Source organism: Tatumella morbirosei (genome assembly GCF_000757425.2).
Classification (GTDB): domain Bacteria; phylum Pseudomonadota; class Gammaproteobacteria; order Enterobacterales; family Enterobacteriaceae; genus Tatumella; species Tatumella morbirosei.
The window spans coordinates 806,546-921,888 of the sequence record NZ_JPKR02000003.1 but is presented as its reverse complement, the minus strand read 5'-3'; the positions used below and the strand labels follow the sequence as shown (position 1 = coordinate 921,888).

Annotated in this window: 103 protein-coding genes, 1 tRNA gene, 3 pseudogenes and 1 other annotated feature (1 of these 108 cut by a window edge); of the genes and pseudogenes, 51 read left to right on the top strand and 56 right to left on the bottom strand. The window is 50.2% G+C overall.

Translation table 11 applies throughout. The features are described from left to right. The 13 genes from HA49_RS07135 to hisL form a co-directional block, all read right to left on the bottom strand. Nucleotides 1–211, bottom strand: the start of a protein-coding gene (locus HA49_RS07135) for an ABC transporter substrate-binding protein (RefSeq protein WP_038021518.1). 575 nt of this gene lie to the left of the window's left edge; the window shows 211 of its 786 coding nt (coding positions 1–211); its start codon is at nucleotides 209–211; the stop codon falls past the left edge of the window. A gap of 190 nt (nucleotides 212–401) precedes the next feature. Further along, nucleotides 402–1,847 (bottom strand): glycoside hydrolase family 1 protein, encoded by a 1,446-nt coding sequence (locus tag HA49_RS07130; RefSeq protein ID WP_038021516.1) that lies wholly within the window; start codon nucleotides 1,845–1,847, stop codon nucleotides 402–404. Further along, on the bottom strand, nucleotides 1,840–3,201 hold the full coding sequence (locus tag HA49_RS07125; RefSeq protein ID WP_046791709.1) for a PTS transporter subunit EIIC: 1,362 nt from the start codon (nucleotides 3,199–3,201) through the stop codon (nucleotides 1,840–1,842). Before HA49_RS07125 ends, HA49_RS07130 begins: the two co-directional genes overlap by 8 nt. 129 nt (nucleotides 3,202–3,330) lie before the next feature. Then, nucleotides 3,331–4,092, bottom strand: a complete 762-nt coding sequence (locus HA49_RS07120) for a MurR/RpiR family transcriptional regulator (protein WP_038021514.1) — start codon at nucleotides 4,090–4,092, stop codon at nucleotides 3,331–3,333. Nucleotides 4,093–4,305: 213 nt separating this feature from the next. Further along, a complete protein-coding gene (gene hisIE / locus HA49_RS07115; protein WP_038021512.1) occupies nucleotides 4,306–4,923 on the bottom strand; it encodes a bifunctional phosphoribosyl-AMP cyclohydrolase/phosphoribosyl-ATP diphosphatase HisIE in 618 nt (205 codons plus the stop codon). Continuing rightward, nucleotides 4,917–5,693, bottom strand: coding sequence for an imidazole glycerol phosphate synthase subunit HisF (gene hisF, locus HA49_RS07110; RefSeq protein ID WP_038021510.1), 777 nt, complete (start codon nucleotides 5,691–5,693; stop codon nucleotides 4,917–4,919). The genes hisIE and hisF overlap by 7 nt, the downstream gene beginning before the upstream one ends. Next, the gene (gene hisA / locus HA49_RS07105; RefSeq protein WP_038021508.1) at nucleotides 5,675–6,412 is read right to left on the bottom strand and encodes a 1-(5-phosphoribosyl)-5-[(5-phosphoribosylamino)methylideneamino]imidazole-4-carboxamide isomerase; all 738 of its coding nucleotides are present in this window, start codon (nucleotides 6,410–6,412) and stop codon (nucleotides 5,675–5,677) included. The genes hisF and hisA overlap by 19 nt, the downstream gene beginning before the upstream one ends. Continuing rightward, a complete protein-coding gene (hisH, locus tag HA49_RS07100; RefSeq protein ID WP_038021507.1) occupies nucleotides 6,412–7,002 on the bottom strand; it encodes an imidazole glycerol phosphate synthase subunit HisH in 591 nt (196 codons plus the stop codon). Before hisH ends, hisA begins: the two co-directional genes overlap by 1 nt. Then, nucleotides 7,002–8,069 (bottom strand): bifunctional histidinol-phosphatase/imidazoleglycerol-phosphate dehydratase HisB, encoded by a 1,068-nt coding sequence (hisB, locus tag HA49_RS07095; RefSeq protein ID WP_038021505.1) that lies wholly within the window; start codon nucleotides 8,067–8,069, stop codon nucleotides 7,002–7,004. The genes hisH and hisB overlap by 1 nt, the downstream gene beginning before the upstream one ends. After that, complete coding sequence (gene hisC, locus HA49_RS07090) at nucleotides 8,066–9,145, bottom strand: histidinol-phosphate transaminase (RefSeq protein WP_038021503.1); 1,080 nt, start codon at nucleotides 9,143–9,145, stop codon at nucleotides 8,066–8,068. The genes hisB and hisC overlap by 4 nt, the downstream gene beginning before the upstream one ends. Continuing rightward, the gene (hisD, locus tag HA49_RS07085; RefSeq protein WP_038022640.1) at nucleotides 9,142–10,449 is read right to left on the bottom strand and encodes a histidinol dehydrogenase; all 1,308 of its coding nucleotides are present in this window, start codon (nucleotides 10,447–10,449) and stop codon (nucleotides 9,142–9,144) included. The genes hisC and hisD overlap by 4 nt, the downstream gene beginning before the upstream one ends. Before the next feature lie 3 nt (nucleotides 10,450–10,452). Beyond that, the gene (gene hisG, locus HA49_RS07080; RefSeq protein ID WP_038021501.1) at nucleotides 10,453–11,352 is read right to left on the bottom strand and encodes an ATP phosphoribosyltransferase; all 900 of its coding nucleotides are present in this window, start codon (nucleotides 11,350–11,352) and stop codon (nucleotides 10,453–10,455) included. Nucleotides 11,353–11,411: 59 nt separating this feature from the next. Then, nucleotides 11,412–11,532: a sequence feature (His leader region), on the bottom strand. After that, on the bottom strand, nucleotides 11,508–11,555 hold the full coding sequence (hisL, locus tag HA49_RS21430) for a his operon leader peptide (RefSeq protein ID WP_156994614.1): 48 nt from the start codon (nucleotides 11,553–11,555) through the stop codon (nucleotides 11,508–11,510). Its footprint overlaps the feature before it by 25 nt. Before the next feature lie 196 nt (nucleotides 11,556–11,751). Between hisL and HA49_RS07075 the strand changes: the two genes are divergently transcribed. Continuing rightward, nucleotides 11,752–12,579, top strand: coding sequence for an SDR family oxidoreductase (locus HA49_RS07075; protein ID WP_038021498.1), 828 nt, complete (start codon nucleotides 11,752–11,754; stop codon nucleotides 12,577–12,579). Nucleotides 12,580–12,966: 387 nt separating this feature from the next. Then, nucleotides 12,967–14,328 carry an APC family permease gene (locus HA49_RS07070; RefSeq protein ID WP_038021496.1) on the top strand — a complete coding sequence of 454 codons (1,362 nt, stop codon included), beginning with the start codon at nucleotides 12,967–12,969 and terminating at the stop codon, nucleotides 14,326–14,328. A gap of 67 nt (nucleotides 14,329–14,395) precedes the next feature. On the opposite strand, the gene sbcB is transcribed toward HA49_RS07070, so the two are convergent. Then, entirely contained in the window at nucleotides 14,396–15,826 is a 1,431-nt protein-coding gene (gene sbcB, locus HA49_RS07065; protein WP_038021494.1) for an exodeoxyribonuclease I, read from the bottom strand. Nucleotides 15,827–15,976: 150 nt separating this feature from the next. On the opposite strand from sbcB, the gene HA49_RS21660 reads away from it, so the two are divergent. The 5 genes from HA49_RS21660 (at nucleotide 15,977) to HA49_RS07050 (ending at nucleotide 19,650) form a co-directional block, all read left to right on the top strand. Then, the gene (locus HA49_RS21660) at nucleotides 15,977–16,132 is read left to right on the top strand and encodes a hypothetical protein (RefSeq protein WP_211259053.1); all 156 of its coding nucleotides are present in this window, start codon (nucleotides 15,977–15,979) and stop codon (nucleotides 16,130–16,132) included. 30 nt (nucleotides 16,133–16,162) lie between these two features. After that, nucleotides 16,163–16,294, top strand: a complete 132-nt coding sequence (locus HA49_RS21965) for a hypothetical protein (RefSeq protein ID WP_281177694.1) — start codon at nucleotides 16,163–16,165, stop codon at nucleotides 16,292–16,294. A gap of 347 nt (nucleotides 16,295–16,641) precedes the next feature. Then, nucleotides 16,642–17,808 (top strand): serine-type D-Ala-D-Ala carboxypeptidase DacD, encoded by a 1,167-nt coding sequence (gene dacD, locus HA49_RS07060; protein WP_038021492.1) that lies wholly within the window; start codon nucleotides 16,642–16,644, stop codon nucleotides 17,806–17,808. A gap of 290 nt (nucleotides 17,809–18,098) precedes the next feature. Next, on the top strand, nucleotides 18,099–19,157 hold the full coding sequence (locus HA49_RS07055) for an FUSC family protein (protein ID WP_038021490.1): 1,059 nt from the start codon (nucleotides 18,099–18,101) through the stop codon (nucleotides 19,155–19,157). A gap of 154 nt (nucleotides 19,158–19,311) precedes the next feature. Next, entirely contained in the window at nucleotides 19,312–19,650 is a 339-nt protein-coding gene (locus tag HA49_RS07050) for a DUF496 family protein (RefSeq protein WP_038021488.1), read from the top strand. Nucleotides 19,651–19,700: 50 nt separating this feature from the next. Here the strand turns inward: HA49_RS07050 and HA49_RS07045 are convergent, their stop codons facing one another. Then, entirely contained in the window at nucleotides 19,701–20,627 is a 927-nt protein-coding gene (locus HA49_RS07045; RefSeq protein WP_038021486.1) for a ketopantoate reductase family protein, read from the bottom strand. A gap of 240 nt (nucleotides 20,628–20,867) precedes the next feature. Here HA49_RS07045 and fetA point away from each other — a divergent pair, with 240 nt between their 5' ends. Next, complete coding sequence (fetA, locus tag HA49_RS07040) at nucleotides 20,868–21,539, top strand: iron efflux ABC transporter ATP-binding subunit FetA (protein WP_038021485.1); 672 nt, start codon at nucleotides 20,868–20,870, stop codon at nucleotides 21,537–21,539. Further along, nucleotides 21,526–22,299, top strand: a complete 774-nt coding sequence (fetB, locus tag HA49_RS07035) for an iron efflux ABC transporter permease subunit FetB (RefSeq protein ID WP_038021482.1) — start codon at nucleotides 21,526–21,528, stop codon at nucleotides 22,297–22,299. Before fetA ends, fetB begins: the two co-directional genes overlap by 14 nt. Before the next feature lie 54 nt (nucleotides 22,300–22,353). Here fetB and HA49_RS07030 read toward each other — a convergent pair whose 3' ends face one another. Further along, nucleotides 22,354–23,634, bottom strand: coding sequence for an OprD family outer membrane porin (locus tag HA49_RS07030; RefSeq protein ID WP_038021480.1), 1,281 nt, complete (start codon nucleotides 23,632–23,634; stop codon nucleotides 22,354–22,356). Between the two features lie 330 nt (nucleotides 23,635–23,964). Here HA49_RS07030 and HA49_RS07025 point away from each other — a divergent pair, with 330 nt between their 5' ends. Beyond that, the gene (locus tag HA49_RS07025) at nucleotides 23,965–25,275 is read left to right on the top strand and encodes a DNA cytosine methyltransferase (protein ID WP_038021478.1); all 1,311 of its coding nucleotides are present in this window, start codon (nucleotides 23,965–23,967) and stop codon (nucleotides 25,273–25,275) included. 31 nt (nucleotides 25,276–25,306) lie between these two features. Here HA49_RS07025 and HA49_RS07020 read toward each other — a convergent pair whose 3' ends face one another. From HA49_RS07020 to HA49_RS07005, 4 genes are all read right to left on the bottom strand, one after another. Then, nucleotides 25,307–26,647, bottom strand: a complete 1,341-nt coding sequence (locus HA49_RS07020; protein ID WP_038021477.1) for an MFS transporter — start codon at nucleotides 26,645–26,647, stop codon at nucleotides 25,307–25,309. Between the two features lie 462 nt (nucleotides 26,648–27,109). After that, nucleotides 27,110–28,057 carry a glycoside hydrolase family 43 protein gene (locus HA49_RS07015; RefSeq protein ID WP_038021475.1) on the bottom strand — a complete coding sequence of 316 codons (948 nt, stop codon included), beginning with the start codon at nucleotides 28,055–28,057 and terminating at the stop codon, nucleotides 27,110–27,112. Nucleotides 28,058–28,074: 17 nt separating this feature from the next. After that, on the bottom strand, nucleotides 28,075–29,514 hold the full coding sequence (locus HA49_RS07010; protein WP_038022637.1) for a glycoside-pentoside-hexuronide (GPH):cation symporter: 1,440 nt from the start codon (nucleotides 29,512–29,514) through the stop codon (nucleotides 28,075–28,077). A gap of 549 nt (nucleotides 29,515–30,063) precedes the next feature. Next, complete coding sequence (locus HA49_RS07005; RefSeq protein WP_038021473.1) at nucleotides 30,064–31,026, bottom strand: D-2-hydroxyacid dehydrogenase family protein; 963 nt, start codon at nucleotides 31,024–31,026, stop codon at nucleotides 30,064–30,066. Between the two features lie 448 nt (nucleotides 31,027–31,474). Between HA49_RS07005 and HA49_RS07000 the strand changes: the two are divergent. Continuing rightward, nucleotides 31,475–32,591 (top strand): annotated as a pseudogene (locus HA49_RS07000) (YbfB/YjiJ family MFS transporter). 28 nt (nucleotides 32,592–32,619) lie between these two features. Here the strand turns inward: HA49_RS07000 and HA49_RS06995 are convergent. Beyond that, nucleotides 32,620–33,489, bottom strand: coding sequence for a LysR family transcriptional regulator (locus HA49_RS06995; protein WP_038021471.1), 870 nt, complete (start codon nucleotides 33,487–33,489; stop codon nucleotides 32,620–32,622). A 90-nt stretch (nucleotides 33,490–33,579) separates the two neighbouring features. On the opposite strand from HA49_RS06995, the gene HA49_RS06990 reads away from it, so the two are divergent. Next, nucleotides 33,580–34,653 (top strand): NAD(P)H-dependent flavin oxidoreductase, encoded by a 1,074-nt coding sequence (locus HA49_RS06990; RefSeq protein ID WP_038021470.1) that lies wholly within the window; start codon nucleotides 33,580–33,582, stop codon nucleotides 34,651–34,653. 1 nt (nucleotide 34,654) lies between these two features. Here the strand turns inward: HA49_RS06990 and HA49_RS06985 are convergent, their stop codons facing one another. Further along, nucleotides 34,655–35,404 carry an IclR family transcriptional regulator gene (locus tag HA49_RS06985; protein ID WP_038021468.1) on the bottom strand — a complete coding sequence of 250 codons (750 nt, stop codon included), beginning with the start codon at nucleotides 35,402–35,404 and terminating at the stop codon, nucleotides 34,655–34,657. Between the two features lie 153 nt (nucleotides 35,405–35,557). Between HA49_RS06985 and HA49_RS06980 the strand changes: the two genes are divergently transcribed. Further along, the gene (locus tag HA49_RS06980; protein WP_038022634.1) at nucleotides 35,558–36,697 is read left to right on the top strand and encodes an MFS transporter; all 1,140 of its coding nucleotides are present in this window, start codon (nucleotides 35,558–35,560) and stop codon (nucleotides 36,695–36,697) included. 9 nt (nucleotides 36,698–36,706) lie between these two features. Here HA49_RS06980 and HA49_RS06975 read toward each other — a convergent pair whose 3' ends face one another. The 9 genes from HA49_RS06975 to HA49_RS06935 form a co-directional block, all read right to left on the bottom strand. Beyond that, nucleotides 36,707–37,615: a MurR/RpiR family transcriptional regulator gene (locus HA49_RS06975; RefSeq protein WP_038021466.1), complete on the bottom strand. Its 909-nt coding sequence runs from the start codon at nucleotides 37,613–37,615 to the stop codon at nucleotides 36,707–36,709. Further along, the gene (locus tag HA49_RS06970; RefSeq protein WP_038021465.1) at nucleotides 37,612–38,559 is read right to left on the bottom strand and encodes an ABC transporter substrate-binding protein; all 948 of its coding nucleotides are present in this window, start codon (nucleotides 38,557–38,559) and stop codon (nucleotides 37,612–37,614) included. Before HA49_RS06970 ends, HA49_RS06975 begins: the two co-directional genes overlap by 4 nt. 15 nt (nucleotides 38,560–38,574) lie before the next feature. After that, nucleotides 38,575–39,627 (bottom strand): FecCD family ABC transporter permease, encoded by a 1,053-nt coding sequence (locus HA49_RS06965; protein WP_038021463.1) that lies wholly within the window; start codon nucleotides 39,625–39,627, stop codon nucleotides 38,575–38,577. After that, a complete protein-coding gene (locus HA49_RS06960) occupies nucleotides 39,624–40,655 on the bottom strand; it encodes a FecCD family ABC transporter permease (protein ID WP_038021461.1) in 1,032 nt (343 codons plus the stop codon). Before HA49_RS06960 ends, HA49_RS06965 begins: the two co-directional genes overlap by 4 nt. Continuing rightward, nucleotides 40,646–41,473 carry an ABC transporter ATP-binding protein gene (locus tag HA49_RS06955; protein WP_038021459.1) on the bottom strand — a complete coding sequence of 276 codons (828 nt, stop codon included), beginning with the start codon at nucleotides 41,471–41,473 and terminating at the stop codon, nucleotides 40,646–40,648. Before HA49_RS06955 ends, HA49_RS06960 begins: the two co-directional genes overlap by 10 nt. A gap of 555 nt (nucleotides 41,474–42,028) precedes the next feature. After that, on the bottom strand, nucleotides 42,029–42,592 hold the full coding sequence (locus HA49_RS06950; RefSeq protein WP_038022631.1) for an LOG family protein: 564 nt from the start codon (nucleotides 42,590–42,592) through the stop codon (nucleotides 42,029–42,031). 116 nt (nucleotides 42,593–42,708) lie between these two features. Further along, nucleotides 42,709–43,134, bottom strand: coding sequence for a cupin domain-containing protein (locus HA49_RS06945; protein WP_038021456.1), 426 nt, complete (start codon nucleotides 43,132–43,134; stop codon nucleotides 42,709–42,711). Between the two features lie 147 nt (nucleotides 43,135–43,281). Then, nucleotides 43,282–44,481 (bottom strand): MFS transporter, encoded by a 1,200-nt coding sequence (locus tag HA49_RS06940; RefSeq protein ID WP_052752453.1) that lies wholly within the window; start codon nucleotides 44,479–44,481, stop codon nucleotides 43,282–43,284. A gap of 86 nt (nucleotides 44,482–44,567) precedes the next feature. Beyond that, nucleotides 44,568–46,094 carry an MFS transporter gene (locus tag HA49_RS06935; protein WP_038021454.1) on the bottom strand — a complete coding sequence of 509 codons (1,527 nt, stop codon included), beginning with the start codon at nucleotides 46,092–46,094 and terminating at the stop codon, nucleotides 44,568–44,570. Nucleotides 46,095–46,241: 147 nt separating this feature from the next. On the opposite strand from HA49_RS06935, the gene HA49_RS06930 reads away from it, so the two are divergent. Both HA49_RS06930 and HA49_RS06925 read left to right on the top strand, forming a co-directional pair. After that, the gene (locus HA49_RS06930; RefSeq protein WP_046791707.1) at nucleotides 46,242–47,174 is read left to right on the top strand and encodes a LysR family transcriptional regulator; all 933 of its coding nucleotides are present in this window, start codon (nucleotides 46,242–46,244) and stop codon (nucleotides 47,172–47,174) included. Between the two features lie 81 nt (nucleotides 47,175–47,255). Next, nucleotides 47,256–48,176, top strand: coding sequence for a bifunctional helix-turn-helix transcriptional regulator/GNAT family N-acetyltransferase (locus HA49_RS06925; RefSeq protein WP_038021452.1), 921 nt, complete (start codon nucleotides 47,256–47,258; stop codon nucleotides 48,174–48,176). 140 nt (nucleotides 48,177–48,316) lie between these two features. On the opposite strand, the gene HA49_RS06920 is transcribed toward HA49_RS06925, so the two are convergent. After that, a complete protein-coding gene (locus tag HA49_RS06920) occupies nucleotides 48,317–48,559 on the bottom strand; it encodes a DUF2543 family protein (protein ID WP_038021450.1) in 243 nt (80 codons plus the stop codon). A 223-nt stretch (nucleotides 48,560–48,782) separates the two neighbouring features. Between HA49_RS06920 and HA49_RS21960 the strand changes: the two genes are divergently transcribed. Next, nucleotides 48,783–48,908, top strand: coding sequence for a hypothetical protein (locus HA49_RS21960; protein ID WP_281177693.1), 126 nt, complete (start codon nucleotides 48,783–48,785; stop codon nucleotides 48,906–48,908). A 4-nt stretch (nucleotides 48,909–48,912) separates the two neighbouring features. Here the strand turns inward: HA49_RS21960 and HA49_RS06915 are convergent. The 3 genes and pseudogenes from HA49_RS06915 to HA49_RS06905 all read right to left on the bottom strand — a co-directional run bounded on the left by HA49_RS06915 (nucleotide 48,913) and on the right by HA49_RS06905 (nucleotide 51,830). Further along, a pseudogene (locus tag HA49_RS06915) lies at nucleotides 48,913–49,907 on the bottom strand (aldo/keto reductase). Between the two features lie 438 nt (nucleotides 49,908–50,345). Next, on the bottom strand, nucleotides 50,346–51,089 hold the full coding sequence (locus HA49_RS06910; RefSeq protein WP_038021447.1) for a glucose 1-dehydrogenase: 744 nt from the start codon (nucleotides 51,087–51,089) through the stop codon (nucleotides 50,346–50,348). 51 nt (nucleotides 51,090–51,140) lie between these two features. Beyond that, nucleotides 51,141–51,830 carry a DJ-1/PfpI family protein gene (locus tag HA49_RS06905; RefSeq protein WP_038021445.1) on the bottom strand — a complete coding sequence of 230 codons (690 nt, stop codon included), beginning with the start codon at nucleotides 51,828–51,830 and terminating at the stop codon, nucleotides 51,141–51,143. 101 nt (nucleotides 51,831–51,931) lie between these two features. Between HA49_RS06905 and HA49_RS06900 the strand changes: the two genes are divergently transcribed. After that, nucleotides 51,932–52,876 (top strand): GlxA family transcriptional regulator, encoded by a 945-nt coding sequence (locus HA49_RS06900; RefSeq protein WP_038021443.1) that lies wholly within the window; start codon nucleotides 51,932–51,934, stop codon nucleotides 52,874–52,876. Nucleotides 52,877–53,037: 161 nt separating this feature from the next. Here the strand turns inward: HA49_RS06900 and HA49_RS06895 are convergent, their stop codons facing one another. Then, nucleotides 53,038–53,844 carry an AraC family transcriptional regulator gene (locus tag HA49_RS06895; RefSeq protein WP_038021441.1) on the bottom strand — a complete coding sequence of 269 codons (807 nt, stop codon included), beginning with the start codon at nucleotides 53,842–53,844 and terminating at the stop codon, nucleotides 53,038–53,040. A 77-nt stretch (nucleotides 53,845–53,921) separates the two neighbouring features. Here HA49_RS06895 and HA49_RS06890 point away from each other — a divergent pair, with 77 nt between their 5' ends. From HA49_RS06890 to HA49_RS06880, 3 genes are read left to right on the top strand one after another with little or no spacing between them, the layout of a single operon-like run. Further along, on the top strand, nucleotides 53,922–55,958 hold the full coding sequence (locus HA49_RS06890; RefSeq protein ID WP_038021439.1) for an FUSC family protein: 2,037 nt from the start codon (nucleotides 53,922–53,924) through the stop codon (nucleotides 55,956–55,958). Beyond that, nucleotides 55,948–56,160, top strand: a complete 213-nt coding sequence (locus HA49_RS06885; RefSeq protein ID WP_038021438.1) for a DUF1656 domain-containing protein — start codon at nucleotides 55,948–55,950, stop codon at nucleotides 56,158–56,160. The genes HA49_RS06890 and HA49_RS06885 overlap by 11 nt, the downstream gene beginning before the upstream one ends. Then, nucleotides 56,161–57,093, top strand: a complete 933-nt coding sequence (locus tag HA49_RS06880) for an HlyD family secretion protein (RefSeq protein ID WP_084706386.1) — start codon at nucleotides 56,161–56,163, stop codon at nucleotides 57,091–57,093. Nucleotides 57,094–57,357: 264 nt separating this feature from the next. On the opposite strand, the gene HA49_RS21655 is transcribed toward HA49_RS06880, so the two are convergent. Beyond that, nucleotides 57,358–57,813, bottom strand: a complete 456-nt coding sequence (locus tag HA49_RS21655) for a transcriptional repressor (RefSeq protein ID WP_245610166.1) — start codon at nucleotides 57,811–57,813, stop codon at nucleotides 57,358–57,360. A gap of 150 nt (nucleotides 57,814–57,963) precedes the next feature. Here HA49_RS21655 and hisI point away from each other — a divergent pair, with 150 nt between their 5' ends. Both hisI and zigA read left to right on the top strand, forming a co-directional pair. Then, complete coding sequence (hisI, locus tag HA49_RS06870) at nucleotides 57,964–58,377, top strand: phosphoribosyl-AMP cyclohydrolase (RefSeq protein WP_038021436.1); 414 nt, start codon at nucleotides 57,964–57,966, stop codon at nucleotides 58,375–58,377. 28 nt (nucleotides 58,378–58,405) lie between these two features. Continuing rightward, nucleotides 58,406–59,629 (top strand): zinc metallochaperone GTPase ZigA, encoded by a 1,224-nt coding sequence (zigA, locus tag HA49_RS06865; RefSeq protein WP_038021434.1) that lies wholly within the window; start codon nucleotides 58,406–58,408, stop codon nucleotides 59,627–59,629. A gap of 55 nt (nucleotides 59,630–59,684) precedes the next feature. Here the strand turns inward: zigA and HA49_RS06860 are convergent, their stop codons facing one another. The 4 genes from HA49_RS06860 to HA49_RS20835 all read right to left on the bottom strand — a co-directional run bounded on the left by HA49_RS06860 (nucleotide 59,685) and on the right by HA49_RS20835 (nucleotide 63,555). Further along, the gene (locus tag HA49_RS06860) at nucleotides 59,685–59,891 is read right to left on the bottom strand and encodes a hypothetical protein (RefSeq protein ID WP_211259052.1); all 207 of its coding nucleotides are present in this window, start codon (nucleotides 59,889–59,891) and stop codon (nucleotides 59,685–59,687) included. Between the two features lies 1 nt (nucleotide 59,892). Continuing rightward, nucleotides 59,893–61,545: a nucleoside recognition domain-containing protein gene (locus HA49_RS06855; RefSeq protein ID WP_038021430.1), complete on the bottom strand. Its 1,653-nt coding sequence runs from the start codon at nucleotides 61,543–61,545 to the stop codon at nucleotides 59,893–59,895. Nucleotides 61,546–61,554: 9 nt separating this feature from the next. Then, nucleotides 61,555–62,685: an NAD(P)/FAD-dependent oxidoreductase gene (locus HA49_RS06850; RefSeq protein ID WP_038021428.1), complete on the bottom strand. Its 1,131-nt coding sequence runs from the start codon at nucleotides 62,683–62,685 to the stop codon at nucleotides 61,555–61,557. A 417-nt stretch (nucleotides 62,686–63,102) separates the two neighbouring features. Then, on the bottom strand, nucleotides 63,103–63,555 hold the full coding sequence (locus HA49_RS20835) for a Fur family transcriptional regulator (RefSeq protein ID WP_072055918.1): 453 nt from the start codon (nucleotides 63,553–63,555) through the stop codon (nucleotides 63,103–63,105). Between the two features lie 96 nt (nucleotides 63,556–63,651). On the opposite strand from HA49_RS20835, the gene HA49_RS06840 reads away from it, so the two are divergent. From HA49_RS06840 to HA49_RS06790, 10 genes and pseudogenes are all read left to right on the top strand, one after another. After that, nucleotides 63,652–64,851 carry a CobW family GTP-binding protein gene (locus HA49_RS06840; RefSeq protein WP_038021426.1) on the top strand — a complete coding sequence of 400 codons (1,200 nt, stop codon included), beginning with the start codon at nucleotides 63,652–63,654 and terminating at the stop codon, nucleotides 64,849–64,851. 70 nt (nucleotides 64,852–64,921) lie between these two features. Next, nucleotides 64,922–65,338 (top strand): annotated as a pseudogene (dksA, locus tag HA49_RS06835) (RNA polymerase-binding protein DksA); the annotation flags it as partial. Nucleotides 65,339–65,406: 68 nt separating this feature from the next. Next, entirely contained in the window at nucleotides 65,407–66,342 is a 936-nt protein-coding gene (gene folE2 / locus HA49_RS06830; protein WP_038021424.1) for a GTP cyclohydrolase FolE2, read from the top strand. Then, on the top strand, nucleotides 66,332–66,892 hold the full coding sequence (locus HA49_RS06825; RefSeq protein WP_038021422.1) for an LbetaH domain-containing protein: 561 nt from the start codon (nucleotides 66,332–66,334) through the stop codon (nucleotides 66,890–66,892). The genes folE2 and HA49_RS06825 overlap by 11 nt, the downstream gene beginning before the upstream one ends. Nucleotides 66,893–66,993: 101 nt before the next feature. Next, a complete protein-coding gene (locus HA49_RS06820) occupies nucleotides 66,994–67,860 on the top strand; it encodes a 6-carboxytetrahydropterin synthase (protein WP_038021420.1) in 867 nt (288 codons plus the stop codon). A gap of 341 nt (nucleotides 67,861–68,201) precedes the next feature. Beyond that, a complete protein-coding gene (thrS, locus tag HA49_RS06815; RefSeq protein ID WP_038021418.1) occupies nucleotides 68,202–70,154 on the top strand; it encodes a threonine--tRNA ligase in 1,953 nt (650 codons plus the stop codon). Beyond that, nucleotides 70,147–70,617 (top strand): hypothetical protein, encoded by a 471-nt coding sequence (locus HA49_RS06810; RefSeq protein ID WP_052752452.1) that lies wholly within the window; start codon nucleotides 70,147–70,149, stop codon nucleotides 70,615–70,617. Before thrS ends, HA49_RS06810 begins: the two co-directional genes overlap by 8 nt. 55 nt (nucleotides 70,618–70,672) lie before the next feature. Further along, the gene (locus HA49_RS06805) at nucleotides 70,673–72,019 is read left to right on the top strand and encodes a dihydroorotase (RefSeq protein ID WP_038021416.1); all 1,347 of its coding nucleotides are present in this window, start codon (nucleotides 70,673–70,675) and stop codon (nucleotides 72,017–72,019) included. A gap of 66 nt (nucleotides 72,020–72,085) precedes the next feature. Next, nucleotides 72,086–73,108, top strand: coding sequence for a porphobilinogen synthase (gene hemB / locus HA49_RS06800; RefSeq protein ID WP_038021414.1), 1,023 nt, complete (start codon nucleotides 72,086–72,088; stop codon nucleotides 73,106–73,108). Between the two features lie 446 nt (nucleotides 73,109–73,554). Next, entirely contained in the window at nucleotides 73,555–74,739 is a 1,185-nt protein-coding gene (locus tag HA49_RS06790; RefSeq protein WP_038021411.1) for an NAD(P)/FAD-dependent oxidoreductase, read from the top strand. A gap of 135 nt (nucleotides 74,740–74,874) precedes the next feature. Here the strand turns inward: HA49_RS06790 and HA49_RS06785 are convergent, their stop codons facing one another. Both HA49_RS06785 and HA49_RS06780 read right to left on the bottom strand, forming a co-directional pair. Then, nucleotides 74,875–75,732 carry a DMT family transporter gene (locus HA49_RS06785; protein ID WP_038021409.1) on the bottom strand — a complete coding sequence of 286 codons (858 nt, stop codon included), beginning with the start codon at nucleotides 75,730–75,732 and terminating at the stop codon, nucleotides 74,875–74,877. Beyond that, nucleotides 75,732–76,616, bottom strand: coding sequence for a MurR/RpiR family transcriptional regulator (locus HA49_RS06780; RefSeq protein WP_038021407.1), 885 nt, complete (start codon nucleotides 76,614–76,616; stop codon nucleotides 75,732–75,734). Before HA49_RS06780 ends, HA49_RS06785 begins: the two co-directional genes overlap by 1 nt. Before the next feature lie 76 nt (nucleotides 76,617–76,692). Here HA49_RS06780 and HA49_RS06775 point away from each other — a divergent pair, with 76 nt between their 5' ends. Next, nucleotides 76,693–77,589 carry an oxidoreductase gene (locus HA49_RS06775; protein WP_038021405.1) on the top strand — a complete coding sequence of 299 codons (897 nt, stop codon included), beginning with the start codon at nucleotides 76,693–76,695 and terminating at the stop codon, nucleotides 77,587–77,589. Further along, nucleotides 77,561–78,322, top strand: a complete 762-nt coding sequence (locus HA49_RS06770) for a sulfite exporter TauE/SafE family protein (protein ID WP_245610165.1) — start codon at nucleotides 77,561–77,563, stop codon at nucleotides 78,320–78,322. Before HA49_RS06775 ends, HA49_RS06770 begins: the two co-directional genes overlap by 29 nt. A 505-nt stretch (nucleotides 78,323–78,827) precedes the next feature. On the opposite strand, the gene HA49_RS06760 is transcribed toward HA49_RS06770, so the two are convergent. Further along, a complete protein-coding gene (locus HA49_RS06760) occupies nucleotides 78,828–79,613 on the bottom strand; it encodes a MipA/OmpV family protein (RefSeq protein WP_038021400.1) in 786 nt (261 codons plus the stop codon). Nucleotides 79,614–79,712: 99 nt separating this feature from the next. Between HA49_RS06760 and HA49_RS06755 the strand changes: the two genes are divergently transcribed. Both HA49_RS06755 and HA49_RS06750 read left to right on the top strand, forming a co-directional pair. Then, on the top strand, nucleotides 79,713–80,396 hold the full coding sequence (locus HA49_RS06755) for a response regulator (RefSeq protein WP_038021398.1): 684 nt from the start codon (nucleotides 79,713–79,715) through the stop codon (nucleotides 80,394–80,396). Continuing rightward, nucleotides 80,393–81,622, top strand: coding sequence for a sensor histidine kinase (locus HA49_RS06750; protein WP_038021396.1), 1,230 nt, complete (start codon nucleotides 80,393–80,395; stop codon nucleotides 81,620–81,622). The genes HA49_RS06755 and HA49_RS06750 overlap by 4 nt, the downstream gene beginning before the upstream one ends. Before the next feature lie 225 nt (nucleotides 81,623–81,847). Here the strand turns inward: HA49_RS06750 and HA49_RS06745 are convergent, their stop codons facing one another. Both HA49_RS06745 and HA49_RS06740 read right to left on the bottom strand, forming a co-directional pair. Beyond that, complete coding sequence (locus HA49_RS06745; RefSeq protein ID WP_038021394.1) at nucleotides 81,848–82,738, bottom strand: GNAT family protein; 891 nt, start codon at nucleotides 82,736–82,738, stop codon at nucleotides 81,848–81,850. 52 nt (nucleotides 82,739–82,790) lie between these two features. After that, nucleotides 82,791–84,203, bottom strand: a complete 1,413-nt coding sequence (locus tag HA49_RS06740) for an efflux transporter outer membrane subunit (RefSeq protein WP_038021391.1) — start codon at nucleotides 84,201–84,203, stop codon at nucleotides 82,791–82,793. 411 nt (nucleotides 84,204–84,614) lie between these two features. On the opposite strand from HA49_RS06740, the gene HA49_RS06735 reads away from it, so the two are divergent. The 3 genes from HA49_RS06735 to HA49_RS06725 are packed head-to-tail and all read left to right on the top strand — an operon-like array spanning nucleotide 84,615 to nucleotide 88,629. Beyond that, nucleotides 84,615–85,079: an efflux RND transporter periplasmic adaptor subunit gene (locus tag HA49_RS06735; protein ID WP_169748768.1), complete on the top strand. Its 465-nt coding sequence runs from the start codon at nucleotides 84,615–84,617 to the stop codon at nucleotides 85,077–85,079. Nucleotides 85,080–85,085: 6 nt separating this feature from the next. Further along, nucleotides 85,086–85,595 carry an efflux RND transporter periplasmic adaptor subunit gene (locus tag HA49_RS06730; protein WP_038021387.1) on the top strand — a complete coding sequence of 170 codons (510 nt, stop codon included), beginning with the start codon at nucleotides 85,086–85,088 and terminating at the stop codon, nucleotides 85,593–85,595. After that, nucleotides 85,576–88,629: an efflux RND transporter permease subunit gene (locus HA49_RS06725; protein WP_038021385.1), complete on the top strand. Its 3,054-nt coding sequence runs from the start codon at nucleotides 85,576–85,578 to the stop codon at nucleotides 88,627–88,629. Before HA49_RS06730 ends, HA49_RS06725 begins: the two co-directional genes overlap by 20 nt. 716 nt (nucleotides 88,630–89,345) lie before the next feature. Here HA49_RS06725 and HA49_RS06715 read toward each other — a convergent pair. The 7 genes from HA49_RS06715 to HA49_RS06685 all read right to left on the bottom strand — a co-directional run bounded on the left by HA49_RS06715 (nucleotide 89,346) and on the right by HA49_RS06685 (nucleotide 99,180). After that, complete coding sequence (locus HA49_RS06715; RefSeq protein WP_038021381.1) at nucleotides 89,346–90,305, bottom strand: VirK/YbjX family protein; 960 nt, start codon at nucleotides 90,303–90,305, stop codon at nucleotides 89,346–89,348. Nucleotides 90,306–90,986: 681 nt separating this feature from the next. Continuing rightward, nucleotides 90,987–91,062: transfer RNA gene (locus HA49_RS06710), tRNA-Asn, on the bottom strand. Nucleotides 91,063–91,259: 197 nt separating this feature from the next. After that, complete coding sequence (locus tag HA49_RS06705) at nucleotides 91,260–92,651, bottom strand: NAD-dependent succinate-semialdehyde dehydrogenase (protein ID WP_038021379.1); 1,392 nt, start codon at nucleotides 92,649–92,651, stop codon at nucleotides 91,260–91,262. Between the two features lie 522 nt (nucleotides 92,652–93,173). Continuing rightward, on the bottom strand, nucleotides 93,174–94,022 hold the full coding sequence (locus tag HA49_RS06700; protein WP_038021376.1) for a PRD domain-containing protein: 849 nt from the start codon (nucleotides 94,020–94,022) through the stop codon (nucleotides 93,174–93,176). Between the two features lie 57 nt (nucleotides 94,023–94,079). Further along, entirely contained in the window at nucleotides 94,080–95,501 is a 1,422-nt protein-coding gene (locus HA49_RS06695; protein WP_046791705.1) for a glycoside hydrolase family 1 protein, read from the bottom strand. Between the two features lie 11 nt (nucleotides 95,502–95,512). Beyond that, nucleotides 95,513–97,387, bottom strand: a complete 1,875-nt coding sequence (locus tag HA49_RS06690; RefSeq protein ID WP_038022621.1) for a beta-glucoside-specific PTS transporter subunit IIABC — start codon at nucleotides 97,385–97,387, stop codon at nucleotides 95,513–95,515. 695 nt (nucleotides 97,388–98,082) lie between these two features. After that, nucleotides 98,083–99,180 (bottom strand): YncE family protein, encoded by a 1,098-nt coding sequence (locus HA49_RS06685; protein ID WP_038021374.1) that lies wholly within the window; start codon nucleotides 99,178–99,180, stop codon nucleotides 98,083–98,085. Between the two features lie 380 nt (nucleotides 99,181–99,560). Here HA49_RS06685 and fhuE point away from each other — a divergent pair, with 380 nt between their 5' ends. Continuing rightward, nucleotides 99,561–101,864, top strand: coding sequence for a ferric-rhodotorulic acid/ferric-coprogen receptor FhuE (gene fhuE / locus HA49_RS06680; protein WP_245610164.1), 2,304 nt, complete (start codon nucleotides 99,561–99,563; stop codon nucleotides 101,862–101,864). 161 nt (nucleotides 101,865–102,025) lie between these two features. Here the strand turns inward: fhuE and HA49_RS06675 are convergent, their stop codons facing one another. Then, the gene (locus HA49_RS06675) at nucleotides 102,026–102,934 is read right to left on the bottom strand and encodes a DMT family transporter (protein WP_046791704.1); all 909 of its coding nucleotides are present in this window, start codon (nucleotides 102,932–102,934) and stop codon (nucleotides 102,026–102,028) included. A gap of 232 nt (nucleotides 102,935–103,166) precedes the next feature. Here HA49_RS06675 and HA49_RS06670 point away from each other — a divergent pair, with 232 nt between their 5' ends. After that, nucleotides 103,167–104,051: a LysR family transcriptional regulator gene (locus HA49_RS06670; protein WP_211259051.1), complete on the top strand. Its 885-nt coding sequence runs from the start codon at nucleotides 103,167–103,169 to the stop codon at nucleotides 104,049–104,051. Between the two features lie 234 nt (nucleotides 104,052–104,285). Here HA49_RS06670 and HA49_RS06665 read toward each other — a convergent pair whose 3' ends face one another. Next, nucleotides 104,286–104,624 carry a gamma-glutamylcyclotransferase family protein gene (locus tag HA49_RS06665; RefSeq protein ID WP_038021372.1) on the bottom strand — a complete coding sequence of 113 codons (339 nt, stop codon included), beginning with the start codon at nucleotides 104,622–104,624 and terminating at the stop codon, nucleotides 104,286–104,288. Nucleotides 104,625–105,120: 496 nt separating this feature from the next. Here HA49_RS06665 and HA49_RS21780 point away from each other — a divergent pair, with 496 nt between their 5' ends. Beyond that, nucleotides 105,121–105,405 (top strand): hypothetical protein, encoded by a 285-nt coding sequence (locus HA49_RS21780; RefSeq protein WP_245610163.1) that lies wholly within the window; start codon nucleotides 105,121–105,123, stop codon nucleotides 105,403–105,405. A gap of 71 nt (nucleotides 105,406–105,476) precedes the next feature. Next, nucleotides 105,477–106,079 carry a serine O-acetyltransferase EpsC gene (epsC, locus tag HA49_RS21775; RefSeq protein WP_245610162.1) on the top strand — a complete coding sequence of 201 codons (603 nt, stop codon included), beginning with the start codon at nucleotides 105,477–105,479 and terminating at the stop codon, nucleotides 106,077–106,079. A gap of 108 nt (nucleotides 106,080–106,187) precedes the next feature. Here epsC and HA49_RS06655 read toward each other — a convergent pair whose 3' ends face one another. Continuing rightward, nucleotides 106,188–107,588, bottom strand: coding sequence for an aminotransferase-like domain-containing protein (locus HA49_RS06655; protein ID WP_038021371.1), 1,401 nt, complete (start codon nucleotides 107,586–107,588; stop codon nucleotides 106,188–106,190). A gap of 362 nt (nucleotides 107,589–107,950) precedes the next feature. Here HA49_RS06655 and HA49_RS06650 point away from each other — a divergent pair, with 362 nt between their 5' ends. The 8 genes from HA49_RS06650 to HA49_RS06615 are packed head-to-tail and all read left to right on the top strand — an operon-like array spanning nucleotide 107,951 to nucleotide 115,295. Continuing rightward, the gene (locus HA49_RS06650; protein WP_038021369.1) at nucleotides 107,951–108,433 is read left to right on the top strand and encodes an MSMEG_0572/Sll0783 family nitrogen starvation response protein; all 483 of its coding nucleotides are present in this window, start codon (nucleotides 107,951–107,953) and stop codon (nucleotides 108,431–108,433) included. 13 nt (nucleotides 108,434–108,446) lie between these two features. Then, on the top strand, nucleotides 108,447–109,448 hold the full coding sequence (locus HA49_RS06645) for a Nit6803 family nitrilase (protein WP_038021367.1): 1,002 nt from the start codon (nucleotides 108,447–108,449) through the stop codon (nucleotides 109,446–109,448). Continuing rightward, complete coding sequence (locus HA49_RS06640) at nucleotides 109,408–110,517, top strand: MSMEG_0568 family radical SAM protein (RefSeq protein ID WP_038021364.1); 1,110 nt, start codon at nucleotides 109,408–109,410, stop codon at nucleotides 110,515–110,517. The genes HA49_RS06645 and HA49_RS06640 overlap by 41 nt, the downstream gene beginning before the upstream one ends. Nucleotides 110,518–110,526: 9 nt before the next feature. Further along, nucleotides 110,527–111,090: an MSMEG_0567/Sll0786 family nitrogen starvation N-acetyltransferase gene (locus HA49_RS21155; RefSeq protein WP_038021362.1), complete on the top strand. Its 564-nt coding sequence runs from the start codon at nucleotides 110,527–110,529 to the stop codon at nucleotides 111,088–111,090. After that, a complete protein-coding gene (locus HA49_RS06630; RefSeq protein WP_038021361.1) occupies nucleotides 111,087–112,049 on the top strand; it encodes a sll0787 family AIR synthase-like protein in 963 nt (320 codons plus the stop codon). The genes HA49_RS21155 and HA49_RS06630 overlap by 4 nt, the downstream gene beginning before the upstream one ends. A 12-nt stretch (nucleotides 112,050–112,061) precedes the next feature. Next, nucleotides 112,062–112,352: an MSMEG_0570 family nitrogen starvation response protein gene (locus tag HA49_RS06625; protein ID WP_038021359.1), complete on the top strand. Its 291-nt coding sequence runs from the start codon at nucleotides 112,062–112,064 to the stop codon at nucleotides 112,350–112,352. 17 nt (nucleotides 112,353–112,369) lie between these two features. After that, the gene (locus HA49_RS06620; protein WP_038021357.1) at nucleotides 112,370–113,635 is read left to right on the top strand and encodes an MSMEG_0569 family flavin-dependent oxidoreductase; all 1,266 of its coding nucleotides are present in this window, start codon (nucleotides 112,370–112,372) and stop codon (nucleotides 113,633–113,635) included. Then, nucleotides 113,616–115,295, top strand: coding sequence for an AMP-binding protein (locus HA49_RS06615; protein WP_038021355.1), 1,680 nt, complete (start codon nucleotides 113,616–113,618; stop codon nucleotides 115,293–115,295). The genes HA49_RS06620 and HA49_RS06615 overlap by 20 nt, the downstream gene beginning before the upstream one ends. Nucleotides 115,296–115,343: the final 48 nt, after the last annotated feature.

Genomic DNA, 115,343 nt, shown 5'->3' with positions numbered 1-115,343 from the left:
AGACACACTTGACGTTCATTGCCTGGCATAATGCATTGCCCAGATCGATGTCGAAGCCAACCAGCTTACCGTCGTTAGTTTTGGATTCGAATGGAGGATAAGTGGGATCAACGGCAAAGCGAACCTGGGTCAGAGCTGCCTGGCTGAGTAACGGCGCACTGGCCAGTAGTGCAGTTAAAGCAGTCAAACGAAGCTTTCTGGTAAACGTCATAGTATGTAAAATCCTGATAGTTTTGATAATGTTAATGTTTATCACTCCCTGTGCCGGGAGTTTGATTTATTTTAAAAGCCAAATGACACTGTGGGGGTGAGCCCTGTCGGCAGGTTGATAACCTGCCAGTGAGGGTAATCTAACATATTTACACAGTGCTGACACAACAGCACTGTGACAATCTGCATCATCAGGGGGACTCGTTTAACGTTGTGCCATGGCTGGCTATCACCTGCTTATACCAGAAATAGCTTTGCTTACAAATTCGTTGTCCGCTGCCGTTACCGTAGTCATCTAAATCCACATAAATCAGGCCGTAACGTTTTTCCATCTGGGAAGAAGAGCAACTGACAATATCTATCGGGGACCACAGGTAGTAGCCGAGCACCGTTACACCATCTCTAATCGCCTGTTGTACCGCCAGTAAGTGCGCTTTCAGGAAGGCTATCCGGTAATCGTCCTTTATCTGCCCCTGCTCAATGGTATCGAAACAGCCAATCCCATTCTCAGTGATCATGACAGGCTTCTGCCAACGCCCCCAGTATTCGTTTAATACCGTGCGAAGTCCGGTAGGGTCAACTGCCCAGCCCCAGGGGTTTTCTGGCAGCAAGGGATTGGCCCGACAATTTTTGGTCTCAGATGCGCCAATATGACGATCGGAGATGGTCGTATAGTAGTAAGAAAATGACATGAAATCGGCGGTATGAGATAAGGCCTGCTGATCCTCTGCTGTGATTTCAATAGCAATATTCCGGTCAGAGAAATAACGCAGAGCATAACCCGGGTATTTGCCGCGCAGTAATACATCGGCGAAGTAATACTCCATCTGATTACGTTGCAGAGTCGCCAGTACATCCTGCGGATCTGTAGTGGCTGGATAGGCATAATCACAATACAGCATCATACCCACCTGTAGTGCGGGGTTCAGTGCCGTGGCAAACTGTTTGATTTTTGCCGAAGCGACCATTTCGTGATGTACCGCCTGATATTTCGCCTGGCGGAGGTCGGTGACGGTATCCTCAGGAATACCCAGATGATTAAATGACTCATAACGAATAAGGTTTATCTGATTCACCGGGATCCAGTACTTCACCTGATGTTGATAGCGTTGCAGGCAGACGCTGGCAAAACGGACAAAGAAGTCAATCACCCGACGATCAGACCAGCCATTGTATTCCAGTGCCAGTGTTAATGGCATCTCGTAATGGGACAGTGTAATCATGGGTTGCATACCGCAATCACAAATGGCTGAAATCAGTCGGTCATACCACGCCAGGGCCGCGGGGTTGGGTTCTGTTTCATCCCCGCGCGGAAAGACTCTGGCCCAACTGATGGAGGTTCTGAAAGTCTTCAGTCCCATATCGGCCATCAGTTGCAAATCTTTCAGGTAATGATGATAAAAGTCGATGGCGTTTCTTTTCGGAAAAATACTCTCTGTATCAGCCATTAACTCGCGGATAGTGGCAGTATCCATCTCTTTATTCGAGAGAGCGCGCAAAGGACTATCAGGACAAAAACGGTTGATATCTGCAACACTCCAACCTTTTCCATCTTCCTGCCACGCACCTTCCGCCTGGTTTGCGGCGATTGCGCCACCCCATAAAAAATCTTGTGGAAAAACGTCTGATTTATTCATCTGTATTAACTCCCTTAGGGGGGGATATCTCCTTATTGTGGTAACCGAATAAGGTCACCATCAGTGCCGCGCAGGCCAGGGTGACCAGTACCGACACCAGATAGATACCCATCGGACTGAAGGCCGGGATGCCAGGCACACTGGCAAAGGTATAGGCCACCATGCGAACCTGAAAATAGCCATTAATGGCACCGCCGATTGCACTGGCGATGGCAACATAAAGGAATAAGCGGCGGTAGGGGAGCATTACCCCGTAGATAATCGGCTCAGTAACACCGCTGATCAGTGCGGGTAACAGGGCACTACTGAGTAACACCCGTAATTTTGCCGGTGGGCGGCACAAGAGTACGCCTACTGCGACACCCATCTGCGCAAAGGCAGCCATTCCCCCGATGGCATAGACAGGATCACCACCCTGGGCGAGGTTTGCCAGAATCACCGGAACCAGTCCCCAATGCAGCCCCATCAGGACGATAAAAGTGTATCCGGCGCCGAGCAGCAACCCGCATAACAGGCCATTGGTGGTTTGTAACAGACTTATGCCTGACGCCAGTTGCTCGCCGACAGCAATGCCGAACGGGCCGAAAATCAGCAGTGTCGCGGGGATAATAATCACCAGCGAACATAACGGGACTACGACCAACTGTAAAAACAGCGGTACGATGCGTAACAACAGTTTTTCGAGCCAGTAGAAGGCACTGATGGCAATAAATACCGGAAACACGCTGGCGGCATAATTCGCCGGCACTAACGGGATAGCCATGAAGGAACTGCCGGGCTGAGCGATCAATGTACTGATAGAGGGGTCCAGTAATGCAGCGCCAATCATCAACCCGATATAAGGATTTGCTCCCAGTCTTTTGGCCAGTGAACATCCTAATAATGCGGGTAAAAAGAAGAAGGGTGCATTGGCAATTGCCGCCAGTATCTGACAGGTGTTCCCTGAGGCAAGCGGTGGACTGAATCTCTCAACCAGCGTCAGTATGACTTTCAGCATGCCACCGCCAGCCATCAGCCCTAACAGTGGCAGGAAACTCCCGGAAATAATATCGAATACAGAGACCTTCCCTGGTGGGGCCGGTTTTTCATCCTGCCCCTCGCTTGCCGGGCGGGTGGCCTGTTGTTGCAGTATCAGAAATACCGGTTTTACCTGGTGGCCAATAATCACCTGGTATTGCCCGCTCACGGTGACCGTACCCAATACTCCGTCGATACTTCGCATCGCCTTATCATTGCATTTTTCCGGGCAGGCTAACCGGACCCGCAAACGCGTCGCACAATGTGTCATATGAAGTATATTGGCAGCACCGCCAAGTTCAGTGAGGATTTGTTCAGCCAGCAGATTGACGGACATCTGACTATCCTTATGTCAGCTCATCGGTGCAGCTACGCTAAAACATCGGCCATCCTCAGACAATGGAATTCATTTTCAGGTTTTGGAAAACGAATATTAAGAAAGGAATAGTACTGGCAGTGAGTTTTGTCAGGACAGTTGCTCCACATCGCTGATAATACGGAACACCGTACTGGTCATTACCTGGCAGGAAAAATAGTTGGAACTAAAAAAGTCGGGGATGATTGTCATATCAATCACAAAACTGAAAACAGCAGGCAGTGCGGGCCCGGGATTTGCAGTAAAACAGACCGATATTTTTTCGGACAATGCAGTGACCAGCTCCGGGTGTTGTCTTAACCATTGTCCGGTCAAATCTATCAGAATCAGGGTGTCGCATACCGCCATAAATTTCGACAGCAGACTGCTGTCACTTTGGCGGTGCAACTGATAGACCCTACGATGGTCATTCGCGAGAGCTTCGCGTAACAGATTTGATGGCATAAAACTGTAGTCGGTAGAAAGGATCAATAAACTGCGGCTGTCTCTGAGTGCGACAGCAATCTCCCGGCACAGCGCAAGCGGCATATGCTGGTGGATTTTCTGCAGCATATCAATTTCCCGTGCTGCAGGGTCGACAGGAGAGATTGATAAGTCCGGAGAGGGGGTAAAAAAGGGCAGCAAATCCTGTTTCAATGTCTGAAACCGTGAATATCCCAGGATTTTACAGAACCGGGTCACACTGGCTGGGGTGGTATTCGCCAGCAAAGCTATCTCTTCAATATAAATGCCCGGGAACTCACGAATTTTTTGTAACATCACCAGCGCAATATTCACATTCACTGATTTTTTACGGCAATAAAATAAATATTCGGACAGCTTGATATACACCGGACTGTGGTAATAATTCATTGTTCTCTCCCTGATAATTCTCTGCAGGAAGGGTACGCTATTTTGAACGTCTGTTTGGCGAGCTGTGCCGGAAAATGACTATCCCGGTGAAATAAAAGAACAGTATCCAGCGTAAATCTTGCCGGACAGTCTTTTCCGTGGGTAAGCCCATCAGAATAAACTCAATTACATAACTGCACCCGATCACCGGGTGCAGTGTGAGTGGTATCAGGATTATGCCTTCTGATGCCGATCGCGTAGGTTATTGATGACGGTACTGAAATCCAAATCCTGGTCCTGTAACAGCACCAGCAGGTGATAGATTAAGTCAGAAGCTTCATTTTTCAGTTCAAAACGGTCATTTACTGTGGCGGCCAGAGCCGTTTCGACCCCTTCTTCACCCACTTTTTGGGCAATACGCTTGGTACCACGGGCGTACAGGCTGGCGGTATAGGAGCTGTCCGGATCGGCAGATTTCCGTGAAGCCAGCAGTTGTTCCAGCTGATACAGAAAACCCCAGTCACTGGTGGCCGGAGAAAAACAGCTGGAGGTACCGGTATGGCAGGTTGGACCGGCCGGAATCGCCAGGATCAGCAAACTGTCGTTATCGCAGTCGGCAGTGATGCTGTCCACCTGCAAATAATGTCCGGAAGTTTCACCTTTAGTCCACAGGCGATTTTTGGTGCGTGACCAGAAGGTTACATGACCGGTCTGCTGAGTGACTTCCAGAGCTTCCGCATTCATATAGCCCAGCATCAGTACTTCACCGGAAATTTTATGCTGGATAATCGCAGGGATCATCCCGTCGGTTTTTGCCCAGTCCAGCCGGGTCAGTTGTTCAGCGCTTAACACGTACGGATCTCCACATTATGGCTACGCAAAAATTCTTTCAGCTCTGCGATATTAATCAGTTGTTTATGGAATACCGAGGCCGCCAGTGCGCCATCAATATTGGTGTCTCGAAAGGCATCCAGGAAGTGCTGCATGGTTCCGGCTCCGCCTGACGCAATCAGTGGTACGTGGCAACGTTCACGAATCAGCTTCAGTTGCCGGATATCATAGCCATTACGCACGCCATCCTGATTCATCATATTCAGGACAATTTCACCGGCACCACGTTTTTGTACTTCGGTGACCCAGTCAGCGGTTTGCCACTGGGTAACACGGGTCCGGGATTCGTCACCGGTGTACTGGTTAACGTGGTACAGACCGGTCTGTTCGTCAAACCAGGTATCAATCCCTACCACAATACACTGTACGCCAAAACGGTCGGCCAGGCGGCTAATCAGGTCCGGATCGGCCAGTGCCGGGGAGTTAACAGAGATTTTATCTGCGCCGAACGTCAGAATGCGGGCAGCATCTTCCGGCGTCTTAATGCCTCCGGCCACACAGAACGGTATATCAATGACTTCGGCAACCCGTGAGACCCAGCTTTTATCAACCACACGGCCATCAGAAGAGGCGGTGATATCGTAAAAAACCAGTTCATCGGCACCTTCTTCGGCATAGCGTTTTGCCAGCGGAACAATATCACCAATAATTTCGTGATTACGGAATTGCACGCCTTTTACTACCTGCCCGTCACGAACATCAAGACAGGGTATTATCCGTTTTGCCAGCATGAAATGGCCTCCGTCACTGTAAATTTACCTTCCAGTAAAGCGCGTCCAACAATAACGCCCTGAACACCCGTGTTGCGCAGTGCGGCAATATCAGCGAGTGAGCCGATGCCTCCGGAAGACTGGAAGGCAATTTGTGGGTAGCGGGCTGTAATTTCCTGATACAGAGCCACATTGGATCCGGCCAGGGTGCCGTCACGTGAAATATCGGTACAAAGAACATGTTTCAGTCCGACCGACTGATAATCTTCAATCACCTGTTCCAGGGTAACTCCGCCGGCTTCCTGCCAGCCGCTGATGGCGACTTCTTTACGCTGGTTTTTGTCAATACGGACATCCAGTGCCAGGACAATGGCATCGGCACCGAACTCACGGAACCATTGTTTCACCTCTTCAGGCTCGCGGATGGCCGTTGAACCAACGACCACCCGAGCGGCACCTGCGTCCAGTAGCGAGGCGACATCGGCACGGCTACGGATTCCGCCTCCTACCTGAACCGGCACACTGACACCGGCCAGTAATTTTTTCAACAAGGGAATCTGCCGGGCCGCAGGATCTTTAGCCCCGGTTAAATCAACCAGATGCAATACTTCCGCCCCTTCCTGCTGATAAGCCTGTAAACGTGGCAGGGGATCACTGCCGTAATCACGTTGTTGTGCATAATCGCCCTGGTGAAGACGGACTACCTTACCTTCAATTAAATCAAGTGCGGGGATAATCATTACATCTCCAGGAAATTTTTAATCAGCTGTGCACCGGCTTTGCCGGAGCGCTCCGGGTGAAACTGGACACCGTAAAAGTTATCCTGCTGAACCGCGGCTGAGAATGGCTGTCCATAGTCACACTGGGCAATAGTGCCGCTAAACACAGGCATCGCGTAGCTGTGGACAAAGTAAAAATAGCTGTCTGCTGAGATATTGCGAAATAACGGATGGCCAGCATGGGCAGTCAGTTGGTTCCAGCCCATATGGGGTAACGGCAATTCGCCGGTTTCCATCAACGAAACTTCTTCATCCATCAGCCCGAGAGTATCAATGCCATTATTTTCCTGGCTGCGGCGGGCCAGTAATTGCATCCCCAGGCAGATACCCAGCACGGGCTGGGTACAGTTCTTAATCAGCTCCACCAGTTCTCGCTCCTGCAGCTGGTCCATCGCTGCCCGTGCAGTGCCCACCCCCGGTAAAAACAGTTTATCAGCATTCAAAACCACATTTTTTTCACGGCTGACAACCGGTTGATAGCCCAGGCGCTCTACCGCCCACTTTACCGATGAAAGGTTGGCACAGCCGGTGTCCAGGATGACGATACTCATTACAGTACCCCTTTTGAACTCGGTAAAGTATTGCCGTTGACCTGAATCGCCTGGCGCAGAGTACGGCCAAAAGCTTTAAACAGGCTTTCTACACGGTGGTGATCGTTATGGCCCTTGGTTTTCAGGTGCAGGGTGCAGGCCATACTGTAGGAGAGTGACCGGAAGAAATGTTCAACCATTTCGGTACTCAGGTCACCGACCCGCTGGAACGTAAACGCCGCTTTGTACACCAGGTAAGGGCGCCCGGAAATATCCAGAGCGCAACGGGCCTGGCATTCATCCATGGGCAGAACAAAGCCGAAACGACCAATTCCGCGTTTGTCACCCAGTGCTTTCAGCAGTGCTTCGCCCAGTGCCAGCCCGGTATCTTCCACGGTATGGTGATCGTCGATATACAGGTCTCCCTTCACATCAATGTTCATCCGGAAACCACCGTGGGTGGCAATCTGATCCAGCATGTGGTCAAAGAAACCTACGCCGGTGCTGATTTTACTGCCACCTTCCCGGTCCAGCCACACCTCGGCCATCACCTGGGTTTCTTTGGTATTACGCTGTACCAGGGCATGGCGATCACGGCGGGTCAGGCGGTCGGCAATTTGTGGCCACAGGTTTTCACCTTCGCCATAGCGGATACCCTGAATACCCATATTTTCTGCCAGGGTGATATCCGTCTGGCGATCTCCAATCACATAACTGTTTTGCTTATCCAGCACACCTTCGGCCAGCCACGGTTCTACCATCTTTGTATGAGGTTTACGGCAGTCGCAGTTATCTTCTGGTTTGTGTGGGCAAATCAGAACTTCACTAAAGTTTACGCCCTGAGAGCTGAATACCTGCATCATCAGGTTGTGTGGGCCATCAAAGTCCGCCTGTGGAAAGCTGTCGGTCCCCAGTCCGTCCTGATTGGTAATCATCACCAACTGATAGCCGGCTTCCTGCAGGCGCAGCATTGCCGGGATAACGCCAGGTTCAAAAGCGAGTTTGTCCATCCGGTCAACCTGGAAATCGACAGGAGGTTCGGAGATCAGTGTTCCGTCACGGTCAATAAAAAGAGTTTTCTGGCTCATGCTTGCTCCGCAGAATCGCTTAAAGAGTGCAGGGCATTCATCAGGGTTTCACACTCCTGACGCGTACCGATAGAAATTCGTAAACAGCCGCTCAGGCCGGGGTTTTTGCTCTGATCACGTAAAATGATCCCCTGATCCCACAAGGCACGGAATACAGTGGTTTGGGCAAAACGGACCAGCAGATAGTTCGCCGAGCTGGGATAGACCTGCTCAACCAACGGGCACTGTTCCAGTTGCTGCTGTAACCAGCCGCGGGTCTGATTGAGTGTTTTAACATTTTCACGCATCAATGCCAGACCTTGTTCACTCAGTGCCTGGGCGGCGATATCGGCGACCGGTGCCGATAACGGGTAGGGCGCAATCACTTTGAGCAACAGGCTGATGACTTCAGGGTTCGCCAGGGTGAAGCCGCAACGCAAACCGGCCAGAGCAAAGGCTTTGGACAGAGTGCGCAGAATCACCAGCTGCGGATAATCACGCAACCAACTGGCCAGTGAGGCTTCGGGGCAAAAATCGATATAGGCTTCGTCTGCCACGACCAGTGCTTTACCAGCGGTCAGGTCTAACAGCTCACGAATCGACTGCGGATCAATAAGATTACCGGTTGGATTATTCGGGCTGCACAGATAAACCAGTTTCACGCCATCAAGTTGTGCGGCAATGGCCGGGACATCCGGTTGCCAGTTCTCCAGAGCGGGTACGGTCAGATATTCGACACCGATAGTTTCGGCACTGACACTATACATGCCATAGGTTGGCGGGCAGAACAGAATCTTATCTTTGCCCGGTTCACAGAAAGCCCGGATCAGCAGCTCGATGCCTTCATCGGCTCCCCGGCTGACCAGTACCTGGTCACTGTTCAGGCCACTGTAAGCCGCATAACGTTCAATAACCTCTGTCGGCTGACACTCAGGATAACGGTTAAGCGTCTGGCGGGTCAGTTCAAAGGGTACGGCTACCGGATACTCGTTAGCATTCAGCCACACATCCCCTTTACCCCCCAGTCGTCTGGCGGACTGATAAGGGGTCAGAGCTCTGACGTTGTCACGGGCCAGTTGTTCAACAGACTTAGTCATAGATTATCCTCCAGGGCTTTCACGCGAAGCGTGACGGCATTTTTGTGGGCATCAAGCCGTTCAGCGGCAGCCAGAATTTCGATCGCCGGGGCTAGTGCGGCAAAGCCTGACGGTGATAGCTCCTGGATTGTCATGCGTTTTTGAAAATCGGCCAGTCCAAGACTGGAGTAGGTAGAAGTATATCCGTATGTTGGCAGTACGTGATTGGTCCCGGAGGCATAATCACCGGCGGATTCCGGCGACCAGTCGCCAAGGAAGACCGAACCGGCACTGGTGATTTGCTCTACCCATTTCCGTGGATCACGGGTCTGAATAATCAGATGTTCAGGCCCGTAGCGGTTGGAAATGTTAATACACTCGGCCAGATCTTTTGCCACAATCAGCCGGCTGGCGGATAACGCCTGACGGGCCGTTTCTGCACGAGGCAGTTCTGTCAGTTGTCGGTGGATTTCTTCCGCCACTTGTTCTGCCACTGAGCGGGAAGGCGTCAGCAGGATAACCTGGGAATCCGGACCGTGTTCCGCCTGAGACAACAGATCGGAAGCGACAAATGCCGGAGTCGCGCCCTCGTCAGCAATCACCAGGACTTCTGAAGGGCCTGCCGGCATATCAATGGCTGCACCGTCCAGCCGTTGGCTGACCTGGCGTTTAGCTTCGGTGACCCAGGCGTTACCCGGTCCGAAAATTTTATCCACTTTAGGCACGGAGTCGGTACCAAAGGCCATGGCAGCGATGGCCTGCGCGCCACCGACCTGGAATACTTCACTGATACCACATAATCTGGCGGCAAACAGGATCTCATCCGCAATCGGAGGAGGTGAGCAGAGTACTACTTTACCGCAGCCCGCAATGCGTGCCGGAGTTGCCAGCATCAGTACTGTAGAGAACAACGGGGCAGAACCGCCGGGGATATAAAGCCCGACAGACTGTACCGGTCGGGTGACCTGTTGGCAGCGTACGCCTGGCTGAGTTTCGATATCCACTCCCTGAAACACCTGGGCCTGGTGGAAAGCTTCGATATTACTGGCCGCCGTTTGCATGGCAGCTTTCAGTGAATCACTGACCCGCGCCACTGCTGCATTGATTTCCTGCTCACTGACAGCAAAACTTTCAGGACTCACTTTGTCGAATTTAGCACTGAAGTTGCGCAGCGCCGTATCCCCTTGCTCACGCACCTGTTCCAGAACATCCCGCACGGTCTGTGAGATGGTCCCGGATGAAGCCAGCGCAGGACGTTTAAGCAACGACTGCTGTTGTTCCGCACTACACTGTCGCCAGTCGATAATGGTGTCGAAGCTGTTCATCATTTACTCCATCATTTTTTCGATTGGCAGAACAAGGATTGAACTGGCGCCCAGCGATTTCAGTTTCTCCATGGTTTCCCAGAACAAAGTCTCACTGCTGACCATGTGCATGGCGACCCGGGCCTGATCACCGGCCAGAGGCAACAGGGTAGGACGTTCGGCTCCGGGTAATAAGCTGATGACTTCTTCCAGACGATCGGATGGCGCATGCAGCATGATGTATTTCGATTCGCGGGCTTTAATCACCCCCTGAATACGGGTCAGCAATTTATCGATCAGGTACTGTTTCTCCGCGGGCATTTCACCGTCGCGTTGGATTAATACTGCTTTGGAACGGTAAATGACGTCCACTTCACGCAGTCCGTTAGCTTCCAGGGTTGCTCCTGTAGAGACCAGATCGCAGATACCATCAGCCAGTCCGGCACGCGGGGCCACTTCCACTGAACCGTTCAGCAGGCAGGATTTAAAGGCGATATTTTTACTGTCGAAGTAGCGTTTCAGGAGGTGAGGATAAGAGGTGGCAACACGTTTGTTATTCAGACATTCCGGCCCCGTATATTCAGCATCGACCGGCATGGCCAGTGATAACCGACAGCCACCGAAATCCAGGCGGCGCAGCGTGGTATAACGCGGGTCTTCGCCCTGGGCCCGACGGGACAGCAGCTCTTCTTCCAGGACATTTTCACCAATAATCCCCAGGTCAACCACACCATCCATTACCAGGCCCGGGATATCATCATCACGTACCCGCAGGATATCAATCGGCATATTCTCGGCAAACGCAATCAGGCGCTGCTGTTGCAGGTTAATTTTAATACCACAACGGGTCAGCAGTTCGCGGGAGTCATCACTCAGGCGACCTGATTTTTGCATGGCAATGCGGATACGTTTGTTATCTAACATCTGTCCTGTCCTCTGTTTACTGTTCCTGCACGGAATTTATAATTGTTAAATTTCTGTCCATAAAAAAACCCCCGGAAGATCTCTTCCGGGGGTTTAATATTGCGTTCAAACCACTGGAAGATCTTTTCGTCTCCCAGCACACATCGCCTGAAAGACTAGTCAGGGTGATGGTGATGATGATGGTTAGATTGAACGCGAATCATAAATTTTTCCGACGATTAAAAGGGTCATTTGTCTGGCATTTAAGCTAACCAAAATAATGCAGACTGGCAACACTTTTTTATAATGATAAGCAGAATTGCTGGCAAAAATTTGTACTGGCCTGAAAACTGCCGGAGGAATACCATCGTTAAGCAGAGAGTTTGGCGTTCGACAGGATAATATTAAGGCGAAATCTGTATGAAAAAAGTAGCTATCGTGGGGCTGGGCTGGCTGGGCATGCCGCTGGCACGACAACTGGCAGGCCGGGGCTGGCAGGTGACCGGCACTAAAACCACCGCAGATGGAGTGCAGGCGGCCCGTGCTGTCGGCATTAATGCCTGCCTGCTGAAGCTGACCCCTGAACCGGAATGTGATGCCGATGATTTAGCCGACTTACTGGAGGCTGATGCGCTGGTAGTGACTTTGCCGGCCAGCCGGAGTGCTGAAAGCAGCGAGCAATATGTCTATGCCGTGCAGAATATTGTCGACAGTGCGCTGGCACACAAAGTGAAACAGGTCATATTTACCAGCTCGACATCCGTTTATGGTGATGCCAGTGGTGAGGTTGACGAAAACAGCCCGCTGCATCCTGTCACTCCTGCGGGTCAGTCTCTGGTCCGGCTTGAGCAGTGGCTGCACGATTTACCAGGCACTCAGGTGGATATTCTGCGTCTGGCGGGGTTAGTCGGACCAGCACGCCATCCCGGACGATTTCTGGCCGGCAGGCAGGGACTGACTAACGGACAGCACGGAGTGAATCTGGTGCACCTGGACGACGTAATTTCGGCGATAGTGTTACTGTTGGAACAGCCAGCGCAAGGTGGCACTTACAACCTGTGTGCTGCCGGGCATCCGCCACGCGACCAGTTCTATCCGCAGCTGGCACGGCAGGCAGGATGGCAGGCCCCGCAGTTTGATCCGCAGTTTTCTTCGACAGAAGGGAAAGTGGTGCTGGCAGAGCATATTTGCCGGCAAAGGGGTTTCCGTTACCGCTGGTCAGACCCGTTTCAGATGCCACTGGAATAGGCGTTGTCCGCAAAAATCCCAGGGAAATACGATAATTTCTTGTGTTAGCGGTCTGTTTTGGGCAAAATGCGCGTCTGCAAATTTGAAAATAACCGACGCCTTTCCTGGCATCGGTTATTTTTTTTGCATTAACGTTTTATGGCTTACTCCTTATGGGGCCGGATTTATTCCGGAGAGATATACACAAAAAAACACTCACCGAAGGTGAGTCTGAGGAAATATTGATGGGGTTGTTATCCACTTTACCAGTTGCCTCTGGTAGCCGCTTTCGTGACGATTACGGCGCGACATGCTTTGGCAAATCTGCTATTCACTTCACTTTTCGCCGCGCGCGGAAATTCCCTGTGGAGCAATCCGCACAGATTGTTACTGTAGGGGGTCACCATCATGCAAAATAATACTTCTCCAGCACCACAGCGTGCCAATCTTAAAAAAACTCTAACGCTGCTTCCGGTGGTTATGATTGGTCTGGCTTATATGCAGCCAATGACCTTGTTTGATACATTCGGGATTGTCTCGGGGCTGACCGGTGGTCATGTCGCGACGGCCTATGCCTTTGCCTTAATCGCAATTCTTTTCACCGCACTGAGCTATGGTAAGCTGGTTCGCCGCTTCCCGTCAGCGGGTTCGGCGTATACCTATGCTCAAAAATCCATTAGCCCTCATGTCGGGTTTATGGTCGGCTGGTCATCATTGCTGGACTATCTGTTCATGCCAATGATTAACATCCTGCTGGCAAAAAGCTATTTTGAATCACTGGTGCCGGGGATCCCTTCATGGATCTTTGTGGTATTACTGGTGGTGTTTATGACGGTGACCAACCTGAAAGGGATTAAAACCGTCGCTAACTTCAATAGCATCATTGTAATCCTGCAGATTGCGGTGATGGTGTTTATTGTCGGATTGGTCATCTATGGGGTCAGTCACGGGGTAGGTGCGGGTACGCTGGCGAGCAGCAAACCGTTCTGGTCTTCAGATGCTCAGGTGGTCCCGATGATTACCGGGGCGACGATATTGTGCTTCTCATTTCTCGGCTTCGACGGTATCAGTTCTCTGTCTGAAGAAACCAAAGATGCTGAACGTACTATCCCGAAAGCTATTTTCCTGACAGCGCTGATCGGTGGGTTACTGTTTATTGCAGTGTCTTACTTCCTGCAACTGTACTTCCCGGATATTTCGCGGTTTAAAGATCCTGACTCCTCGCAGCCGGAAATTATGCTGTATGTTGCCGGGAAAACGTTCCAGTTTGGTATTCTGATCTTCTCCTGTGTGACCGTACTGGCCTCAGGTATGGCTGCCCACGCTGGCGTATCACGTCTGATGTATGTGATGGGGCGCGACGGTGTCTTCCCGCAGCGTTTCTTTGGTTATATTTCGCCAAAATGGTCTACCCCGACACTGAACGTGTTGCTGGTAGGGGCGATTGCGTTGTTAGCGATTAACTTTGACCTGGTCACCGCCACTGCGCTGATTAACTTTGGTGCGCTGGTGGCGTTCACTTTTGTTAACCTGTCGGTGATTTCACAGTTCTGGATTCGCGAGAAACGTAATAAGACGCTGAAAGATCACTTCAGCTTCCTGATCCTGCCTTTGCTGGGGGCGATTACTGTCGGTGCGCTGTGGTTTAACCTGGAAGAGAGTTCGATGGTTCTGGGTCTGATCTGGGCGGCGATTGGTATTATCTATCTGGCCGTGGTCACCCGTAGTTTCCGCTTGCCGGTACCGCAGTACAGTGAAGACGGATTATAATCCACTTACTGTTCAAAGATAAAAACCCTGCCGGTGACTACCGGCAGGGTTTTTTTTCGTCTCTTTATCAACTCAGTAATGATTCAGCGTAGCGGTACAGCGATTTCAGCAGCGATTGCCTGCGTTCATCCTCCGGGTAGAGTGCCGACAGTTGTTGCAGCTCCTCAATATATTGCTCAACCCGGGGGGCGGAAAGCATTTCACGGCGATGTTCCAGCCAGCGTTGCTGCTCACTGTCATCGAGGGTGCCCGGAAAATTACGGGCGCGGTAGCGGAATAACAGGATGTTTATCCGCGGATCGTGATAGGTCAAATCCAGGGCTGGCAGATTGCGTGGTTCAGTAGTGCGGATAATATTCATCGCATGTTTATCCGCTTCACCGAAGAAGCCGTCATACAGCTGTGCATCCACATCTTCACTGGCAGGGAATTCGCGACGGGTGGCGAACACGGCAACCACTTTTTCGCGAACTTCGCTGTGACGGCGCAATAATGCAAGGTTATCCAGACAATGCTGGCGGTCAATCGCCAGTCGCTCTGCATCCTCCGGACGTAGTGTACTGGCAGGGGCCAGCACCGGACACTTATTGATATGCACCAGTTTTAAGGGTATTGCCGGCAATGAACCTCGCTGCTCACGGGTGCTGTACAACCGTTCGCGCAGTGTATCAGCGGTTTCATCCAGTAATGGACTGATATCACCGGCCAGATCTACGGTGATCAGCGCATTTTTGTTGTCCGGATGCCAGGCGAGCGGCACTATCCAGCTGGTATTTCCTCTGGCGGCACCAAACATTCCCGAGACATGAACCAGCGGTTTCATCTGTGGGATATCAATCAGTGTCTGGAGTTTGTTTTTATTGCGATGCCGGAACAGAAAGTCAAACAGCTTCGGCTGCTTTTCCCTGACCAGCCTGGCCATTGCAATGGTGGCATAGACATCCGACATGGCATCATGAGCTTGTTCATGGCTGACATTATTGGCGGCAGTCAGGTGTTCCAAACGGAAGGAGGGGAAACCTTCTTCGTTTTCCGGCCAGTTAATGCCCTCAGGACGCAGGGCATAACAGGCCCGCATCACATCCAGCAGGTCCCAGCGGGAGTTACCGTCCTGCCAGCTCCAGCCATAAGGGTCGTAGAAGTTGCGGTAAAAAATATTACGCGTGACTTCATCATCGAAACGGACATTATTGTAACCCACCACGCAGGTCGCGGGTTCAGAGAACAGGGTGTGGATGCGCCGTGCAAATTCGGCTTCGCTGACCCCCTGTGCCTGCGCGTGCTGTGGAGTAATTCCGGTGATCATGACCGCTTCCGGCTGTGGAAGATAATCGTCGGCTGGCCGGCAGTAAAAAACCTCGGGTTCACCAATAATATTGAATTCAGCATCAGTACGGATGCCGGCAAACTGAGCCGGACGGTCCAGTGCCGGATGCTTACCAAAGGTTTCATAATCATGAAAAAGGAAGGTAGGGGTTACTGCATCATTATTTTTCATCCAAAACCTTCCTGTTCTTTCCTGTTAATTTAATAAATATCAAAGTCTTATTGGCTTTATTGCTCAATGATAACCCTTTTTCTTCCCTGGCATTGTTCCATTATACAGTTTGCGCCATAGGATAAAACTTCAGTGACGCAGGGAGGCTGGGTGGTAAAGACCTTTAACGTCATGCGCTACCCTCAGGGAGGGAATTCACTCGCCAGCAGGGCCAGTAAGCCCGGGAAACGTTGCTCAATGTCAGAACGTCTTAATTGTGCAGCATGGCTGTTGCCCCGGTCCACCTGGCGTATCAGTCCGCAGTGACGCAGAATCTTAAAATGGTGGGTGAGGCGAGTGAAATTTATCTTTTATGAAGTCTGTGAGTCGGCCATGGCATTGGAACAACATTTACAACAGCCCTATATTCAGGCTTTTCTGGCGTCGCGGTTTGAGCGGCTGGCTGAAGATATGCAGGTGACATTTTGAAAATGGCCAGTGACTATCAGTGAGCAGTAAGCAGTAAGCGCTGAGCAGGGCGACGGTATCAGCACCGGGCCCTGTGCCCGGATGACTGTGAGAAAATGATTCATTTCCAGGGATAACATGACAAATCTCCTTGCCATAAATTTGTTCCCGTGGGGTACTGAATGCGGAAAATCTCCCAGCGGCAATCTGTGCCTGCAGTATAATGTTTTATAACCGACTGTTTTACAGCAGATCACGCCATTTGTCTTGTTACATTTACTCACAATTGAGAGATGCCAGCCGGGTAAAAATGCCGTAAAAAAGCGGCTAAAACCTGACGATCCACCCTATTTACTGAGGAATTTAGTTTGAAAAGGCGTCTGCTTATTACTTTACCGGGTATGATTTTACTGACATCAACGGCCTTTGCCGATGACACCCTGCCTTTTTCCACGACGCCGCCAACGCTTGATGCCGCTTCCTGGGTGTTAATGGACGCAACAACCGGACAGGTTTTGACTTCCAACAACCCGGATGAGCGCCGTAATCCGGCCAGTCTGACTAAACTGGTCACCGGCTATGTGGTGGATCGCGCTATTAACCAGAAACGAATTACTCCCGATGATATCGTCACCGTCGGGCAGGATGCCTGGGGAGCAGGTAACCCGGTATTTAAGGGTTCTTCACTGATGTTTCTGAAACCTGGCGACAAAATCTCAGTACGCGATTTGAGCCGTGGAGTTATCGTTGATTCAGGGAATGATGCCTGTGTCGCTCTGGCGGATTATGTTGCCGGAGGTCAGCAGAACTTTGTTAAGCTGATGAATCAGGTGGTTGCGGATCTGCATCTGAAAAATACCCATTTTGAGACGGTACACGGGCTGGATGCACCGGGACAGTACAGTACCGCCCGGGATCTGGGGATTGTCGCGATGGCGATTATCCACGGAGAACCTGAGTTCTATCATATGTACAGTCAGAAGACGATGACATGGAATGGAATTACCCAGAATAACCGTGTGGGTCTGCTGTGGGATAACAGCCTGCATGTGGATGGTATGAAAACTGGTCATACCGAGACCGCCGGGTTTAATATTATTGCCACCAATATTATTGGTCAGCATCGCCTGATTGCCGTCGTGATGGGGGCGAAAAGTCCAAAAGATCGTGAAGATTGTGCCAGAAAATTGCTGATCTGGGGACAGAATAATTTTGATACGGTCCAGCTGTTCCACGCGGGCAAAGCCATTGGCACTGAAAATGTCTGGTACGGTAATCCGCACTCAGTCAATGTCGGTTCAGCCAAAGACGTCTATTTATCTCTGCCACGTGGTGAAATCAGCCAGGTGAAAGCGAAGTATGTTATCGATAAAAAGGAGCTGGATGCGCCGTTAGCTGCCGATGAGCAGGTTGGGGAAATCCAGGTGATGGACAAAGATAAGCAGATTGCCAGCTATCCTCTGGTGGCTCTGCAGGAAGTGAAACAGGGTGGCATCGTCACACGTATCACCGACTATATTAAGAAAAAACTGTAACCGTTCTGTATATCAACGGCCCGTACAAAAACGGGCCGTTAACAAAGCGTCGGGGAGGGGGGAAAACTCAGTAAGCTACTTCCGGTAAGCCCGTGGCGAACCACATCGCCCCATTCTTCGGGGGCATCGATGGCAGGTCCTATGCCAGCGTCTTTGATTATCACTGTTGTTCTGCATAACCTGTGACCCGGTAAATCCCTTAATAACCCGTATTACTGTGGTGATTTGCCACAGATCTTTTGCCACGAATATGTAAAAATACGCCTTCAGTTAATGACCGGAAACTCAGAGTGCGTCCCGACAAGCCGATATCCAAACCCGAATTTTGGTTGTACCGCCATTACAAGACCGTTCATGGTCTTCGTATTGCCATCTCTTTTGTACTCACTTTTTTACTGGTCAGGTTATTTCAGCTTCCTGAAGGAAGCTGGCCATTAATTACCCTGGTGGTGGTGATGGGCCCCGTGTCATCCTGGGGGACGGTATTTCCGCGTGCAGTGCAGCGTATTATCGGCACCATTGCCGGTTCAGTCTCCGGGTTAATTGCCCTTAAAATTGAACTGGTTTCTCTGCCGGCGATGTTGGTGTGGTGTGCCATAGTGATGTTTGTCTGTGGTTATCTGACACTGGGTAAACGACCCTATATGGCACTGTTGATTGGCATTACCCTGGGGGTCGTAGTGGGGGCGCCGGCGGGCGATTTCCTGACGGCATTATGGCGTGGTGGCGACGTGATTTTTGGGTCTATCCTGGCGGTAATCTTTACCGGTATCTGGGCCCAACGGGCCTACACATTCTGGCGTATCAGATTGTCAGATGCCCTGATAGCGTCACTGAAGATCTACCACACCGGGTTGTCTCCCAATTTGCTGGAAAAGCCGCGGCTGAATAAACCGATTCAGAAGTTACTGACTGAGGTTGTTAAAATGCGTTCGCTGCTGGAACCGGCCAATAAAGAGACCCGGATCCCTAAGTCAGTGTATGAAGCCATACAGACCCTTCAGCGTAATATGGTCTATACCCTGGAAATGCAAATCAATGCGTGGTGGGCCTCCCGCGAAAGTCATCTGTTATTGCTGAATGCCCCGACGATACGGAGGACGCAGGCGCTGACCGAAAATCTGTTCCGGACGCTTTCTGAGATGCTGGTCAGTGGTATTCCGGAGAACGTTGCTGCCACTGCGGCGGAACTGGAAGAAGTTGACCGGGAACTGAAATCACTGCTTTCCAAAGCGGAACATGCGAATGCCGAGGCGGCGCAGGTGTATGGCTATGTGTGGCTGAGCCTCGAACTACACGGTCAGCTGGTCAGAATGAATGATCTTATCCGCATGGTGCTGAGAAAGTAATCGACAGTCTGAATGTGAATTGCAGTTGCTTTGCGCTAAGATAAAGCACTGAAAAGTTTTAGAAGTCACAGTAAAGCAGCAGAGACTTCATCTGAACCGATGGATTCTGAAACTCACACGCCTGCCAGAACGGGCGTCAAACTAAGGTGTTATCATGGAAAATGCCAAACAGTCATTCCAGGACGTACTTGAATTCGTACGCATGTTTCGCCGTAAAAATAAGTTACAACGTGAGATTACGGATAATGAGAAGAAAGTCCGTGACAACCAGAAGCGTGTACTGCTGCTGGACAACCTGAGTGAATACATAAAGCCGGGCATGAGTATTGAGGCAATTCAGGAAATTATTGCCAGTATGCGTAGTGACTATGAAGATCGTGTCGACGAGTACATTATTAAAAACGCAGACCTTTCAAAAGAACGTCGGGAAATCTCGAAAAAACTTAAACTGCTGGGTGAACAGAAATCACCGTCAGTGGACGAAAAGAAATAAACCGACAGTTCAGAATCAGCCCGGCACCCTGACCGGGCTTTTTTATATCCTCAGACAGTGGACTGGCGCTGAATCTGATAAACCTGCAGATTCACCCAGACTGCATTCAACAGTGGCACAGGAACAGAGTGCGCTTGCGCACGTTCCACCAGGTCGCCGATGATCTGGTCTGCTTCAATCTGAAATCCCTGATGTAAATCGCGATACATCGACGAAGTCATCGGTGTGGCTGGGTTACTGAGGGTTTGCAGCGTAGTGGCAATGACCGCCGGACGCTGCTGATAGCCGCAGGCAGTGACCACCGCCAGTACTTCACTAAATATTGTGTTCAGCAGTGTGTCGCCACCAGCAGACTGCAACACCTGTTGGGTATTGCCGCGGGACAGACAGGTGACTGCGCCCAGAGTGCTCAGCAGCAGCCATTTTTCCCATAAATCGTTCTGTACAGATAACGATAACTTGTTATCAAACCCGCAGTCGGTAAATACCTGATTAATCTCCTGGATTCTTGCTGAATCACTGCCGTCCAGTTCGCCGAAGACAAGCTGGCTGAGCGCAGACATTTGCAACACTTCGCCTTCATCATTCAGCGTTGAGTGAATTTTACACAGCCCACCAATCACCTTATCTTCACCAAACGTCTGACGCAGTGTGGTGAGGTGCTTCATACCGTTAAGAATTGGCAGTATGACGGTATTTTCACCGACTGCAGGGGTAATGTCACGGATAGCCCCTGGCAGACCAAAACTCTTGACGGTCAGAATAATCAGATCATAAGGGGCGGTAATTTTATCTGCGACGACAATCTGTGGTCGGAGGGAAAAAGTACCGGAATGTGCATGAACGACCAGCCCTTTTTCCCTGAGTTTTTCTGCGCGTTTCTCACGTACCAGAAAAGTCACATCACGGCCATGGCGCGCCAGACTCGCGCCATAAAACCCGCCGGTAGAGCCAGCGCCAACAACCAAAATCCTCATTACCCGTCTCCCATCCCATCATAATTAAGGCTACTACCTTAAAAGGCTGCGGACGGAAACACCAGTCACTATAGTTAAAAAATTATGACAAATTGGGCTTGCTGGCGCCCTGGTGGCAGGGGGAGTGGCAGAAAAGCCTGTCGACAGCAGATTGTTGCCCTGCAGGGTGAAAAAAGCCATTTATCCCAGGCAGGAAACCTCGTTAAGATAGGGGGAATATTCGGGAACACAGGAAAAATCATGGACAAGACGTCACCACTGCTGGAATTAAGCAATATCTGTTTCCACGCGGGCAATACCCTCATACTTAACGACATTTCACTGTCTCTCCGGGCAGGGGAATTTACCCTGATTACCGGACCTTCCGGATGCGGAAAAAGTACCTTACTGAAAATCGCTTCTTCTCTGATTTCAGCCGACAGCGGAACTATTCGCTTCGATGGTAAATCTATCGACAGTTATTCCCCGGAAGAGTACCGGCGTCAGGTTTCTTATTGCGCGCAGACACCGGCATTGTTTGGTGAAACGGTCAGGGATAATCTGAGCTTTCCGTGGCAGTTGCGGCAGAAAAAAGCCGATCCACAACAACTTAAGCAGGATCTCCAACGGTTAGCACTGCCGGAAAGCCTGTTGTCTAAACCCGTGACTGAACTCTCCGGCGGTGAAAAACAACGGGTATCATTGCTGCGTAATCTGCAGTTTTTACCCAGGGTCCTGTTGCTGGATGAAATTACCAGCGCACTCGATGACAGTAATAAGCGCCGGGTGAATGATTTGATTCAGCAGTATGTCAGAGAGCAAAATCTTGGGGTGTTATGGGTTACCCATGACCGCAATGAAATCAGCCATGCGGATAATGTCATTACCCTGACCGCCAGCCAGCCCCGGGAAACCGCTCATGAACCAGCATAATATTACTAACAGCTCCCTGCTCATGTCCCTTGGACTGGTGCTGCTGGCCATCCTCATCAGCCACCGGGAAAAATTGTCGTTAGAAAAAGACATCCTGTGGAGCATCAGCCGGGCAGTTGTACAGTTAGTCATCGTCGGCTATGTGCTCAAATACATCTTTGATGTGAATAATGTCTTACTGACCATACTGATGGTGTTGTTCATCTGCGTTAATGCGGCGCTGAATGCCAAAAAACGCAGCAAATATATCGACCGTGCATTTGTGATGTCGTTTGTGGCCATCACCAGCGGGGCGGTGCTGACGCTGATTGTGCTGGTGGGCACCGGGTCTATCGAGTTTTTACCGATGCAGGTGATTCCAATCTCCGGCATGATAGCCGGCAACGGTATGATTGCGGTAGGGCTGTGTTATAACAATCTGGGACAGCGTTTTAGTGCTCATCAGCAACAGGTTCAGGAGATGTTGAGCCTGGGCGCAACACCGAAACAGGCTTCGGCACAGTTGCTGCGTGACAGCATTCGTTCATCACTGATTCCGACCGTGGATTCGGCGAAAACGGTCGGGCTGGTCAGTCTGCCGGGGATGATGTCTGGTCTGATTTTTGCGGGAATTGATCCGGTAAAAGCGATCAAGTATCAGATCATGGTGACCTTTATGACGCTGTCCACCGCCAGTATTTCGACCATTATTGCCGGATATCTGGCATGTCGCCGGTTTTATAATGAGCGGCACCAGTTAGTGATTAAAAACGCGAAGTAATCTTCTCGCCGGCAGAACACCAGGTTCTGCCGGCAACAGACTGTCCTGTTCAGATTACAGAATCGAATAATGCCAGCTAAGCAGTAAAATATTCTGGTCCTGACTGTGGGTACCGCTGATATTGCTGCGATAAGTCACATTCTTCCAACTGACCGTCATATCTTTGCTGATGGATTTTGGTAAACGGTAGCTTAAGCCCAGGGTTCGTACCCACTCGTTCTGATAACCGGTTTTGGTGCTGACCATGGCGTGATAACCGTAGACATAACTGCTGTTAAAGCTTAATCCCCGTGCGCCAAACCGGCTTAAATCCAGGTGGTAACGTATAACCCAGGCACGTTCATGTGCGGTTTTAAACTTTGACAAGGGGGATTCACTAATCAGCCCGGTACTGCCGCCGGTAGTATCTGTCGAAACGCCATCAATACTTTGACCCGGGTCGAGGTAAGGGAAACCTCCTGAGCCGGTAAGTTGCTGGTATCCGGCTCCCAGGCTGTTACCGGCAATCTGATAGGTCAGCATTCCACCCAGGGCATTGTTATCGGCGTTTCCGCCATAGCGCTCCCCCTCATTCCGGCTGAGAAAATAGCGGGTATCCGTAGTCAGTATCCCCTGACCGAGTGGAGTTGAGGCTACCGCTCCAAAGAAATGCTGCTGATAGAAATTATTCAGTCGCGCATAGTAATAACTGAGTGCCAGAGCATTGACCGGAGTATAGCGGCCCCCGGCATAGGAGAAACCGGATGAACTGCCGGTCGCTTTACCTGTGGATTTCAATGGCTGATAGTGGGTCTGATTACGCCCCTGAACCCTGTCGATAAAACCGGCATCGAGGGTCAGGTGACTGATATCTTCTGAATGCAGGGTGTAGCCACGATAAAATGCCGGAAATAAACGTCCTGTATTGGTCCGGATTACCGGCAGATTGAGTTGCTGAAAGCCTGCTCTGGCCAGGGTGTGGTGAATTTTGGCTTTAGCGGCAAAGCGTGCACTGCCAAAGGTCGCAGGGGCACTACCATCAGTGTGTTGCGGAAACAAGCCGGTGTTAATGTTATTGCCAGTGGGGCCATACATTTTGGTCCCCAGCATACCGACGGCATCAACCCCAAACCCGAGTGCTCCGGGGGTGAAGCCAGATTTTCCGGTCACAATAAGTCCTTCACCCAGTTGTTTACCCACCGCCTGGCGGGTGTGTGAGGTTCGATTGTCATTGTTGTAATACATGGTACGACTGTCGAGCGTCAGATGACCATCGCTTACCAGGTCGGCCAATGCAGATAATGGTAATGCACTGAGGAAAAATGTCAGGAGCGGGGTGAGTTTGGTTTGAGTCATAACAATATAATCTGCTGAAAAACCAGACGGATAATTCGTCCAGGGAATAACTATGCAGTATTTTCCGGTTCAGCGAGGGGAAACCTTCAATAAATAACAGTAATGATAATTATTACTATTGTTATTAAATATAACCTCAACAATGGTCAGTTATCAGCGTTTTTTGATTACGATTGTTGAACTGTCGGGCTAATTAACGATGGAACGGCAGCGTCATCCGGGGCGACAACGGCGACGTGGAGAGTTAAAAACTACTGCTGAATATCTCATTGCCTGCTCACCGGGCCGGTGGTAGTCTTCCAGGACTAAAACCGGATAAGTCACTCTACTATGCCCCTTATATCAAATCCGTCGCCGCAAGAGATTACCAGGATCAGAGAAAGTCTGGGTCTGGGACGCAGCGAATTTGCCAATGTACTCGGTATGTCAGCCAGCGGCGAACGCACGGTTCGTGGCTGGGAATCGGGCGAACACGTTCCGTCTGCCGGAAAGTGGAAGGCGATACAACATCTTGAAGCCAGACTGAAAAAACATCATCTGGAAGCCCCCTTCCGTCAGGGGCCTAAACAACAAAGCCGGTTCACTTTTATCGATCTGTTTGCTGGCGTGGGGGGGATTCGTCTGCCATTCCAGCGGCTGGGGGGGCACTGCGTGTTTACCTCCGAGTGGGATAAATTTGCTCAGAAAACCTACCTGGCAAATTATGGTGAAATGCCGGTGGGCGATATCACGCGGGTCAATGCCCGGGATATTGCTGATCATGATGTCTTGCTGGGCGGCTTTCCCTGCCAGGCATTCTCCCTGGCGGGTCTCCGCCAGGGGTTCAGTGATACCCGTGGGACCATGTTTTTTGAAATACAGCGCATTCTGGCTGAAAAACGACCCAAGGCTTTTCTGCTGGAAAATGTAAAACAACTCCAGGGCCATGATAAAGGCCGCACGCTGAAAACCATTATTGGAATCCTGGAGGGCACGCATGGCGGGGCTATTCCTGAAGACGTTCCGATGAGTGATGAGGCGCGCAGGGCGCTGTCTGGCAAACTGAACTACTGGGTCGATTTTAAAGTGCTACGCGCCGGAGATTTTGGCGCACCGCAAAACCGGGAGCGGGTCTATATTATCGGTTTTGATAAAGATTATTTCTCCGGAGTGGATTTTGACCAACTGTTCCGCTGGCCGGAAGCTCCCTGCACGCCGACCCGGGTCGGAGATATTTTGCTGACACCGGAAGAACTGGCTCAACAAATTGCGGCCAGGGGGAAAGATGCCTACACGCTGTCCGATAAATTGTGGATCGGTCATCAGAAACGACTGGCCTCTCATAAACAGCGTGGTAATGGTTTCGGCTATTCTTTATTTAACGCTGACAGTGAGTACACCAATACCCTGAGTGCCCGTTACTATAAAGACGGTTCTGAAATCCTGATCGATCAGAGTCATGCAGGGAAAAATCCCCGCAAACTCACTCCGGTGGAATGTGCGCGGCTACAGGGTTTCCCGGACAATTTTATTGTGGATGCGGTATCGCACGGGCAAATCTATAAGCAGTTTGGCAATTCAGTGTGCATGAAAGTGATTGAGGCTCTGGCGGGACAACTGACCGAAACCCTGCATAAAGCAGAACAACTTCGCCTTCGTTAATTGCGGGCGACAACCTGCCGCCCGGCAACCGTTAGTCTGTGGCGGGCAGGTTTTTCCCTTTATGTGTCAGCCGGGATAACGTGGTAGCAGAGGTCAGACGTTTTTCAGGTTGCAGCATCAGCATGGCAATCATACTGCAAAGCGCCACTCCGGCGGTTACGCTAAACATCGAGTTGTAGCCATAATTTTGTGCCATCCAGCCGGACAGAATCGGTGATATGATCGATGCGATATTCGCAATAGCCAGCGTCATTCCGCTGTAGGTACCGACTGTCGCTTTCGGTGTCACATCAATCACTACTGACCAGTAGACATTATTCACCATGGCATTGAGTGCATTGCCGGCGGTCATCAGGGCGATCACACTGGCGGGAGAGTGTACCCAGGGGATAGCCATAAAACAGCCGGCGGTCAGTAACAGCGCGGTGGCGGCAAACAGGTTACGTGCAAGACGAAGGTTGCCAAAACGGCGCAGCAGGGTATCTGAAATTCTTCCTCCTAACAGTACGGTAAAACAGGCGCCACTCCATGGGATCATGGCGACGTACCACAGGGAGTGCAGGTCGTAATGGAAATTGTCCTGTAAATATTTGGGTAACCAACTGGCCAGCGTAAAAGTGATATACAGGAAGCTAAAATATCCCAGCGCATTGCAGACCAGAGTCCGGTGGGTAAAAAATTTCCACCATGGCAGCGGTTTTTCTCCGGAGACTTCGGCTTTCTGACCGTTGGCAATCAATGCCAGCTCCTGTGAATTCACCCGGGGATGTAATTGCGGGGTATCGGTAAAGGTGCGGGCAAATAACAGCATCGCCAGCAATGAAAAAATTCCCAGTACGATAAACATAATGCGCCAGTCATGGGTTAACAGCAGCAAACCGACGGCGACCGGGGCGGTGAGTAATGCCCCAACCTGAGTACTGACCAGCCCAATACTTAAAGCAAAACCGCGTTCATTATCCGGAGCCCAACCGGCAATGGTTTTGTTCATCAGGGCATAGGCAGGGCCTTCAGAGAAGCCGAACAGGATACGTAATGCCGCAAATCCGAGAATAGCGGACCCGCCAAACATGGCGACTCCCAGCTCGCCGGCCCAGGCGGTCCCAATTTCCAGCACAGACCAGGCCACTCCGGCCCATAACCAAATTTTGCGGGTACCGTACCGGTCAGCAAGATAACCGCCACACAATGAGCCAAACAGATATCCAAAACCGAAATACCCCAGGACCGCGCCCAGTTGTACTTTGTCCAGATGGTATTCCTGGGCGATAGCATTGGCTGAGAAAGAGAGTGCTCCACGGTCAATATAGTTAATCAGCGCTATCAGGAACAGGAGAGAAAAAACGTAGTAACGGACAGATGTTGCTTTCATAAGTTGGCTCCCTGGCTTTATCACCTGTCAGATCAAGCAAAAATGGTGCCACTCATTATTATGAGGGTGATAATTACCCGGGAAACTATGAGGGTGCAAGACTCAGAGATAGCGTGACCTGTCAGGTATCACTATGTTATTTAATTATTTTGTATTATGTGACAGGGTCACAAATGATCGATGGTAAGGACGGTGAAATTGATTATGCTTCCTGCTTAAGAATGACTTCGTCCTATAACACCGGCACCTGTGTTGAAGCTTTCAACGGGGGCGGAGCAGACTTAAACGATGAAATGACTGGTCGGGGAGTAAGATTTTTCCTTTACTTTCAGTAGACTGAATTATCAGATGATGACTTGCATAACGATGCTCCTTCAGAGTGCGTCCGGGCCTCAGAGCCAATATTATCACGGGGAATCACCACGGATTGCCGGGCAGTTTTCTCCCGGCAATCCGTGGTGATTAGTGATTATCTGCCGGAGGCGTGCCAAATACCGGCATCCCCCGGTGGTCCCACTCCAGTCTCTTTAGCCGGGTGTGGCGGTTGGGGTCATATAACGGATCACCTTCAATTTCTGTATAATTTCTGGCGTGATAGACCAGAACTGTTTCTCCGGATTCAGTTTCGGTAAAACTGTTATGGCCCGGACCATACTGCTTATTGGCCTGGCTGGTGGTGAACACTGGCTGAGGTGATTTGTGCCAGTTGCTCAACTGTAATGGTTCCGCATCCAAAGCTATCCATAGCAGCCCCAGACAATAATTCTGGTCAGTCGCACTGGCGGAATAACTGACAAACAAGCGATCACCGTGTTTAATCACCGCCGGCCCTTCGTTCACCAGAAAACCTCTGCATTCCCAGTCATATTCCGGGCGTGACAACATCAGCGGAGTACCGCAGAGCGTCCAGGGGTTTTCCATTTCAGACAAATACAGGTTTGAATTTCCGGCGATGTCCGGAGCTTTTTGTGCCCACAGATACCACTGTTTACCCTGATGATGGAAGGTAGTGGCATCGAGGGCAAAAGTATCATACCGGGTCATTACCTGACCTTTTTCGACCCAATCACCAGTCAGCGGGTCCTCTCCCTGGCATTCCAGCACAAACATACGATGCTGGAACATATTATCGCTTAGCTCCCGGGTCGGGGCCGCGGCAAAATAGAGATACCATTTACCGTTGATCAGGTGGAGTTCAGGGGCCCAGATAAGCTCACTCATCGGTCCATGGTCGGGTTTACGCCATACCACTACTGCCGGAGCCGACGGCAAACCTTCCAGCGTGGTTGCCTTACGTATCTCGAGCCGGTCATATTCAGGCACCGAGGCCACAAAGTAGTAGTACTGCTGGTGGCGGAGAATAAAAGGGTCCGCGCGTTGTTCTATAAACGGATTTGGCCAGTTCTGCATGTCGGCTCCTGTTAATGTCATGACAGCATTTGCGGCCGGACGGTACTGACTGTCTGGCGCTCACGTTGTTCCGCTTTTACCTGACGATATAGATCAGCAATACCGGAATAATTTCTTCTCCTTTTTTCCAGGTCTGACTGGATTTGCTTCATCAGGCTGCGGTCAACCTTCAGTAATCTGACGACTCCTGCGGTCAGCAGATACCCGAAGGCAGGGATCAAAGTAAACAACATGACAATACCCGACAGTGCCTGGGGGGACTGGGTGGCCGCGCTGGCGTTATATCCATAATGTGACAGCAGAAAGGCGACCAGTGCCCCGGCAATTGCCAGACCGCATTTAAGAAAGAAAATATTGCCCGAAAAGCTAATTCCGGTCAGTCGTTTACCGGTTTTCCATTCGCCATAATCATCCACGTCCGCCATCAGGGACCAGTGCAGAGGAGACGGAATTTGGTGCAGGATATTCAGTAAAAAATAGAGGCAGGTTACCAGCACCACCGCCTGCGGGTTAACAAACCAGAACCCGGCCGAAAACAGTGCCAGCACGATATTGGTCCAGAAAAAGACTTTCAGTTTGCACCAGCGATCAGTCAGTGGTCTTGCCAGCATACTGCCGATCATCATGCCGGCCACCCCAAGACTAATAAAGAAGGTGGCAAATCCGGCACTTTGCTGCATTACCCGGGTCACGTAATACATTACCGCAGCCATACGGATGAATCCCGGGCAGACATTACATAACGTCAGTGCCAACATTCTTATCCACTGGTCATTCCTCCAGATATCCCGCAGATCCTTACGCCAGGCATCATGTGAAGGTACTGCCGCATGGATACGCTCCTTTACGTTGAAGAAGCAGAAGAAAAACAGGCACATGCCAATCAGCGACAACACGACCATCGCTGACTGGTAGCCTCTGGCCTTATTGCCGTTACCAAACCATTCGGTCATGGGTAACAGTGACAGGGTCAGCAACAAGGTGGCTACACCAACCATTACGAACCGCCAGGACTGACAAGCCACGCGCTCGACCGGATCATTGGTGATGACGCCGCCCAGTGAGCAGTACGGGATATTTACCATGGTATAGGTCATCGACATTAGGGCATAAGTGACAAAGGCATAGATGACTTTGGCCTGATAACTCCAGTCCGGCGTGGTAAACATCAGAATACTGGCGATCGCAAAGGGAACCGCTCCCCACAATAACCAGGGCCTGAAACGGCCCCAGCTGGAAACTGTCCGGTCAGCAATCACTCCCATTATCGGGTCAGCCACTGCATCGAGTATTCGCACTGACAGCAATAATATTCCTACCATCGCCGGTGATAAGCCGAAAACATCGGTATAAAAGAAACTGACAAACAACATAATCGTGCCAAAAATAATGTTACATCCCGCATCTCCGGAGGCGTAACCTATTTTTTCACGCAAAGAGAGTGCTGACGTTGACATGGGGTTCATCCTTTTCCTGGCCATCCCCGACAAAAGTTTGTGGCTGTGAGCAGTCTGCCAGTCAGGGAAAACGGCAGATATGCAGCCGTGAACCGGTCACCGGCCAACAGTCCGGTGTAAGATTCAAACCGATGATTAACCATACCCTTAGGTGCAGGCAGCTAATCTGGAAGTTATCGCTTAGTCTATGGACAAAACAGCTACGCCTGTCAGGGATGTGAAGAGGATCAACTTTCCTGACCGCCGTCAGTCAGGGGGCTGGTCCTTTCGGGCAGAGAGACAAACACCGAAGGGTAATCCCGGGATATGGAAAAAATCTCAGCGGTTTAACACTATCTACGGACCCTGAAGTGGATGATGCGACTCTGGTCAGTAAAGCACTGAGCCAGGCGGACATGCTGTAGCTGATAAAACTTTCTGAAAAAAACGATTATCAGTGACGGTGACCAACACGTCGATAGCTCATTCCCGCCTGATTCTTAACTTTCACCGGCAGGGCCAGAGTCGTCGGGCAAGATCGTAAACGCCCGCTGCCATGGGAATTCTGAATTATCCAAGTACCCTGACAGGTTTCCCGTCGAGCCATCCTCGGATATTTTCAATCGCCTGACCGAAGTAGGTCTGATAATTCGTATCGCTGACATAGCCCAGATGCGGAGTGGCCAGCAGATTTCGGGTGTGACGGTAAGAAGAGTCTGCGGGCAGAGGTTCCTGTTCAAAAACATCAATCGCAGCTCCGGCGATATCACCGTTCTCCAGTGCCTTGATGAGTGCACCTTCAGCGATCAGTTCCGCGCGGGAGGTATTGATTAACAGCGCAGTTTTTTTCATCTGTTGCAAATCGGAATAACTTATGATGCCGTGACTACGTGGTGAACTGACCAGATGCAGTGTGATAACGTCCGCCAGCTGTAAAATTTGCTTTTTGGAAGACACAAAAGTGACCCCCTGTTGTTGGGTCTGTGCTTCGGTGAGGTTACTGCTCCAGGCGTACACTTCCATGCCAAATGCCTGCGCATAACGGGCAACGATTTTCCCGGTTTTCCCCAACCCGATAATGCCAATTTTTTTTCCCTGCAGAGTCATTCCCAGGCTGCTTTGCCAGGGGCCATTTGTCGCTAACGCCGATGATTCACTACAAATCTGCCGTGAAAGGGCCAGTAATAATCCCCAGGCCAGTTCAGCAGGAGGCACACTGCTGCTTTCGGTGCCACACACGGTGATCCCCAGCTCAGTCGCGGCCGCAATATCGATGGCCGCATTCCTCATCCCGCTGGTCACTATCAGTTTTAACGACGGAAGCTGGCTGAGCAGTTGTCGGGTGATGGCGGTACGCTCGCGCATCACCACCAGAATGTTCGTTTCTTTCAGCAACCCGACCAGTTGTTCAGGGCTGCTGACCGGTGAATGGAGAGTATGGAGGCTGATACTGTCCGGCAACTGCGACCAGTCGGCCATCTTCTTAGCCACGGTCTGATAATCATCAAGGATAAAACATTTATACGGTTGCATAGCCTGACCTTCCTGTGAATGTATAAACCTCGGAATTCCTGTCAGCGAAGCAAAATCGGTATCCGGTCATTGAGTTTAATAATCGCAGTTAATTCCCCGGGGCCTCCCTTAAATCAACCTGGTCACCCGGGGAATATCTTCTGTAAATGGCACCTGACGCAGCAAGGTTATGGGTTTGTTACTTCAGAATTAAATTATAAGTCGCAAGTCAGGTATTTTCACTCCGACAGCCGGTTGTACAGAGTTCGTTTCTACACCGCTTAGTCAGAACCGCGGGGAAAAACGCCACATGGCGGGCCAGGTACACGGTTATTTATCTTGTTATATCTCACTTTGAGATATATATTCACTTTTTGTTCTCATTAAAAGAATTGATCGGGGTAACAGATACACTTTTGGAGGCCGTGTGGGTTTGGTAAACAATTATCCGTCAGAGGCAAAAGCCAGAATGATGGCGTTGGCAGGCGCTGTAATACTGGTTACAGGCATGGGGTATGGGCGTTTCGCCTTTACCGGAATAATGCCATTAATGATTCAGGAACATTTGATGACGCTGAGCCAGGGAAATCTGGCCGCCGCAGCGAACTATGCCGGATATCTTGCAGGGGCATTATTACTGGCGAAAGCCCGGCCTGGCGATGCCCGGCTGCTGTGCTGCTTCGCGGTGATTACCACATTGTTATGCCTGTTCGCTCTTGCGTTAAGCCATAATGGTATGCAGGTGATTGTAGTGCGCGGAATTGCCGGCCTGGTCAGCGCGGTCAGCCTGATTGCTGCCTCGTTATGGTTGTTACAACACCACAAACACAGTGGTGGGGCGCCTTTGCTGTATGCCGGAGTTGGCGTGGGTATTTTTCTGTCGGCAGAAGTGATCGCAGTTGCAAAACAACTGCAACTGACATCACCGGCCATCTGGGTCATCTGCGGTATCAGCGCGGCTATACGTTTTTTTGCTGGTGTTGCGCTGGTTGAACCTTCCGGCAGACAGCCTGAGGTTTACGGCCGAACCTACACTAAGTCATGTCGCACCACGCCCTCAAGCCCGCAGTGCTGCCTACCGGTTGTTACTAATCTATGCTCTGTCCGGCTTCGGTTACATCATTACCGCCACCTATCTGCCGCTGTTTCTTTCCGGCTCACCGGTCGACCCGATTCAGGTCTGGGCATTGTTCGGTCTGGCGGCGATACCTTCCTGCTTTATCTGGCATAAATGGATGGTGGTAAAAGGGGCTCGTCATGCACTGATTGCCAATCTGCTAGTGCAGGCGGTGGGTGTCGTGCTTCCGGCGTTTAGCCACTCACTCTGGCTATGTCTGGTCAGTGCATTGCTGACCGGGTTTACCTTTATGGGCACGGTGACAATAGCTCTGCCTGAGGCAAGACGGCTCGCTCATCTGGTGAGTTTTAACATGATATCAGCCATGACGGCGCTGTATGGCTTGGGCCAGATTGCCGGCCCGATGGTGGCCGGAGAACTTTACCAGCTCAGTGGTTCATTTAGTCCGTCGTTGTTAAGTGCGACCGCCGCACTGTTAGTGGCTGTGCTGCTTGCAGTCATCAGATAACAGTGACAGAAGAGGATGACAGGGTGTTTTAGTCAGCCACTTCCCTGGCCAGCAGAGCCCCCAGATTTTGAACAGCCAGAGAGATGGAGTGGTCCCGCCAGATAAACTGAGTGACAGCGATACCGGCGGGAATGATGGTGAGTTCGCGGGCCGGCTGTAGCAATCCGAATACGCTGGCTGGCAGCAGGCAGCAATAGCCACCACCGGCCACACTGGACAGCATACTATGATAAGAGCTGACTTCACTGATAGCTGGCAGTGGACCGCCGGATGTCTGAGCCTGCAAGGCCTGTACAGCGATCCGACGGTAGCTACAACCCTCGGCAAATGCCGCCAGTGGCAGGGGCTCCTGACAGTCCGGCTGGTATCCCGCAGGGTAAACCATCAACAGGTCTTCGCTAAACAGTGAGCGGAAGTTCAGTCCTGCAGGGCATTCAGTCTGCTGCTGCCGGTCTACCGGCAGTGAAACCAGGGCACAGTCCAGCTCTCTGGAAAGTACCGCCTCGGTTAGTTGACGGGTAGGCAGAGTGACCAGTTGCAAATGCACTTCGGGAAAGGCCCGGCTAAAGTCTGATAATGGCTGATTCAGCCGGCTGGCGACGGTCGACTCCATACTGCCCAGCCGTAAAACTCCTGAGGGGTGTTGTGGGTGCAGGGCTTGTCGTGCTTCATCGGCCAGGGTGAGTAATTGCCGGCAGTAGCTTAGGAATGTCTCACCTTCAGGGGAAAGTTGCAGTTTTTTGTTATCACGCAGGAATAGCTGCACATCCAGCTCCTGCTCAAGTTGCTGAATGCGGGTGGTAATATTTGACTGAACTCTGCCAAGACGTTTCGCGGCTTTAATAATGCTTAACTCTTCAGCCACCACCGTAAAGATTTTTAGTGACGTATGATTCATTTTTGATTCCCGAAACAGAAACAGAATTGCTTTTTACAGCTCATAAAGAGATTTTATGGTGTAGTGCGATGAGATGACAAGCAGGTGATAATGAAAAGTTTATTAGCTGACAGACTGGGACTGGGTTTCCCTTTGATTCAGGCGCCAATGGCCGGCGTTTCCACACCAGCACTGGCAGCGGCGGTGAGTAATGCCGGGGCCCTGGGTTCGGTGAGTATCGGGGCAGTCGGCCCTGAGCAGGCAGAGAAAATGATCAGCACTACCCTGGCGCAGACCCGCCAGGCCGTCAACGTTAATCTGTTTTGTCATGCGGTGGCGGTACGCAATCTGGCACTTGAAGCCGAATGGTTGCAGCGTTTCCAGCCTTTATTCAACCAGTTTGGCGTGTCACTGCCTGATGAGCTCACTGAAATTTATACCAGTTTTTTGCAACAGGAAAAGATGGTGGATATTTTGCTCGCACAGGCTCCGGCGGCGGTCAGTTTCCATTTCGGGCTACCGGAAGCCCGGGTGATTGAAAAGTTTCGGCAGCAAGGGATTGTGACGCTGGCTACGGTGACCAGTGTGGAGGAAGCGCTGATAGCGCAGGCAGCAGGGGTTGAATTCCTGATTGCTCAGGGGATTGAAGCAGGCGGTCACCGGGGAATATTTGATATGAATACCCACGACCAGATGCTGACCACCCGCCAGCTGATATTGCAACTGAAAAAGTCGGTCCGGTTACCACTGATTGCCGCCGGAGGCATTATGCACGGTGCCGGCATTCAGGAAATGTTAAATGCCGGAGCAGATGCGGTACAGATGGGAACGGCCTTCGTACTCTGTCCGGAATCATCGGCAGACGCCGCCTATCGTCAGGCGTTAAAGCAGGAGACGGCGGGCAATACAGTACTGACCCGCGCGGTGTCCGGACGACCGGCCCGTTCACTCAATACGCTGTTTTGCAGGTTAACGGCGGATATTCAACCGCAGCAAATCCCTGACTATCCGCTGACCTATTCACTGAATAAAGCGCTGGCTGCGGCAGCCGCCAGTCAGGGGGAAGTTGGTTTTTCGGCGCAATGGGCAGGGGAAGGGGCGTGGCAGGCCAGAGAGATGTCTGCCGCATCACTGGTAGCAACGCTCATCAAAGAAGCCGGGCAGGCGGGGTATTCCGCCACCTGAGTCAGGGAGCCAGTACCAACTCGATTTCTGCTTTACACTGCTTTATGGCAGAGAGCAGCTCAGGCAGGTTTGGCATAAACCTGCCGGTCGGAACCGCCAGTGAAAGCGCATATTGTTCATTCAGCCCGGTGTTCAACACCATGCCAAGTCCACAAACCCCTTCTGCATGTTCTTCGTTATCCAGCGCATATTGTCTGTCACGGCATAGCCGGATGTCCTGCAACACTGCTTCGGGTGTTTTCAGCGTTTGCCTGGTTCTCTGTTCCGGCGGATTACCGGCCAGCGAGAGGATCTTTTCATCAGGCAGCAGAGATAACAGAGCTTTGCCATGCGCGGTGCAGTGGCTCGGGAATGCAGTACCCACCGGGGATACCACCCGTAGCTCACGGTCTGAGGTTATCTGACTGACGGAGATCGCATGGGTTCCACGGAAGATGCTCAGATCGACGGTTTCCCGGGTACGGCGGTTAAGTGTTTCCATTGCAGGCCGGGCCAGTGGAACAATATCGGTATGGGCTGCGGCCGCCAGCCTGGCCAGCGCCGGCCCCAGCCGCACCTCCCCCTGGCGAAAACTCAGTAACTGCTGTGATTCCAGAGAACTGACCAGCCGGTGCACGGTAGTTCGCGGAAGTCCGGTCTTTTTTGCCAGCAGTGCAATCGTCATGCCGCCGGATTCTGTCTCCAGCACATTGAAAATTGTGGCCGCCCGGGCGATGACCTGCGAACCGTTATTTTCAGGGATATCGGGCATAGACGGGGATTCCTCGTATAAATTTTGCCGACTATAGCATAGTTTGTCCGGTGACCGCCCGGGCGGCTTGTCTTGACAGCCGTCCGGCATATCAGGATGATGACCATATATCGGACATTAAATCTCATTATGTGGACAATGCTGCGAACGTCAATGCAAACATCAATGCTCACTGCCACTGGCGGTTTTACCTTGTTGGCTGTTGCCTCGCTGACCATCATGGTCGGCTGTATACTGGTGCCTGGTTTGCCTGAAATTGCAGCAGCCCTCGGAATTCCCCATGCTGCGGGCTGGCTGATCACTCTGCCGTCACTGGGGGTGGTGCTTGGCGGCCCCCTGGCAGGAAAAGTAATCGACCGATGGGGCGCGCGTACCGCTCTGCAGTCTGGGTTGTTTATTTACGGCTTGTCAGGAATCGCCGGGATGTTGTGTTACGGTCTGCCGGCAGTGATTATCGACAGGCTGATTCTGGGCGGAGCAACTGCGGTCGTTATGTCTTCAGGCACCGCATTGCTGGCGCTGTTCTACCACGGTCAGGCCAGGCTATCCATGATCGCCCGTCAGGGTATGGCCATTGAGTTTGGCGGGGTGATTTTCTTGTTTATCAGTGGATTGCTGGCTGTTCAGAATTGGCGCTGGCCGTTTTTTCTCTATCTGCTGAGCTGGATCATGCTGGCGATGGTCAGATCCCTGATTCCGGTTACTGTCGAAGTGGCCTCCTCTGAATTGACAGGAAAGAGTGCCCCGGGATCGGCAACACCTTCACTCAGCGGGGTACTGTTTGCGGCGCTAATGTCGATGATTTGCTTTTTTACCGCAGTGATTGTGATTCCCAAACAGTTTTATCAGGCAGGCATTGGCAGCAGTGATACCGGATATTTTCTGTCGATGGTGTCTCTGGTGGCGGTGGCCGCGGCGGCCATGATGCCTGCGGTGGTTAAAAAAATATCCGAACCGGCAACACTCTGGCTGGCATTTCTCTGTTATGCGGCAGCCTTTGCACTGTTTGCGCTGGCGGCTAACCTGAGCGAACTTATCCTGGCCGGGGTGCTGCTGGGAAGCGGATTTGGATTCTCCGTGCCATTGGTGAACCATATGACGGTTAGCCGCAGCGATCAGGGCAATCGTGGCCGGAGGCTGGCCAGTCTGTCGATGGCACTGTTCAGTGGTCAGTTCCTCGCGTCGTTTATGACCATGCTGCCGGGTGACAGCAGCTTAATCTTCGCGGTGACCAGTGTTTTCAGTGTTGTGGTGGCGGTATTTCTGGTGTTAATCAAAAAAACGTTGGTGTAACCCTGTTGCTCAGCGTTTGTGGCTGCCGGGTTTTAATCCCCGGTGCAACTCATCCATCCGTTTCATCGATCTGATAGTCCGCTGGGAAGCCGAGGATGCGACTGCCAACACCAGCATTTCCAGGCAGACCAGCACCGTTCCGTGCAGGGGAACTTTTCCGTTTTCTCCGCCACGCGGTACCTGAATGACAACATCTGCTTGTTCCGCAAACCGTGAATCCATCGCGTTAGTCAGCAGGATAACCGGAATGCCCAACCTGCGGGCCTCCCTGAGAGTCGTCATCCCCTCGCGGTGAGCTGATTTCTGGGCCATCATCAGCAACACGTCACCCCGTTGCAGGGCGAGCAGTTGTTCTGCCAGCCCAATACCGGCGCGGTTGAGCGGAGAGCAGGGCAGGCCAATCCGGTTAAACAGTCGCGCCGCATATTCAGCAAGGATTCCTGAAGCGTTAATACCGAAAATAGCCAGCTGCCGGGCATTAAGTAGCAAACTGACTGCCTGTGACAATGCTGTGCGGTTCTCCTGACCTGACAATACATCGCAGGTACTCCGGTGACCCTCCAGCACAAAATCGATACTCGAATTAATATCACTGGTGAATTCATTCACCGTACTGCTCATTTTATCGGAAGAGTTGGGCACCGGTTCAAACCACAGTTGCAGGGTCTTTTTCAAATCACGCAGCCCTGCAAATCCCAGCGCCTGCACAGCGCGGATAACCGTGGCATCTGAGGTGTCATTAGCGGCAGCGATCTCCAGAGCGGTGGACTCCAGTACTGTTGCCCGGTTTTCATTGATGTAATACAACACCGACTGCAACCCTGCGGAAAGCTGTGGAGCCCGGTGACGCAGGCGTTCGCCAAACACATCGACCCGGTTTTTATTTTTTTTATCTCTGTCATTTTTCTTTCCGCTTATCTGGCCACCGGCAGCAACAGACTGGCAACCTGCGATTGTACCATCGCCGTCATCAGGCCCATTGCCGCAAACGAATTAGAAATGGCCTCTTCCCGGGAGACCATCACATAATGTCCTTTCCGGCAGGCCGACAGGAAATTACACCAGCCAGGCATCACGCCATTCATTGCAGTAATTTCATCCTGCGGCATACCACCATTATCACCACGCCAGGTATCAAACACCAGATCTGCATCCAGCTCCGGAAGCTGTTCCGCACTGACGGTAATTCTCCCGTCCTCCGGAATATGGTTAATCAGTGGTGGAAAAGTCAGCCCCGCATCGCGCAGCACTTTACCCAGTGAGTGATAGCTGTGCATCACGGTAAGTTTTCCGTTATTTGCCTGAATCACTGATACAGTGATTTTACGCTGACCGATAGTTTGTTTAAGTTGCCTTATTTGCTCCTGATAGCGGGCTTCCAGCCGCGACAGTTGATCCTGAGTTCCGGTCAGTTGGGCCAGTTTGCTGTAAATCCGCGGCGCTCCGCCTTTCAGATGGTCGATACTGACGGTCGGGGCAATTTTCTGCAACTGTTCCACCGAAGCACTACGGTTAGGCTCGGTGATAATCAGATCGGGTTTCAGTGCGGCAACGGCTTCGATATCAATATCCGCACTGCCGATAAATCTGATGTCTGAGTTATCGAAATCAATCCCGGTGAGCAACTTTGCCGAACGCAGAGTATGGCTGCCATCAGGATTCGTCCGCCCATGGCTACCGACCGGGAAAATGCCCAGTTCAATCAGCGGGATAGTGATATCCAGATCATGCAGTGAAACGATGCGTTTGGGATGCAAAGGCACCGTTACCGTGCGGCCCAGGTCATCGGTGAATTGCTGAGTTGCCGGGGCCGCATGGCCACAGAAACTGAACAGTAACAGTAGTAGTGTGAAAATACGCATAATACTCCTTAACTCTCAGAACCTGTCCCGGCGTTGCCAGAGCAACAGCAGGAAAAACGGCCCCCCCAACAACGAAATAATGATCCCGGCGGGTAACTGTAAGGGCGCAAAAGCCAGACGGCCGATATTATCTGCCAGCAATACCAGCACCGCCCCGCAGACGGCACTGCCGCTCAGTAGCGTGGATTGTCCGCCACGAAACAGCATGCGGGAGAGATGGGGCGCCATCAGACCGACAAAACCGATGCTGCCGACACAGGAAATGCTGGTTGCGGTCAGAACGACCGGGGCAATAAACCGCAGTAAGGTCAGTTGTGATAACCTCACTCCCAGACCCGTCGCGCAGGTACTACCCAGCATGGCAATATCGGCAGCCCTGGCGGTGATATACAGCAATACCACCGCCGGAATTGCCCAGCAGACCGCCAGTAGCATTAATGGCCAACTGACAGTATTCAGGCTACCGGCCATCCACAACATGACGGTCTGTACCTGACGGACATCTGCGGTAGTCATAAAGAAACCGATAGCGGCGGCAAAAATCCAGGAAATGCCAATACCGGCCAGAATAAAACCGGGCCGTGAGAAATCGCGTGCCAACAGTACCACCAGTGCTGCCACCAGTAAGCCGCCGGTCATACCGGTGATCGGTTGCCAGAGCACACTAAGGGTCGGGAAATACAGAATCTGTGCCAGCACCACGATGCTGGCCCCTTCTTTTACGCCCAGCAGCCCGGGGTCCGCGAGGCCGTTGCGGGTCACAGACTGCATAGCAGCACCGGCCATTCCCAGCATAGCGCCAACGGCTGCCGCCATCAGCAGCCTGGGCAAACGAACATCACGGATAATATAAGCGGTGTTGCCGACAGAGTGGTCAGGATAAAATAGCGCCTTGCCCACCGAAGAGACTGGAATCGGCAGACTGCCATGGCTGATGCCAAAGACGAGTAAAATCAGCAGCAGTAGCAGAAACAACCCCAGCCGGCACAAAATTTCCGGGCGTAACAACAACGAAAAACGACCGGCGCGCCAGACAATGGCCGGGTTGCGCGGTAACTGTCGACTCATTTAAACAGCCTCGAGGCAATAAAGATAAAGACCGGTGCACCGGCCAGCGCGGTCATTACCCCGGTAGCCAGCTCCTGCGGGGCAACCAGGGTTCGGGCAGCGATATCGGCGACCAGCAAAATCAGCCCTCCTGCGAGGGCGCAGCAAGGGATAGACCTCTGCAAATCACGTGTGACCAGCCGACGGACAATATTTGGCACAATCAGGCCGACAAAACCAATCGGACCGGCCAGTGAAGCCGCCACTCCGCTTAACAGGGCAATCGTCAGTACTGCCAGTCCCCGGGTACGGGTAATATTGACTCCCAGTCCGCGGGCCTGATGGTCTCCTAAGGCCATGGCATTGAGTGCCGGCGCCAGCCAGAGCGCCAGTATTCCGGCCAGCAGTAGCGGAAGTGCCGCGGCACTGACCACCGGCCAGCGAAGTCCTGACAGGTCCCCGGCCAGCCAGGTGCGCATGTCCAGCAGTGTCTGCTCATCAAGAATCAGTATCGTGGCGGTCAGTGACGCGGTAAACGCCGAGAGCGCGACACCGCACAAGGTGACTTTAATCACCGTCATTCCGCTGCGACCGGCAGAGGAAAAGGCAATCACCAGGCTAAATACCAACGCAGCCCCGCCGGCCGCAGCCAGGGGACGTAACAGCGGAGTGGTCACCCAGTTAACACCAAAAGCCGTGCAGGCGACCACGGCTAAGGATGCTCCAGCATTGAGGCCCAGAATATGCGGTTCTCCCAGTGGATTGCGGATAACTGATTGCAGCAGCAGACCGGCAACCCCCAGTGCCGCACCCACCATCAGTGCCGCGACCAGCCGCAGTAACCGTAATTCTATCACTACATGATGACTGAAATTCATCGGGTCATAATGCAGGAGTGCCTGTAGCACCGTCGAAGGAGGAATAAAGCGGGGGCCAATCGCCAGTTCAAAGACCGAACCGGTCAGTACTGACAGTAGCAATAACAGCAGCGATAACAGATAACGCGATCGATGCTGTGTGGTATGGGTGAGCAATGCTGTCACAGAGATCTACCCGTATCAGTAGGAAAGGGCAGAAAAAATGGTTTTCCGGTGAGCGGGTTCACCGACATATGCACTTCCAGATCGAACACCGAACGGATTAATTCAGGCGTACACTGCTGTGGATCATCGGTGACAGAACACAACCGGCCTTGTTTCAGAAACACCAGACAATCGGCATAATTCACCGCAAAGTTCAGATCGTGTAGCACCATGATGACGGTGCGCTGATGATGCAGTGTCAGATCCCGCAGCAATTCAAGAATATCAACCTGATAGCGCAGGTCGAGAAAGGTTGTTGGTTCGTCGAGCAAAATCACCGGTGTCTGTTGTGCCAGTGTCATTGCAATCCAGCAGCGCTGCCGTTGACCGCCGGAAAGACTGTCTACCGGCACACCGGCCAGCGCTTCTGTACCGGTCAGTCGTAAGGCTTCCTGAACGGCCAGTTCATCGGACTCAGACCATTGTCGTAAAAAACCCTGCCAGGGAAAACGCCCGCGTGACACCAGTTCAGCAACGGTCAGACCTTCAGGAAGTAACGGTGTTTGTGGCAAAATGCCCAACTGACGGGCGAGTTGCCGGGTCGGTTGCTGGTGGATATCTTTACCGTCAATAATAACCTGCCCGTCCACAGGGCTGATCATTCGTGCAATGGTGTTCAGTAGCGTAGATTTTCCTGAACCGTTCGGACCCGCCAGAATGGTCATTTTCCCTGCGGGTAACTGCAGATTGATATCGTCGATGATGATGTTTTTCTGATAACCGGCGCGCAGGTTATTGATAGTTAAACCCGGATGATTTTTCTCAGTATCAGTCAGTTGTGACATTTGCTTTCCCGCAGCGAGCACTGTTGTTTAGTGCACCAGATATGCGGCTAAACAATAATAAGTATCATTCTCCGCTGTGATTTTGCGGGCGCGATATGTAGTAGTCAAGCTGAAATTGGCAACTTTTACTGTGGTTTTTATCATCAATACCCACAGTAAACCGCTTATTTTCTCAGGAGAGATATCAAAGGCTAATCCGTTATGTCTGGATTGTTTACCGAATTATTAGTCGCGGGAAATTATGTGGAGGCTGTAGTGGAAATAAATGCATTCTGATTTACTACTACATTTTGCTGATGTGTGGTTTTTTTCTTTAAGAATAATGCTACCCGGTTCTGATATACCTGCCGGCGTAAGATAATACAGGCTGCCAGGGATTAACCGCCTGAGTTCCGCCAGTTTTGGTCAACCCTGAGATTATCTCGGGTTAACAAATTTGAAGATTCAGGTGGTTAAGTGGGGCGGATAAGCTCCGGTTTTTTCCGGAATAACTGTTTCCACCGCAGAGGGAATCATATTCAGCGGCCACCCAGGGGGGGACCGGATTCAACGCGGTTAGCGTGACCATTTGACCGGAGGAGGGGTATAACTGATAATCTTTTCGACCAGAAGCACCGGGTCATCTGAAACAATCAGCATATCTGCATAGGTCTGTTTCATAAATCCGTCGGAAATCGTCCGTTCAAAAAAGGACAGTAGCGGGTCATAAAAGCCATTGATGTTGAAAAAAGCACAGGGCTTATTGTGCAGACCCAACTGAGCCCAGGTCCAGGCCTCGATAATCTCTTCCAGGGTGCCGGCCCCGCCGGGCAACGCGATAAAACAATCAGCACTACCTGCCATCTGAGATTTTCTCTCATGCATATCACGAACGACTTTCAGTTCACTGAGACCCGGATGTGCCAGCTCATGACTGACCAGCGCTTCCGGCATGACTCCCAGGATATCCATTCCGCAATCAATCGCTGTGTCAGCCACACTGCCCATTAAACCGACCTTTCCGCCGCCATACACCAGACTGAACTGTTGACTGGCCAGTTGCTGTATCAGACGCCGGGTCTCACGGACAAAAATGGGATCATTCCCGCAGGCGGATCCACAAAACAGTGCTGCACGCATATCACGATTACCTTTACTAATCATTAAAAACAGAGGACAACTTCAGCAGGCTAACCTGCCACCATCGAGGCAGCGAATTCTTATTCGCCGCCACCAGGCAAAGATGGTTCAGGAGATTATTGTTGAGCAGCAATAACATCCACCAGGACTAACGGTTGTTTACCGTTATTGGTCAGTCCGTGAGATTCGCCTTTACGCACAATAGTGATATCACCGGCACTGACCGGATAATCTTTACCGTCGGCATCTTTGAATAACCCACTGCCGGAGACTATGATGTAAGCATCTTCGTTATCAATATGTTTGTGATAACCGATAGAGGTGCCAGGTTTTAGTGTCAGCCAGCTAATCTCTTTGATCGCCTGGCCTGCGCTGGCTTTATCACGGGTAAACGCAAAAGCAGCCTCGACGGAGCCTTTACCGCCACCTAAACCCTGTTTTTCCATTTTCTGTTGCTGAGCACGGGTAATAATCTGTGCATTGGCCAGCGATACCGGCAGTAATACAGCGACACATACTAAAGCAGCGGTCAGTTTACGCATTATTTTCACCTGTAGATGGGCTGTTACAAAGACCAACCGGATTGGCCGGTCCGAACGGGTAAGCAAAGTTTACTCCGTTGCAGAAAAAACCCAAGACTGAAACGAAAATCTGTCAATATTTTCTGGCCGTTAGCGCAAAATTTGTCTTCAGACCACGACAACGCTCTGCGGGGCTGACCGGAGAAAACGCTGTGCATAAATGCCACCGGTCAGAGCAAACAGTGTCAGCAGCAGGGCAAACAGCATAGCACTGACGGATAAGCCCTGTTTATCTGCCAGGTAACCTGCCGCTACGGGCAGAATTCCTGCGGGCAGATAACCGCCAAAATTCAGCAATGCATTGGCCTGAGCCCTGCGTCGATCTGCCACCTGTAAAGCCAGCAGTGTCAGCCCGCCAAACTGGCCTAACCCCTGTCCGGCCCCGGCCAATAGTACGCCAAAAATCAGCCACGGATATTCATGCAGGGTGAGAGAAACCGCCACCAGGACCATCGACAGGATGGTGGCCAGCGAACTTCCGAAGAATACCCGGGATAATGGCCAGTGGCGTACCAATACCTGGGACAATGTCGCGCTGATAAACATGCCACAGGTCATCATTCCGGCCATTAACGGATTGTAGCTGTGAGCGAGTAAGGTCAGCAGCGACGGACCGAGCGCCAGTATAAATGACGTTGCGGTAATCCCTGGCGCAAAGGCACCTATTCCGCAAAGCAGGGCACTGATATTTTTAGCCGGCAGTGAAGGTAAGGTCAGACGTAAACTGTCCGATGTGGCGGCGCCGCGTGGTGCAAAGGGCAGGCGGACAGCGATGACGATGGCGACGAGCAGCGCGCAGAACAACAGTAAAAATAATGGAATTACCGGATGTGTCAGTATCTGCATCAGCGTACCAGAGATTAAGGGGCCCATGCCTGCGCCGGCCACCATCGCAGCTGAAGCCAGTAGTGCCGCCTGCCGCCGCGATTGCGGAGCGGTAAGGTCGGCAACACCTGCCATCCCCGCGGACACCATGACCCCGACCGCAATGCCGGACAGCAACCGGGCCACGGCCAGTGCTGCCACAGATTCAACATTAGCAAACAGCAGGCAGGCAATCATTGCGGCGGCCAGACCGGGCAATAGCAAGGGTTTACGCCCGTAGTGGTCGGATAACTGCCCGGCGAACAGCAAGGTACCTAACAGACCTGCGATATACAGTGCGAAAATCACGGTTAGCGTGCCGGACGTATATCCGAACTGATGCTGCCAGAAGCTGTATAAGGGAGTGGGTGAATTTGACAGCATAAATACTGCAGTAATCAGCCATGAAGCTCCGACAACTGCAGTTTTAGATGAAGATTGCATGATGTGGTTCCTGTGCCAAAGGGTTATTCAGGCACAGAATGGTCTGTGCCAGTAAGAAATAATGATTCAGGGGAATGCGCAGCATATTACCCTTGTGAGGAATCAGGACGGTTCCGGCGCTGGCTGAACAGCAGGAAAATAAATATTGCTGTGAGAACTGACCCGACAGATAACGCGTACATTACAGTGCTGAGCCGGGTCAGATACAGAGAAGCCAGCAGGCTGCTGCTACCCGGTAGCAGTTCTGTGGCGGATGCCAGTTCCCCCAGGGCCAGGTGGCTGGCTGCGGCCTGCAGCGATTGAGCTTCAGCCGCTGGCAGTGCGGAGGCCAGGGAATGATTGAGTAATGTGGCCAAAAGTACCCCGACGATGGCAATCGCAATGCCATCTGCCGAGACTCTGACACAGTTAAAAATACCAGTGGCCATTCCTGCTCTCTCAGAGGAAACCACGCTGACCGCCAAAGCATCCATCAGCCCCCAGGGCAAGCCAATACCCGCTCCGACGGTAAGCATGGCTAACGTCAGACCACTGTCAGTACCAGAGGCCAGGACGCTACCGGCGTAACTCAGTCCGCCAGCAGTTAACAGTAATCCTGCGGCAGACAGGACTCCGGGTGACAGCCAACGGGTCAGTGAGGCCGCCAGGAAAGGTACCACCAGCAGCGGTGCGGCAAGTGCAATCATCTGGCGTCCGGCAATATCCACAGGCAGATGGATGACACCAATCAGGTATCCGGGTAGCAGGACAATCAGGGTGACAAAGAAAAACGCCGGAGAGGCTGCCAGTAACTGGACTCCACAAAACCGTGCTTGCCGAAACAACGATAAATCAAGCATTGGATGACGGGCCCGCCGTTCTCTGACTACAAACAGAATAAACAATATTAAAGCTGCGCCAGAAGTCATCATTACCGCCGGACTGTGCGGAGGGGAAACCGGGGCCTGCAGAATAGCGATAGTCAGTAATGCCAGCGCTCCGGTGAAGCTGGCAGCGCCGGGCCAGTCCGGTGTCAAGGCTTCCGGTTGCCGTGATTCTTGGGAAAATATTATCACCAGTAACATCCCGGTCAGGCTAATCACGGCGGTGGCAAGAAATACTGAGCGCCAGCCGGCGAAGGAGGTTAGCCAGCCCGCGGCCAGCGGACCGAAGGCCAGTCCGAGCCCGAAGGTTGTTCCGAGTAAACTGAATACCCGGGTGCGCTGTGCACCACTGAAGGTTTGGGTCAGTGAAGACATAGCCCCGGCAAACGCCGCAGCACCTCCGGCGCCCTGTAACAACCGCAGAACGTCTATCCAGCCAACGGAGTGGGCGGTCGCAATCAGGCTGGTAAACAAGGTAAACAGGATCAGTCCGCTGAGCCACAGCCGTTTACGACCATAGATATCCGCAAGACTGCCGGCAGCCATCATGCTACTGCCATAGGTCAGAATATAGCCATTAACGACCCAGTTAAGCTGAAGGGTACTGCCACCTAACTCATGGCTGATGGCAGGTAACACCATGGCCGGACCGGTAAAACAGAGAGGGATCAATATTCCTGTCAGGCAGGCTGCAATCAGTTGCAGCATCTGTCTGGCAGTGACCGAGGAATTTACAGACAGGGTCGTCATGGCACCTTTTCTCACTGAAAGCTACAAATGTCCTGAAAACTGACAATCTGCCCGGCGGGCAGACCTTCGCACAATACAAGGCGACAAACCGGAGAAAAATAGTCTATTGTTCCAGACATACCGGACTAAAATTCACAGGTGAGCATGATGGAAGCCTTCACCGGCATCACTTTTTTTGTTCAGGCAGCCGAATGGCGCAGCTTCTCTGAAGCGGGGCGGGTATTGGGTGTTTCTGCTTCAGCGGTGGGGAAAAGTATTGCCAGGCTTGAAGAAAACCTGGGGGTTAGCTTATTCAACCGCAGTACCCGTAGTATTACCCTGACGACCGAAGGAGCCCTGTTTCTTGAACGTTGTCGGCGTATTTTAAGTGAACTGGAAGCGGCAAAGACAGAACTGACCGGAGCACGCAACGAGGCAAAGGGGAAACTTCGGGTCAGTCTGCCGCTGGTCAGCGGTTTGGTGATGCCGGTGATCAGTGGCTTTATGCGCCAGTATCCACAAATTGAGCTGGATCTCGATTTCACTGACCGGCTGGTGGATGTGATTGAAGAAGGTTTTGATGCAGTGATCCGCAGTGGCGAAAATGCTGATTCACGGCTGAGGTCAAGGACTCTCGGACATTTTAGCCTGCAACTGGTGGCTTCACCGCGTTATGCGGAACAGCATGGATTACCGGAACGACCTGAACAACTGACATCTCATGCCTGCTTACAGCATAAGTTTCCTGAAACCGGCAAATTTGAGCCATGGCCACTGCTGCACCCGGAAGGTAAACCACTACCGGCTCTTCCTGCCACCATGATTTGTAATACCACGGAGGTCTTACTGAATGTGGTGCGGGAAGGCCTCGGAATTGCTTGCCTGCCGGATTTTATGGTGAAACAGGGGATTCTGCACGGAGAACTGTTACCGGTTTTGCCAGAGGCGACCTGCCATCAGGGGGTATTCCGTATTCTCTGGCCTTCTCACCGTTATCCTGCGACCAAACTGCGGGTTTTTATCGACTATATGGCCCAACATCTGTTGCCTGAGACGACTCGCCAGGTGTTGAGGTCACCGGCAAACACAGACCAGGAGTGACCTGGTATTCTCTGAATTTAGTTAACAGGGTTAACTAAATTGGGTATGCTTGGTGGCAATTACTCCACACGGATCCTTTCTATGGACAATCAACAGGTTCGTCAGTACCGCGCATTATTGCGCGACATGGTCAGAGAATTAGGCATGCTGAGCCGCAAAACCAGCGGAACAGAATTATCCCCTCTGCAGAGTCATATCCTGATTGAACTTAACCGGCAGCCCGCCGGCGGGACTGAGCTGGCGGCACGCTTATGTGTTGATAAGGCCAGCATGAGCCGAACGTTGCGTACGCTGAGCGAGGCGGGGTATTTGCTGAAAGTGTCCAGCCAGCTCGACGGCAGGGCTTCCACTTTCAGCCTGACGGAGGCAGGGCGGGAGCGGTTACTGATGCTGGAGGCGAATGCGGATCGTTTTACTGAAGAAGCGCTGGCGTCTTCCTCCGCTCAGGAAATAGACGATTTTTTTTCCACGATCAGTCGTTTCTCGGGTTGCCTGCGCAATGCCCGTCGGCAGCGGGAAGCGGGGGTGGTTTTCCGGCCGATAGAATCCCGGGATAATGCCACCATTGCTGAACTGATCCGCAATAGTTTTCGCGACAACAAAATAGACCATCTGGAAGGGGTCAGTATGCATGACCCCGAACTCGACTGTCTGAGTGAAGTTTATCAGCGTTCCGACAGTGGGTACTGGGTAGCGGAGGCCAACGGTAAAATTGTCGGCGGTGGCGGGCTGGCGCCTCTGCCGGGTGCATCTGGGGTCTGTGAATTACAAAAACTCTATTTTAGCCGTGAGGTGAAGGGGATGGGACTGGGCAGGCGTATGATTGCTTTTGTCCTTGCCGAGGCCAAAAAGCGGGAATATCAGGCGTGTTATCTTGAAACCCTGGATGAGCTGAAAGATGCGGTAGGGTTGTATAAAGCCTTTGGTTTTACCTCTCTGAGCAGACCGATGGGCAATACCGGCCATAACAGCTGTGGTATCTGGATGATCAAACATCTCTAATCTGCTGATGCTGACGGGTATGACCTCAGCCTGTGGCGGCCACAGGCTGATGACGAATTCCTCATGACTGGCAGAACGCTGCCGTTGTCCGTGGTCCTGGCTGTTTGGCTCCTGACGGGCCAGTGGGCTGTCAGCCCGGGTTATTCGTTACCCCATTGATTTAGAAATTCCGCAATATCATCAATACGGTGAGTTTCGATACCGGCTTCTGCTGCCATCTGCTGCTGATCCTGCTCGCTGATTTCAGGGTTTTCTGACAGTCGGGTCAGCAGTAGCTGAAAATAGTGAGCCAGAGCATCGGCTTCAGATTCTTTAACCGGCTGCTGGCACTCCTCCGCATACTCTTCCACCATGTCGTAATATTTAAAGTGTATTTGCTTCATAACCGTTTTCCTGAATGTGCGGGCAGATAGTGCGCAAGGGCGCTGGCGCCAATTATACGGGCTATTGCTTGCCGGGGGGAAATGGTTCTTGCCTGTCATTGCTGGGTACCCCGATCCACCGCCGCCCGGGCATTTTTATCATTCCTGCTGCTAAGAGCTCATGTTTCCCGGATAGGAGAGGAGTGGTCACACCTGTATGATGCTATGGGTGAAAGGAGGAAACATGTCCGGTCGGGTCAGTGAAGTGGTTGTCATGCAGGCAAAAAATCTGACAGTTGATTTCACCCGTTTCTCTCTGGCGGGCCGTATCGCGGGTTCACCGGCCCTGAGACCGGTTAACCCGGGTTGATGAGCTAACTGAAACCCATGATCGGATGAGCAATATAGTGCTCCTCAAGCAATGTAATCTCTTCATCGGTCAGCTTCACATTGAGCGCCGCAATGGCATCATCAATTTGTTCAGTTTTTGAAGCACCGATAATGGGGGCTGAAACTTCGGGTTTCGCCAGCACCCAGGCCAGCGCAATCTGTGCCATCGGTAAACCACGTGCCTGCGCTATTTTTTCTACCGCAGCAATCACTTTGTTATCCGCGTCTTCCATCTGGCTGTACATCGCTTTACTCACCTTATCGCTTTCCGAACGGGCGGAGGTGACGCCGACAGGGCGGGTCAGTCGCCCGCGCGCCATTGGGCTCCACGGCATTAAACCCACCGACTGGTCAGCACATAACGGAATCATTTCCCGCTCTTCTTCACGGTAGAGCAGGTTGACATAGTTTTGCATCGATACAAAGGGTGTCCAGCCTTCACGGCGGGCAATTTCCTGCGCTTTAGCAAACTGCCAGGCATACATAGAGGATGCACCAATGTAGCGGGCCTTACCTGCTTTTACTACATCATGTAATGCTTCCATAGTCTCTTCAATCGGCGTGGAATAATCCCAGCGATGGATTTGATACAGATCGACATAGTCGGTTTGTAGTCGCTGAAGGCTTTTGTCGATTTCGGTCATGATCGCTTTACGAGACAGCCCCTGACCGTTCGGTTTTTTTCGCCGTCATTGGCACCCGGTGGGAAAAAAACCTTGGTCGCAATGACAATTTCTTCCCGGCGGGTCAGTTCTTTGAGTATTTTTCCCACGATCACTTCGGATGTTCCGGCGGAGTAACTGTTTGCTGTATCGAAGAAAGTAATGCCGTTATCGATGGCATGAGCAATGATCGGGCGGGACTTTTCTTCATTCAGCGTCCAGCTATGTGCGCCGGCATCCGGTTCGCCATAGGTCATACAACCGAGGCATAACGCAGAAATATCCAGCCCGGTGGAGCCTAGTTTCTTGTATTGCATGGGTGTTTCCTCTGAGCGGCCAGTCATGGACAAATTTTCTGACTGGCGAAAGACGGGGAGATTAAGAAATAGTAACCTCTTTACCTTAGTTAGCTCCGGGCAGATGTCAAGGCATGAGGCGAAGTACAGCTTGCGGTGTTAAACACGGACTCGCCAGGAAAAAGCTCGTTCTGAACGATGTTCCTGAGTAAAAAATCAGCCTTCCAGACAACTTACGTTCCCGTTCCAGACAAGAACCTTATCATGCGCAACATAGGTTTATCTGCTGTCCACATTGATATTTAAATTTCTTCCCTCGTTGCCCGGAATTACGTAAACCCGGGCCTGTTATCCGATTCTTCAACTGCTATAACATGAAAAAACTAATAGCTATAGGGATTATTGCCCCTATAGCTATAAATGGATGCCGGATGAAAAACCTCCCGCCTGACCGGTGTATCAGATCTGAGAAATTCCGCCATCGACGACTATTTCTGCCCCGAGAACATACGAAGATTCATCGCTGGCAAGATAAAGCGCCGCCGCAGCAATATCTGCTGCCTCACCCATCCGTCCAACAGGAATCTGAGCTGCCATCTGATCTTTAAAGTCTGCAAGCTGCTCTGCGGTTCGGCGCCTGCTAATCAATGGGGTGTCAATGCTGCCAGGACTGATAGCATTCACCCGGATCTGACGATCCAGTAATTCGCGGGACCAGCTGCGAGCCAGCGAACGCAGGGCAGCTTTGGATGCGGCGAGAAGTGAGATTCCGGGTCTGCCGACATGAATGATAAAAGACGTGGTCAAAATTACCGAGGCGCCTTTATTCAGAATCGGAGCTATTGCCTGCATAGAGAAGAATACGCCTTTCACATTGATATCCATAATCTCATCGTAGTGGCTCTCATCGGTGGTGGCCAATGGCGTGGCATACGCGATACCGGCATTGGCAAAAAAGATGTCAAGTCCGCCAAAGGTTTCTCTGATTTTATGGCTTGTCAGGCGCATGTCTTCGACAGAACTCACATCAGCAGAAAGAACGACTGCGTTCTTGCCGAGTATGCTTTGAACTTCATCGAATTTGCTGGTGTCACGGCCGGTAACAATGACGCGTGCGCCTTCACGGACGAAAAGCTGTGCGGTGGCAAGCCCAATGCCACTGGTACCGCCGGTTATCAGCGCGGTCTTTCCCTTAAGTCTCATACTCTCTCCTTAAAACAGAAGTTTCGGTTAATCAGGAATTTGTAATATTTCCTAAATTGTGAGTGAGTCAGGATGTTGTTGCGCCACCCGGCCGATACGCTGCTTAGCCTCTGTGAGCGTATTTGCCATTTTGTTAAGAACCAAATGACGGATAGATGATGGTGCTGTGTCGGGCAGGCCTGCATTGAAGGGCGGTTCAGGGGCATACTCAAGTAATAACTGAATGGACTGTGCTGTGTCTGTCCCTCGTAATTCCGAGATCAACGTAAGTGCGAAATCGATTCCTGCTGTAACGCCCCCGCCGGTGATCACATGGCCGTCGCGTACCACGCGTCTGTCATCGGCGATTGCGCCAAATAGCGTAAGCATATCGCGCCAGGCCCAGTGGCAGGCCGCACGGCGTCCCTCCAGCAGGCCTGCTGCTGCCAGGATGAGTGAACCGGTGCACACGGATGTCAGATATTCTGCGTGGCTGCCAAGTCGTTGGATAACAGTAACAAAGCGCGGGTCTTCGATTGCCGATACACAACCTGCACCGCCAGGGACACACAGGATATCGCAATGTTCTATCGCCTCAAGACTGGTTAACTCACCGAAGGTTAAACCATGTGACTTAACAGGTAAGCCATCCAGTGATGCAACGATGATCTGTACGTCCGGAACGAGACTTAACATTTGATGCGGGCCGGTAAAATCGAGATGTGTAACGCCCTCGTAGAGCGGGATAACAACGGTAGTCATTTTAGGCTGCCTCGTGGATTGAGTTAGGTTATCGAACTGGATCAATGATGTCGTGATGCCTGAATTGCGTAAAGGACATAGATCCCTTAAAATAGGACATCATGCATACTGTCGGTTTTTACATTTATCCCGGTCACCAGATTCTTGACCTTGCCGGGCCATTCGGCGCATTTGAATCTGTGACGCGTATTGTTGGACACTCTTTCTATGAGCTCAGCACTGTGTCGCGTGCCGGGGGAAGGGTGTGCGGAAGCGGCGGTCTTCCGGTTGAGACCAGTCTGGCAACCTCAGCAAAGACAGACACGCTGATTGTCGTCGGCGGTGATACTGTCACCATGCTCGATAGCGGTGAGGTCGAGGTGGTCGCAGCACTTGCTGGCCGGACTGCACGTGTCGCCAGCGTCTGCACCGGAGCATTCCTTCTTGCAAAAGCGGGATTGCTTGACGGCAGGCGGGCAACAACTCACTGGCGGATGGCTCACCGGTTGCAGCAGGAATATCCTGCTGTGAAAGTTGAATCTGACCGGATTTTCACTGAGGACCACGGGATCTGGACATCGGCCGGGGTGACCGCCGGTATAGATCTGGCGCTGGCATTAATAGAGACTGACCTGGGCGTCGATGTGGCGCGCAGGGTAGCCAGTGAACTCGTTGTCTATCATCGCCGATCAGGCGGTCAGTCGCAGTTCTCTCCAATGTCATTGATGGATCCCGAAACCGACCGTATGCGTATGGCATTAAGCTTTATGCGCGACCACCTTCACGAACCGCTATCGATCGAAAGGATTGCGGAGGCTGTCAATCTCAGTCCTCGCCAGTTCGGGCGAAACTTTCGTCGTGAAACGGGTGAAACTCCTGCCCGGGCGGTGGAACGTCTGCGAAGTGAAGCCGCCATGGTGCGGTTGCAGGCAGGCTCCGAGCCTATAGAGTGGATCGCCGGCGCGGTGGGCTTCGGTGACCCGGAACGGATGCGGCGGGCTTTCATAAAGATTTATGGCAAGCCACCGCAGGCTGTTCGTCGCGCTGATAAGTCAGGAAGGAATTAGAGGGCACCAGTCTGGTCTTAACGTCTTATAACAGTGTCACATAACTGATGTACTCAGATTGAGCAGCTCAATGAATTTCACAACGTTTGACATTACGGGATCGTTCACGTAGTTCGGCATAAGTGATGTTGAGTCGCTTAAGGTTGAATGACGTGATAACGCTAACTATCGGATAAGTTTGAACTTATTTTCCGCTCAGAAAAATAGTGCGCAGGAGTACTGCCCATTGCCTTTTTGAACATGGTAATAAACGCATTCACCGACTCATATCCGAGATTTGCTGCAACGTTCTGGACCGACACGCCGCTCGCCAGTTCCCGAAGCGCGATGATCAGTTGCAGTTGCTGACGCCAGCGTCCGAATGTCAACCCGGTTTCGCGCACCATCAATCTAGCGAGAGACCGCTCACTCATTGCCAGCCTTTTTGCCCACGCTTTAAAAGTGCTTCGATCGTCCGGCTGACTGACCAGCGCATCGGCCATGGCACGGATTTTAGGGTTCGACGATACCGGCAGACTGAGTTTCTGTTGCGGCATGGTGGCTAACTCATCCAGTGTCACCCTGGTCAGTCTGGCAATATGGCTTTCCGGCGAGTATTCCAGGCCTTCATGGGTTAAACGAGCAACAAGTTCCTTGATCAGACCGGAAATAGCCAGCGTACAGCATCGCTCCGGCAGCGCTGCAGCTCCGGGCTCGATAAACAGATAGTTCAGGTGTGCGTTCCAGGTCGCTTTGGCGCTGTGTGGTACTCCGCCCGGGATCCAGACGGCGCAATCCGGCGGCACGATCCAGATATCATTTTCGGCGCGACAAATTACCGCCCCATAGAGCGCAATGATTAATTGTCCTTTACGGTGCGTATGCACCGGCACTTCAGCAGCATAATCGACGAAATCCAGATGCCGTGCGACTGCGGCGTTAGAGGTAGAATCCGGATCAAACAGTGTATTGGCGAGTGGCGGTAACATAGAATTGGCAAAATTTAGGTATTTTTTGACAGAATAGAGTATTTAAGTAGATATGCAAGCCGGTAATAATTCCCGGCATGAGAAAAATCAACGCAACTTACCTGAATTCTTTAAATACGTTATGCCATCGACTGCGTGGCAGGGTCTTGCCTTCACTATTGAATGATTCGAACGCGCTACTCTATTCCGCAAAGAGTTTTATCGCAGCGATGCTCGCATACTACATTGCACTGTCAATTTGCCTGGATCGGCCGTCCTGGGCAATTATCACCGTATATATTGTTTCGCAAACCTCCGTAGGAGCATCGCTGAGCAGATGTCTGTATCGGCTGGTGGGAACTGTCGCCGGCGCGGGTATGACGGTATTTATTGTGCCAACATTCGTCAATACCCCCGTACTTTGCAGCGTGATACTGACGGGCTGGATCACTTTTTGCCTTTATTTGTCTTTACTGGAACGAACACCCCGTGGTTATGGTTTTGTTCTTGCCGGTTATACCGCAAGCCTGATTGGTTTCCCTGAGGTCTCCGATCCTGGTGCTATCTTTAACGTGGCTATCATTCGGGTACAGGAAATCATGATTGGTATCCTGTGTGCAGCACTGATTCATCGTTATGTATTGCCCACGCGCCTCTCAGGGCAGTTCAACAGTAGATTGTTGCAGATGCTAATCGCGGCAAGACAGAGTATCGCGGATACATTGACGGGTAAAACCGATGCTGTTTCCTCACCTTTACATATGGCACTGGGATTGCAGTTACTGCAGGGCATCAGTCATCACATTCCTTACGATTTTTCGCTCTCTGTTCCGGAAAAAAATGCCAGAAAAGGGCTTCACGACAAACTCGCGAGATTAGTTATCGTTAACTGTGAGTTGCGTGACCGTATCGCGTTGACTGAGAAGATACCCGGTGATGTGCAGAAGTTGCTGAGTGACGTTTCTCTCTGGCTGAGCGGTAAAGATGAAAGCCACTTTAAACACAGGGGCGAAGCGCTTGAAAGTCGAAGTGAAAAATTACTGCAGCATTATGTCGTGAATCAGCTGACGTTTGAAGAAGCGCTGCAGGTGAGTCTTCTACGCTACCTTACCGAGGCCATTGTTCTTATACAGCAGTGTTATCGTCTTACCGGGGTGATTCATCTCGCTCAGCAGACGCCTGACCTCCGGGATAACACCAGCGTGAGAGGCTATGTATTCCATCGCGACCCTCTCACTGCTGCCCGCACTGCACTGGGGGCATTCATCATCATTTTGAGTGGTTGTCTGCTGTGGATTTATACGGCATGGCCAGATGGCGGCACGGCAGTTTCTATCCTTGGTGTCTGTTGCACCTTGTTTGGCAGCTTCGATACACCCGCCCCGCATATTGTGAAATACATTATCGGCTCCTTCTGGGGAGTCGTGGTAAGTCTTATCTACAGCTTCGCTCTGTTGCCACAAGTCAATGATTTTATTGTGCTGGTCGCGGTATTAGCTCCGGTATATCTGCTGGCCGGATCACTTCAGGCCAGACCGCCAACCACGTTTATGGCGATGGGAATCACACTTACGCTGCCTATCCTGTGCGAACTGGGTGCTCATTATAGCGGTGATTTTGCCGGGGCGGTGAATACTGCAATCGCACTGTTTTTTGCGACCGGTTTTGCGGTATTCGGCATGAGCCTGCTTCAGACTCTGCAGGCAGACAAGGCGATAAAACGGTTGCTGGCATTATGCCAGCGAGACATTAGCCGCAGCGTAAAAGGTGTGCTGAATTCAGATGAAACCCTGTGGACTAACCTGATGATTGACAGGGCAGCGTTGATACTGCCCAGATTACAGCGCAGCAGTCAGCCGGCGGGGGCGCTAAATCAGTTATTGCATACCCTGCGCAAAGGGCTGTGTGTTATGCGATTACGGCAGTCTGATGCACATGCCAACCAGGAAGTTACCGAAATACTCACTCTTCTGACACGCGCGACTGATACCGACACCTTACTTCAACGGATCGCCAGCCTGACTGAACGCAGCCTGACCCTGACAGATGAACTATCCAGACAAGATATCGGGCAGTTGGTTGACCTGTACTGTGCGTTGAACGTTCTGAACCCGGGGCCTGCTGATGATCAATGATTTTAATTTTGAAGGGGTTTTTGTGCCTGGTCTGCTGATCATAGCCCTTGTCGCGCTGATCTGTACACGTTTACTTATTCAGCTTTTCTCGCTCACCGAGGGTTACCGATGCTTGCCATTTCGACCAGTCATCAACATTTGCGTGATGATAATTATGTTTTACCTGCTGTTGCAGGGGCTTAACTCCCCGGGGATTTTTTAAATGAAACCATTACTTTCTCTACTGGGCCGCTATATGTTGACGCTTAGCGCTGTGGCGGTGGCCGGACTGTTGGCTTTTATTCTCTGGAAACATTATGCGCAAACGCCCTGGACACGCGATGGCCGGGTTCGCGCTGATGTGGTACAGATAGCACCTGATGTCTCCGGACCGGTGGTTAATGTGACCGTCCATGATAACCAGTGGGTTAACCGGGGCGATGTGCTCTATTCCATCGATCCCCACTGGTTAAGCCTGGCAGTGGCCAGTGCACAGGCAGATGTTGAGGCTAAACGTCATGAAATGCTGATGCGTCAGGATGCGGCGCGACGCCGTTCTCAGATTAAAGGGGTGATTTCCAGTGAAGATTTACAGCAAACCTCCAGCGCCGCCAGCGTTGCTGCGGCCAATTACCAGGCATCACTGGCAGCACTGGATCTTGCAAAGCTTAATTTATCCCATGCTATTGTCCGGTCTCCGGTGGCGGGCTATGTCACCCATTTACGGCTTCGCCCCGGCGACTATGCTACCGCGGGAAACACTAATGTCGCCATTATCGATGCCGATAGTTTTTGGGTGGTTGGCTATTTTGAAGAGACAAAGTTGCGCCATATTCGCACAGGAGATAGTGCACAGATTTCGTTGATGGGATTTCAGCCAGTAATCACAGGTCATGTGGAGAGTATCGGACGCGGGATAGATGATAATAATGACGACACCGGGGGACTTGGACTGCCGAGTGTCGAGCCTACATTCAGCTGGGTGCGACTCGCGCAGCGTATCCCGGTCAGAATTCACATAGACAAATTACCGCAAGGTATTGAGCTGGTCGCGGGTATGACCGCCACTGTATCTGTTTCATCTCTGGATAAAAATAAGGGCCTCTGCGGAGAATTTATGTTACTGGCAGGGAGTGCATTATCACATTGCCCGTGAAAAAATACTCCGACGTCCCGGGAATAGGGTTCCCTTAATTAATTAAATAGCCTAAAGGCAGACGGGGTCTGCTTTTTTCATTAAAGTTATATTGCTGATATAACTTACTCTAAAACTGACGTTATCCACTTGCAGAGATTTCCGTGTTATTTTCAGTCTGTCTTTTGGAATCTGTAATTTATCTCTTTGTATTGCCTTGGTTGAGATGGCTTTAATCCATGTTAGCGAATAAGGCTGACTGTTTTACCCGGCAATCAGGGCAGGTTACCCATATTTCCATATCTTTTTATACACCGTACAACCATACTTTGTTGCGTTATTTTCAATATAAGAATGAATATGCTCGTCAACATGCTGAATAATCGTCCCGCAAGTTGCGCAAATCATAAACAGAGTTGCTGTCTCAGATGATAAATGCTTTTTCCTGACGAATTTACTGCAGCATTCAATTTTAACGATAATCCCTGTCTTTTCCAGATAATCGAGAGATCGGTACACCGTGGAGGGTTTGGCATTTGGATTATCCTTTTTCATTAACTCCAGTATCGGATAAGCACTAATACCCTTATCTTTCGCTTGCCTGACAAAATAAGAAACCCTTTCCCGGAGCGGCGTGATATGGACTTTCTTACTCTCAATGAGTTGCATCAATGCAGGACAATCCGTAGAGGAGAGGACAACCTCCTCTGACGTTACCGAATAGTATTTATGAGTTACCACTGATGACCTCCTGTTGTCGCCAAGGTTGCATTTCTCCTCTGTTACTCCGGAACAGATAACGCTGTTGATATCGTTATTAGCTGAGTAATAAGAACAATTGGTAAACATAATTGTTATGTTATAACATAACAACAAAACTCTGAGGTGCCAATGTTTCTGCTACTGGAAAAAGCCCCGGCAGGTGCAGTCTTCAAACTTGAAGACATTCTGTCGTCAATACCCTGGGGGCCGGATGGACTGATTGCTGTGGTTGCTCAGCAGTACAACACAGGAGAAGTACTGATGCTTGCCTGGATGAATCAGGTGGCCCTGCAGGAAACATTACGTACCCGCAGAGCCTGTTACTGGTCACGTTCACGTTCCGTATTGTGGCGGAAGGGAGAAAGCTCTGGCTGTATCCAGCGGGTGCATGATATCCGACTGGATTGCGACGGAGATGCGGTGCTTTTACTGGTTGATCAACAGGGGGGAGCCTGCCACACGGGGCGACGAAGCTGCTTTTACAATGCGATTAAGGGCGAAAGTGTCGTTGTCATCGGCGACCCGTCTTATCCGGATTTATAGAATAAAAAATTGGAGGAGAGGTAAGTTAATGTCAGAAGTTAGTACGAATTTTAATAATGATAACCGTTTGCCGGTGACCGTGCTGTCCGGATTTCTGGGAGCAGGAAAAACAACCCTGCTTAACCATATCCTGAACAACCGGGAAGGACGACGTGTTGCTGTCATCGTGAATGATATGTCTGAGGTGAACATTGATGCTTCTCTGGTCAGAGAGGGAGGGGCGGAACTTTCCCGAACAGAAGAACAACTGGTAGAAATGAGCAATGGTTGCATTTGCTGCACGTTGCGTGAGGATCTTTTGCTTGAAGTTAATCGTCTGGCGAAAGAAGGGCGATTTGATCAGCTTGTGATTGAGTCCACCGGCATTTCTGAGCCTTTGCCTGTTGCAGAAACGTTTACCTTTGAAGGCGATGATGGTGAAAGCCTTTCGACGGTTGCGCGTCTGGATACCATGGTGACTGTGGTGGATGGATTCAATTTTTTAAAAGATTATGGCTCGGAAGATAGCATTGAGTCACGTGGAGAATCGTTAGGTGAAGGGGATGACAGGAGCGTTGTTGACCTGTTGATTGACCAGATTGAATTCTGTGATGTCCTGGTCCTTAATAAAATTGATCTTATCAGCGAAACGGAAAAAGACAGACTGATGGCGATTTTACGTTCACTGAATCCACGGGCCAGAATCGTTATTTCAAAATTTGGTCAGGTTTCACTGGACAACATACTGAATACCGGACTGTTTGATTTCGGGCAGGCCGCTCAGGCACCTGGCTGGCTTAAAGAACTCCGGGGTGAACATACACCGGAGACAGAAGAATACGGGATCGCCAGCTTTGTCTTCCGCGCCCGCCGGCCTTTTCACCCGACCCGTTTCTGGCAGGTGATGGAAAATGAGCTGGATGGAGTCATCAGGTCAAAAGGGCACTTCTGGCTAGCCAGTCGTCCGGAGTACGCTGGTACGTGGTCACAGGCAGGTGGCGTCGCGCGACAAGGACTGGGGGGTATGTGGTGGGCGAGTGTGCCAAAAGAACGCTGGCCAGAGGATCCGGAATCACTCAAATATATCATGTCTCACTGGAAGGAGGGTATTGGTGATGCCCGGCAGGAGTTGGTCTTTATTGGAATGGCAATGAATGAAACTGAACTGCGCGACCGGCTGGAGTCTGCCCTGTTAACGGATAGCGAATTTGCCGAGGGACCTCAAAAATGGCGACAATATCCCGACCCTGTTGAGGCCTGGTTCGGGGAGTGACTCATTAGGTACCCGCCTTTGGCGGGTACCATTGAATTAAGGTGAGAAGGAGGGTTTAAAACAATCGTTCACTGGCTTTTCTGAACCAGTTGACCACCATGTTCAGATGAGCTTGTCCATATAATAAGACAAAACGTCGGGTTTCCTGATGCCCCGGGTCTTCAAGGACTGTCAGACGGGAAGTAATGAATGCCGGAGTCAGGGGAATCCCACATTCTTCTGTAATACATTTGTACCATTCCGCGTAGGTTTTCGGGATCATATTATGCTCCATACATGAATATCAGAGATATTCCCAGGGCTACCGCCAGAGACGTCAACGCCTGTTTACCTGCGATTCCCGCGGCAAACCGCCAGTTTATTTCACGGGCGATAGTCAATATTGTGACAAGGCAGGCCGTCAACGTCGAGGCAAGCCAGACAAGTAGTAGTAACTGAGATGAACTAAGGGACTGAATTAAGCTGCCGCCACCCTGATTAAGTACCATCAAACCATCTTTCCTTAACAGTGAAAAAATGATCCCGGGCATCAGTGCTGCCGGCAACTTAAAAAGATGAAGTAAAGGTGCCATCGATTCACTTAGCCAGCGGGTGACTCCTGCGTAATCAAGTATCCCTGCAACAATGCAGATCATCAGGAATAACGGCATGGCTTGTGTCATGAACTGGCGGAGGATATTTTTCAGCATCCAGGTCACATTTCGCCAGCGCGGCCACTGTAACCAGGTGAGCTCTGTTAAACGTTGGTTTAGGTCAGCCTTCAACGACGGATTCCACAGGCGGGTATGAATTACGCCAGTGATAAACAGCAGGCTGAGATAGGGAATAAAAAGCCAGGGCTGGTGGGCGGCATTAAAAAGCGAAAGCGTTGCCCCCGTCTGATAGCTACATGCTGATCCAAAACTAATCAGGCTGATACAGGACTGCCTGGTGCAACGGGAACACGAACGGCTCTGAAAAACCGCCACGACATTACAGCCAAAACCGCTTAATACAGGAATAAGATCCTGACCAGTGAGACCGAGTTTTCGCAACACGGGGTCCAGCGTCGCCGTAATTCTTTCCTTAAGTCCACTGTCGTCTGTCAGTGAAAGTGATACCCCTATCAGTACTACAACAGGAAATGCCCAGATAAAAGAATAAAGTCCCAGGCTCAAAAGCCCATAATTGCCCACAAATAATGCCTTCAGAAAGCCGGGCCAGTGGGTGGTTATATTCTGAACCGGCTGAATCATCGCATCATCAATAACAGGCTGAATGAAATCGGACAGCAACCATGCGACCCATACCGGAACAGCAAAAAGCAGAAAAAGAGACATTATCGCCGCAGGCGGACCCATCCAACGGTGCTCGAATATCGTTTCCCGGGGGTGGGCAGTCAGCAGATTAATCACCGGCATTTTATGGCAGGTTAAAGCGTCCGCCGAAGGAGTGGGTTTACTGTGCACCAGTAACTGCAGGACTTGCTGGCGAACATTGCTGTCAGTTTCTCTGGCATTCAGTGACATGACTGGTGCACCTGAGACTTCCTCAAGGTATTTTGCGACCTCATTGAGCCCTATGATGACCTTATCAGGAAAGGTCATCAGGATAATCAGGTTTTTTGTTCCGGCTGGAATAAGGCGGCAGAGTGACTGCCATTCTTGTTGAGCGTGTGTTGCCCGAAGAACGAGGATAATTCCATCATGCTGGCTGAGTGCACCAAGGGCGAGTTTTGTGGTTTCACTGTCACTCTCAAAGCGTATGCCTGGCGAATCCACCAGGCCGATCCCCACCTGTTTAATGAAACCTTCCCGACATACCACCGTTGACCCCCGAAAATTACGTTCATCACTGGCAATACTCTCCGTCAGGAGATTAAACAGAGTCGATTTTCCTGCGCTCTCTAATCCCATTAAAACGAATGTTTTTTGCATACCCCGACCTCAGCACGCACAGTTATCATTGATACAGCAGGCGGGTTCTGAAGGCAGCTCCCACCAGTTTTGTAAACCCTCTGAAGGCAGGCCAAGATGACGATGAATGCTTTGTGCCACTACAGGAAAACGCTGACGAAACTTATAGATAAAGCAATAAATATTACTGGCATGACGTACATGGGGCCCGACAAGGTACAAACCAGGGAACAAGGTAGAGCAGTCTTCGTCTGTTAACTTAGGGTAGCCATCATCATTCCATTCAAAAAAACCAGACAGTTGTCTTGCTCCCCCTCCACACTGGAAACCGGTAGCCAGTAAAGGTTGCTGGTCCGTTGTAAAAATTTGACCATGGGTAGTATGGACTTCGTAAACACTCTCCGGGCTTGCCGTTCGGGTGACCTGGCAGACATCCGCATCTTCACAAATTTCGAAACGCCGGTGATTCATTATTCTGTTCAGACGGTCACGGGTATAAGGAGAAAGCGAAACACTGGGATCGCTAATATGATGAGTTGACCAGGGCGCTGAACGGGTTAACATTTTCACCGAAGAGCCATTTTCCAGTAGGTTTACAGCGGCATCTACAGCGCTTTCATAGTTGCCAATCACAATGTATTCACCTGCTGGGGTCTCTTTCCAACTGGTGACATCTGCATAATGGCAACAAAGACCTGCTCCCGGGAAAATCTTCCGGTCAGGAAACTGGAATTCCCCGGTAGCCCAAATTAAACAGCGAGTCTCCAGGGTCTCACTAGTCGCTGTTGTAAGTATAAAATGACCTGAACTGAGCAATGCAACCTTAGTAATTTTGGCCGGAGCCAGGACAGGGATCTGATACTCATCCAGAACCGCCCTCAGGTAACTGGCGTAGGTTTGTCCACCCGGATGCTCTTCGCCACTGAAAAGCGCCAGTGAACTGTCAGGGGTTACTGAGTTCAGGTCTGGCTGACCAAACGGATTGGAAAAAAAAGAAGGAGTAATAAAACGGGTTTCTTTCGGCCAGCGTAAAAAGGAGGCACCTACCTCGTGGCTGTCAACAACCAGAATGTCCTGTATGGCACTTCGGCGTAGAATTGCCGCCATTCCCACTCCGGCCGGGCCTGCACCGACAATGATTACTTCACGGGCTTGGTTCATAAAATCACCATTAAGTTACGTTATAACGTAACATTAAATGTTAAAATTTCACCCCTGAGGGTGCAACATATCCGATATCCCGGGGGATGTTTCGCAGACCTTTCTAATGCCAACTCTCTTTTCTGACGGTAATGTATTAAATGATCACTTGTTCCTCATTCATCAATACATCATGACCTTTTGCGCTATTACTTCACTTATCACAGGGTTCTCAGTCCTGCACAAAAGAGAGCATTAGGGTGAGTAAAAAAGCATCTGCTGAGACACGTGACAAACAAGCTAAAACCGGTCTGATAAACCTGAATGAATCATACTTTTAGCGTAACAGGTGCCTTCGTGAGTTTGATTATTATGTTTATCTGGCAGCACCCGAACCAGCCAGATATGAATGACTCATCACCTTGAATAACTCCAGAATTACTTGTTGCCACTACGGTTACAATCCTGACAGATACCATGGCTGGAAAGAGTAATTTCCTGTTCGGTCATACCATGTCCTGAGAGATGTGATTTTACCAGTTCAATGGCCGCTTTCAGCGCAGGATCCTGTTGAATTGGAATAACATGATGGCAGCTATCGCATTCAAAAAGTCCTATGGCAGCCCGTTCGGTCAGTGCGAACCGCTGAGTTCTTGACGAGTCTGTATAACGCTGGACAAGACCCACCTGCATCAGTCGCTCAAGGATTCGGTAAAGAGTCACGCGGTCGGGTGCCTTCGCACCTAATTGCTGAGTTAAATCATCATGGCTTATCGCCTGGCTGGCATGTTCAAGGCACTCCAGTGTAGCCAGCGTAGAGGGCGTCACCCGTAAACCCTGTGCACGCAACGTTTGTTTCCAGTTATGCGTCTTGTCCACTGGTGTTGTCATAGCTCCCCCTCCGGGTCATGTTGTTTGAATTTTGGCAGGAAACGGGTATTATTGCAACACAATTGCATTAATGGTTCCGGTACACAATCAGATATTATGAAAAGAATACCACTCATTATACTCAATGGTTTTCTGGGGGCAGGAAAAACAACGCTGTTAAAAAGTCTCCTTTCACAGGCGCATAAGCGGAAAATGGCGGTGTCAGTTATTGTTAATGACATGAGTGAACTCGATGTAGATGGCATCCTGGTCGCTAATACAGAAATCGTTGATGCAGCCAGCAATAATTTTATCAGTATTTCAGGAGACAGTATCAGCAGCAAAAGTGGAATTCAGACGCTGGATTCCGCACTGAAAAAACTGCCGGAATCGCCTGCTCCGGATTTTATTTTACTGGAAACATCGGGGAGCAGTCATCCTCTTCCTCTGGTGCGCTATCTGCGAGAACATCCCCGGGTAACTCTGAAAGCATTTCTGTCTCTGGTTGATACGGTGATGCTTAATGATGACTATGACAGAGGTAAGCAGCTTATTCCGGAATTTCAGAAGCAGCTCACTCATGGGGACAGAGGAATTGAAAGTCTGCTGGCAGAACAAATCATGTTCTGCAATAAATTGTTGCTAACCAAAAACGACCGGCTGCCCTCTGATGTGGTGACTGAGGTTGCCAGGGCCATACATCCACTTAACCCTCAGGTTGCGATTATGGCTGTTTCGCGGGGAAACATACTGCTGGATGAATTGCTTGCTATTGCTGATTACGACTTTCATCGGGTCGCATTACTTATTGATGAACTTCAGGATACCATTGACGCTGTTTTGCCCGACAAACCCGGAAAAAAATATAATATTTCCTGGCGAGTCATTGAGGATGACCGTCCATTTCATCCGCAACGTCTGTGGGATACCTGCCATCGCTTTATGGGGAAAAAAGTTTACCGCAGCAAGGGGTTTTTCTGGTTACCCGGAAGGGATGACCAGGCTTTGCTGTGGAATCAGGCTGCAGGCAGTATCAGTCTTGAATTTATTAGTTACTGGAAAGCCGGGGTACTGGCTCACACTAATAATTCGCTGACTAAAGAAGAACGATTAACTCTCCGGCAGCAACTGGCAGATATGCCAGGCAGATTTGGTGACCGGCACTGCCGACTGACTGTCATTGGTGAGGACGGAGAAATCAACGATTTCAGTCTGGCTTTACGGCAGTGTTTACTCACGGAAGATGAAATCATCTGGTGGCAGCAGGGGGGAGTTTTCCAGGATCCCTGGCCTAAAAAAGTTTCCCTGCTGACCTGACAGGTTGTTTTGCAGAATCATCTATTGTTATGTTATAACGTAACAATAATCGATACTATTGGGATTGGATATGGTTAAACCCACCAGCATTGAAAGAGAACAAATCCTGGCGATGTCGCCAGAAAACTACATGAATCCTGTGCAAAAGGACTTCTTCCGACGTCTCATCCGCTCCGATAGGCAGGATGTAATTAATCATATAGAGCAAATGAAGCAACAACTTCAGGATAATCCGGAAACAGGCGACGAAGGTGATATTGCCCTTCGTGAAGAACATTTACGTCTGATTTTCAGACAGATAGATCGGGAAAGCCGCCTGCTGCCGAAATATGATGCAGCGCTTATGCGTCTGGAAACTGGAGAGTATGGCTTCTGCAGAGATACAGGCGAAGCTATTGGCCTGCAACGCCTGCTACTCAGGCCAACCGCAGAATTGAGTATTGAAGCTAAAACAAAGCAGGAAAAAGTTGAGGTTCAGTACCGAAAAAATAATGCGGTAGTTCAGGCAATGGATAGGGCTGGGATGAGAGTAACTTTAAGATCAGGCAGGTATCAATGAGTAGTGCAGCGAAACAAACTTTATGCCCCGGCATGCTGCCGGATATTCAGGCCTCTAAGGCCGACGGTGCGGGTGAGTCATTATCCTGGGTGGGTATGGAGCAAATTGACCTTCCGGTTGAAATTGCAGGCCGGCCGGTATCAGCAAAGGTCAATGCCGGCATAAATCTTCTCAGTTCACCTGAAGCCGAAAAGGGGATACATATGTCCCGCCTTTATCTGCTTCTGGACGAACTGACTCAAGGGGAAATCACACCGGGATTATTACACCATGTGCTGAAGGCATTTCTGGCTTCTCATCAGGGACGCAGTGACGAGGCCAGTATCGAAATTTCCGGTGAGTTGTTACTGTCGCGGAAGTCGTTAAATTCTAACCACCTTGGCTGGAAAGCTTATCCTGTAACTCTGAGTGCCGAACTCGGACAATCATTTACGGCCACCCTCAAAGTGGGGGTTCCTTATTCGTCAACCTGCCCGGCTTCTGCGGCGCTTAGCCGCCAGGTCGCAGGTTTGCAGTTTAGGAAAGACTTTGCTGATCGGATAGACCGGCTCCCGGCTGCAGAAATAGTGGACTGGCTTGTCGGGAAAGGAATGCCGGCAACACCACACAGTCAGCGAAGTTGGGCATGGCTGAGTATCCGGCTTCATCCAGGTGCGCAATCAATTCCTGTGATTGACCTGATTGATGGCGCTGAAATCGCCCTTGGGACGGCGGTACAAACCGTCGTCAAGCGTAGTGACGAACAGGCTTTCGCGGTGGCTAATGGCCAGAATCTGATGTTCTGTGAAGATGCTGTCCGTCGGTTGGATCACATGTTGCAAACCGCACCGTTTTGTGAAGCTTATGACATTCGTGTTGAACATCAGGAAAGTCTGCACCCGCACAACGCTGTCGCCCGCATTAACTGGAAAGGTATTAAAAATGTTACGTAAAAATCCATCAGGTCATACGCCTATTGTGTCGGCAAAGGCTTATATTGATCCCACCGCGGTTATTTGTGGACGTGTCATCATTCATGACTATGTTTACGTCGGCCCCTATGCTGTTATTCGTGCTGATGAATTAAATTCAGAAGGGGAAATGGATCCTATTATTATCCATTCCCACTCTAATATTCAGGATGGAGTCGTTATTCATTCAAAAAGTGGCGCACCAGTAACAGTAGGAAGTGGCACATCCATTGCTCACCGGGCAATAGTTCATGGCCCATGTAAGGTTGACGAACGAGTATTTATTGGTTTCAACAGTGTGCTGTTTAACTGTCATATCCAGGCGGGTTGTGTTATCCGCTATAACGCGGTGGTGGATGGTGTTACGTTACCTGAAAATACCTATATCCCTTCGACAGAACGCGTAGGGGTGGATACTGACCTTAGCCAATATTCAAAAGTCGATCCTGCATCTTTGCAATTTTCAGAAGAAGTCGCCAGTACTAATGTCAAACTGGTAGAAGGTTATCAGCTGTTACGAAATGAATTCTGAGTATAGACGTTCTGGTTTCTAAATATTGCTCATTTTAGCATTCTGTTGTCTGCCTCTTCATCTTTTGCGGACGAGGCGTTTTTTTTATTAAAGAGGTCGGGTTGAAAATTTTTATTAATGATCTGACGGTTCTGGATTTTAGTTTCATTGATACGGAAGCCGGGGTGATTGGTAACAGCCTTATAGTTGATATGATACTTGAGGGAGATATGAATGCCGAATCCATGGTAATGGATTTCTCTCATGCAAAAAAAAGTATCAAAAATGAAATCGATAAACTGGCCGATCATGTCCTGATTGTGCCGGAAACAAATAGTCATGTCATGGTGAGTCATGCCGGGACTACGACCGAAGTCGCCACGCTGGATAACGACGGTAAGGTTCGGTGTTTTATTTCCGGGCCGCAGGAGAGCTTCTTTCTGGTCCGGAGCGATAAGATTAGTGATCGTTACCTTGAATCCATCATAGAAAAACATCTGCTGGCGTGTTTGCCACAGGGAGTGAAGGGTATAACGATAACGTTACGCCCTGAAACTATTCATGGTGAGAGTTACCATTATTCGCACGGACTGAAAAAACACCGCGGAAATTGTCAGAGAATAGCGCATGGGCATCGCTCAACCATTAGAATTTTAATTGATGGCGAACGAAGTCACAGGTGGGAACAGCAGTGGGCAAAACGATGGAATAACGCTTATCTACTCAGTCGGGAGGACATCGTTTCAGTTTCAGAACTTTCACCGCGTGCCGTAGCATACTGGCATAAGGGAATGATATGTTCGTCCTACCGGAGTTTTCAGGGGTATTTTGAGATTATGCTGGGTTGTGAGGCGGTTGATATTCTGCCGTATGATACTACGGTTGAATCGCTGGCTTTATTTATCAGGCAGTCCATTGAGCAACAGTTACCTGCTGCAAAAGTAGAAGTCCATGCTTTTGAGGGCGTGGGTAAAGGCGCAATAGCCTGAGACATTCTGATACTTTCCGGGGACGTTGTTCCTCTCTTCAATCGTATTGGCACCATGAATAATGGTCAGTAGGGTGAGAGTACGGTTTAACAGGATTCTCTACACAGTATTTACCTGAAGCAGGGTATCTCCTGCGAATATTTAGCCAGCCTATAACATTACCAATAATCTGTTTTGAACAGAAAATTACCTTTATTCTGCAATGGCTGCTGTTCCATGATTAATTGCTTATGCCAGTGCTGGCATCTCATACACATAACAAATAACGCAACACAGTTGCGTTTATGAAATTATTAATGCAACATAGTTGCTGTTAATTACTGGGCTATGTGGGATACGAAATGTCAGATGCGCTAATTACAGGGTCAGATTCTCTTACCTTTACTCTTCCGGATGGCTCTCAGAAGCACATCAGAAAAGGGACGACTTTGCTGCAGGTTGCAAAGAGTATCGGCTCTTCCCTCGTAAAAAACTCTGTGTATGCGGAAATTGAGGGTCAAAGTTTGGATCTGACTGAGACGGCACAACACAGTGGAAAGCTCAGTTTCATCAGCTGTTTTGATGAAGAAGCCCTGGGCCCGATTCGCCAGGGCTGCCTGCTGCTTCTTGCTGCGGCAGTAAAGCAGCTGTTTCCCACGGCTAAAATCGTTGAAGGACATCTGACAGAGGAAGGGTTTTATTATGATTTCTCAGTAGATAAACCGTTTTCACGCGATGACCTGGTGATGATTGAGCAGCACATGACAATTCTGATGGCTGAAAACCCGACTGTCATAAAAGAGCAGGTTACGCAGGAACAGGCGATAGATCTTTTTAACCAGCGGTCAGAGCAGTTCAAATCAACGAAACTGGCGGAATCACCGACAGATACGTGGGTCACGTTATGTCATCTCAGACAGTTTACGGATGAATTTACCGGGCCACTGATTCCGGACCTTCGCTTTTTGAAAAACATGAGGTTGCTTAACGTATCCGGTGTGTACTGGCAGGGTGTAGCCAGTAACATACAGTTACAGCGGATTTACGGCACGGCATGGGCCAGCAAAAAACAGCTTAATGACTGGATTGAGAAAACAGCAGAAGCAGAGAAACGCGATCATCGTAAGCTTGGGCGGGAGCTGGATTTATTTCACTTTCAGGATAACGCTCCGGGTTCAGTCTTCTGGCATCCCCGGGGCTGGACGATTTTCCAGGCGCTTATCGATTACATGCGAAAGCGCCATGAGCTGGCGGGTTATGATGAAGTCAATACGCCTGATGTTATGGACAGAAGCCTGTGGGAAATTTCCGGTCACTGGGACAATTATCGTGATCATATATTTACCACCCAAACCGAAGATGGGCGTAGTTTTGCTCTGAAGCCGATGAACTGCCCGGGTGCGGTATCTCTGTTTAAACATCGGAACAGGAGTTACAGGGAGTTGCCCGTTCGGCTGTCTGAATTTGGTAAGGTTCATCGTTATGAACCTTCTGGTTCTCTTCACGGATTACTCCGTGTGCGGCATTTCACTCAGGATGATGCACATATCTTTTGCACCCTCCGGCAGGTAGAGGAGGAATGCAAACATATCCTTCAACTGGTGCTTGATATTTATAAGCAGTTTGGGTTTGAAGAGGTCGCTATTAAATTATCCACCCGTCCTGTAAAGCGAATGGGCAGCGACAGCGACTGGGATCAGTTAGAAAATGCACTTTCAGCGTCTCTTGAGGCGCAGAAATTACAATGGTTGGTCAACCCTGGTGAAGGTGCCTTCTATGGCCCCAAACTGGAGTTTGTTTTGCGCGACGCCATTGGCCGGGACTGGCAGTGCGGTACCTTACAGGTGGATATGAATCTGCCTGAACGATTTGATATTGGTTACATTGCTGAGGATGGGTCAACAATTCGTCCTGTCATGTTGCACCGGGCGCTCTTTGGTTCTCTTGAGCGATTTACCGGTATTCTTCTTGAACATTTTTCCGGCAAACTTCCTGCCTGGCTATCGCCGGTTCAGGCTGTGGTCATGACGATTACTGACAAACAACATCACTATGCGGAGCAGGTGTTGAAGGCACTTCGTCAGCAAGGTATTCGCTGTGAATTGGATCTTCGTAATGAAAAGATTGGCTATAAAATCCGTGAACAAACACTGGCGCGAATTCCTTTCCTGCTGATTATTGGTGAGGCGGAGGAGAATGCAGTCAGCGTCACAGTACGCGATCGTTCGGGGGAAAGCATGGGAACGTTATTACTTAACGAAGCAGTGGATTGCATTGCACGGTGTTGCCGGGCCCCGGAGACTCACCTTGCTTAATAAACTGGTCGTCAACAGGGACATGTATGAAAATTCCTGTCAAAACTGGCCAGTAAATAAGGATGAAACCCAAAGCAACGGTATTACTGTTGTTGAAACGGCATTCCTGGCGCTGGCGGACCGGTGGGGATTAGATGAAATCATTCCGAAAAATACCGCCAGTGAGAATCTGCTTTGTGGTGATAAAGATAATCCGGGCCACCCGTCCTGTGTCTGTGCTTTCGAACATACTGTCCCTGTTGGCCGTATGAATATGGCATTGCGTGCCGGGTATGAGCATTATTTTCCTGTTAACGAAAACCAGATAACAGAGAGTTGTGAATGCCAGAGTGGCCTTATTTTTAATCACTCTGATTTGGCGTTTGAAGCCCGGCTGCTGTCAACAGAGAGTGATGCTGTCACCCGTACTAAAACGCCGCGATTGCAGCCCATCGAACTCATTGCAGAGACCAGGCGTCTTTAATCCACTGGTTTATTTCAGCTGTACTGGAGCGTAAAAATATCGGGAGTCGTTTGTCATGAGACCCTTGTTACTGACTAATGCATTAATACTCAATGAAGACAATCGAATTCAGGCTGATATTTTCATTGATAAAGGACGGATTCAGAAGATTGCCTCACTGATAACTTCCCGTCCGGAATGGCAGGTGATTGATCTGCGAGGAAAATGGGTCATACCTGGTATGATAGACGATCAGGTGCATTTCCGCGAACCAGGCCTGACTCATAAAGGAACTATTGCTACAGAATCCGCTGCAGCAGTGATGGGCGGGATTACCAGCTTTATGGAAATGCCGAACGTGACTCCGCCGACGACCACCCGTCAGGCGCTAAAGGATAAATTTCATCGCGCATCGGATTGTTCACTGGCGAATTACAGTTTTTACTTCGGTGCGACGAACGATAACCTGGAAGAACTCAAGACGCTTACCGCTTCAGAGGCCTGTGGAGTGAAGGTTTTTATGGGGGCCTCTACCGGAAACATGTTGGTTGATAATCAACAGGTTCTGGAGAGTATTTTTGTTAATGCACCTTGTCTGGTGGCCACACATTGCGAGCATACCCCCACCATAAAGCACAATGAGCAGAGATGGCGGGACCAATATGGAGAGAGTGTTCCTCCGGGTGAGCATGCCGCTATTCGTTCGGTGGAGGCCTGCCTGAGCTCTTCCCGGCAGGCGGTCGCTCTGGCAAAAAAACACAATACCCGGTTACACGTTTTGCATATTACTACGGCAGATGAACTCGAACTCTTTGATGCCGCCCCCACACTGGAGGCATTGCGTAAGAAAACTATCACCGCTGAAGCCTGCGTTCATCATCTGTATTTTAATCATACCGATTATGAAACTTTGGGGCACCAGCTTAAATGCAATCCGTCTGTAAAAACCAACCATCATCAGGAAGCACTCTGGAAAGGCGTTAACGAAGGCATTATCGACGTTATCGCGACTGACCATGCTCCGCATTTACTTGAGGAAAAGCAAAATAACTATTTTGCTGCGCCTTCCGGCTTACCCTTAGTACAGCATGCCCTTCCTGCGCTACTCGATATGAGCAGAAGAGGGATTTTTACCCCGGAAATGGTAGTGAGAAAAACCAGTCATGCTGTGGCTGAACGTTTCCAGCTTACAGACCGGGGTTATATCAGGGAAGGATACTGGGCGGATCTGGTGGTGATTGATCCGTCCAGTCAGCAACAGATCATTCGCGAGGATGTGGCCTATAAATGTGGATGGTCCCCCTTTGAAGGTCGGATTTTTTCAGGTGGTGCAGTGGATATGACCCTGGTCAATGGACAAATTATCTGGGACGGAAAGACCATACATCAGAGATATGGTCTGGCACTGGAATTCTCTCGCTAACACCAACGATGGATTCATTTCGCTCAGGCTCAACTGCTTACTGAGAACATAACAGAGGTACATTTTGTGAGTATTATTATTCCCGGCTCTTTTCCGGAGCGTCGACTGCGCCGCTCTCGTACCCATTCTTTTAGCCGCCGTCTGGTGGCTGAAAGCCAGCTGACTGTGGATGACCTGATTTTACCGGTATTTATTATTGAGGGCGAAAATCTGCGTCAGGAAGTGCCATCAATGCCGGGGGTATTCCGTTTGTCGGTTGACAGGTTGCTTCATGATGCTGCGCAATTAGTTCAGGCAGGTATACCTGCTATTGCTTTATTTCCCTGTATAGAAAGTACGGATAAGTCGCTGATGGCTGATGCTGCATGGGACTCATCCGGCTTAGTCCCCCGTGCAGTCAGGGCGCTCAAGCATGCTTTTCCCGAACTCGGGGTAATCACTGACGTTGCTCTGGATGCCTATACATCACATGGTCAGGATGGCATCGTTGATGAAAATGGCTATGTACTCAATGAGCCGACCAAAGAAATTCTCACCAGACAGGCACTCACGCACGCTGAAGCGGGCGCAGATATCGTCGCCCCAAGTGACATGATGGATGGCCGCATTGGTCATATCAGACGGGCATTTGAAACAAAGGGTCTGGTTAATATGCAGATTATGGCATATTCAGCAAAATACGCATCCAGCTATTATGGCCCCTTCCGGGAAGCGACCAAATCGGCGGACTCACTGGGTAAAAGGGACAAAAAAAACTATCAGATGGATCCGGCCAATGCGATGGAAGCCATGCATGAAATTGCTCAGGATTTGCAGGAAGGAGCCGACATGGTGATGGTTAAGCCGGGCATGCCTTATCTGGACATTATCAAAGAAGCCAGGAAAACTTTTGCAGTACCCGTTTTTGCCTATCAGGTTTCAGGGGAATATGCGATGCATATGGCTGCTTTCCAAAATGGCTGGCTGGATGAAGAGAAAACGATCCTTGAATCACTTATGTGTTTCAAACGCGCCGGGGCGGACGGGATACTTACTTATTTCGCTCACAGCGCGGCCCGGTTGCTTAACCAAAATAAACGGGAGTATTAATTTAAGGTTCATTGCATATTCAGTCGCTAAAGTTAGGATGTCCGGTAAAAACAGATATAAAGATCCGCGATAACATCGGTTATTTGATACCTGTCATAATGAATAATCCCGGGGAAACGTTTGAATTTTCCCGGCTCCCCGCAGGACGGACTTATGGCCCGCATCATTACCAAAGGATTAAGATCTGTCTGTTATTTATTAGCGAAATCGATATTCCGAACAATACATCGATGGTCATGTCACTGGTGCATTGGATTCAGCAGGTAACCCGGCATATCTGACTGATTGTCGAATTGAAATATGCCCGGGAGGTACTCCCTTCAGATTTATCGACTCAATATTCAGACACGCAGTAATCAGCTTCCTTAATTGAGCTGTGTAGCATCAAGCCGGCGGATAACTTACCGAAAGCCAATATCAGGGCACTGATAAAGAGGAGAAAAGAGATGTCGGTCAAAAAAATTGCCGTTATTGGGGCTGGTGTACTCGGTCTGTCCGTGGCACGTTCCCTCGCGCAACAGGGCGCAAAGGTTACTGTTTTTGAGCGTAACCATGTAGGGGCAGGGACCAGCAGCACGACCTTTGCCTGGATCAATTCAAATGGTAAATCACCAGAAAGCTATCACCATCTCAATGCTCAGGCTATTGCAGAGCACCTTCGGTTACAGCAGGAACGGACAACAGAAGGCCAGTGGCTCAGGCAAACAGGGACGTATGAATGGACAACCAGTGCATCAGAGCAGAAGCGTTTACAGGACCGTGTCAGCCGGTTGATGAAACTACATTACCCTGTAAAGAACCTTGCTCCTGATGAGCTTCAACGTAAAATTCCGGAAATTCGGCTGGATCCCCATGCAGGGGAGATCTGGCAATTCCCCGGAGAATGCTTACTGATACCTTCTGCATTTATGGCATGGCTGGTGTCTGAACTGCATGTTTACAAAGCGGAATTAAGAACGCAAAGTGAAGTAACAGATCTCATCGAAACAAATGACAGTGCAGAGATTAGACTTGCTAACGGAGAACACTGGCAGGGAGACTGTATTGTCATCGCCGCGGGCAGGTGGTCTGCCGAACTGACAGCATTGGTTGGCCAGCAACTGGCAATGATTGATCCCAATCAACCTGACAAAATTGCATGCGGTTTCCTGGGTTACACCCGGCCGGTATTAACCCAGTTACAGGCGAATTTAATTACGCCAGGGTTAAATGTCCGGCCGGAGGGCGGTGGGCGATTACTGCTTCAGTGTCCCGATCTTGACAGTTTTGCCAATCCTGCCAATCCTGCAACTATCGACAGTTATATTGGGGAGGAAATGCTGCGACGACTTCGCAGAGTATTGAGCAATATGGAGGCAGCGCAACTCGAACGCATCGCTGTCGGACAACGCTCTCGTCCGGCAGATGGTCTCCCGGGAGTAGGTTATCTTTCTGACAATCGTCGGATTTACCTGATGGTCACACACAGTGGTATGACTTTAGCGCCGCTGCTGGGACGGCTTTGTGCTGAAGAAATTATTTCAGGTCAGCGTTCGCCGCTGTTGAGTGATTTCTCTCCGTTAAGGTTACTGGGGAAAACGGCAAAGGATTTTGCTGCGTTTGCCACCTTACATTTTCCGGCAGCTCAGTAATACAGCATGAAATATCCTTAGCTAAAAAATGAAAAAACAGACTTTCGTCCACAAAGGCCTGTCGGGTATGGACAGGCCTGATGCCTGCTTTTAACAAAACACTACAACCTGGTGTATTAACGTCCGGTCAGACGTTTAATGGCTAATCAGTACGATACCGGCCAGCACTATTACCGCGCCGGTAATACGGCGCGCCAGATGATCTTCGCGAAATAACCAGTATGAGAGAAGAGAACCGAAAATAATGGAAGATTCTCTGAGAGGGGCGACGAGAGCGATGGGCATGCTCTGCATGGCTGTCAGAACCAGAATGTAAGCGAGTGGAGAAAATACCGCAACCATAAGTATGGGCAGGATATCGGTACGTACCGCGGTTGGAATCCCGGAGCGTCTTCGCATCGCACCCGGGGTAAGAAACAGACTCTGTAGCAGGAGCGTGCTGGCGTAGTAGCTCACTGGATCCAGATGCAAATATGTGACTGAATACCCGTCCCAGAGGGTATAGCCAGCAATGGCAGTGCCGGTAGCAGCCCCCCAGAGTATTCCCCGGAGTGACCGGCTTCCGCGTCTGAAAGGATTGCCGGTGACGACAAAAATACCCGCGATAACCAGAAGTGCGCCGGGCAGGGAACTTGCTGAAAGGCGCTCCCCCATAATTTGGGTAGCAATCAGCATTGTCAGAACCGGCCCGCTTCCCCGGGCAATCGGATAAACAACACCAAGTTCGGCACGTTCGTAGCCAGCTTGCAGGATCAGGGAATAAGCAATATGAAGCACTGACGAGACCACAGCGCTAACAGCGAGTTGCCAGTCGGGCTGCTGATGTCCCTGAACAATAAAAAACAGGCTGGCCGGAAGCCAGAGTAATACTGAGACACAGCTGTAGGCCCAGACAAATATCAGTGTGTCTTCCCGCTTGTACTTTGAGGCAATATTCCAAACTGCATGCGCCAGTGCCGCAGTAAGAATCATCGCGACCGTACTGAGCTGCATCAGGACATATCCGGCAAGTCAACACCTGCCCGTTCAGCCCGGCGACTTTGTTCTGTATCCCGCAAAGTCAGAGTGGCAACCAGGGTATCAATAACCACCAACTGAGCCAGTCGACTCCCCGCAGCGGCCATCTGCGCCGGTAGTGGTGCTCCTCCCACCACCAGAGAAACATTGGCGAGAGTCGCCAGTGGGGTATCGTACTGGTTAGTGATTGCAATAAGCGATGCGCCAGCCGAGGACGCCGCATCAGCGATGGCGAGGGTGGATGCGGTTCGCCCTGTTGAACTGACAACAATGATAACGTCTTCCGGACCCAGCAGACGGGCGGCGATCATTGCTGATAAATAGTCCTGGATACTGACGGTTATTACACCCGCGGTTCGTAAACGGAATACTGCATCAGCGGCGACTGTCGCAGAAGGGCCAGCGCCAAATGCCAGAACCTGGCGCGCGCGCTGGAGTAATTCGACTGCCTTATCAAGATCGGAGATTTCGATGGCACCGCTAAGTGCAGTGAGTGCATCTGCACCGGCGCGTATTGATGTTTCCAGCACAGATGTCAGTGTCGCATCTGCTGTAAGCATATCTGGTGGGGCAAAGAACCGGGCAGTACCACGCGCCCTGGCAATTTCTATCTTAAGCTCAGTGAACCCGTTAAACCCGATCGCCCGGGCAGCGCGAATGACTGTCGGCGGTGAAACCCCCGCACGGGCAGCCACCTGTGCGGTGGTGCTGGTACCGACAAACAAAGGATCAACAAGCAGGAGATCGACAACTTTCGCCTCACTGGCCGCAATGTCGCCGCTTCGGGCATGAATGCTGCCGAGCCATTGTTGTAACCGCTGCCCGCCCTCTGTAATTTTATTACCATTTTCTGTTTTCATATGTAATATATTACATAACCTTTGTGCAGGGCACAACCACCACCACTTAAGTTGAGGCTGTAACAAGGAGTCAATCATGAATACTGATATCAATGCTGTTATCGCTGTCGTGGGGCCGGGGGCTATCGGTACGACAATCGCTGCGTCATTGCACCAGGTCGGCCGCACACCATGGCTGTGTGGTCGCACTGCACGGGATCACCTGACACTACAGGATGGCGATCGCCTGATTACCGTACCCGGCCCGGTTCAGACGAATCCGGCACTTATTACCCGCACCGCAGATTTGGTCTTTCTGGCAGTCAAGTCCACACAACTTGATGCGGCAACGGAATGGCTCAGGGTGTTAACCGGCCCGGAGACGGTTGTATGTGTGCTGCAAAATGGAGTCGAGCAGTTGGACCGGCTTGCCGTATACGCTCTGCCGGGGCAAATAATTCCCGCGGTGGTGTGGTTTCCCGCACAAGCGCAGCCAGACGGCTCAGTTCGTTTACGTGGTGAGCCCCTGCTCAGTTTGCCAGACACACCTGCTTCAGGTTTTGTGGCCAGAGTGCTACAGGGGACAGGCTGCTCCGTAGAACTGGCCGCGAACTTTAATTCTCTGGCCTGGCGTAAACTCATGCAGAACGCAGTCGCCGGGTTAATGGTCCTCACGCACCGACGTTCAGGTATGTTCAGCCGCTCTGATATCTCCGATCTTACGCTAGCTTATTTACAGGAATGCCTGGCCGTAGCACGTGCAGAAGGAGCAGAACTCGGGGACGGAGTGCCACAGGAGATCCTCGATAAATTTCGGGCTTCTCCCGCAGACATGAGCACCTCCATACTCACGGATCGGGAAGCAGGCCGACCACTCGAATGGGATATCCGTAACGGTGTTATTGCGCGTCGCGGCCGGATTCACCATATTCCGACGCCCGTCAGTGACATTCTGGTGCCGTTGCTTGCAGCGGCCAGCGACGGCCCGGGGTGATCTAAAGGCGATGATTGCACTGTTACTTCTTTTCTTCATCGCCCTCGGCGCCGGAGTACTGAGCGGTGTTGTCGGCACGGGCTCGTCACTGATTATGCTGCCGGTGCTGGTCACTATTTATGGGCCACGGACCGCCGTACCTGTTATGGCGATTGCGTCCCTGTTCGGTAATATCGGAAGAGTGATTGCCTGGTGGCATGACATTCGATGGCGGCCGGTGTTAGCTTACTCCATGACGGGGGTGCCTGCGGCCGTGCTCGGAGCGCATACGTTACTGACGATCTCTCCCGTTACGGTAGACCTGCTGCTGGCAGCGTTCTTCCTGGCGATGATCCCGCTGCGTCGTCTCATCAGACGATTGAGCCTTCGCCTGAATCTCTGGCATATGAGTTTTGCCGGAGCGATTGTCGGGTTCCTGACCGGATTTGTATTGTCCACCGGGCCGCTCAGCGTGCCGGTATTTACCGGGTATGGAATGACAGGCGGTGTATTTCTGGGATCAGAAGCGGCGAGCGCCATCCTGCTCTACGCTGGTAAGCTGGCTACCTTCGGAGTATCCGGCGTACTTGTCCCCTTGGTCATCACTCGTGGGATCACCATCGGAATTGCTTTGTTTTCAGGTTCGATGATGGCGAAACGTCTCGTACAGCGACTAAACATGCACACATTTGAGATTCTTATTGATGGGGTCCTTATCGCCGGAGCCGCGGGGATGCTCCTCGCGATTAAATGAAAAGTACAACAGTAGTGCTGACATCCAGGTGGGCGGTTAAAGGGCCAGTGAGGGCGCAACCGGGCAGTAATCTGACATCAGGAAAAGGCGAGCTTGCGGGTACAGCTGGTGTCGGGAAACCCGTTGCTTCCGGTGTGGTGCCTGTTGCCGTATTTGTGGACAAATCACGCCACGGGAACAGAATGGCGTTGAGCAGAGCTATTCGGACGAGTTAAGTTAAAACAACTACATCAAACACCCTTCGGGAGCATAACGTTAAGGAAGGTAATCTAAACCCTTCGGAGTGGCTGATAAGCTGTCACTGATAAAATAGATAAAAGCAAAAGCCCGCTTAAGCTTCCTTAAGCGAACTTCTTTAATATGGCTCTTCTGACTGGAACTCAGGACATTGTTACTATCTGTTTCGGAGGATTTATCTAAAATTTGATTCTTACTCTGAGCAAGCTATGTTTTTACCAGTGCCCGGGCACTCCAGCGGATTCAGTGTACTATCCGCTGGAAAGCTTCAGAACGAGTAGAATAGTCCAATGGTAACGCTTTTATTGTCAGCACGTTTTACTATAGGACTGTTTTTAGCTTTTGAGGTCAGTTGCGTATACATCACGTCAGCATAGCTCCACCAGTTATCGTTAAATGCGTGTGTCCAGGTTAACTCAGTATCATAACTGTATAAACCGCTGCCGGTTTTGTATGCACTAAAACCAGAATTGGCGCTCTGTTCAGTATTAACACCGTAAAAGGTATTCAAATACCTCACATCGCCAAAATTCGCTTTGGAAGACAATACAATTGAGTCCGATGATGTCTCCAGAAGATTAAATTTTAGTCCGGCATTATATTGCATGCCCTGGCTGTCGGTAAGAGGGGCAATGACGTTACCTTCAAGCGCCAGGTAAAGATTAATCTGCCAGCCCAGAGTGGACGTAGAATTAATGACTGCCTTTATGTTCCCCATCCCTTTAAGCTTATTTGATCCATCCCGCCAATCCGAGTTGCCGTCCTTTCTGCCAGCATAATAGCCCAGCGTTTCTCCTGCATAAAAGCCATTATCCCATACATGCTGATATCCAATGCCTTTATCTGAGTCCAGGAATAAGTTGCCATGCTGAATTCTCAGATAAGGGAGCATGCTATAAGTATTTTCATCCGAACCGCTATACTTTGCCATTTCCTGAAAGCCAATTCCGACGGTAACGTCAGTGGTAGGGGCAGCCTTAGCAAGCACGCTAAAAGACATCAAAGCGGAAAGGAATATAATCACGGCTGAAATGAACTTATTATGTTTCTTCATAATTAATGTTTTCTGTAATATCTTAGAGTGAAAGGCAATTATGCCGTTATTAAATCAATTAACCGTCCAGTAATAATCAAGATTTCATCAAGGTACTAAATGAAAAAAATTTTAATCGTAGAAGACGATCTGGATGCCGCGGACGTGCTGGAAGCTTATCTTCAAAGAGACCATTTTCAGACCGTTATGGCACATGACGGGCACAAGGGACTAGAGCTGGCTGCAAGCGAAAAGCCGGATTTGATTTTGTTGGATGTCATGCTACCGGGTATGAGCGGGACTGACCTACTCCTCACTCTGCGCAGACGTTCCGATGTACCTGTTATCATGGTAACCGCTATCGGTGATGGTCCGGATAAAATCAGCGCGCTTCGTTACGGTGCAGATGACTATGTGGTTAAACCCTACAATCCGGGAGAGGTGGTGGCGAGGGTTCAGGCCGTGCTGCGTCGTTCCAGTTCAACTCCTGCGGCTAAAACGCTGCGTTACGATAAGATTTTTGCAGACCTCGAGGCAATGCAGGCCAGTATCGATGGCCCGGAAGGAATGAAGGCACTGGACCTGACCGCGACCGAACTGGCGTTGCTGATAACCTTTATGGCATATCCTCAAAAGGCATTTACCCGGCAAGCTCTGTTAGAGGCTTGCCTCCCCGACAGTAATGCACTTGAACGTGTTGTAGATACCCATATTTATAACCTGAGAAAAAAGCTGGAAGCGGCGGGTCAATCCAATGTGCTGATTAATGTTCGCGGAATTGGCTACCGGATGACTGCGGTATGAAACCTGTCAGTGAAAAGCAGTTAAAAAATGAGTCTGAGCCTTACAAAAAGAATTCGCTCAGGAACTGGATTTACAGGCGACTCTTTTCGCTGGTATTAGGTTCCATTGTTGTTATTGCATTTTGTATGTGGTTACGCTATTTCGTCACTAATACCTGGGTCAGTTATGAGATGCCAGAGGCTGTCAGAACGGAATTTTCGATGTTACAGAAAAATCCCGAGAATAATCCTGGCCGGTACCATGAGATTATTGACAGATGGTATGGCATCGACTACTCCGATCCCTCTATTGCAACGTCAGACTGGCTTTTGCTGTTCGTGCTTGTATTACTCACAGCCCCGGTTTTATTTTTCATTATGTTGCGCTCAGTACGGCCTGTGTCAGTTCATATAAGCCGATTGGCTTCCGTCGCTCGTGCAGTTACCAAAGGCAATTTTGGTGTCAGCACGGCAGTTCCGACAGAGCTCCCGGATGAGTTAAAGCGACTTTCCGAGGACATTAATACCATGTCCGGCCAGCTATCTCGCTATGAAAAAGATCTCAAGGCGTGGAATGTTGCTCTGGCTCACGAACTTCGTTCACCGCTGACGGCATCCATCGGTCGTCTGCAGGGAATGCTGGATGGCGTGTTCGAAGCTTCTCCGTCGCAGCTGAATATGGTGATGAAACAGTTGCAAAATCTGAACTGCCTTGTTGATGACCTGCATCTGTTGTCGCTGGCCGATGCAGGTCAGCTACATCTGAACAGGACAGTATGTAATATCAGTGAGCTGGTCCGTGAAAAGATCGCATGGGTCAAGCCTCGACTCATCGAAAGTGGCATCAATGTCACTTTACTCAGTCAGTCCGATGTGCAGTGCCACGCCGACCCATTCAGACTAGGGCAGGTATTGTTAATCCTGTTAGACAACGCGATAAGATATGCTGCCGACGGTAAAACGATTGAAATCGAATATGGTCTGAAAGATGATCATCTGACCATCACCTGCAGTGACCGCGGGATGGGGGTGAGCGATGAATTTATGCAGACTATTTTTGTCCGTTTTTCACGAGCTGATGCTTCACGAGCCCGTCATTCCGGAGGGTCAGGTCTTGGCCTCTCTATTGCGGCGGCGATATGTAAGGCGCATGGAGGGAGACTGAACGCGCACAGAAACCACTATGGCGGAATGACATTTGTCGTAACACTTCCGTGCAATCCAACTGAGGACAAATCGTGCTCATAATCCAAATCTTGATGCTCCCTAAACCGTATCTTGATTAACTTATTCTGTAATGCGTGCAGCCGGGGAGAGCATGCATGCATTACAGTCAATTTACAGCCGTACTCAGACTCATGATTTATGTAATAGAAATAAAACCGCTTTGCGTCTCTTTCGCTGGACTAGGGTTTGTCATTATGTATCTGCTATCCGTCTGCATTAGGCGTTGATTTTTCTCTTTGGGGATGCTTAAAAAATCGTTTTCCCTGTCTTCAATGCGTCTGCCCATCGCAGTTTGTATGTCCAGTTTTTCCCAAGTGAGCCCATTGAAAACCTCATCTCTTTGCCTGTGATAGCACAGTACTCCCGCGCTGAGGTAATATTCTTCCACATCAGCAGGCTGCCCGGGCTAAGATCGGTATATTTCATATTAATGCCGCCATTGGGCACGTCGAAATAAGCGATGCTATCACTTTCAGCCATAAAGATGAGATCCATAGCGCAGGGCTCATTTTCAATAAAAAGAATATGGCCAAAAACCATCTTTTTCATGGCTCTGATAATTGTTATCAGATTTTCTCTGGAATAGCACTCAAGCTTATCGGTAAACCTTGACCTGAAAAGGAAAATATAAAAATCCGCCAGTTCCTCCGTACTGTACTGGCTCAAATCACAACAGCGCCCCCCCGCTCTTAAAAAACGGTTATATTCGTTTCGGCGATTCTTTTCTGTTTTAGATGAATAGCTGTTCTTAGCAAAGCAGACCTTTGTTTTCCTCGCAAATGAAAAATTAACATTCCTGAAGTTTCCCTTATTAAAATGAGAAATTTTGTTGGCCTTTTCAGGAAAAAAAATTGTTTCACCTCTTGCTATAGGGATCATGATTTCATCATAAGAAAGCGGAAAATTTTTCCACTGTTCCACACCTATTCTCCTTGTGGCAAGTAGGGCATATGCAGCGATGTATTCGCCATTCCTTTCTTTATGGTAATAGGCAACGGGTTGGCTATTAAGTGTTGCGAAAAAGCGTATAACGTCGGGGTGCATATTAACGCTTCCACCATAGCGCTTATAACATAATTCATAAATGCTGGCGTCAGATGTTTTCCAGCCGTAAAGTACTCGTTTGATTTGGCTCATTTTTAATAAAACCTGATAGCTTAATTATTTTACCGGATAAACACTGAATTATTCAGATCGAATTGACGTTACCGCCCAGTGTCTGATAAAGCTGAATATCCTGCAGAAAGAGCTGAAGGCGGTCCGCATTTCTTTCCCGCTTTGCATCGATAAGGCTATTCTCAGCTTTCAGACAGTCAAAACGGGAGCGCTCCCCCGCCTGCAGGCTTAAATTTGTCATCTTTAGTATTTCCGTTCTGTTCATCAACAGGCCTACTGATTCTTCATATCGTGAACTTGCGGCCTTACGTTCAGCCAGAGCATCAGAGATGTCCCTGAAGGCCTGTTTAATCACTTTCTCATAGTCGTTTGCGGCGACCTGCTGGGAAATCTCAGCTGCGCGGAGGTTAGCTATGTTTCGACCATTATTGAATATGGGGAGGGTAATATTGGGTGAAAAACTCCATGCTGCGGTGCCGGCCGAGAACAGGCCACCAAGCGCTGAAGATGCACTGCCGCCCGACGCAGTGAGGGATATAGTGGGGAAGAATGCAGCCCGTGCCGCACCAATATCAGCATTTGCCTGCTTCATCCTGAATTCCGCAGCCACTATGTCAGGTCGCTTCTGCAAAACCGTTGATGGAAGGCCTGGCTGGAGAGGGGGAAAATCAGCCAGATCCTTAAATGCTATGTTTTCCATAAGTCTAACCGGCGGATCACCCCCCAGTAGCAACTGCATAACATCGTAATCTTTCTGAACGGATGCCCGCAGCGCAGCTACCTCCCGTTGCTGAAGTTGCAGCGCCTTATCCTGACTGAGCACCGTTTCCTGACTGACATCGCCAGATCGCCATGCGGCGGCCAGCATACTCTTCATTTGTCGGAGGTTAGCTGATTTCTCTTCGGCCAGCCTCAGGTTCTCTTTGTCAGCGAGAAAAGTCAGGTAAGACGACGCGGTCTGAGCAGTAATAGAAAGCCTCAGCGCACGGCCGGTGGCTTCAGTGGCCAGATAGTTGTTAAGTGCTGAGTCCTTCATGCTGCGCAGGCGGCCCCAAAAGTCCAGTTCCCATGATGCTGAAACGAGCTTTACGTCAAACTGGTGATAGGTCAGCGCCCCGGTATCAACGGTATCCAGCAGCCCGGCTGGCTCATGTGCCGAGGTCTCGGAAAATGAGGAGGTTACCGAGGGTATAATTGACAGGCGTTCTATTCCGTATAATTCCTGAGCTTTTCTGAGATTAAGAGCAGCTCGTTTCAGGTCCATGTTGTTTCTAAGCGAGAGGCCGATGATTACCCGCAGGTTTTTATCCTTATAAAAGTCTCCGTCACTCACTGTATTTTTACTACTCTGCGCGCTGTATTGATGATTCCACTGGTCAGGCAGCCTGACATCAGGTTTCTTATAGCCAGGCTGTAACTGACAGCCTGCCAGAATGCTGCACGCCAGAAGTAAAGCGGCGTGATGGTTAAACGCACTGATTGTCATTGTAAAAAACGTTTTCCGGTTAATTGGTGCCAGGATAAATATCTGGTGTGACGTTTAAGTCCGGGTATTGTGCAACTTTTTTATCAACGGCTGGCCAAGAGAATATCAAGAATTAAACAAGGGCATTATTTAATCTATTTAGCGTTCACTCTTGACCAGTTCTTGACTCTGTCTTCAGCGTTCCTTGAACTGCCGAATTTAAACTATGCGCGTTACTTGTTCATTTTGCGGATCACAGCTCAAATAATTCAGATGAAAATAAAAACCGGACTAACGTTATCCCACCGTAATCTTGTATCACGCCGAATCCCTTTCCTAACTGTCGGGTTATTAGTAACTCTGCTAATGAGTGGCTGTGATGAACCCCAGCGTGCGGGGCCATTACTACCACCTCTTGTCAGAACAAATACCGTGGCCGCAGCTGTACCGGCAAAGCAGGTAAAATGGTCTGGAAAGCTTATTCCGGCCAGAGAGGTCTCCCTGAGTTTTCGGACCGGGGGCCGCCTTGCTGAACGACGAGTTGATGTCGGCACCCGAGTGGATCGTGGTGTAATTCTTGCCAGACTTGATGCTACGCAAAGCAGGGAGCAGGTTCTGTCTGCACGTGCTGCGCTCAGTGAGGCCGATGCTCAACTGCGTAAGGCAAAGCAGGATGTGGAGAGAATGGTGAAGCTGGTTGAAATAGGCACCGCATCACGCGCCAGGCTTCAGGAAGCGACGTCCACACTGGCAGCTGCTCAGGCACAGCGGTCTCGAGCCACCGCTCAGCTAGCCGAGGCAACGAATGATTCAGATTTTAATCTTCTCAGGGCGCCTTTCGAGGGGGTAATCACTGCAGTTACTGCTTCACCAGGACAAATCCTCTCACAGGATTAGCAAATTATGCAGCTCGCCAGCGATGAAAATAAGCAACTTATTATGAATCTTCCTCCGGCATTCAGTGGGTCACTTCATGCAGGGGATAAGCTACGCGTTGAATTTGAAAATGGCGAAATTGCCCGTGCAACTGTCCTGACTGTTAGCCCGCAGAGCGATCCTCAGACATTACTGATAGCAGTGAAAGCGTCGCTTGATAAAAAGGATGTTGCTGTGCCGCTCGGCTCGGTGCTTACTGGTGCGGTCATTCAGGATAGTGACCGCGTCTACGTTATCCCTGCAGCTGCGCTGACACGTAAAGGCGATCGGACTGCTGTCTATGTGGTTTCACCTAAGATGAAAACTCTCGAGCTTCGCGTGGTTAGGATCAAATATTACAGCGGCGATACCGCTGCGGTGTCCGGCGGACTTTCAGAAGGTGAGCAGATTGTAACGGCAGGGGTCAGCAGACTGACTCCGGGCATGAAAATTACCTCACAGGATGGGGGGCCAGTAAATGAAACCGGGAAGATTTAATCTCTCTACCTGGGCGATAGAACATCAGCAAATCGTCAGCTTCCTGCTTCTGCTTATCATGTCGATTGGCTACATTTGCTATCAGGCCATGCCGAGAGAAGAGGATCCGGCGTTTACTATCAAAACGGCAATTATTAACGCCGAGTGGTCAGGCGCGTCCCCTGATGACATAGTCCATCACGTTACAGATAAAATTGAAAAGACGGTTCAGGAGCTGCCTTACATCGACAGCATTGAAAGCCAGACGCGGCGTGGAAGTACAGAAATTACCGTTAATCTCAGAGATGAAACGCCCGCTGATAAGGTTAAGCCGACCTGGGCGCTCTTGCGTAAAAAAATGCACGATCTTTCCTTGCAACTGCCAGACGGCGTTGGTGAGCCGATGGTCAACGATGAGTATGACGCGACCTACGGCACCATACTCGGTATTACGGCTGAGGGATACAGCAACAGGCAGCTCACAAGTCAGGCGGAGGAGATACAGAAAACGCTGCTAACTGTGCCTGGAATTGGACTGACTCAGTTACTGGGTACTCAGGACGACCAGATTGTCCTTCGCTACTCACAACGTCGCCTTGCGCAGATGGGCATTACGTCTGAATCACTGATCGAAGCGCTGCGAGCGCAGAACTCAGTAACCGAGGCGGGCGTTCTCCGCACAGATAAAGATATCATTGATATTGCGGTCGACAGTGTGGTGGCATCTGTTGAAAGCCTTCGCGGTGAAGTCCTGACGATTGGGGGAAAAACTTTTCCTCTGACATCGGTGGCCGATATTGATATTGAACCTTCGCAGCAGCCCCGTCCTGTTTTTCACGTCAACGGAAAGCCTGCCGTTGGGATCGGCATCGCAATGGCCGCTGGCGGTAACATGCTTGAGTTTGGCAGGGCGCTGGGTGCGAAAATTGAGCAGATTCGCAGCCGACTGCCGGTGGGTGTTACGATAAGCAGCGTCGCTGATCAATCTTTAGTAGTAGAAAATGCCGTTTCGGGCTTTATCCATGTATTGGCCGAAGCCATCGTAATCGTTCTGGCAGTTTCATTCGTCTCTCTGGGGCTTCGCGCCGGCCTGGTTGTCGCCGTTGCTATTCCGGTTGTATTGGCGATGACGTTTGCTGGCATGTATCTGGCTGGAATAGGATTACAAAGGATTTCACTGGGCGCACTTATCATTGCGTTGGGGCTACTGGTTGACGATGCCATGATAACGATCGAGTCGATGGTATCCAGCCTTGAGCGTGGCGAGTCGCTTAAAAAGGCCGCTGCAAGCGCTTTCACTACAACCGCTTTCCCAATGCTGGCCGGGACGCTAGTTATGATCGCCGGATTTATACCTGTTGGTTTTGCTAAGTCGGCTGCCGGGGAATACTGCTATTCACTTTTTGTCGTGGTACTCATATCGCTCCTGAGTTCATGGGTTGTGGCAGCGCTCTTTTCTCCATTAAGTGGCGTCTGGATTCTGCCAAAACAACTCAGGCAGCAAGGTCACAAACCAGGGCGGCTTGGGCGGGGGTATGCATCCTTACTCCACTATACTCTGCGTCACAGGCTGCTGATTATATGCGGCTCAGTTTTACTGCTGCTGATTTCAATATGGCTAGTACAGTGGCTGAAATCTGAGTTTTTCCCGTCTTCGGACAGGCCCGAACTGCTTGTCAGTTTCACTCTGCCTGAGGGCTCAACACAGCAGGAAACGATGCGCATTGTGGAATCCTTTGAAAAGGAACTGGAAAATGAAAAAGGTCTGAGCAGCTATTCCTCCTATATCGGCACAGGTGCGATACGCTTTTATCTGCCGATGGATGTTCAGTCTGATGCGGAAAACAGGGCTCAGCTGGTTCTGGTTGCCAGCAGCCTCGAATCGCGTCATGACCTGCAAAGTCGTCTGACGGCATTGCTCGACAAACGCTACAGTGCTTATGTTACCCGTGTTTCACCACTTGAACTGGGGCCGCCGGTGGGCTGGCCAATTAAATATCGTGTGCAGGGGCCCGACAGCGAAAAGGTCCGGAAAATCGCGCAGCGTCTTATGCAAGAGCTGGGTAATCACAGTGATATACGTAATATTAACCTCACTTCAGGTGAGCCTCAGCGTGCAATTACAATCAAAGTTAACCAGATGCAGGCACGGCTTGCAGGTCTGTCTGGTGTTCAGATAGCTCAGGCGCTGAGAACGTATTATAGTGGCGCGGTGATCACACGTGTGCGTAGTGCCGATCGGCTTACAGACCTTGTACTGCGCCCCAGAGAAGGGGAGCAGCAGGACACCATGAGTCTTGCCAGCATGCTCATTCGCAATAGTAGCGGCATAAATGTTCCCCTTGCTCAGGTTGCCACCGTAAGTTGGGGACTGGAAACGCCATTGATCGAGCGTCGCAATCGTGCCTCAATTATTACCGTACAGGCAGACGTGGCATCTGGGCAGAATGCGGATGATGTCTCTGCCAGCCTTGCTTCAGCAATAGCTGCCATGAACCAGAAGCTGCCGGACGATTACCATATATCCGAAGGAGGCGAGTCAGAGGACGCCGATAAAGGTAACAGTTCACTCTTTAACGTTCTGCCCGTCACGCTGGCATGCATGCTGGGTGTGATGATGTTACAGCTCCAGAGCTATTCGCGGGTGATATTGGCTACCCTGATGGCGCCCTTCGGGTTCATAGGTGTGGTAGCTGCACTGGTTCCAACTGGCACGCCCATGGGATTTGTCGCCATACTGGGCGTGATTGCCCTGAGTGGAATGATCATCAGGAACGCCATCATCATGATCTGCGAGGTTGACAACAATATCCGCCAGCAGATGAGCATTAATGACGCTGTCAGTCGAGCTGCTACCCATCGCGCCAGGCCTATAATACTCACAGCCAGCGCGGCAATATTTGGAATGATCCCCATCGCACGCCAGGTCTTCTGGGGGCCGATGGCTTACACGATTATTGGTGGTCTGGTTGCCGCTACCGCTTTTACGCTTACTCTACTCCCGGCACTGATGACTTATCTTCTTGAGTGGGAGAGCAGGAGAAAATACACATAAACAGCTAAATTTCTGGGCCGCTCCAGCTTCATTATGCAGCATCGTAAGGGGGGGCGAGCAGGCTTCTAATAAATAGCCTCGAGAATCCAGAAATTTCATTTAATTAAAACGTCGGTAGAGTATTTTAATTCACACAGGATTTTCTGCTATCATTCGCCCGCTAGTTAAGACGTTTATCACATATGGTAATTTTACCTGAAACGGTTTATGCCGCAGTTAAATTATGTCTGAAGGACAAACATTGTACCGGGAAGCCCTCACAGATAAAGAAGAGATTGTACAGTTTTTTGTCTACAATCTGCCAGACTGATCCGGCTTATACCATAAAATACAGGAGGATAATTATACGGTGCATAAATCTAATCCTGAAGAATATCTGCAGTGGATGAGGGTAGTGAATTTCTTTTCTTCATACAGGATTGAAAATAATGACTCCAATCACGATACGGATTTTTTCCGAGTGGCCATTAAAAGGGCTGACCGGAGGAGTTAAGACAACGTTATCCCTGATAAAAAAGCAGCAGGGAAAAAAAATGACCTTTATGTTGCTGACTCTAACTGCCTCTTGTGGAATATACCTGGCAGGAAATATCAATACGATTTCAGGAACTAAAGGGCGGGTTAGTCGGACTTAAAATAGCCCACGGTCCGCCGCGTTGTCTTAAGCGGCGGGTGCTACTTATAAATTCAAAATAGTACTAGTGTAGAGTTAAGAGTTAGGATATTTTCCTGGTAAGCGTCAAAAATGTCTGGCTTCTTACGACATCAATGAGTTCATACCGGCGTCTGTATTCTGCACGTTTTTTACTGGGCACGTCTTCCAAACTTTTCCTGACAATGTTAAGGGGTATTGAATAAAATCCGTCCTCGCACAAAATACCGCCGGACATTTCCCAGAAAGAATTGTAATCTGCATGCATATGCTTAATTCTGTTTTTGTATCGGACCGATTGGTAAACATGAAGCTGATTAGACACAGCAATCATGCTCTTGATGTTGAACAGTTCTGCGGTTTGTACCAGAGATTCCAGAACCAGACGCTTGGGAAATAAACTGTATAAATTCTTAGTCGCCTGCTGAACAAGCCTTTGCGTATTTTCTCCATTAGGGCCTTGCAGGCCGCCGATGATTAATGAACGTTTTTTATTTCGAATGCAAAGCACAAACGTTATCTCCGCCAACATCTGACCACAACTGTTACGCAAAATAATACTGGCCTCACCTTCTTTATCCAGCCTGTACGTTGAGACAAGCTGAAGGGTAAAAAATTGTCCGTCCTTTCCTGCAAACCGGCTTAGACAGAGTCCTTCAGGACCAATATGCTGCCTGAATCTATCCTCACCAAGGAGTTGCATAATTTCTTTGTAATGGTAAAGAATAGCCTCCGCTTTTTCAGTGACTGAAAGTGCTGTACTTAAATAAGGCCTGTGAACCCTGCAGGGCAACCGGGGCTGATTTTGAAGAAGATCATTGTAAGCTGAATGCTTAGTAATGAAATTTAAGATCTGGTAGGTTTTTACCGGCATGAAAATAGATCGGATGAAAAATTTAAATCTAAAATTTCGTGAATTCCAGAATTTATGTGGCTGAACACTTCCTTTTGTTAACGCGAAATAAAGTCCAAAGGGTGTTTGAGGAGGAGAAACTCTAGGGTGCCTTTTTGAAATGAGTGACATAAATATTTTCCGAAGTTGCCGGCATTCTGATTTATCAACTATTTCATGTAATGCCGTACCAGATAAGATAATTTAAGTTTGCAGAATTTATGACCAGAAATGTTATATCTGCCAGGCGGCTACTTTAACGTGCTATAGTCAATAATCAGTCAATAGAAAATCAATATTGAGTTAGCAGATGAAAAATCGATATGCCGGGTACATCCCATCTGTAGTTAAATAAGCTGTCCTCCAGGCATAGTGACACCCCAGGTTTTTCCTGAAAAGTGAACTCTTCCTTTTGTTCAGCACCGGTGTAAATTGGGGTTTCTGGCTATTCTTTCTCTCACTGAATGAGGTCATCAGGCATGAGAAAGACACATTCTATCGGGGATCAGATCGCTTATGTGCTGAAACAAGCACATTCAAGCATCTGAATGGAGGAAGTCACAGGAAAGTGGTGGTTTCTCAGGCCGCATTTTACAACTGGAAGAGGACATTCGGCGGCATAAGTATGACTGAATTATGCCATCTGAAGCAGTTGGTAAAAGAAGTATCGAACCACCATGACCAACATATTTACCAGCAAAGGGATGTAGCTTCGGGTATTTTTTAATAAATGAGTGTAGACAAGGGGAAGGGGATAACCAATTGATAAAAAGCAAAAAACCAGACGCCCGTAGACATCTGGTTTCTTTAAAATGGCTCCTCTGACTGGACTCGAACCAGTGACATACGGATTAACAGTCCGCCGTTCTACCGACTGAACTACAGAGGAATTGTCGTGAAGACGGGGCGCATAGTAACGGGCTGGCGCGGGCTTGTCAAAACAGTTTTCCCCCCTGACGCACCGACTGCTGATAAAAGATACAACTGCTTCAAAAAAAGCAGAAAACTGGCGGTAATTCACGCAATTGATGGCAACGGAGGCTAATCCCCGGCCTCCGCCGGGGAGTCGACAAAGCGGAATTATTGTCAGAATGGGGCATCGATATCGACGATATCGATCAGTTTATGGTTAACAAACTCTTTCAGCCCCAGGCCCAGCAATTCACGGCCATAGCCGGAACGTTTTACCCCGCCAAACGGTAGGTCAGCTTTCACCATGGTCGGGTGATTCACAAATACCATTCCGGTGATGATTTTTTTCGCCAGCTGATAACCATAGTCCGGATTAGCGGTAAATACCGAACCTCCCAGCCCAAAGTGACTGTCATTGGCTATCCGGATGGCGTCGTCATCGTCTTTGGCTTTGATAATCATAGATACCGGGCCGAAAAACTCTTCATAATATGCCGGATTATCGGGAGTAACATTGGTCAGAATGGTTGGCTGTACAAAAGCCCCTTTGGCGGGAACTTTTTCCCCCACTTCAACGGCGGTAGCACCATGTTCAATCGCCTTAGCGAGTTGAGTTCTCAGGTTATCGGCAGCACGCTGAGAAGAGAGGGGCGCCAGTTGCGTCTGGCTGTCCATCGGATCACCGGCTTTCAGCTTAGCCACGGCAGCGGTATATTTCTCCAGAAACGCATCATAGATTTTTTCATGAATGATCATTCGTTTTGACGAAACACATACCTGGCCGGCGTTCCAGTGCCGGCCGAAGACTGCCCAGTCGACGGTTTTGTCTAATTCAGCATCCGCCAGTACCACAAACGCATCGGCACCCCCCAGCTCAAGGGTCGATTTTTTTAGATGTTTTCCGGCAATGGCCGCTACACTGGCACCGGCAGCTTCTGAACCCGTCAATGCCACACCATGAACCCGTGGGTCTTTAAGTACAGTCTCTATCTTGTCATGAGGCAGGAACAGGTTGGTAAAGCCACCTTCAGGGAGCCCGGCATCCCGCATTAACTGTTCAAAAGCCTGAGCGCATTGCGGAACATTCGAAGCATGTTTCAGCAACAAGGTATTCCCGGCCGCCAGTTGCGGGGCCAGGATACGGGCAATCTGATAGAACGGGAAATTCCACGGCTCAATGGCCAGAATCACGCCAAGAGGTTCATGTACCAGCACCGCTTTACCTTCCTGTGGATCCGTGACAGGCAGCGGTTCATCAGCCAGTAATTTTTCGGCATTATTAACGTAGTATTCAAGAATACTGGCAGATAATTCTACTTCTGCCCGGGCCTCACCGATAATTTTTCCCATTTCCAGAGTGATAATTTCTGCAAAATATTGCGTTTTGTCCCGCAAAATATCGGCGGCTTTTTGCAGTACCACGGTACGTTGAGCGATGGTTAACTGCCGCCAATCGGAAAATGTCTGGTCTGCATGGCTGATAGCCGTCGTAATTTCGCTGTCAGTTGCATCTTTAAATTCTTTTAAGGTTTCACCGGTGTAGGGATTAATCGTTGAAAATGCCATAATATATAACCTTATTTTTTATCCGGGTAATCACACTGGAAACATCCAGCATGAATGCAAGCATAAATGAGCCGTTTTCCTTGATTTTCATGAGAATTCATTATCGTTCTGTCCGATGTTTTCTATCAGTGCGGAAAGTCACATTTTTAACAATTATTATTAAAATAATTGTATAAACTGTCAGGAAATATCAATTCAGGCTATGTATCGCTGGTTTGTAACTCAATGTAATTAATGAAGAAAAACCATCTACTGGTCTGGGATGGAATAATTTCTCGGTAATCCCGCACAAATTATGTATAATATTTATAATCATTTTCGGCCAAGAGCGACCTGTGTAAAGACGAATTATCGTTATTCGCAGGGCGGGGTTTGCATAAGGTTAATATTGCTGCTTGTTATGTGGTTTTTAAGGCGGGCAGTGTAATGGCACAATACAGAAGTCTGTCCGTTAACCGGATCGAATTTCATAACGTGGGCTTTCAGACTCTGCAGCATGGTAACCGTTATAGATACAAAATATTATGGATTTCCGCGCAGTGAACTTTCCCTTAATCTTTCTATATGTATCGTTAAAAACATCATTTCATCGAGGGTCATGGAATAGTTGTGGTGTAATGAAATCCACTGTTTTATTTTTTCGGCACAATGATAAGATAGCGTAAGTTTTTCCCTGATGTCGGTATAAATCGTATCATCGCCTATTGATAAATAGTCACGATTTATCATCCGTAAAGAAAAGAATTTAAGATGTGTGACAATACGCTGGAACTCCAGAGATTTTTCATTTAACTGTAATTTCAACTGTATTTTAATGATTTTTAGTATGTCTTTGACTAATTCTGCCGAACTCATGGTGTCCTGAATGTTTGCATTCTGATGCGAGCTGATAATATGTAGAGAAATAAATGCGGCTTCGTCCTCCGGGAGGTCAGCACTCAGAGTCGTATTGATTAGCTGAACTGCTTTTTCAGCCAGCTGATATTCCTTAGGATAGAAAACTTTCAAATCCCAGTTGAGGGGACTTCGGAGGTGAATTTTATTCTGGCTTCGTGTCATTGCAAAATAGAGATGGTCGCTCAAGGTCAGCAAAAGTGACAGCGGGGAAAGAATCTGAAACTCTTTCTCTGTCATTGCAACAATATCCCGTGTCACCTGAATGATATCATCAGGGATTTTGCTGAATATTTGCTGATAGACATTGTCGACATTATTTCCTTTTTGAAGGAATTGTGTCTCAAAGGTCCGGCTGTCAGCACTGTCTCCTGGCTTTTTCCCAAAACCAATCCCTTTACCCAGTGCCACGGAAATTTCACCATGATCATCCCTGACGACAATAGCATTATTACTCAGTATCTTAAGGATTTTCATCGTTACTCATTCCAGACTGTCGGTACGGCGTGGTAACAAGCACCACGCCAATAAGAATTAATCAATGCCATCAATTCCGTTGTTAAGGATGACTTTTTCATACCAGAATGAGCTTTTTTTTCTGATACGTTTCAGATCCCTGAGATCAAATTCATCACGATTAACATAAATTAGCCCATAGCGTTTAGAGCAGCCCTGATGGGTAGAAATTAGATCGATGGCCGACCAGGGCGTATATCCGATAATCCTGACACCGTCCGTTATCGCTAGCTGCATCTGTTCAATATGAGACCGTAAATAATCGATACGGTACTGGTCGTTTATCGTACCATCAGCATCGGGTTTATCAAAAGCACCAATACCATTTTCTGTGATAAGTAGCGGCAGGTGATAGCGGCCGTAAATTGCCCTAAGTGTGTTACGAAAACCCACTGGGTCAATTTCAGTACCAAACTCTGTGCGGGGAAGAAAGTTGTTAGAGGCTCCGCGATGAACACCGTCTTCACCGGATTTTAAATATTTATTACCGCCGCGGATAACCTCATCATGGCCATCTCCACGGCTGGCTTCAACCGTCTGGGTCGTATAATAGTTAAAGGCGATAAAATCGGGTTTCCCGCGGGATAAAATCTCCATATCGCCTTCCTCAATCTCAGGAAGATAGCCTTTCTCCTCGAGATACGCCCATGCCAGATGATTATATTGGCCCGACACTGCCATATCGAGATAAAGCCAGTTACGGATGGCATTATAATTTTCCGAGGCCAGTACATCTTCCGGTTTCGGTGATGCGGCATAGATTAAGGCTATATTCGGTGCAGGACCAATCAATGCCTCAGGGTGATTTTTATGCAGATTTTCCATCACCGCCGCCTGGGCAACCAGCATATTGTGATTTTGCTGATATAAATGTTTTTTATTATTCTGAACTTTTGGGTCAACCGTACCTAAGGCATTACCCTGTAAAATCATCAGGTTTTGTTCATTGATTGTCAGCCAGTATTTTACTTTGCTGCCTAATTCCGTAAACAGCGTATTAGCATAGCGAATAAAGGCATCGACAGTTCTGCGATTATGCCAGCCACCAATATCCTGCAGCGTCTGTGGCAGGTCAAAATGGTACAGGGTCACAATCGGTTCCATACCACAGGAACGGATTTCATCAATCAGATTATGGTAAAATTGCAATCCCGCAGGATTAATCTCGCCGTCCCCGGCGGGGAAGATGCGCGTCCAGGCAATCGAAAAACGATAGGCTTTCAGTCCGGTTTCTGAGAGCAACCGGATATCTTGTTTGTATTGGTGATAATGATCACTGGCGACTTTAAAATCAGTCGTGCCTTGCGGATATTCATGCCGCATATCAATCACCGAAGGGCCTTTACCCTCTTCATTCCATGCCCCTTCAATCTGATAGGCGGAAGTGGATGCTCCCCATAAAAAGCCAGATGGAAAAGGTTTGAGTTTACTGTATTTCATAGATATCCCTTTTAACGTGCAGATAAGAACAGTAACGGATCGCCCATGACGACGTCAGTATTCTTTAGTGTGGTTACAACATGATAATTTTCGGAATTAGTAATAATGACGGGGGTAATGGTGTCAAAGCCGCTATTTTTAATTTCTTCCAGTTCACACTCTGCCAGCAGATCGCCTTTGCGGACAATATCATCCTCAGAGACGTGAATCCTGAAGAACTTACCTCCGAGCTGAATAGTATCAATCCCGATGTGGATCAATATTCCGGCACCATTATCTGAAAGCAGATAAATTGCGTGACCGCTCTGAAGAACCGAGGCCACTTTTCCGTTAACCGGCGATAATATTTTTCCGGACTGCGGTATTATTGCAATGCCATCACCGACAATGCCCGAAGAAAAAACCTTATCGTTAACTTTTGCCAACGGCACTGGGATTCCGGAGATCGGAGAAACGATCTCTTCATCCATCGTACCCGCTAACGGCTTGGCGGCAGGAGGGACCGGCTGCGCTTTAACCGGCTGATCACTGGAATTGGTTTCCGCAGGGTTTTCCTCAAATCCGACCAGATAAGTTAAAACCGCCGCGATTATAAAAGAAGTGGCTATTGCGATTAATAGTCCTGCAAAACCTTCGCCGTAAAAAATAGGCAAGGTCACCAGGCTGGGGATACCCATTGAAATTGCCGCGCTGTTACTGTAGCCGACAATGCCTCCGCCAACGGCTGAAGCTATGATGGCACAGATAAAGGGGCGTTTAAGTTTTAAGGTGATACCATAAACAGCCGGTTCAGTGATACCGAATACGGATGATATAAATGCGCCACTGGCAAGTGTTTTTAGTTTTTTATCTTTTGTTTTTAACAACACAGCCAGAACTGCGCCTGATTGAGCGAAAACGGCGGGTACAGTTGATGCCTTGAGTGTGCTTCGTCCCAGCACCGAAATATCATTAATGATGACCGGGGTGAATGCCCAATGCATTCCGAAAATAACGAATATCTGCCAGCCGGCACAAAACAACGCACTGGCAATAACCGGATTGAAAGCGAAGATTTTGATAAATACCCCGGCAACCGCTTCACTGGTATAAATTCCTATGGGGCCGATAGTCATCAGTGTCAGAGGAACCATAATCAGCAACAGAATAAAAGGCAAGATGACATTCCTGATTGTCTCATGAATATACTTTGCTATGATGCTCTCTATAAGTGACATAACATAGACCGCCAGTATGACGGGGAGCACAGTACCTGTATATTTCATCATCATCACTGGGATGCCAAAAAAACTGACAGCAGTGTGTTGTGTATAAAAGTTAACAATATCAGGATAAATTAGCGCCCCGGCCATGGTTACTGAGACAAAAACATCAGTTTTAAACTTGCGGGCAGAAGTAATTGCAAGCAGGACAGGTAAAAAATAAAACAGGCTGTCTGAGGCAGATTGCAGAATAACTGCCGAAGATTCTTCTTTACTCAGCCAGTTGTTCGCAAACGCAATGCTCAGTAATCCTTTAATAATCCCGGACGCAGCCATTGCCCCCAGTAACGGGGTGAATATTGATGATATAATATCTATCAGACGACTGATAAGTGGTGGTTTCTTATTATCGGCGCTCAGTTTTTTTTGCGGGTTATTTATCGTCAGCATACTTTCCAGGTTTTTGTATACCCCGGCAACTTTGTTACCTATTACCACCTGAAACTGTCCTCCTGACCGTACCGTGGTAATGACACCTTCCATTTTTTCCAGAGCCGCAATATCCGCGACAGAATCATCCGCCAATTCAAAACGCAGGCGTGTTGCGCAATGTACCACTTGTGTGACATTGCTTTCCCCGCCGACAGCCGAAAGAATATTTTTAGCCAGTTCATGAAGGTCCATGAGATGTCCTGTAACAAAGAGTTGAAGTTTTTCCAGGGCAAAAAAAAACCTGATACATGAAATATACCGGCAGTCAGTATATTTCATGTATCAGGTCTCGCCCGGAAGTCCCGGTAACGTCCTTAGGGTTAACTTAATAACTCAGTGCTGCTGTTAACAAGAGGAAATATCAGAATTTGTGATGGTAATCATATTGTTTTTCCGTAAATTTTCGGCGACGGAAGACGAATATAAGAATGAAAAATATTAAAATACTTAGTCTATTTAACAGGTTATTTATATATTATTATCGGAGAGGGGAGTAAATATCACTTTATCTAACAAGCCGGTGGCTGACCAGGGACTGCAGCGCACTCTTTCACCCTTAAGCGGTCAAAGTGCCTGTGGACACCGGCAGAGACTTCCTTTTGCTGGTGTATCAGGGATCGGATGAGTGTGTATTGTGTTACCGGTGTTGACGGGGGCTTCTCCCAACGGTTTGCCGCCATTGATTTTTGCTGTGAAACAGCTGTACCGCAGGGCAGCACTGCTGCGGATCGACCAAACCGGTAATAGGGATATCAGTGATGATCGGAGGGCAGATCGGTGGTTCAGGGGATAAACGTCAGGAAATACCCTGTGCAGTTCGGCTGTACCTGACATTCTGACGAAGTAAGGCCGGATAACATACTGTTCCGGCCTTATCGGTTTGTCCGTTATTTCAGATCGATACGAACCACACTGTCAGGTCCTTTGGTGGACATATCTTTGTTGAAATCCTGCTTCAGGGTCACGTACAACGTCTGGCCGTCCGGAGAGACCAGCAGGCTGTTTGGATGAGTCGCGAATGACCAGCTGTGTTTCACCGCATAAGTCGTGGCGTCCAGTACCAGTACTTTTTTCGACCCACGCTGACTGATATAGATCTCGTTGCGTGTCGGATTAAACTTAATACCTAACGCATCGCCGTCGATACGTTTAATCACTTTACCGGTATGTTCATCAAAGACCAGCGTGGTTTTAGCTTTGGAATCGTCAGTCACAAACAGGCGCCCGGTCGAGGGATCTTCGGCCATGTTCAGGAACAGATATTCTTTGCCATCCGCCGGAGTCCAGCGTTTTTCGATTTTATGGGTGTGCGGGTTAATAACCAGGATTTCACCGCCGCCGTTGGAGGCGTAAATACGGTCAGTGGCCGGGGAATAGATAATTCCGGTCACCCACTTACCGGCATTTTTGATGGTCGTTTTCAGGCGGAAGGTTTTAGTATCGACCACGGAAATAAAGCCAGGATCAGCCACTCGTCCGACATAGAGTTCGTTGCCGTGCTCAAAAATTTCACGTGCGCCAACCGCATCGCCATCTTTGTCTTTTTTACCCGGGAACATCAGGCGTTGCAGTACTTTCCCGGTTTTCGCGTCAATTTTAGAGACGCCGCCATCCAGGCTGTTGGTCGCATAAATAATTTCGCCGCTGGCATCGGTGGTCATACCGAAGTTTTTCAGGTCAGTATGGGTTTCGCCAACCGTTTTCAGAGTACGTGGGTCAAGGCGGTACAGCATGCCACCATTCACGTTTTTAAAACTCTGAGCACTCGCCACGTATATATCACCGGCAGAAGATGACCAGGCCATTTCATACAAGCCATCACCTAATACCTGTTGAGTCAGTGCATTATCCACCGGGGCTTTGGCAGGTGCCGTCACCACCGGAGTAGTGGCTTTTTTGGCCGGTGCCTGGCAGGCAGTCAGACTGAAGGTAGCGACAATGGCAACACCCAGTGCTGCTTTACGCGGGCTGAAATACGATCTCATTCTTAGCTCCATGGGAATAAAAGGCGTAGCTGTGCAGGCCTTTACGGATGGTATTTAAAAAAAGAATGAGAAGCATACGCATTAACTTTCTGGTTGTAAATCTACGTGTGCAGTCAGTAAAGCAACTCTTAAAAATTAAACTGAGTTAAATCATTAAGATAGGATTAGTCTTTGTTATTTTACGCAAAAAAACACAAATAGTTATATTTTGAAATGAAACTTTTTTGTAAATCTAAAAGGAAATAATTATCATTAAGTTTATCGTTACATCACGCAGGGTTATTTTTATCCACGGGCTGAATAGTCATCAGAACCGGAAAACACTGTTTCTGCGTAATAAAACAATAAGCCGCTAAATCAATCTTGTCAGGGGATCGTCAATGTCTTTCAGTGAACGTGGGGCTTTGAGAGCTACCGCTATTTCTGCGCGCAGTAAAAACTTCCGAATATCGTTACTGGCTCTGGTAATTCAGGCCGCGATTATGCCATTGGCCGGTTATGCCGCCGATAATACGACAGTCAGTACCACGAACGCTCCCGATACTGCAACGAGCAATAATACCGCCATGGCGAAAGCCAAACCGTCTTCTGCCAGCAAAGCAAGCGCAAGTGTTGGCAATAATCCGTCGGAATTAGTGGTGACCGCAGCACTGGGGAATTCACCGGGCACGGCTAAAAAGACCGACTATACGGTGCAGACCACCCGGGCGGGCACCAAACTACTGATGACCCCACGTGATATTCCCCAATCCTTCAGTGTTATCACTCAGGCAAGAATGAAAGATCAGGATCTGCAATCGGTAGGGGATGTTCTGGCTAATACTACCGGTATTACTCAGAATATGAACGACAGCGAACGATCAGAGTATTACTCCCGTGGCTTTAAAATCAGTAGTTTCACTTACGACGGAATTCCTACCTCGATCAATGATTCCTGGAACTTCGGAGATGCGGCGTCAGATACTGCAATTTACGACCGGATTGAAGTGGTGCGTGGAGCGACCGGACTGATGACCGGAGCCGGTAACCCGGCCGCATCGGTGAATATGGTCAGAAAACAGGCCGACAGTAAAACCCCGCAAGGTTCGGTTACCGCCAGCTATGGCAGCTGGAATAATCAACGCTATGTCGCCGATGTGCAGAGCCCACTGAATGAGTCAGGCACACTTCGTGGCAGGATTGTCACCGGTTATCAGGATCAGGACAGCTGGCTGGATCGCTATCATAAAACCAGTAAATTCTTCTACGGGGTACTGAGTGCCGATCTGGGGGATAACACGACGGCATCACTGGCCTATGACTATCATGACAGTCAAACCGGAAACCCCACATGGGGTGGTTTGCCAGACTTTTACAGTAATGGTAATTCTACCCATTATCGCCGCAGTCTGAACAGCGCGGCTGACTGGACCCGTTACAATACTAATTCTCATAAGATACTGGTCGATCTGGTACATAACTTTGATAATGGCTGGATATTTAAAATTAATGGTACCCATGCCATTAGTACCTTTAACGATAAGTTGCTGGATTTGATGACATACCCTGACGAAGATACCGGCGAAGGTGTGACGGGCTGGGGAAGTTTAGACCGTGGTCGCCGTGAGCTGAATTCAGTAGATACCTACGCCAGTGGGCCGTTCAGCCTGTTTGGCCGCGAACATCAGTTAATGGCAGGTGTCAGCTACAGCCGCCAGCACAATGCCACCTATAGCCAGGATGGGATCACTGACCTGGTTGATTATGATATTTCTTCTGATTTTATCGGCGCCTTTAACAACCACTGGAACGGCAATATTCCTGAACCAGAGTGGCAGGGCTGGTATCTGAATGCTGATGATGTGGTTCGTCAGAAATCAGCATATACCGCGGCCCGTTTTTCGCTGGCTGATCCATTGAGCCTGATCGTCGGTGCCCGCTACACTCAGTGGAGTACCGTGGGTTCCAGTGGTGATATGAGTAAGAATAACATTACTCCGTATGCCGGACTGGTGTATGACATTAACGATACGCTGTCTGCCTACGCCAGCTATACCTCGATCTTCCTGCCCCAAAGTTACCGGACCAGTGCGGGCCAGTACCTGAAACCGGTGACCGGCAGAAGTTATGAGACCGGGCTGAAATCCGACTGGCTGAATGGCCGTCTGACCGCCACGCTGGCGGTATTCCGTATCGAGCAGGAAAATGCCGGTCAGGAAGAGAACGGTGTTTTTGTAAATAACAGCAGCGAACAGGCCTATATCGCGACCAAAGGTGCGGTCAGTAAAGGGGTGGAGTTTGAGCTGAACGGTACAGTTACCGATAACCTGGAAATGACGTTCGGTGCGACGCGCTATGTCGCCACCGACTCTTCCGGTCGTTTCAACCCCGAAGAACCGCAAACATCGTTCAAACTGTTTGCCCGTTACAATGTACCTCAGCTGCCAGCCCTGACGGTCGGCGGCGGCTTTAACTGGCAGAACCGGATCTTTGATGATGTCTCCGGGGCTGACGGTAACACGGTTCGGGTTTACCAGAGCAGTTATCCACTAGCCAGTCTGTTTGCCCGTTATCAGGTGACCCGCCAGGTGTCGGTACAGGCTAACGTGAATAACCTGTTTGACCGGAGTTACTACAGCTATCTGAACAACTATGTGTACGGCGCACCACGTAACTTCTCTGTCAGTCTGTCTTATCAGTTCTGATAACGCTACTGCCGCCGTTTGGCGGCAGTAATCTTTGGTGGTTACACAACTTTCGGTTGTGCAACCGCTCTGCTGCTAAATTACGCTTTGTAGCTATATTCAGGGCTAACAGACCTGAAGTTTAGCCGTGGAATCCTCCGTCGGTGAAAGCCGGTGCTTGGTTAGTCTGTTGAATGATTCCGGGAAGCGCTCAGATCGGTGGGTCTGCTTCTTGTGTTACCGGCCCGGTAAACCAGCCAGATACCGGCAAATATTGCCGCCATGCCAGCACAGGCCGCCGGAGACAGGCGGTTACCCAACGTCAGGTAGTCGAGTAGCGCTGTAATCACCGGTACCAGATAAAACAGGCTGGTCACATTGACCAGGCTGCCGGTATTCAGCAGTCGGTAAAACAACAGTTGCGCCACCACTGATATCAGTACACCAAGAAATAATACTGAAATAATTAACGGCAGACTGAAATGCAGCTGAAATCCCGAGAGCGGTGTCAGGAACAGACATAACAACAGGCTGACGGCGTATTGTATGGGCATAACATCTGCCGGTGGCTGAGCAATTTTCTTCTGCATCAGTGTCCCCGCCGTGATAAACAACAGGGCCCCCAGCGCATACAACATTCCGGTGGCTGCTAAGTGTGATGAAGAAAGACTGCGCCAGACCAGCAGAACCAGTCCGCTAAGAGCAATCATCAGCCCGGCCAGCCGCAATCCGGTAAACCCACGTTCGGTCATGCAAAGCGTCAGGATCGGCTGAATACCTAATAAAGTAGCCATCAGCCCGGGGGTAATGCCCAGAGCCATAGCACGGAAATAACAGACCGAATAGCCACCGATAAAAATCAACCCTGTCAGGGCGACACGGCACCGGCTGCCTTTGGCCGGCAGCCAACGACCACGCAAAAAGCCAATAAATAACAGGACCGACAAAGCAATACTAAAACGGCAAATCAGCAGTGCCAGTGGACTGGCATCGTTCAGGCCCAGTCGCGTAAAAATCGCGGCACTTCCCCATAGCAATACAAACAATGCTGTGCCGGCCTGGGCTGTCAGCAGATGTTTACTCTCAGGCATTCTTTTCTCTCCCGTTGCCGGTTTCAGGGCGAAACGCCTCCGGGCCGGTAATAATGTTGATTGGTTCTTTTATGAAATAGCTGACGGTGGGTGTAAGGCTCCATATTTATAAAACCCTGCAAACAGAAGCAGCATCACAGTCAGGCGGGTGGAAAGCATTCTGGCAGCAGACTTGTGATTACAAAAGCGAGAGTTTAGCATGCTTGACATGAGTAAACCGGATGGCTGAAAGATGATGGACAAGAACATTCAAAAGTACAAAGCTTTTCTCAGCGTAGTGGAACATGGCAGTTTTACCCGGGCGGCAGAAAAGATTTTCTATTCCCAGTCAGGTATCAGCCGCATGATTAATGATCTGGAAAATGAGTGGGGAATCTCGCTGTTTGAAAGAAGTCGCAGCGGCGTGAGTCTGACGGCAGAGGGCAGTCACCTGCTACCTTTTGCAAGGCGCGTGTATGAGGAATACCAGAGATTACAGACGGAGGTCGACGCAATAAACGGTTTGCAGTCAGGTACTGTCAGGATTGGGACTTTTTCCAGTGTCGCGGTTCACTGGTTACCGGAAATGCTGAGTCGTTTCCGCACCCGTTATCCGGATATTCATTTTGAACTGGTGCCTGGGGATTACCACGAAATAGAACAGTGGATAATTGAGGGCAGTGTGGATTGCGGATTCACCCGTTTACCCGCAAGGCAGCCCCTGGAAACCTTATTTCTAAAACGTGATGATTATCTGGTGGTGATGCCGCAGGATCATCCGCTCGCTGACAGGGCGGTAGTGCCTTTACAGGCGCTGTGCGACTATCCGTTTTTGTTGCTGGAAAAGGGCCACAATGACGAAATATCGGAGATTTTCCGTCAGCATCAGCTAAGGCCACAAGTTCGGTATACCTTATGGGATGATTATGCGGTGATGGCAATGGTTGGAAAAAAGCTTGGCATAAGTCTGTTGCCGCGGCTTATCCTGCAGAATATTCCCTACCGCCTGACGACCCGGGAAACCATGCCGTCAGTCAGCCGGGATATTGGTCTGGCTTACCGTGACAGTCTCAGCCTGTCACGGGCAGCCAGACAATTTATTGATGATCAACTCTCTGCCCGACTGCCGGATGCATAGCCGGTAAGTGCCTTTTTCTGGTTGCTATTTCCGCGCTGTGGTTCCAGACGACATTAACGGGGCAGGGGCAGTATTCAGATGACAAGATAAATCGTGTCGCGATTGCCAGGCCTGGTGCTTTTCAGCATCAGGTGAATGACACTATTGTCATTCCGGTGCCGGATGCTATTTTTTCCTTCACTGATAAAGTTGAGTGAGATGCGTATCGTTGTCACTCTCAGATAGAACGGCAGCTTATTCTACGTCCAACTCCGGCTGCAACTGATAAATCCAGGCACTGACCTTGCGGTTATCATGGGTAGTCACTTCGGTCAGAATCCGGTCATAACCCTCTTCGAATTCATCCAGCATTGGCCAGTGGTCTGCCAGCCGGACAGAGATAAACAACCAGCCATCAATTCGCGCGCCGGCAGCATCAAGAATCACCCCGGGAAATCCGGTCGCCGCTCCCCAGCCACTGTCATAGAACTTACCGGTGACGTAACCTGCCAGCCATTCTCCACCGATATTTTCCAGTAGATGGGCATTGCTCTGGCCAGGGCGTAAGGTACCGTAGACAAATAATGGTGACATATAACCTCTTTAGTCAGTCGTGCCCACAGGGCAGAAAACAGGTGATTCAACTTACCGGGTTATCCTGGCGCTGGCAAGAAGGTGGGAGGAAACGGGCTGGCTAAACAGCATTGATATGTCTGCATTCACGAGGCTGAAGTTTTTTCCGAATCTATGATTAACGGGGAACTCTGTCATCCCGACACTAAATGCCACAACATTGCCAACAGTGAACTGAATCCTGATAATCCCTGAATCTTCACGGATAGAACAAAAATGGTTCATTTAGCATTAAACGTTATTAATAAGCGGCCAACATGGCCGGTTGCGGAAACTTAGAGAAATAGTTGCAGGAAATCATAAAGTTGAGATAAAGCACGTTGTCGGTATTCTGGTCGTGCTGCTATTTCATTTTTTTTACTTTAGTAATCCAAAAAGAGTATTTGTTTTAGATAAGAGGAGTGAATACAAATAATTCAGAAGCCGTATTCAGTGCAGGACCGTGGGAGAAGTTATTATGCCGGAACCAAAGGAACAGTATTTTAGTGAACAGGGAATTAATGACTGGCAATTGTCTGATGTTGTCAGTGAGTTACGCCAGGTTCGCGAAGCGTGGCGAGAGGAGCATTTGCAGGGGCGTTATCTGGATAAACGCTTATTACCTTCCCGCGCTAATATCAGTCAAATTACCGAAACCCTGTTTAAAGTATTATACCCGATGCGGCTTGGGACCTCTGAAATAAAAAAGAGGGTGAGGATTTTTATGTCGGTCATCTGCTGGCTGTTTCTCTCGATAAACTGACCGAAGAGGCACAGCTGGAATTACATTATCAGTCTGCCGGTAAAGATATTGGTCTCTCTGATATTGCGGAGGTGGCACAACAGCGTATCCGACAATTTGCCCGTCGTTTACCAGTCATCCGTCAGCGTATCGACAAAGATATTTTTGCGGCCTGGCAGGGTGACCCCTCCGCCCGGAGCCTGGATGAAATTCTGCTCTGCTATCCGGGGATTCATGCCGTGATCCATTACCGGTTAGCCCATGAGCTCTATGATCTCGGTCTGACATTGCTGGCGCGGATTATCACGGAAAAGGCACACAGCGAAACCGGGATTGATATTCACCCTGGCGCACAGATCGACAGCGGATTCTTTATCGACCACGGGACTGGAGTCGTGATTGGCGAAACCGCGATTATTGGTAAACGGGTTCGTTTATATCAGGCGGTAACTCTGGGAGCTAAACGCTTTTTAACTGATGACGACGGACAACTGAAGAAGAATTATCCACGCCATCCGGTGATAGAAGATGATGTGGTGATTTATGCCGGCGCTACGCTGCTGGGGCGAATTACTATCGGAGCCCGTTCCAGTATCGGCGGGAATATCTGGTTAACCCATGATGTTCCCCCGGACAGTAATGTTCGCCAGGCGCAGGCCAGACAAAATAAATTTAATGATGGTGACGGTATTTAACCAGTGGCCGGATAAGCACAGGGAGGATAAGGAATCAACCTGATTACCGCAGTTTAATAAGCAACCCGTTGATTACCTTATGTTCCCCCCATAGGCAACTTTCAGGTTTTACAGCACCGTATTGCCATAATGCAGCGGGTTGTCCAGTACATGAGCAATGGTCTGCAGGTTCTCGGCGCACATCTCTCTTGACCATGATCCCCCTAAGCAGATCCTTAATGCATCAGGTGGATTATTATCGGTGCAGAATGCAGCACTGGAGACAGCACTTACCCCCTGTTCACGTAATTTCACCGCAATCTCTCCCGGATTCCACTGGAAGTGACGGGGAAGCTGTAACCACAAGTGAAATCCCTGTACTGAGGCCGAATATGAAAAATTGGTGAGTATTTCGGCGGCCATTTTCTGACGAATTACGGACTCCGCCCGCACGGATTCCAGCACTCTGTCGGCCGTCCCATCGTTAATCCAGTGTGCTGCCAGTGCCGAGGTGATTGGGCTGGACATCACATTCAGTGCCCGCAGTGCCCCTGCCAGCAGTTGTGCATTTCGCCGCCCAGGGCATTTAACAAAGCCGGTACGTAAGCCGGGACCAAAACATTTCGACATGCCGGTGATATACCAGGTCAGCTCCGGTAACAACTCGCTGAATGAAGCAATCCGCCCGGTGGAGAGTGCTGCATAAGCCTCATCTTCGATCACCGGAATGCTGTAACGGGCGGCTATATCAGCCAGCGCTTCTCTGCGCCGCAGCGGTAAGGTCAGGGTGGTTGGATTTTGAATGGTCGGATTGATATATAATGCGCTGATATTTCCGGCCTGACACTGATGTTCGAACGCCCGTGGCAGTGGGCCATCATCGTCGCAGGGGACCGATTGCAGCGCGATATTTAACTGACTGGCAATCGCTTTCATCCCGGGATAGATAAGGTTACTGACACATACGCTGCCGCCTTTACGGCATAGCAAAGTCAGCAGTCCGACTAATGCACTGTGAATCCCCGGAGTGACCAGCACTTCATCAATATTCACCTTCGGCAGTTGCTTCTCCAGCCAGACCCCGGCCATGGTCTTTTCATCGGCCTGTCCGCCAAAGTCCTGATAACGCAGCAACTCAACGATATTACGCTGATTAAACAGGTTGATAGCTCCATCACTGATAGCCCGGGCCAGCTCTGCACCGGGTTCGATGGGGGAGTTCATAGTCATTTCGTAACTGCTGCCACTGCTCAGGGGATAGGCAGGGACTTTTCCGCGGATATAACTGCCCATACCGGGCCGCGAATCAATCAACCCACGCCGTTTGGCTTCTGCATAACCGCGGGTTGCGGTGGTGTAGTTAATGGATAACGCGGTGGCCAGTTCACGCAGTGGCGGTAACCGGTCTCGAGGCTGGAATTCTCCGCTATTGATGCCATCCGAAATAATGTCAGCGATTAACAAATAGGCCGGACGTGGGGTATTCATTTGAGAGTGAGACTGCCAGCGTCCACAGAGTTTTTTCAGCATAAACTGGTTCCGTCATAGCTTATTTAACGGACACTATTCCTCCCATTTTTCCGGAATGCAATCATCTTATTTTTGATTGCATGATTGATTGCATATTGATTTTTATTGTGTGTATTTTTGGTGCAAAACAGCATCAATAAGGTGCATAAATCGCTGGATTAAGTGAGTCGCTTGCCTGTCCGGAGCAAACTTTTGCCGTAGCTTAAAAAAAATTGAGCAGAAAGTGAGCGGTTGATTGGCGTTTGATTGCATGGGGGTGATTTACTGATGGCACGGTGCTTGCTCATTTCATTGAGTGTTAACGCGGACTGACCCATTGCAGGGAATCAGTCTTTAACGTTAGATAACCGGAGAAATGTGCTATGCCGAAAATAACTTTACCTGCTCATCAGACTGGCGATTTTTTTGTTGATTACGAAGAAAAGGTGTTTGAAGACGTCAAAGCGGAACCCGGCCAGAAAGCCCTGGTTACTTTCCATACCGTCGCTTTTGAAGGCTCTATCGGGCTGGTCAATATGCTGCAGGCGACCCGGCTGCAGCGAAAAGGATTTGAAACCTCAATTCTGCTGTACGGGCCGGGAGTGCTGTTGGGCGTACAACGTGGTTTCCCTACTCTGGGAGCTGAGGCTTTCCCCGGAAATCAGAACTATGCCAATCAGTTGACAAAATTTATGTCGGAAGGAGGCAAAGTGTATGCCTGCCGTTTTGCACTGCAGGCACTGTACGGCCATGGCGAACCTTCATTACTGGAAGGTGTAAGACCAATCAATCCATTGGATGTGATGGATCTTAAGCTCCTGCACATCCGCGACAATGCGGTCATTATCGACACCTGGACAATGTAAGCGGAGGCGCATCATGGCTGAATCCCGCATTATTCGTGCTGCCGCAGCCCAGATTGCGCCTGACCTTCACGAGGCCAGCAAAACGCTGGCCAAAGTGCTGGACGCAATTGATGAGGCCGCAGACAAAGGCGCGGAAATAATCGTCTTTCCCGAAACTTTTGTGCCTTATTACCCCTATTTCTCGTTTATTACCCCGGCAATGACCGCCGGGGCTGCTCATCTGAAACTTTACGATCAGGCGGTGGTAGTGCCGGGCGCCATCACCCATGCGGTCAGTGAACGGGCACGGTTACGCAATATGGTGGTGGTGCTCGGGGTTAATGAGCGGGACCACGGCACCTTGTATAACACTCAGTTGGTGTTTGATGCCAGCGGGGAGCTGGTTTTGAAGCGCCGTAAAATTACACCGACCTATCATGAAAGGATGATCTGGGGACAGGGGGATGGTGCCGGTCTGAAAACTGTCGCTACCCGTGTCGGACAGGTCGGCGCATTGGCCTGTTGGGAGCATTACAACCCACTGGCGCGTTACAGTTTGATGGCTCAACACGAGGAAATACATTGCAGTCAGTTTCCGGGATCGCTGGTGGGGCCCATTTTTGCAGAACAGATGGAAGTGACCATCAGACATCATGCGCTTGAGTCGGGCTGTTTCGTGATTAATGCCACTGGCTGGCTGACAGAACAGCAAATTAATGAACTGACCACGGACCCTGCTTTGCAGAAAGGTCTGCGTGGCGGTTGCCATACTGCAATCATCTCTCCGGAGGGGCGCCATCTGGTACCCCCCCTGACTGAAGGAGAAGGCATTCTGATTGCTGATATGGACATGGCGTTGATTACCAAGCGTAAACGAATGATGGATTCAGTCGGGCACTATGCCCGTCCGGAGCTGCTCAGCCTACAGCTGGAGGATACCCCGTCCCGTTATATGGTGACCCGTCATGCCGATATGCACACTGAAGGAGAGAGAGATGCAGAATCTTCCGTTCAATCGTCAGCAACTGATTACTGAATTGCTTACCCGGGGGGTTCAGGTGGTGAACCCGCGTCAGGAACATGTCAGTCGCCACGGGGGAGCTGGCCCGTCTGATCATCAGGCGATGGACATTGATGGCGTGACCGTCATGGTGCCGGTGTATACCCATTCGGCGCATCGTTCACCATGGCAGGTCAGACATGAAGACTCAGGTGCTACACAGCTTTACAACCTGAGTATACCGGTCAGAGAGATCAAAATTGCATCAAAACCGCGCTTCTACGAGCGACAGACCGCAGAGGGTATCCCGTATTCGCAGATAGCTACTTTGCACGGTACCGATGTGCTGGCGACGACCGTGTTACAGACCTGCATTCGCTACGAAAACCGTGCAAAAGCCTGCCAGTTCTGTGCCATCGGACAGTCACTGGCGGCCGGCACCACCATAGCCAGGAAAACCCCTCAACAACTGGCCGAAGTGGCGAAAGCAGCGGTAGAGCTCGACGGGGTAAAACATATGGTAATGACCACCGGAACACCGTCAGGCAGCGACCGTGGTGCGCGCATTCTTGAAGAAAGTGCTATTGCCATCAAGGCGGCAGTCGATCTTCCCTTGCAGGGGCAGTGTGAGCCGCCAGGGGACCACCGATGGTTTCGGCGGCTAAAAGAGGCAGGTATCGATGCTCTGGGGATGCATCTGGAGGCAGTGACTCCGGAGGTCCGGGCCAGAATTATGCCGGGTAAAGCGCAGGTCAGTGTTGGGCAGTATCTGGAAGCCTTCGCCGGCGCTGTCGATGTGTTTGGTCGTGGTCAGGTGAGTACTTATATCCTGGCCGGTCTGGGAGATAGCGCCGATTCGATTCTGTCGATATCTGAACAACTGATTGAACTGGGGGTTTATCCGTTTGTGGTGCCGTTCGTACCGATCAGTGGTACCCCGCTGGAGCACCATCCTGCCCCGGACAGCGCTTTTATGACATCAGTGCTGCAACCCCTGGGACAGATGTTGAGTACGGCCGGTCTTCGCTCAGCAGATATTAAGGCCGGGTGTGGTCGTTGTGGCGCCTGCTCTTCGCTCTCTTCCTTTGAACAGACAATGGTCTGAGGAGCTGACATGAACGCTTACTCCGGGTACACGATTAAATGGGTCACATTGCCCTGGGAACGCCGGCAGGCGTATGAGCTTCGCCAGCGGGTTTTTTGTCAGGAACAGGGGTTGTTCAGCGGTAATGATCTCGACGATATCGATGAGCACGCACATTTACTGGTTGCGCTGGGCAGTAATGGCGGATGGCATGAGGAGGTGGTCGGCACCGTCCGGATTCATCAGCTTTCTCCTGAGGTCTGGATGGGCTCCCGGCTGGCGGTAGACCATCGCTACCGTCGCCAGGGACAATTGGGGCCGACACTGATTCGGCTGGCAGTGTGTAGTGCTCATGCGCTGGGTTGCCAGGCATTTTATGCCAGGGTTCAGCATCAGAATGAGCCGTTGTTTCGGCGGATGCACTGGCAAACGCTGGACTGGCTGGAACTGCGTGGTGTGCGGCATGCCAGTATGCAGGCTGATCTGAGCTTCTATCCGCCCTGCGATGACCCGTTCAGTGGCATGGTTATCAGCAGTCGGGGCACCCAGCGTCAGGTATTGCAGAACGATTTTATTGCAGGAGCGTGCCTGTGAGCGAGGAGTTAACCACACTGATCAGCCGACTGCATTCGTTCAGCGGCATTGCCCATAAACGTGATATCCAGCAGGTTGCGCAGCAACTGCGTGGGGCCTGGCCCAATGCATATCCCAACGGGGATGACTGCGCTCTGATTCCTGATGGTCACGGTTTTAAATTGCTGGCGATGGAGGGCTTTATTAACCGCTTTGTTGCTGAAGATCCGTGGTTTGCCGGCTGGTGCGGAATTATGGTGAATCTGAGTGATATCGCCGCCATGGGCGGACGACCGCTGGCCGTGGTCAATGCATTATGGGACGACAGCTTACCGCATGCTGAACAGATTCTGCAGGGAATGGCCGCCGCTTCGCGCGCGTATCAGGTGCCGGTGGTGGGGGGGCATACCAACCTGCACAGTGAACAGCCTCAGCTGGCAGTAGCGATTCTGGGGGAAACCCAACATCCGCTCAGCAGTTTTAGTGTCCGTCCCGGGCAATCATTATTGGTGGCGGTCAATCTGCAGGGGCGCTGGCATCCACCGGGGCTGAACTGGGACGCTGCATCAGAGGCTGAACCGGCCGCATTGCGTAAAGCTCTTGCTTTACTCCCTTCGCTGGCAGAACGAGGGCTGATTCAGGCGGCAAAAGATATCAGCCAGGCGGGGCTGGCGGGCACGTTGGTGATGATGCTGGAAAGCGGCGGGCTGGGTGCAGAGTTGAATCTGGACGATATTCCACGACCAGAACAGGTAACAACGGAGCAGTGGCTGTGTGCGTTTCCGAGCTTTGGTTTTTTAATGGCAGTTGACTCGTCAGACTGCGCAGAGGTTCTGCGGAATTTTACTGACAACGGCATCAGCTGTGCTGTGGCAGGGCATTTTACCGCTGAACCGCAGCTCATTATGCATTATCAGCAGCAGAGTGCCTGCTACTGGGATATCAGTAAACAGCCATTAACCGGCATGTCGAATCACTAACAGGAGCGAATTATGCCTGCAATGAATTTTATTGTTTGCTGGCCTGACGGCAGCAAAGACATCTGTTATTCACCATCCACGGCAATCAGCAATCACCTGCAGACCGGACATGACTATCGCGTAGAAGAGTTTGTTCTGCTGGCTACCAGGGCGCTGGATGAAGCCAGTGAGCGGGTAAAGGCGAAATTTGGTTATTACTGTTCGTCAGCCATGGACCAGTTTGCAGCCATCACCCTGAAAGCCAGACAGTTTTCGGCAGAGCAAACCGTCATCGTTGAAAGTATTCACGCCGCAGAGGCCTGATACCAGGTAACCACATCATGAATAAAAACTATTATCCTGTCGTCATTATTGGCGGCGGTCAGGCCGGTCTTGCCATGAGCTGGCATCTGACTCAGAAAAAGATTCATCATATCGTGCTGGAACGCTATCAACTGGCCTGGGCGTGGCGTCATCAGCGCTGGGAAAATTTTTGCCTGGTTACCCCTAACTGGCAATGTAAACTGCCGGGATTTCCGTATGACGGAACGCAACCCCACGGATTTATGTTGCGTGATGAAATCGTTGATTATATAGCCCGCTATGCACAAAGCTTTGGTGCTCCGATAAGAGAGGGGGTCAATGTAGAGCGAGTTACCCGCCAGGGTGAGGAGTTTATTCTTCAGACATCTGCCGGTGAGTTTTCCTCCGGTCAGGTGGTGGTAGCCGTCGGTAATTATCATCGCCCGCGCTTTCCTGAGATTTCGGCCAACCTGCCGCAGCATATTGTGCAGGTACATTCGGCAGAATATAAATCGTCCCACCAGTTGCCGGAAGGTGAGGTGTTGGTGGTTGGCTCGGCACAATCTGGCGCACAAATCGCAGAGGACCTGCACCTGGAAGGCCGAAAAGTCCATCTGTGTGTCGGCAGTGCGCCACGGGTGGCCCGTTTTTACCGGGGCCGGGACGTGGTGGACTGGCTGGATGATATGGGCCATTACCGTCTCACGGTGGATGATCACCCGTTAGGTGAGGATGCCCGCAGGAAAACTAACCATTATGTGACCGGACGTGATGGTGGACGGGATATCGATCTACGGGCATTTGCACTGCAGGGGATGCAGTTGTATGGGCGGTTGCTGGATTATCAGAATGGCAGGCTCATTACGGCAGATGATCTGCGCACCAGCCTGGATAACGCCGATGCAACCTCAGCAAAAATTAAACACAGCATCGATGAATGGATTACCCGCCAGCAGATAACAGCCCCGCAAGAAGCAGCCTACCAGCCGGTCTGGCAGCCGGAAAATACCCCGCGATATATTGATACTGCGAACCTCAGTGCAATTGTCTGGGCTGTCGGCTTCCATACTGATTTTAGCTGGATTGACCTGCCTGCCTTCGATGACAAAGGCTACCCGCAACATGCCCGGGGAGTGTCTGCTGAACCCGGTCTCTATTTTCTGGGGCTTCCCTGGTTATGGACCTGGGGATCCGGGCGGTTCGAAGGTGTCGGAGAGGATGCGGGCTGGCTGATGCAGGCCATTGAAGGCTATTTTCAGTCGCAATCTCAACCGGGGGAAGATTATGCCAGACAACGCGCCTGAAGATAAATTTGGTCAGCAATTCTGGGCACAACAGGCTCAGAACCTGGACTGGCAGCAACCTTTTCAACATGTGCTGGAAAGCGTTGACGGCGGACCTCGTCACCGGTGGTTTGGTGGGGGTAAAACCAGTCTTTGCCATAATGCCCTCGATCGCCATCTGGTGGATCGTGGGGAAAATACGGCAATTATCCACCGTGATTATCAGGGGCTGACACAGCAGCTTAGTTACCGTGAGTTATGGCTGCAGGTGAATGCCTTAAGCTGCCTGATGTCAGAGGGGGGGCTCCGGCCGGGGGATCGGGTATTGATTGTTTTGCCGGTAATGCCGCTGGCAGTGGCCGCGATGTTGGCCTGTAGCCGGCTGGCGGCAATACATATCGTGGTCTATTCCACCATCAGTAGTGAAGCTTTGTCACAGCGCATCCGGGCCTGCCAGCCATCGTTAGTGTTGTTTCACAGCGAGAGTCGTGGTCGTAATCTGCTACCGGATATTCCCTCTGTGGGGCCAGAAATCCGGGTGACCGATACCGCGTCTGCGGAATTCAGACAACAACTAGCGGCTTACCACGGGCAGATTATCCCCTGTCAGTGGGTGGAATCATCGACGCCTTCACATTTGTTATTTACTTCCGGCACCACCGGCGAACCGAAAGGGATTGTCCGTGATACCGGTGGTTATGCGGTTGCTCTGCTGGCCAGCCTGCAACATCTGTTCCGGCTGGAAAACGACGAAATTATATTCACCAGTGCAGATATCGGTTGGGTGACCGGACACAGTTATGGCGTTTACGCCCCGTTGCTGGCAGGCGCCACCACCGTGCTGTGCGAAAGCAGTGAACATAATATGCCAGGACAAAGCTGGTGGCGAATGGTAGAGGAACTGGGTATTACCCGGATGCTGACGATTGCAGGGGCTATCCGGCTGGCACGTCAGCAGGGTGTGCCACATGCCAGTCTGGCATCATTACGCAGCCTGTATCTGGCGGGAGAACCGCTGGACCAGGCCACCTGCGACTGGGTGACTGACCAGCTACAGGTACCGTGCGAAAATCATTACTGGCAAACGGAGTCTGGCTGGCCGTTAATGGCGGGACAGGGAAGGGCACTGAATCCGGTGTTTTCGCGGTCGGTCACGGTAATTAATCCGCAAAACGGGGCCCTCTGCGCAGCCGGCGAACCCGGCATGCTGGTGGTCAACCATACACTGGGGCCCGGCGGCATGCTGACATTGTGGCAGGATGACCGGCAGCATGATCAGTATTACTGGCTGCAACGCGATAATGGCTGGAATTATGCGACCCATGATTGTGCCTTATGGGACGGGCAGCAGGTGATTATTCAGGGGCGGCTGGATGATGTGGTTAATATCGGCGGTAAACGTTTGTCGGCCTCTGAAGTCGAGAGTGCTGTTGCTGGTATTGCCGAAATCTCCGAAATTGTTGCAACAAGGACACCGCACCCTCTGCTGGGAGAGATGATTGTGGTGTATGTCGTTACCTGTAGTCTGAGTACCCGTGAGCAGCAACAGCTGAAAAAAACTATCAGGGAGCGGATAACCAGCCGCTGCGGCCGACATGCCTTGCCAAGGAAAATTTATTTCCGCCAGTCACTGCCAAAAACCTTCTCCGGCAAGTATCTGCGACGACAGCTTCAGGCGTGATATTGACCGGCAGGCAGCCAATTTATCCGGTCGTTCTCTGAGGTTTTA

Bases quoted from the DNA above. Each gene is read 5' to 3' on its own strand.
- HA49_RS07130 (WP_038021516.1), bottom strand. From the start codon at position 1,847: ATGAATAAATCAGACGTTTTTCCACAAGATTTTTTATGGGGTGGCGCA.
- HA49_RS07125 (WP_046791709.1), bottom strand. From the start codon at position 3,201: ATGTCCGTCAATCTGCTGGCTGAACAAATCCTCACTGAACTTGGCGGT.
- HA49_RS07120 (WP_038021514.1), bottom strand. From the start codon at position 4,092: ATGAATTATTACCACAGTCCGGTGTATATCAAGCTGTCCGAATATTTA.
- hisF (WP_038021510.1), bottom strand. From the start codon at position 5,693: ATGCTGGCAAAACGGATAATACCCTGTCTTGATGTTCGTGACGGGCAG.
- hisA (WP_038021508.1), bottom strand. From the start codon at position 6,412: ATGATTATCCCCGCACTTGATTTAATTGAAGGTAAGGTAGTCCGTCTT.
- hisH (WP_038021507.1), bottom strand. From the start codon at position 7,002: ATGAGTATCGTCATCCTGGACACCGGCTGTGCCAACCTTTCATCGGTA.
- hisB (WP_038021505.1), bottom strand. From the start codon at position 8,069: ATGAGCCAGAAAACTCTTTTTATTGACCGTGACGGAACACTGATCTCC.
- hisC (WP_038021503.1), bottom strand. From the start codon at position 9,145: ATGACTAAGTCTGTTGAACAACTGGCCCGTGACAACGTCAGAGCTCTG.
- hisD (WP_038022640.1), bottom strand. From the start codon at position 10,449: ATGAACAGCTTCGACACCATTATCGACTGGCGACAGTGTAGTGCGGAA.
- hisG (WP_038021501.1), bottom strand. From the start codon at position 11,352: ATGTTAGATAACAAACGTATCCGCATTGCCATGCAAAAATCAGGTCGC.
- HA49_RS07075 (WP_038021498.1), top strand. From the start codon at position 11,752: ATGAAAAAAGTAGCTATCGTGGGGCTGGGCTGGCTGGGCATGCCGCTG.
- HA49_RS07070 (WP_038021496.1), top strand. From the start codon at position 12,967: ATGCAAAATAATACTTCTCCAGCACCACAGCGTGCCAATCTTAAAAAA.
- sbcB (WP_038021494.1), bottom strand. From the start codon at position 15,826: ATGAAAAATAATGATGCAGTAACCCCTACCTTCCTTTTTCATGATTAT.
- HA49_RS07050 (WP_038021488.1), top strand. From the start codon at position 19,312: ATGGAAAATGCCAAACAGTCATTCCAGGACGTACTTGAATTCGTACGC.
- HA49_RS07045 (WP_038021486.1), bottom strand. From the start codon at position 20,627: ATGAGGATTTTGGTTGTTGGCGCTGGCTCTACCGGCGGGTTTTATGGC.
- fetA (WP_038021485.1), top strand. From the start codon at position 20,868: ATGGACAAGACGTCACCACTGCTGGAATTAAGCAATATCTGTTTCCAC.
- fetB (WP_038021482.1), top strand. From the start codon at position 21,526: ATGAACCAGCATAATATTACTAACAGCTCCCTGCTCATGTCCCTTGGA.
- HA49_RS07030 (WP_038021480.1), bottom strand. From the start codon at position 23,634: ATGACTCAAACCAAACTCACCCCGCTCCTGACATTTTTCCTCAGTGCA.
- HA49_RS07025 (WP_038021478.1), top strand. From the start codon at position 23,965: ATGCCCCTTATATCAAATCCGTCGCCGCAAGAGATTACCAGGATCAGA.
- HA49_RS07020 (WP_038021477.1), bottom strand. From the start codon at position 26,647: ATGAAAGCAACATCTGTCCGTTACTACGTTTTTTCTCTCCTGTTCCTG.
- HA49_RS07015 (WP_038021475.1), bottom strand. From the start codon at position 28,057: ATGCAGAACTGGCCAAATCCGTTTATAGAACAACGCGCGGACCCTTTT.
- HA49_RS07010 (WP_038022637.1), bottom strand. From the start codon at position 29,514: ATGTCAACGTCAGCACTCTCTTTGCGTGAAAAAATAGGTTACGCCTCC.
- HA49_RS07005 (WP_038021473.1), bottom strand. From the start codon at position 31,026: ATGCAACCGTATAAATGTTTTATCCTTGATGATTATCAGACCGTGGCT.
- HA49_RS06995 (WP_038021471.1), bottom strand. From the start codon at position 33,489: ATGAATCATACGTCACTAAAAATCTTTACGGTGGTGGCTGAAGAGTTA.
- HA49_RS06990 (WP_038021470.1), top strand. From the start codon at position 33,580: ATGAAAAGTTTATTAGCTGACAGACTGGGACTGGGTTTCCCTTTGATT.
- HA49_RS06985 (WP_038021468.1), bottom strand. From the start codon at position 35,404: ATGCCCGATATCCCTGAAAATAACGGTTCGCAGGTCATCGCCCGGGCG.
- HA49_RS06980 (WP_038022634.1), top strand. From the start codon at position 35,558: ATGCAAACATCAATGCTCACTGCCACTGGCGGTTTTACCTTGTTGGCT.
- HA49_RS06970 (WP_038021465.1), bottom strand. From the start codon at position 38,559: ATGCGTATTTTCACACTACTACTGTTACTGTTCAGTTTCTGTGGCCAT.
- HA49_RS06965 (WP_038021463.1), bottom strand. From the start codon at position 39,627: ATGAGTCGACAGTTACCGCGCAACCCGGCCATTGTCTGGCGCGCCGGT.
- HA49_RS06955 (WP_038021459.1), bottom strand. From the start codon at position 41,473: ATGTCACAACTGACTGATACTGAGAAAAATCATCCGGGTTTAACTATC.
- HA49_RS06950 (WP_038022631.1), bottom strand. From the start codon at position 42,592: ATGCGTGCAGCACTGTTTTGTGGATCCGCCTGCGGGAATGATCCCATT.
- HA49_RS06945 (WP_038021456.1), bottom strand. From the start codon at position 43,134: ATGCGTAAACTGACCGCTGCTTTAGTATGTGTCGCTGTATTACTGCCG.
- HA49_RS06940 (WP_052752453.1), bottom strand. From the start codon at position 44,481: ATGCAATCTTCATCTAAAACTGCAGTTGTCGGAGCTTCATGGCTGATT.
- HA49_RS06935 (WP_038021454.1), bottom strand. From the start codon at position 46,094: ATGACGACCCTGTCTGTAAATTCCTCGGTCACTGCCAGACAGATGCTG.
- HA49_RS06930 (WP_046791707.1), top strand. From the start codon at position 46,242: ATGGAAGCCTTCACCGGCATCACTTTTTTTGTTCAGGCAGCCGAATGG.
- HA49_RS06925 (WP_038021452.1), top strand. From the start codon at position 47,256: ATGGACAATCAACAGGTTCGTCAGTACCGCGCATTATTGCGCGACATG.
- HA49_RS06920 (WP_038021450.1), bottom strand. From the start codon at position 48,559: ATGAAGCAAATACACTTTAAATATTACGACATGGTGGAAGAGTATGCG.
- HA49_RS21960 (WP_281177693.1), top strand. From the start codon at position 48,783: ATGTCCGGTCGGGTCAGTGAAGTGGTTGTCATGCAGGCAAAAAATCTG.
- HA49_RS06910 (WP_038021447.1), bottom strand. From the start codon at position 51,089: ATGAGACTTAAGGGAAAGACCGCGCTGATAACCGGCGGTACCAGTGGC.
- HA49_RS06905 (WP_038021445.1), bottom strand. From the start codon at position 51,830: ATGACTACCGTTGTTATCCCGCTCTACGAGGGCGTTACACATCTCGAT.
- HA49_RS06900 (WP_038021443.1), top strand. From the start codon at position 51,932: ATGCATACTGTCGGTTTTTACATTTATCCCGGTCACCAGATTCTTGAC.
- HA49_RS06895 (WP_038021441.1), bottom strand. From the start codon at position 53,844: ATGTTACCGCCACTCGCCAATACACTGTTTGATCCGGATTCTACCTCT.
- HA49_RS06890 (WP_038021439.1), top strand. From the start codon at position 53,922: ATGAGAAAAATCAACGCAACTTACCTGAATTCTTTAAATACGTTATGC.
- HA49_RS06885 (WP_038021438.1), top strand. From the start codon at position 55,948: ATGATCAATGATTTTAATTTTGAAGGGGTTTTTGTGCCTGGTCTGCTG.
- HA49_RS06880 (WP_084706386.1), top strand. From the start codon at position 56,161: ATGAAACCATTACTTTCTCTACTGGGCCGCTATATGTTGACGCTTAGC.
- hisI (WP_038021436.1), top strand. From the start codon at position 57,964: ATGTTTCTGCTACTGGAAAAAGCCCCGGCAGGTGCAGTCTTCAAACTT.
- zigA (WP_038021434.1), top strand. From the start codon at position 58,406: ATGTCAGAAGTTAGTACGAATTTTAATAATGATAACCGTTTGCCGGTG.
- HA49_RS06860 (WP_211259052.1), bottom strand. From the start codon at position 59,891: ATGATCCCGAAAACCTACGCGGAATGGTACAAATGTATTACAGAAGAA.
- HA49_RS06855 (WP_038021430.1), bottom strand. From the start codon at position 61,545: ATGCAAAAAACATTCGTTTTAATGGGATTAGAGAGCGCAGGAAAATCG.
- HA49_RS06850 (WP_038021428.1), bottom strand. From the start codon at position 62,685: ATGAACCAAGCCCGTGAAGTAATCATTGTCGGTGCAGGCCCGGCCGGA.
- HA49_RS20835 (WP_072055918.1), bottom strand. From the start codon at position 63,555: ATGACAACACCAGTGGACAAGACGCATAACTGGAAACAAACGTTGCGT.
- HA49_RS06840 (WP_038021426.1), top strand. From the start codon at position 63,652: ATGAAAAGAATACCACTCATTATACTCAATGGTTTTCTGGGGGCAGGA.
- folE2 (WP_038021424.1), top strand. From the start codon at position 65,407: ATGAGTAGTGCAGCGAAACAAACTTTATGCCCCGGCATGCTGCCGGAT.
- HA49_RS06825 (WP_038021422.1), top strand. From the start codon at position 66,332: ATGTTACGTAAAAATCCATCAGGTCATACGCCTATTGTGTCGGCAAAG.
- thrS (WP_038021418.1), top strand. From the start codon at position 68,202: ATGTCAGATGCGCTAATTACAGGGTCAGATTCTCTTACCTTTACTCTT.
- HA49_RS06805 (WP_038021416.1), top strand. From the start codon at position 70,673: ATGAGACCCTTGTTACTGACTAATGCATTAATACTCAATGAAGACAAT.
- HA49_RS06790 (WP_038021411.1), top strand. From the start codon at position 73,555: ATGTCGGTCAAAAAAATTGCCGTTATTGGGGCTGGTGTACTCGGTCTG.
- HA49_RS06785 (WP_038021409.1), bottom strand. From the start codon at position 75,732: ATGCAGCTCAGTACGGTCGCGATGATTCTTACTGCGGCACTGGCGCAT.
- HA49_RS06780 (WP_038021407.1), bottom strand. From the start codon at position 76,616: ATGAAAACAGAAAATGGTAATAAAATTACAGAGGGCGGGCAGCGGTTA.
- HA49_RS06775 (WP_038021405.1), top strand. From the start codon at position 76,693: ATGAATACTGATATCAATGCTGTTATCGCTGTCGTGGGGCCGGGGGCT.
- HA49_RS06760 (WP_038021400.1), bottom strand. From the start codon at position 79,613: ATGAAGAAACATAATAAGTTCATTTCAGCCGTGATTATATTCCTTTCC.
- HA49_RS06755 (WP_038021398.1), top strand. From the start codon at position 79,713: ATGAAAAAAATTTTAATCGTAGAAGACGATCTGGATGCCGCGGACGTG.
- HA49_RS06750 (WP_038021396.1), top strand. From the start codon at position 80,393: ATGAAACCTGTCAGTGAAAAGCAGTTAAAAAATGAGTCTGAGCCTTAC.
- HA49_RS06745 (WP_038021394.1), bottom strand. From the start codon at position 82,738: ATGAGCCAAATCAAACGAGTACTTTACGGCTGGAAAACATCTGACGCC.
- HA49_RS06740 (WP_038021391.1), bottom strand. From the start codon at position 84,203: ATGACAATCAGTGCGTTTAACCATCACGCCGCTTTACTTCTGGCGTGC.
- HA49_RS06730 (WP_038021387.1), top strand. From the start codon at position 85,086: ATGCAGCTCGCCAGCGATGAAAATAAGCAACTTATTATGAATCTTCCT.
- HA49_RS06725 (WP_038021385.1), top strand. From the start codon at position 85,576: ATGAAACCGGGAAGATTTAATCTCTCTACCTGGGCGATAGAACATCAG.
- HA49_RS06715 (WP_038021381.1), bottom strand. From the start codon at position 90,305: ATGTCACTCATTTCAAAAAGGCACCCTAGAGTTTCTCCTCCTCAAACA.
- HA49_RS06705 (WP_038021379.1), bottom strand. From the start codon at position 92,651: ATGGCATTTTCAACGATTAATCCCTACACCGGTGAAACCTTAAAAGAA.
- HA49_RS06700 (WP_038021376.1), bottom strand. From the start codon at position 94,022: ATGAAAATCCTTAAGATACTGAGTAATAATGCTATTGTCGTCAGGGAT.
- HA49_RS06695 (WP_046791705.1), bottom strand. From the start codon at position 95,501: ATGAAATACAGTAAACTCAAACCTTTTCCATCTGGCTTTTTATGGGGA.
- HA49_RS06690 (WP_038022621.1), bottom strand. From the start codon at position 97,387: ATGGACCTTCATGAACTGGCTAAAAATATTCTTTCGGCTGTCGGCGGG.
- HA49_RS06685 (WP_038021374.1), bottom strand. From the start codon at position 99,180: ATGAGATCGTATTTCAGCCCGCGTAAAGCAGCACTGGGTGTTGCCATT.
- fhuE (WP_245610164.1), top strand. From the start codon at position 99,561: ATGTCTTTCAGTGAACGTGGGGCTTTGAGAGCTACCGCTATTTCTGCG.
- HA49_RS06675 (WP_046791704.1), bottom strand. From the start codon at position 102,934: ATGCCTGAGAGTAAACATCTGCTGACAGCCCAGGCCGGCACAGCATTG.
- HA49_RS06670 (WP_211259051.1), top strand. From the start codon at position 103,167: ATGATGGACAAGAACATTCAAAAGTACAAAGCTTTTCTCAGCGTAGTG.
- HA49_RS06665 (WP_038021372.1), bottom strand. From the start codon at position 104,624: ATGTCACCATTATTTGTCTACGGTACCTTACGCCCTGGCCAGAGCAAT.
- HA49_RS21780 (WP_245610163.1), top strand. From the start codon at position 105,121: ATGCCGGAACCAAAGGAACAGTATTTTAGTGAACAGGGAATTAATGAC.
- HA49_RS06655 (WP_038021371.1), bottom strand. From the start codon at position 107,588: ATGCTGAAAAAACTCTGTGGACGCTGGCAGTCTCACTCTCAAATGAAT.
- HA49_RS06650 (WP_038021369.1), top strand. From the start codon at position 107,951: ATGCCGAAAATAACTTTACCTGCTCATCAGACTGGCGATTTTTTTGTT.
- HA49_RS06645 (WP_038021367.1), top strand. From the start codon at position 108,447: ATGGCTGAATCCCGCATTATTCGTGCTGCCGCAGCCCAGATTGCGCCT.
- HA49_RS06640 (WP_038021364.1), top strand. From the start codon at position 109,408: ATGCAGAATCTTCCGTTCAATCGTCAGCAACTGATTACTGAATTGCTT.
- HA49_RS21155 (WP_038021362.1), top strand. From the start codon at position 110,527: ATGAACGCTTACTCCGGGTACACGATTAAATGGGTCACATTGCCCTGG.
- HA49_RS06625 (WP_038021359.1), top strand. From the start codon at position 112,062: ATGCCTGCAATGAATTTTATTGTTTGCTGGCCTGACGGCAGCAAAGAC.
- HA49_RS06620 (WP_038021357.1), top strand. From the start codon at position 112,370: ATGAATAAAAACTATTATCCTGTCGTCATTATTGGCGGCGGTCAGGCC.
- HA49_RS06615 (WP_038021355.1), top strand. From the start codon at position 113,616: ATGCCAGACAACGCGCCTGAAGATAAATTTGGTCAGCAATTCTGGGCA.